97 protein-coding genes, 3 tRNA genes, 1 other RNA gene, 1 pseudogene and 1 riboswitch (2 of these 103 only partly in view) are annotated in these 114151 nt (G+C 70.1%); of the genes and pseudogenes, 58 read left to right on the forward strand and 44 right to left on the reverse strand.

The window, feature by feature from the left end:
- Positions 1 to 228 carry the 3' portion of a hypothetical protein gene (locus tag DFJ64_RS10675; RefSeq protein ID WP_115850322.1) on the forward strand. It extends 360 nt beyond the left edge of the window, so only the last 228 of its 588 coding nucleotides appear in the window; its start codon lies beyond the left edge, outside the window; its stop codon occupies positions 226 to 228.
- A 96-nt stretch (positions 229 to 324) separates the two neighbouring features.
- Here DFJ64_RS10675 and DFJ64_RS10680 read toward each other — a convergent pair whose 3' ends face one another.
- Entirely contained in the window at positions 325 to 891 is a 567-nt protein-coding gene (locus DFJ64_RS10680; RefSeq protein ID WP_115850323.1) for a cysteine hydrolase family protein, read from the reverse strand.
- A 165-nt stretch (positions 892 to 1056) separates the two neighbouring features.
- Here DFJ64_RS10680 and DFJ64_RS10685 point away from each other — a divergent pair, with 165 nt between their 5' ends.
- Positions 1057 to 3498 (forward strand): glycoside hydrolase family 10-like protein, encoded by a 2442-nt coding sequence (locus DFJ64_RS10685; protein WP_115850324.1) that lies wholly within the window; start codon positions 1057 to 1059, stop codon positions 3496 to 3498.
- Between the two features lie 171 nt (positions 3499 to 3669).
- Positions 3670 to 6231, forward strand: a complete 2562-nt coding sequence (locus DFJ64_RS10690) for a polysaccharide lyase family 8 super-sandwich domain-containing protein (RefSeq protein ID WP_115850325.1) — start codon at positions 3670 to 3672, stop codon at positions 6229 to 6231.
- A 137-nt stretch (positions 6232 to 6368) separates the two neighbouring features.
- Here DFJ64_RS10690 and DFJ64_RS10695 read toward each other — a convergent pair whose 3' ends face one another.
- The 4 genes from DFJ64_RS10695 to DFJ64_RS10705 all read right to left on the reverse strand — a co-directional run bounded on the left by DFJ64_RS10695 (position 6369) and on the right by DFJ64_RS10705 (position 9440).
- Positions 6369 to 7673 (reverse strand): uracil-xanthine permease family protein, encoded by a 1305-nt coding sequence (locus DFJ64_RS10695; protein ID WP_115850326.1) that lies wholly within the window; start codon positions 7671 to 7673, stop codon positions 6369 to 6371.
- 127 nt (positions 7674 to 7800) lie between these two features.
- Positions 7801 to 8364, reverse strand: coding sequence for a phosphotransferase (locus tag DFJ64_RS19690; RefSeq protein WP_211310564.1), 564 nt, complete (start codon positions 8362 to 8364; stop codon positions 7801 to 7803).
- Positions 8340 to 8738, reverse strand: coding sequence for a hypothetical protein (locus DFJ64_RS19695; protein WP_211310565.1), 399 nt, complete (start codon positions 8736 to 8738; stop codon positions 8340 to 8342). Before DFJ64_RS19695 ends, DFJ64_RS19690 begins: the two co-directional genes overlap by 25 nt.
- A gap of 183 nt (positions 8739 to 8921) precedes the next feature.
- Positions 8922 to 9440: an NUDIX hydrolase gene (locus DFJ64_RS10705; RefSeq protein ID WP_115851989.1), complete on the reverse strand. Its 519-nt coding sequence runs from the start codon at positions 9438 to 9440 to the stop codon at positions 8922 to 8924.
- 252 nt (positions 9441 to 9692) lie between these two features.
- Between DFJ64_RS10705 and DFJ64_RS10710 the strand changes: the two genes are divergently transcribed.
- Together DFJ64_RS10710 and DFJ64_RS10715 are read left to right on the forward strand one after the other, a co-directional pair.
- Positions 9693 to 10112, forward strand: a complete 420-nt coding sequence (locus DFJ64_RS10710; RefSeq protein WP_115851990.1) for an Hsp20/alpha crystallin family protein — start codon at positions 9693 to 9695, stop codon at positions 10110 to 10112.
- Between the two features lie 370 nt (positions 10113 to 10482).
- Positions 10483 to 11454, forward strand: a complete 972-nt coding sequence (locus DFJ64_RS10715; protein ID WP_211310566.1) for a mandelate racemase/muconate lactonizing enzyme family protein — start codon at positions 10483 to 10485, stop codon at positions 11452 to 11454.
- A 114-nt stretch (positions 11455 to 11568) separates the two neighbouring features.
- On the opposite strand, the gene DFJ64_RS10720 is transcribed toward DFJ64_RS10715, so the two are convergent.
- Positions 11569 to 11850: a DUF805 domain-containing protein gene (locus tag DFJ64_RS10720; protein WP_281268499.1), complete on the reverse strand. Its 282-nt coding sequence runs from the start codon at positions 11848 to 11850 to the stop codon at positions 11569 to 11571.
- 25 nt (positions 11851 to 11875) lie between these two features.
- Positions 11876 to 11968: pseudogene (locus DFJ64_RS20220) on the reverse strand (DUF805 domain-containing protein); the annotation flags it as partial.
- 338 nt (positions 11969 to 12306) lie between these two features.
- On the opposite strand from DFJ64_RS20220, the gene DFJ64_RS10725 reads away from it, so the two are divergent.
- Positions 12307 to 15606: a sugar-binding protein gene (locus tag DFJ64_RS10725; protein WP_245941059.1), complete on the forward strand. Its 3300-nt coding sequence runs from the start codon at positions 12307 to 12309 to the stop codon at positions 15604 to 15606.
- 103 nt (positions 15607 to 15709) lie between these two features.
- Here the strand turns inward: DFJ64_RS10725 and DFJ64_RS19455 are convergent, their stop codons facing one another.
- Both DFJ64_RS19455 and DFJ64_RS10730 read right to left on the reverse strand, forming a co-directional pair.
- Positions 15710 to 15859 (reverse strand): hypothetical protein, encoded by a 150-nt coding sequence (locus tag DFJ64_RS19455; protein ID WP_170152576.1) that lies wholly within the window; start codon positions 15857 to 15859, stop codon positions 15710 to 15712.
- Positions 15860 to 16064: 205 nt separating this feature from the next.
- Positions 16065 to 17231 carry a DUF4185 domain-containing protein gene (locus DFJ64_RS10730; protein ID WP_115850328.1) on the reverse strand — a complete coding sequence of 389 codons (1167 nt, stop codon included), beginning with the start codon at positions 17229 to 17231 and terminating at the stop codon, positions 16065 to 16067.
- Between the two features lie 459 nt (positions 17232 to 17690).
- On the opposite strand from DFJ64_RS10730, the gene DFJ64_RS10735 reads away from it, so the two are divergent.
- The 14 genes from DFJ64_RS10735 to DFJ64_RS10795 all read left to right on the forward strand — a co-directional run bounded on the left by DFJ64_RS10735 (position 17691) and on the right by DFJ64_RS10795 (position 35028).
- Positions 17691 to 19091, forward strand: coding sequence for a hypothetical protein (locus tag DFJ64_RS10735; RefSeq protein ID WP_211310567.1), 1401 nt, complete (start codon positions 17691 to 17693; stop codon positions 19089 to 19091).
- Positions 19016 to 20779, forward strand: coding sequence for an ABC transporter ATP-binding protein (locus tag DFJ64_RS10740; RefSeq protein WP_115850329.1), 1764 nt, complete (start codon positions 19016 to 19018; stop codon positions 20777 to 20779). The genes DFJ64_RS10735 and DFJ64_RS10740 overlap by 76 nt, the downstream gene beginning before the upstream one ends.
- On the forward strand, positions 20776 to 22635 hold the full coding sequence (locus DFJ64_RS10745) for an ABC transporter ATP-binding protein (protein WP_245941060.1): 1860 nt from the start codon (positions 20776 to 20778) through the stop codon (positions 22633 to 22635). The genes DFJ64_RS10740 and DFJ64_RS10745 overlap by 4 nt, the downstream gene beginning before the upstream one ends.
- A gap of 170 nt (positions 22636 to 22805) precedes the next feature.
- On the forward strand, positions 22806 to 24350 hold the full coding sequence (locus tag DFJ64_RS10750; RefSeq protein ID WP_115850330.1) for a CehA/McbA family metallohydrolase: 1545 nt from the start codon (positions 22806 to 22808) through the stop codon (positions 24348 to 24350).
- A gap of 160 nt (positions 24351 to 24510) precedes the next feature.
- Positions 24511 to 24622: riboswitch (SAM riboswitch) on the forward strand.
- Between the two features lie 13 nt (positions 24623 to 24635).
- Positions 24636 to 24713 (forward strand): putative leader peptide, encoded by a 78-nt coding sequence (locus DFJ64_RS20225; RefSeq protein ID WP_425452214.1) that lies wholly within the window; start codon positions 24636 to 24638, stop codon positions 24711 to 24713.
- A gap of 201 nt (positions 24714 to 24914) precedes the next feature.
- A complete protein-coding gene (locus DFJ64_RS10755; RefSeq protein ID WP_115850331.1) occupies positions 24915 to 25727 on the forward strand; it encodes an ABC transporter permease in 813 nt (270 codons plus the stop codon).
- Positions 25728 to 25814: 87 nt separating this feature from the next.
- Positions 25815 to 26828: an ABC transporter substrate-binding protein gene (locus DFJ64_RS10760; protein WP_211310568.1), complete on the forward strand. Its 1014-nt coding sequence runs from the start codon at positions 25815 to 25817 to the stop codon at positions 26826 to 26828.
- 6 nt (positions 26829 to 26834) lie between these two features.
- Positions 26835 to 27620: an ABC transporter ATP-binding protein gene (locus tag DFJ64_RS10765; protein WP_115850333.1), complete on the forward strand. Its 786-nt coding sequence runs from the start codon at positions 26835 to 26837 to the stop codon at positions 27618 to 27620.
- Positions 27613 to 28986: a M20 family metallopeptidase gene (locus DFJ64_RS10770; RefSeq protein WP_115850334.1), complete on the forward strand. Its 1374-nt coding sequence runs from the start codon at positions 27613 to 27615 to the stop codon at positions 28984 to 28986. Before DFJ64_RS10765 ends, DFJ64_RS10770 begins: the two co-directional genes overlap by 8 nt.
- Complete coding sequence (locus DFJ64_RS10775; RefSeq protein ID WP_115850335.1) at positions 28983 to 29609, forward strand: VOC family protein; 627 nt, start codon at positions 28983 to 28985, stop codon at positions 29607 to 29609. Before DFJ64_RS10770 ends, DFJ64_RS10775 begins: the two co-directional genes overlap by 4 nt.
- Positions 29610 to 29663: 54 nt before the next feature.
- Positions 29664 to 30650 carry an LLM class flavin-dependent oxidoreductase gene (locus tag DFJ64_RS10780; RefSeq protein ID WP_115850336.1) on the forward strand — a complete coding sequence of 329 codons (987 nt, stop codon included), beginning with the start codon at positions 29664 to 29666 and terminating at the stop codon, positions 30648 to 30650.
- A gap of 193 nt (positions 30651 to 30843) precedes the next feature.
- Positions 30844 to 32484 (forward strand): FAD-dependent oxidoreductase, encoded by a 1641-nt coding sequence (locus tag DFJ64_RS10785; RefSeq protein WP_115850337.1) that lies wholly within the window; start codon positions 30844 to 30846, stop codon positions 32482 to 32484.
- Positions 32485 to 32540: 56 nt separating this feature from the next.
- Entirely contained in the window at positions 32541 to 33941 is a 1401-nt protein-coding gene (lpdA, locus tag DFJ64_RS10790; protein WP_115850338.1) for a dihydrolipoyl dehydrogenase, read from the forward strand.
- A 259-nt stretch (positions 33942 to 34200) separates the two neighbouring features.
- Positions 34201 to 35028, forward strand: a complete 828-nt coding sequence (locus DFJ64_RS10795) for an SAM-dependent methyltransferase (protein WP_115850339.1) — start codon at positions 34201 to 34203, stop codon at positions 35026 to 35028.
- A gap of 69 nt (positions 35029 to 35097) precedes the next feature.
- Here the strand turns inward: DFJ64_RS10795 and DFJ64_RS10800 are convergent, their stop codons facing one another.
- Positions 35098 to 35610 (reverse strand): hypothetical protein, encoded by a 513-nt coding sequence (locus DFJ64_RS10800; protein WP_211310569.1) that lies wholly within the window; start codon positions 35608 to 35610, stop codon positions 35098 to 35100.
- Positions 35611 to 35731: 121 nt separating this feature from the next.
- A complete protein-coding gene (locus tag DFJ64_RS10805; protein ID WP_115851992.1) occupies positions 35732 to 37417 on the reverse strand; it encodes a serine/threonine-protein kinase in 1686 nt (561 codons plus the stop codon).
- 210 nt (positions 37418 to 37627) lie between these two features.
- Here DFJ64_RS10805 and DFJ64_RS10810 point away from each other — a divergent pair, with 210 nt between their 5' ends.
- The 3 genes from DFJ64_RS10810 to DFJ64_RS10820 all read left to right on the forward strand — a co-directional run bounded on the left by DFJ64_RS10810 (position 37628) and on the right by DFJ64_RS10820 (position 40326).
- Complete coding sequence (locus DFJ64_RS10810; protein WP_115851993.1) at positions 37628 to 38488, forward strand: glucose 1-dehydrogenase; 861 nt, start codon at positions 37628 to 37630, stop codon at positions 38486 to 38488.
- Between the two features lie 218 nt (positions 38489 to 38706).
- Complete coding sequence (locus DFJ64_RS10815; RefSeq protein WP_147304674.1) at positions 38707 to 38928, forward strand: DUF6767 domain-containing protein; 222 nt, start codon at positions 38707 to 38709, stop codon at positions 38926 to 38928.
- 594 nt (positions 38929 to 39522) lie between these two features.
- Positions 39523 to 40326 (forward strand): SDR family NAD(P)-dependent oxidoreductase, encoded by an 804-nt coding sequence (locus tag DFJ64_RS10820; protein ID WP_115851994.1) that lies wholly within the window; start codon positions 39523 to 39525, stop codon positions 40324 to 40326.
- Between the two features lie 12 nt (positions 40327 to 40338).
- Here DFJ64_RS10820 and hpnH read toward each other — a convergent pair whose 3' ends face one another.
- The 9 genes from hpnH to DFJ64_RS10865 form a co-directional block, all read right to left on the reverse strand.
- On the reverse strand, positions 40339 to 41349 hold the full coding sequence (hpnH, locus tag DFJ64_RS10825) for an adenosyl-hopene transferase HpnH (RefSeq protein ID WP_115850341.1): 1011 nt from the start codon (positions 41347 to 41349) through the stop codon (positions 40339 to 40341).
- Positions 41346 to 42848 (reverse strand): 4-hydroxy-3-methylbut-2-enyl diphosphate reductase, encoded by a 1503-nt coding sequence (gene ispH / locus DFJ64_RS20160; RefSeq protein ID WP_342768124.1) that lies wholly within the window; start codon positions 42846 to 42848, stop codon positions 41346 to 41348. Before ispH ends, hpnH begins: the two co-directional genes overlap by 4 nt.
- A 48-nt stretch (positions 42849 to 42896) precedes the next feature.
- A complete protein-coding gene (gene shc, locus DFJ64_RS10835; RefSeq protein ID WP_115850343.1) occupies positions 42897 to 44915 on the reverse strand; it encodes a squalene--hopene cyclase in 2019 nt (672 codons plus the stop codon).
- A gap of 11 nt (positions 44916 to 44926) precedes the next feature.
- Positions 44927 to 45934 carry a polyprenyl synthetase family protein gene (locus DFJ64_RS10840; protein WP_115850344.1) on the reverse strand — a complete coding sequence of 336 codons (1008 nt, stop codon included), beginning with the start codon at positions 45932 to 45934 and terminating at the stop codon, positions 44927 to 44929.
- On the reverse strand, positions 45931 to 47319 hold the full coding sequence (gene hpnE, locus DFJ64_RS10845; RefSeq protein ID WP_211310570.1) for a hydroxysqualene dehydroxylase HpnE: 1389 nt from the start codon (positions 47317 to 47319) through the stop codon (positions 45931 to 45933). The genes DFJ64_RS10840 and hpnE overlap by 4 nt, the downstream gene beginning before the upstream one ends.
- Positions 47316 to 48188, reverse strand: coding sequence for a presqualene diphosphate synthase HpnD (hpnD, locus tag DFJ64_RS10850; protein ID WP_115850345.1), 873 nt, complete (start codon positions 48186 to 48188; stop codon positions 47316 to 47318). The genes hpnE and hpnD overlap by 4 nt, the downstream gene beginning before the upstream one ends.
- Complete coding sequence (gene hpnC, locus DFJ64_RS10855; protein WP_115850346.1) at positions 48185 to 49066, reverse strand: squalene synthase HpnC; 882 nt, start codon at positions 49064 to 49066, stop codon at positions 48185 to 48187. The genes hpnD and hpnC overlap by 4 nt, the downstream gene beginning before the upstream one ends.
- 89 nt (positions 49067 to 49155) lie before the next feature.
- Positions 49156 to 50721, reverse strand: coding sequence for a murein biosynthesis integral membrane protein MurJ (murJ, locus tag DFJ64_RS10860; RefSeq protein WP_115850347.1), 1566 nt, complete (start codon positions 50719 to 50721; stop codon positions 49156 to 49158).
- An 8-nt stretch (positions 50722 to 50729) separates the two neighbouring features.
- A complete protein-coding gene (locus tag DFJ64_RS10865) occupies positions 50730 to 51671 on the reverse strand; it encodes a sensor histidine kinase (protein ID WP_170152577.1) in 942 nt (313 codons plus the stop codon).
- Positions 51672 to 51861: 190 nt separating this feature from the next.
- Here DFJ64_RS10865 and DFJ64_RS10870 point away from each other — a divergent pair, with 190 nt between their 5' ends.
- Both DFJ64_RS10870 and DFJ64_RS10875 read left to right on the forward strand, forming a co-directional pair.
- On the forward strand, positions 51862 to 52524 hold the full coding sequence (locus tag DFJ64_RS10870; RefSeq protein ID WP_115850349.1) for a response regulator transcription factor: 663 nt from the start codon (positions 51862 to 51864) through the stop codon (positions 52522 to 52524).
- A 240-nt stretch (positions 52525 to 52764) separates the two neighbouring features.
- Entirely contained in the window at positions 52765 to 53334 is a 570-nt protein-coding gene (locus DFJ64_RS10875; protein WP_245941061.1) for a hypothetical protein, read from the forward strand.
- Between the two features lie 31 nt (positions 53335 to 53365).
- On the opposite strand, the gene DFJ64_RS10880 is transcribed toward DFJ64_RS10875, so the two are convergent.
- Positions 53366 to 54460 (reverse strand): GAF and ANTAR domain-containing protein, encoded by a 1095-nt coding sequence (locus tag DFJ64_RS10880; RefSeq protein WP_115850351.1) that lies wholly within the window; start codon positions 54458 to 54460, stop codon positions 53366 to 53368.
- Positions 54461 to 54964: 504 nt separating this feature from the next.
- Here DFJ64_RS10880 and DFJ64_RS10885 point away from each other — a divergent pair.
- Genes DFJ64_RS10885 through fxlM form a run of 6 tightly spaced genes read left to right on the forward strand, consistent with a single transcriptional unit; the run spans position 54965 to position 61807 of the window.
- Positions 54965 to 56812 (forward strand): ABC transporter substrate-binding protein, encoded by a 1848-nt coding sequence (locus tag DFJ64_RS10885; RefSeq protein ID WP_115850352.1) that lies wholly within the window; start codon positions 54965 to 54967, stop codon positions 56810 to 56812.
- A complete protein-coding gene (locus DFJ64_RS10890) occupies positions 56809 to 57882 on the forward strand; it encodes an ABC transporter permease (RefSeq protein ID WP_245941062.1) in 1074 nt (357 codons plus the stop codon). The genes DFJ64_RS10885 and DFJ64_RS10890 overlap by 4 nt, the downstream gene beginning before the upstream one ends.
- A gap of 19 nt (positions 57883 to 57901) precedes the next feature.
- The gene (locus tag DFJ64_RS10895) at positions 57902 to 58777 is read left to right on the forward strand and encodes an ABC transporter permease (RefSeq protein WP_115850353.1); all 876 of its coding nucleotides are present in this window, start codon (positions 57902 to 57904) and stop codon (positions 58775 to 58777) included.
- Positions 58770 to 59651 carry an ABC transporter ATP-binding protein gene (locus DFJ64_RS10900; RefSeq protein ID WP_245941063.1) on the forward strand — a complete coding sequence of 294 codons (882 nt, stop codon included), beginning with the start codon at positions 58770 to 58772 and terminating at the stop codon, positions 59649 to 59651. The genes DFJ64_RS10895 and DFJ64_RS10900 overlap by 8 nt, the downstream gene beginning before the upstream one ends.
- A complete protein-coding gene (locus tag DFJ64_RS10905; RefSeq protein WP_245941064.1) occupies positions 59618 to 60535 on the forward strand; it encodes an ABC transporter ATP-binding protein in 918 nt (305 codons plus the stop codon). Before DFJ64_RS10900 ends, DFJ64_RS10905 begins: the two co-directional genes overlap by 34 nt.
- Before the next feature lie 60 nt (positions 60536 to 60595).
- The gene (gene fxlM, locus DFJ64_RS10910; protein WP_115850355.1) at positions 60596 to 61807 is read left to right on the forward strand and encodes a methyltransferase, FxLD system; all 1212 of its coding nucleotides are present in this window, start codon (positions 60596 to 60598) and stop codon (positions 61805 to 61807) included.
- Positions 61808 to 61870: 63 nt separating this feature from the next.
- On the opposite strand, the gene DFJ64_RS10915 is transcribed toward fxlM, so the two are convergent.
- From DFJ64_RS10915 to DFJ64_RS10925, 3 genes are read right to left on the reverse strand one after another with little or no spacing between them, the layout of a single operon-like run.
- The gene (locus tag DFJ64_RS10915) at positions 61871 to 62632 is read right to left on the reverse strand and encodes a P-loop NTPase (protein ID WP_115850356.1); all 762 of its coding nucleotides are present in this window, start codon (positions 62630 to 62632) and stop codon (positions 61871 to 61873) included.
- Positions 62629 to 65841, reverse strand: coding sequence for a glycoside hydrolase family 2 TIM barrel-domain containing protein (locus DFJ64_RS10920; protein ID WP_115850357.1), 3213 nt, complete (start codon positions 65839 to 65841; stop codon positions 62629 to 62631). The genes DFJ64_RS10915 and DFJ64_RS10920 overlap by 4 nt, the downstream gene beginning before the upstream one ends.
- A gap of 21 nt (positions 65842 to 65862) precedes the next feature.
- A complete protein-coding gene (locus DFJ64_RS10925; RefSeq protein WP_115850358.1) occupies positions 65863 to 66702 on the reverse strand; it encodes a dienelactone hydrolase family protein in 840 nt (279 codons plus the stop codon).
- A 79-nt stretch (positions 66703 to 66781) separates the two neighbouring features.
- Here DFJ64_RS10925 and DFJ64_RS10930 point away from each other — a divergent pair, with 79 nt between their 5' ends.
- The 3 genes from DFJ64_RS10930 to DFJ64_RS10940 are packed head-to-tail and all read left to right on the forward strand — an operon-like array spanning position 66782 to position 69557.
- Positions 66782 to 67903, forward strand: a complete 1122-nt coding sequence (locus tag DFJ64_RS10930) for a Re/Si-specific NAD(P)(+) transhydrogenase subunit alpha (protein WP_115850359.1) — start codon at positions 66782 to 66784, stop codon at positions 67901 to 67903.
- Positions 67904 to 68200, forward strand: a complete 297-nt coding sequence (locus DFJ64_RS10935) for an NAD(P) transhydrogenase subunit alpha part 2 (RefSeq protein WP_115850360.1) — start codon at positions 67904 to 67906, stop codon at positions 68198 to 68200. It begins immediately after the preceding gene.
- Positions 68172 to 69557, forward strand: coding sequence for an NAD(P)(+) transhydrogenase (Re/Si-specific) subunit beta (locus DFJ64_RS10940; protein WP_245941065.1), 1386 nt, complete (start codon positions 68172 to 68174; stop codon positions 69555 to 69557). Before DFJ64_RS10935 ends, DFJ64_RS10940 begins: the two co-directional genes overlap by 29 nt.
- 78 nt (positions 69558 to 69635) lie before the next feature.
- Here the strand turns inward: DFJ64_RS10940 and DFJ64_RS10945 are convergent, their stop codons facing one another.
- A complete protein-coding gene (locus tag DFJ64_RS10945; RefSeq protein ID WP_115850362.1) occupies positions 69636 to 71180 on the reverse strand; it encodes a glycosyltransferase family 2 protein in 1545 nt (514 codons plus the stop codon).
- A gap of 109 nt (positions 71181 to 71289) precedes the next feature.
- A complete protein-coding gene (upp, locus tag DFJ64_RS10950) occupies positions 71290 to 71931 on the reverse strand; it encodes a uracil phosphoribosyltransferase (protein WP_115851998.1) in 642 nt (213 codons plus the stop codon).
- 203 nt (positions 71932 to 72134) lie between these two features.
- On the opposite strand from upp, the gene DFJ64_RS10955 reads away from it, so the two are divergent.
- The 5 genes from DFJ64_RS10955 to DFJ64_RS10975 all read left to right on the forward strand — a co-directional run bounded on the left by DFJ64_RS10955 (position 72135) and on the right by DFJ64_RS10975 (position 74012).
- The gene (locus DFJ64_RS10955) at positions 72135 to 72434 is read left to right on the forward strand and encodes a hypothetical protein (protein ID WP_115850363.1); all 300 of its coding nucleotides are present in this window, start codon (positions 72135 to 72137) and stop codon (positions 72432 to 72434) included.
- Between the two features lie 72 nt (positions 72435 to 72506).
- A complete protein-coding gene (locus DFJ64_RS10960) occupies positions 72507 to 72866 on the forward strand; it encodes a hypothetical protein (RefSeq protein WP_115850364.1) in 360 nt (119 codons plus the stop codon).
- 83 nt (positions 72867 to 72949) lie between these two features.
- Positions 72950 to 73405: a tRNA adenosine deaminase-associated protein gene (locus DFJ64_RS10965; protein WP_115850365.1), complete on the forward strand. Its 456-nt coding sequence runs from the start codon at positions 72950 to 72952 to the stop codon at positions 73403 to 73405.
- An 11-nt stretch (positions 73406 to 73416) separates the two neighbouring features.
- Positions 73417 to 73887: a tRNA adenosine(34) deaminase TadA gene (gene tadA / locus DFJ64_RS10970; protein WP_281268500.1), complete on the forward strand. Its 471-nt coding sequence runs from the start codon at positions 73417 to 73419 to the stop codon at positions 73885 to 73887.
- 35 nt (positions 73888 to 73922) lie between these two features.
- A tRNA-Ser gene (locus tag DFJ64_RS10975) sits at positions 73923 to 74012 on the forward strand.
- 213 nt (positions 74013 to 74225) lie between these two features.
- Here the strand turns inward: DFJ64_RS10975 and DFJ64_RS10980 are convergent.
- Both DFJ64_RS10980 and DFJ64_RS10985 read right to left on the reverse strand, forming a co-directional pair.
- Positions 74226 to 74792, reverse strand: a complete 567-nt coding sequence (locus DFJ64_RS10980; RefSeq protein WP_115850366.1) for a LytR C-terminal domain-containing protein — start codon at positions 74790 to 74792, stop codon at positions 74226 to 74228.
- An 18-nt stretch (positions 74793 to 74810) separates the two neighbouring features.
- Positions 74811 to 75104 (reverse strand): type II toxin-antitoxin system VapB family antitoxin, encoded by a 294-nt coding sequence (locus DFJ64_RS10985; protein ID WP_115852000.1) that lies wholly within the window; start codon positions 75102 to 75104, stop codon positions 74811 to 74813.
- 281 nt (positions 75105 to 75385) lie between these two features.
- On the opposite strand from DFJ64_RS10985, the gene dhaK reads away from it, so the two are divergent.
- From dhaK to ptsP, 3 genes are all read left to right on the forward strand, one after another.
- On the forward strand, positions 75386 to 76387 hold the full coding sequence (dhaK, locus tag DFJ64_RS10990) for a dihydroxyacetone kinase subunit DhaK (protein WP_115850367.1): 1002 nt from the start codon (positions 75386 to 75388) through the stop codon (positions 76385 to 76387).
- 45 nt (positions 76388 to 76432) lie between these two features.
- The gene (dhaL, locus tag DFJ64_RS10995; RefSeq protein ID WP_115850368.1) at positions 76433 to 77077 is read left to right on the forward strand and encodes a dihydroxyacetone kinase subunit DhaL; all 645 of its coding nucleotides are present in this window, start codon (positions 76433 to 76435) and stop codon (positions 77075 to 77077) included.
- An 89-nt stretch (positions 77078 to 77166) separates the two neighbouring features.
- On the forward strand, positions 77167 to 79539 hold the full coding sequence (ptsP, locus tag DFJ64_RS11000) for a phosphoenolpyruvate--protein phosphotransferase (RefSeq protein WP_115850369.1): 2373 nt from the start codon (positions 77167 to 77169) through the stop codon (positions 79537 to 79539).
- Positions 79540 to 79555: 16 nt separating this feature from the next.
- Here ptsP and DFJ64_RS11005 read toward each other — a convergent pair whose 3' ends face one another.
- Positions 79556 to 80797, reverse strand: a complete 1242-nt coding sequence (locus tag DFJ64_RS11005; protein WP_245941066.1) for a PrsW family intramembrane metalloprotease — start codon at positions 80795 to 80797, stop codon at positions 79556 to 79558.
- Positions 80798 to 81011: 214 nt separating this feature from the next.
- On the opposite strand from DFJ64_RS11005, the gene DFJ64_RS11010 reads away from it, so the two are divergent.
- The 4 genes from DFJ64_RS11010 (at position 81012) to DFJ64_RS11025 (ending at position 85772) form a co-directional block, all read left to right on the forward strand.
- Positions 81012 to 81097: transfer RNA gene (locus DFJ64_RS11010), tRNA-Ser, on the forward strand.
- A gap of 111 nt (positions 81098 to 81208) precedes the next feature.
- An RNA gene (gene ffs, locus DFJ64_RS11015) (signal recognition particle sRNA small type) lies at positions 81209 to 81305 on the forward strand.
- Positions 81306 to 81412: 107 nt separating this feature from the next.
- Positions 81413 to 83818 carry a DNA polymerase III subunit gamma and tau gene (locus DFJ64_RS11020; RefSeq protein WP_115852002.1) on the forward strand — a complete coding sequence of 802 codons (2406 nt, stop codon included), beginning with the start codon at positions 81413 to 81415 and terminating at the stop codon, positions 83816 to 83818.
- 259 nt (positions 83819 to 84077) lie between these two features.
- Positions 84078 to 85772: an MFS transporter gene (locus DFJ64_RS11025; RefSeq protein ID WP_115850370.1), complete on the forward strand. Its 1695-nt coding sequence runs from the start codon at positions 84078 to 84080 to the stop codon at positions 85770 to 85772.
- 94 nt (positions 85773 to 85866) lie between these two features.
- On the opposite strand, the gene DFJ64_RS11030 is transcribed toward DFJ64_RS11025, so the two are convergent.
- Positions 85867 to 86589, reverse strand: coding sequence for a hypothetical protein (locus tag DFJ64_RS11030; RefSeq protein ID WP_147304675.1), 723 nt, complete (start codon positions 86587 to 86589; stop codon positions 85867 to 85869).
- Positions 86590 to 86926: 337 nt separating this feature from the next.
- On the opposite strand from DFJ64_RS11030, the gene DFJ64_RS11035 reads away from it, so the two are divergent.
- The 4 genes from DFJ64_RS11035 to DFJ64_RS11050 all read left to right on the forward strand — a co-directional run bounded on the left by DFJ64_RS11035 (position 86927) and on the right by DFJ64_RS11050 (position 89201).
- The gene (locus DFJ64_RS11035; RefSeq protein WP_211310571.1) at positions 86927 to 87277 is read left to right on the forward strand and encodes a YbaB/EbfC family nucleoid-associated protein; all 351 of its coding nucleotides are present in this window, start codon (positions 86927 to 86929) and stop codon (positions 87275 to 87277) included.
- Positions 87278 to 87307: 30 nt separating this feature from the next.
- The gene (gene recR / locus DFJ64_RS11040) at positions 87308 to 87907 is read left to right on the forward strand and encodes a recombination mediator RecR (protein WP_115850372.1); all 600 of its coding nucleotides are present in this window, start codon (positions 87308 to 87310) and stop codon (positions 87905 to 87907) included.
- Entirely contained in the window at positions 87900 to 88607 is a 708-nt protein-coding gene (locus DFJ64_RS11045; RefSeq protein WP_245941067.1) for a DUF5063 domain-containing protein, read from the forward strand. Before recR ends, DFJ64_RS11045 begins: the two co-directional genes overlap by 8 nt.
- Positions 88608 to 88793: 186 nt before the next feature.
- Complete coding sequence (locus tag DFJ64_RS11050; protein ID WP_115850373.1) at positions 88794 to 89201, forward strand: VOC family protein; 408 nt, start codon at positions 88794 to 88796, stop codon at positions 89199 to 89201.
- 87 nt (positions 89202 to 89288) lie between these two features.
- Here the strand turns inward: DFJ64_RS11050 and DFJ64_RS11055 are convergent, their stop codons facing one another.
- From DFJ64_RS11055 to DFJ64_RS11070, 4 genes are all read right to left on the reverse strand, one after another.
- Positions 89289 to 89828 (reverse strand): GtrA family protein, encoded by a 540-nt coding sequence (locus DFJ64_RS11055; RefSeq protein ID WP_115850374.1) that lies wholly within the window; start codon positions 89826 to 89828, stop codon positions 89289 to 89291.
- Between the two features lie 83 nt (positions 89829 to 89911).
- Complete coding sequence (gene dprE2, locus DFJ64_RS11060) at positions 89912 to 90673, reverse strand: decaprenylphospho-beta-D-erythro-pentofuranosid-2-ulose 2-reductase (protein WP_115850375.1); 762 nt, start codon at positions 90671 to 90673, stop codon at positions 89912 to 89914.
- 48 nt (positions 90674 to 90721) lie between these two features.
- Positions 90722 to 92056, reverse strand: coding sequence for an FAD-binding oxidoreductase (dprE1, locus tag DFJ64_RS11065; RefSeq protein ID WP_245941068.1), 1335 nt, complete (start codon positions 92054 to 92056; stop codon positions 90722 to 90724).
- Between the two features lie 79 nt (positions 92057 to 92135).
- Positions 92136 to 93047, reverse strand: coding sequence for a decaprenyl-phosphate phosphoribosyltransferase (locus DFJ64_RS11070; RefSeq protein ID WP_245941069.1), 912 nt, complete (start codon positions 93045 to 93047; stop codon positions 92136 to 92138).
- Between the two features lie 263 nt (positions 93048 to 93310).
- Here DFJ64_RS11070 and DFJ64_RS11075 point away from each other — a divergent pair, with 263 nt between their 5' ends.
- Both DFJ64_RS11075 and DFJ64_RS11080 read left to right on the forward strand, forming a co-directional pair.
- Positions 93311 to 94633 carry an aspartate kinase gene (locus tag DFJ64_RS11075; RefSeq protein WP_115850378.1) on the forward strand — a complete coding sequence of 441 codons (1323 nt, stop codon included), beginning with the start codon at positions 93311 to 93313 and terminating at the stop codon, positions 94631 to 94633.
- Positions 94630 to 95733, forward strand: coding sequence for an aspartate-semialdehyde dehydrogenase (locus DFJ64_RS11080; RefSeq protein ID WP_115850379.1), 1104 nt, complete (start codon positions 94630 to 94632; stop codon positions 95731 to 95733). The genes DFJ64_RS11075 and DFJ64_RS11080 overlap by 4 nt, the downstream gene beginning before the upstream one ends.
- A gap of 62 nt (positions 95734 to 95795) precedes the next feature.
- On the opposite strand, the gene DFJ64_RS11085 is transcribed toward DFJ64_RS11080, so the two are convergent.
- A complete protein-coding gene (locus DFJ64_RS11085) occupies positions 95796 to 96992 on the reverse strand; it encodes a DUF418 domain-containing protein (protein WP_115850380.1) in 1197 nt (398 codons plus the stop codon).
- A 196-nt stretch (positions 96993 to 97188) separates the two neighbouring features.
- Here DFJ64_RS11085 and DFJ64_RS11090 point away from each other — a divergent pair, with 196 nt between their 5' ends.
- Positions 97189 to 100161: a glycine--tRNA ligase gene (locus tag DFJ64_RS11090; protein WP_115852005.1), complete on the forward strand. Its 2973-nt coding sequence runs from the start codon at positions 97189 to 97191 to the stop codon at positions 100159 to 100161.
- Positions 100162 to 100200: 39 nt separating this feature from the next.
- Here the strand turns inward: DFJ64_RS11090 and DFJ64_RS11095 are convergent, their stop codons facing one another.
- On the reverse strand, positions 100201 to 101103 hold the full coding sequence (locus tag DFJ64_RS11095) for a beta propeller repeat protein (protein WP_115850381.1): 903 nt from the start codon (positions 101101 to 101103) through the stop codon (positions 100201 to 100203).
- Between the two features lie 336 nt (positions 101104 to 101439).
- The gene (locus tag DFJ64_RS11100) at positions 101440 to 103560 is read right to left on the reverse strand and encodes an ABC transporter substrate-binding protein (protein ID WP_115850382.1); all 2121 of its coding nucleotides are present in this window, start codon (positions 103558 to 103560) and stop codon (positions 101440 to 101442) included.
- Positions 103561 to 103913: 353 nt separating this feature from the next.
- On the opposite strand from DFJ64_RS11100, the gene DFJ64_RS11105 reads away from it, so the two are divergent.
- The 3 genes from DFJ64_RS11105 to DFJ64_RS11115 all read left to right on the forward strand — a co-directional run bounded on the left by DFJ64_RS11105 (position 103914) and on the right by DFJ64_RS11115 (position 106152).
- A complete protein-coding gene (locus DFJ64_RS11105; protein WP_170152579.1) occupies positions 103914 to 104960 on the forward strand; it encodes an MASE1 domain-containing protein in 1047 nt (348 codons plus the stop codon).
- A gap of 101 nt (positions 104961 to 105061) precedes the next feature.
- Complete coding sequence (locus DFJ64_RS11110) at positions 105062 to 105757, forward strand: SRPBCC family protein (protein WP_115850384.1); 696 nt, start codon at positions 105062 to 105064, stop codon at positions 105755 to 105757.
- A gap of 11 nt (positions 105758 to 105768) precedes the next feature.
- The gene (locus DFJ64_RS11115) at positions 105769 to 106152 is read left to right on the forward strand and encodes an ArsR/SmtB family transcription factor (protein ID WP_115850385.1); all 384 of its coding nucleotides are present in this window, start codon (positions 105769 to 105771) and stop codon (positions 106150 to 106152) included.
- 166 nt (positions 106153 to 106318) lie between these two features.
- Here the strand turns inward: DFJ64_RS11115 and DFJ64_RS11120 are convergent, their stop codons facing one another.
- The 5 genes from DFJ64_RS11120 to DFJ64_RS11140 all read right to left on the reverse strand — a co-directional run bounded on the left by DFJ64_RS11120 (position 106319) and on the right by DFJ64_RS11140 (position 109803).
- The gene (locus DFJ64_RS11120; RefSeq protein WP_170152580.1) at positions 106319 to 106936 is read right to left on the reverse strand and encodes a metallophosphoesterase family protein; all 618 of its coding nucleotides are present in this window, start codon (positions 106934 to 106936) and stop codon (positions 106319 to 106321) included.
- Positions 106879 to 107334, reverse strand: coding sequence for a metallophosphoesterase (locus DFJ64_RS11125; protein WP_115850387.1), 456 nt, complete (start codon positions 107332 to 107334; stop codon positions 106879 to 106881). The genes DFJ64_RS11120 and DFJ64_RS11125 overlap by 58 nt, the downstream gene beginning before the upstream one ends.
- 839 nt (positions 107335 to 108173) lie before the next feature.
- A tRNA-Pro gene (locus DFJ64_RS11130) sits at positions 108174 to 108250 on the reverse strand.
- Positions 108251 to 108266: 16 nt separating this feature from the next.
- On the reverse strand, positions 108267 to 108851 hold the full coding sequence (locus DFJ64_RS11135; protein ID WP_115850388.1) for a GNAT family N-acetyltransferase: 585 nt from the start codon (positions 108849 to 108851) through the stop codon (positions 108267 to 108269).
- A 31-nt stretch (positions 108852 to 108882) separates the two neighbouring features.
- The gene (locus DFJ64_RS11140) at positions 108883 to 109803 is read right to left on the reverse strand and encodes a metallophosphoesterase (protein ID WP_245941070.1); all 921 of its coding nucleotides are present in this window, start codon (positions 109801 to 109803) and stop codon (positions 108883 to 108885) included.
- Between the two features lie 65 nt (positions 109804 to 109868).
- On the opposite strand from DFJ64_RS11140, the gene DFJ64_RS11145 reads away from it, so the two are divergent.
- A complete protein-coding gene (locus DFJ64_RS11145) occupies positions 109869 to 110321 on the forward strand; it encodes a GatB/YqeY domain-containing protein (protein ID WP_115850389.1) in 453 nt (150 codons plus the stop codon).
- 157 nt (positions 110322 to 110478) lie between these two features.
- Here DFJ64_RS11145 and DFJ64_RS11150 read toward each other — a convergent pair whose 3' ends face one another.
- Positions 110479 to 112962, reverse strand: a complete 2484-nt coding sequence (locus DFJ64_RS11150; RefSeq protein WP_115850390.1) for a transglycosylase domain-containing protein — start codon at positions 112960 to 112962, stop codon at positions 110479 to 110481.
- A gap of 218 nt (positions 112963 to 113180) precedes the next feature.
- Between DFJ64_RS11150 and DFJ64_RS11155 the strand changes: the two genes are divergently transcribed.
- Positions 113181 to 113504: a WhiB family transcriptional regulator gene (locus DFJ64_RS11155; protein ID WP_115850391.1), complete on the forward strand. Its 324-nt coding sequence runs from the start codon at positions 113181 to 113183 to the stop codon at positions 113502 to 113504.
- Positions 113505 to 113633: 129 nt separating this feature from the next.
- Here DFJ64_RS11155 and bagB read toward each other — a convergent pair whose 3' ends face one another.
- On the reverse strand, positions 113634 to 114151 hold the final stretch of the coding sequence (gene bagB, locus DFJ64_RS11160; protein ID WP_245941071.1) for an ArsA family ATPase. 652 nt of this gene lie beyond the right edge of the window; 518 of the gene's 1170 nt are visible here — the last part of the coding sequence; its start codon lies beyond the right edge, outside the window; it ends in the stop codon at positions 113634 to 113636.

Genomic DNA, 114151 nt, shown 5'->3' on the forward strand with positions numbered 1-114151 from the left:
GGCCGTGGCGTTGAGGAGCTCGGCCGCGGCGCCGGCGAGGGGGTCCGTGAGATCGGCAAGGGGACGTCCGGGTCGCAGGACAACAGCTCCGACTCTCAGGGCTCGCGCAACGAGTCGGTCAACTCCCGCGAGCGTGATCCGTCGCAGGTCGAGACCAAGCACGACGTCTCGTACGACGAGAAGGACAAGGACACCGGCGAGGTCCGACACCAGGAACGACGTGGTTGACAGAGCAGTCGCGTTTCCAGGACCGAGTTCGCCGCGGCTGTCGTCCGCCTGATGAGCGACGACGCCGCCGTGTCGGACGCGGGGCGGGAGCGAACGTCATCCGACCGGGGTCGGCGCGAACGTCACCTCCGCTGTCGAGACCGTCTCGCCTCGCCGACCGGGTGCGCAATGCCCGTGCCAGTAGAGGTTGGTGTGGTTGATCACCTGCTCCGCTGTCGGGGCCCCGTCGACGGTGAAGGGCTCTGTCGTGTGCGCGTCGCCTACCAGCGTCACGTCGTAGCCGCGGACGAAGGCGCCGTGGATCGTGCTGCGGATGCAGGCGTCCGTCTGGGCGCCCGTGACGACGAGGTGTCCGACTCGGCGTTCAGCGAGAACCGCCTCGAGCTCGGTGTCCTCGAACGAGTCGCAGTAGTGCTTGTGCAAGAGTGGCTCTGACTCGTTCCGGACCAGCTCAGGCACGTACTGCCAGCGCTCGCTACCGTACTCGAGCTCGTCGTCGGAGTGCTGGATCCAGATCACCGGGACCTTCGCCGCGCGTGCCTTGTCGACGAGCGACCTGATGTTGGCGATGACACCGTCACGGTTGTGGGCCCGGGCGACCACCCCGTTCTGGACGTCGATGACGAGCAGGGCGGTGTTCGGCCGGTCAGGGAGGGTCGTCATGGCAGCTCCTGTCTGGGGGAACGCGTGTCGCCACGATAGACCCGACGTCCGACAGCTGACCGGCATCGGCCGACCGGGAGGTGGTCATTGGTGCTGACCACTTCGCTGTCGCGACTAGTGTTCTGCGGCGGCGTCAGCAAAGCCCTGTCCGGTAGGGGGCACCCGATGTCCAAACCGCGTGGTGGTTGGCACCTCGTAGCCGGGATCCTGGCCGTCCTCGGCACGTCGCTCGCTCTGCTGGCGGGGCCTGCCGCGGCGGAGGAGCGAGCGGACTTTGTGCTGAGGTCCGTCGGCACGGCGGACGACGACACCACTGCCGTCGACGACGACCGCGCACTCGTACGAACCGAGGACGGTGCCACGCACCGGATCGACGGGGCGAACGCCTTTCGGGGCGAGGGTGTCCTGCTGGAGTACACCCCGGAGTGGGGCTTCTCGACCGGCACGAACATCTGGGGTGCCGAGGCGGCGCTGGTGAGGACGAGCGACCCGACGCGGTTCCGGATCGTCGCCGTCAACTCCATCCGCATCGACCCGTCCCGCGGCGGCGACACTGAGATTCCGCCCAACGGACTCGTGCTCAGCGCGGGGCCGGGCGGCGACAGCGACCCGGTCGGCTTCATCACCGACCACTTCCATGTGGGGGAGTACGTGACCATCACCCGGCCAACGTCGGTCACCAGCACCGAGCAGGCGCACGCGATCGACCCGACCGCGGAGTCCAACCCGGACGGCGCGCCGTATCCCGGGTATCGGGGCCCGGACCAGCTCGTCGTCTACACACCGGCCTACGGCAGCTCGACCGGGACGAACCAGTGGGGCTACGAGGTCATCGTCCGGGACGGGGTGGTCACCGCCCTGTCAGGTGCCGACTCCCCGATCCCCGAGGACGGATACGTCCTGAGCGGTCACGGCGTCATGGCGGACTGGCTGCGGCGGAACGCAGTCGTCGGCGCGAGCGTCACCCTGTCCGGACACCAGGTGACGATCCATCGAGATGTGCTCACGTCCATCCGGAACGCCGAAGCCGCGGTCGCCGAGTCCGAGGAGGTGATGCAACGCGCTCACGACGCCTACCTCAATGTCCCGTTGGCGCAGGCGCGCGACCGCCTGGACGCGGCGCGAACGTGGGTTCGGCGCGCCGAGGACGCGCGGGGCACGGACGACCAAGCGGCGCTGTCGTACGTCGACGAGGCCATCTCGGCGGCACGCGAGGCCTACTACCTGGCGATGCCGGCCCGGCCCGCCGACGCGCGCGGCATGTGGTATCGGCCGGTCGAGACGAGCGTCGAGGAGATCCGCCGCACCCTCGACCGGATGCGCGCGGCCGGGATGAACGAGCTCTACCTCGAGACCTACTTCCGCGGCTACACCATCTACCCCAGCGCGGTGAGCGAGGCGCATGGGCTTCCCGCCCAGAACCCGGCGTTCGAGGGGTTCGACCCGCTCCCGGTGTGGAAGGAGGAGGCCGCCAAACGAGGCATCGCTCTCCACGCGTGGATCGACGGCCTCGCGGTGGGCAACGAGCTGGGCGACGGGATCGGGCCGATCCTGAGCACCCATCCGGAATGGGCGGCGGTCGACCGTGACCACGCCGACGACCCGAGGCCGCATCCGTCGGCGAACGGCTTCTACTGGCTCGACGTCAGCGATCCGGTCGCGCGGGAGTACTTCCTCGACCTCATGGTCGAGACGGTGACGACGTATGACCTCGACGGCATCAACATCGACTACATGCGGTACCCGGTCGTCGAGGACTGGCGGAAGACCTTCAACTTCAGCCCTGACGCGCGACGTGCCTTCGAGCGGACGCACGGGGTCGACCCGATCACACTCGACCCGACGGACGAGCGGTGGGAGCTGTGGCAGCGCTTCGTCGAGAACGAGGAGAACCGCCTCGTCGCCGAGCTGTCGGCGCGCGTCAAGCGGGCCAAGCCGTCCGCCGTGGTGTCCGCGGCGCCGGAAGGCGGGACGGAGGCGGCGAAGGTGCACCAGTGGTCGGACGTCGTCGACGTGGTGATTCCGCAGGCGTACACGCCGAACCTCGAGGCCATCCGTGACACCGTGGCCGAGATGGCGGGTCGGATGCGTGGTGGCCAGCTCGTCTACACCGGTGTGGCGCCGCTCTACCAGCGTCTGCCGGTGTTCGACAGCGTGCGGCAGGCGGTCGGGGCCAAGGAGCTCGACGCGGGAACGGTGATCTTCTCGTTCGGTCAGGCGAGCGTGCCGGTGAGCGAGGCTCTGTCGTCGGGGCCGTGGCGAGGGAGAGCGGTGCCACCGGGGCTCCGTCCCGTCACTGCCGTCAAGGCGTTATTGACGCAAGCACGGACGGACGTGGACGAGGTCTACCTGCCGCGTGACGGGATCGACTCCGGCGTGGCGAACGCGCTGCACGGCCGGGTACGGGACATCGTCGACGACCTGTCCACGACGGCGTCGGCGGGACACCTGCGCGCCCTCACCACCAGGCTGCTCCGGCTCACGGAGTGGACCGAGAGACAACGGGACCGCGGCGCGATTGCTCCGCCGGTCGCCGCCAACCTGACGCGACAGTTCACCGAGGCTCGGACGATCCTCGACTACGCCATCGCGCGGACCATGCGCTAGGGCTGGGGGAGAGGCCGTTGTGGTGTCGGTCAGGCCCGTGCCTTTCCCGGTGCACTCGTTCCGGTGCGCAGGTTTCCTCTCGACGAACTCCTGACAGGTGATCAGCGCCGGCGTAGCATGGCGCGGCGTGATCGCGGTCCACCTGAGTCCCTTCGTCTGAGGAGCCCACCCGTGGAGATCACCCGTCGTCGGCTGCTGTCGCTCGTCCCCGCGGCGAGCCTGTCGGGACTCGCCCTTCCTCAGCGAGCGAGCGCTACGACCGGCGAGGCGCGCGAGGACAGTCAAGCCGAGCCTCCGACGGCGCGCCTCATCGCCAACACCGTCGCCATGCTCGCCGGCACGCCGGAGTCGAACGCTCGACCCGAGGTCGCCGCCAAGCTCGTCACCATCGAGCAGAACGCCCGCAGCCGGCTCACCGCGATGGACGCCGCGGGCGACGGCGAGCTGTTCACCGGCCTTCCTCTCGGCGAGGACGACGCCAACCTGGCGCGGACGTACCAGTACCTCTACGAGATCGCGCTCGCCACCCGCGCGCCGGGTAGCGCCCTGTTCGACGACATCGCCGTGCAACGTCGGGTCCTCGACGGCCTCGTCTGGCTGCACGAGCACTACTACGGCGACCAGTCCCAGGGGTACTACGGCAACTGGTTCAACTGGGAGATCGGCATCTCCAACCACGTCAGCCGGACGTTGGTCCTGCTCGCCGACCAGGCGCGGGAGTACGTCCCGGAGCTAGCGGCGACCTACGTCGCCTCCATGGACGCCTACCTACGCAACGGCAAGGACGGTGACGTCGACCTCGACTCACGCTTCCACACCGGCGCCAACCTCGCGGACATCACCACCAACCGGATCCTGCAGGGGGCGGTGCTCGGCGACGAGGCCCGCATCGAGAAGGCGATCGCGGACCAGCTCACCGTCTACGCCACGATCGACCCCTACCACCTCCGCCATGGGGTCACCGACGGCTACTACGCGGACGGGTCGTTCATCCAGCACCACTCGGTCGCCTACACCGGCTCCTACGGTAAGGGGCTGCTCAGCCGCGTGGTCCAGACGATCAAGATCCTCGACGGCACCAGCTACGCGCCGGCGGAGGATCTCGTCGGGATCGTCCAGGGCTGGGTTCGGGACGGGTTCGCGCCGCTCATCTTCGAAGGCTGGATGATGGAGGTGGTCAAGGGACGCGCCGTGTCCCGGACCACGACCGGCTACGCCGACGTCGCGGTCGTCGTCGAGGCCATCGTCGACCTCGCCGACTACGTCGGTGGTGAGGACGCCGCGGCTCTCAAGGGGTACGTCAAGCACATCCGCTCGACCTCGCGGGCCGGGCTCAATCCGACCAGCTTCGTCTCGCCGGTCAGCATCGCGCGCTACAGCGACATCATCGCCGACGACGCGATCGCGCCGGCCGACCTTAACCCACCGTCGCGCAGTGTGGCGTTCAACGCGATGGATCGGCACGTGCACCGGCGTCCCGGTTACGCGTTCGCCCTCGCCCGGAGCTCGGACCGCATCAGCAAGTACGAGTACATGAACGGCGAGAACCTGCAACCGTGGTTCCAGGGCGACGGCGCCTACTACCTCTACCTGTCGGGTCAGGACCAGACCCAGGCGTACGGCGTCGACTACTTCGTGACCGTGTCGCCCTACCGGCTCGCGGGTGTGACGGTTCCAGTCGAGGAGCGGAAGACGATCCCCGAGCTGTACGGCACGCCGTACTACGACAACCCCGACCACCCGCTGAACTTCACGCCGTCGTCGGAGTCGCAGAACACCTACGTGTACTTCCCCCGCGGGACGAACCGCTGGTCGGGCGGCGCGACGTTGGGTGCCTACGGCGTGAGCGGCATGGTGCTTTCCGACGACGTGCCGTACGTCCACAAACAGCAGGGCATCCTGCCGGACGACTTCGTCGTCTACCAGAACGCCCGCGCCACCAAGTCGTGGTTCATGCTGGACGACGAGATCGTCGTGCTCGCCGCCGGCGTGACCGACCCTGCGGGGCGAGCGGTGACCACGAGCGTGGACGCGCGCATCGCCGCCCCGACGGACGACGTCACCGTGCGCGGTGCGCTGCGTGACGGCGGCGTGCGGACGGGTCCGGGTACCGGCGACCTCGTCTGGCTGCGCTACGCCAACGGCACGCACGGCACCGCCGTCGGGTACGTGTTCCTCGAGCCACGACCGGTGAACGTGTCGGTGGAGACGGTGACGCGCAACCTCCGCGTGGTCCGCACCGCGAACCCGGACCAGCAGGTGACCAAGTCGGTCTTCGGCGTCTGGTTCGAGCAGCCGGCCGGCGCCCCACCGGCGTCGCTGGCGTACGCCTTGGTGCCGAACGCGACCGAGCCGCAGCTGCGGTCCTACGTCAACGGGCCGTTGACCGTGCTCGCGAACACGTCCGAGGTCCAGGCGATCCGGCACTCCCGGCTCGGCGTGACGGCTGTCAACGTGTTCGCCGACGGCTGGCACGAGGTGGCGGGGGTGAGGATCGACGGGTGCGCGTCGGTGCTCGTCCAGCAGGCGCGGGGGCGCGACGGCCTCACGAGAATTAGCGTCTCCGACCCCACGATGGACCGGGAGTCGGTCACCGTCGTCCTGCGGGGCCGCTCGCTGGCGCCGGTCTCGACCGACGAGGGCGTGCGGGTGACCCCGGTTCCTGGCGGCACCGAGCTGCGGTTCGACACCCACCAGGTGTACGGCCGCACGCTGACGGCCACCCTCCGCTAGGGGCAGGGTGGCCGCGCTCCCGCGGGGCGTGGCGCCCTCGCGCAGGTCGGCGAGCCCGGGTGCATCGGGCGGCGTCGCGTCCGCCGATCCTGGGGCGACGCCGCCCTCGACGCGAACGGCGAGTCGTCCGTCGAGCCTCAGTCCTTGGGAACCGCCTCAGCCCCCACCGGCTCGACCGGCAGGGTGGCGCGGCGCTCCCCGATGAGCCGCATCACGTGGTAGACCGCCACGGCGGCGAGAGCGCCGAGCGCGATGCCGTTGAAGGACAGCTCACCGATCGTCCAGGTGAAGTCGGCGATGCCGATGATGAGGGCGACTGCGGCGGTCATGAGGTTCGCCGGGTTGCGGAAGTCCACCTTGTTGTCGACCCAGATGCGGGCGCCGATGATGCCGATCAACCCGTAGAGCGCGGTCGTGGCGCCACCGAGCACGCCGGGGGGAATCGTGTTGATGAGCGCGCCGAACTTGGGGGAGAGCCCCAGCACGAAGGCGGCCACGCCGGCCACCCAGTACGCCGCGGTCGAGTAGACCCGCGTCGCGGCCATGACGCCGATGTTCTCGCCGTACGTGGTCGTGGCCGAACCGCCTCCGGCGCCGGCGAGCATGGTGGCCACACCGTCGCCGATGAAGGCCCGGCCGATGAGCGGATCCATCGAACGGTCGGTCATCGAGGCGACGGCTTTGACGTGACCCAGGTTCTCGGCGATGAGCACGAGAACCACCGGCACGAACATCGGGATGACGGACCAGTCCAGCGTCATTCCGGTGAACGTCGGAAGGCCGACCCAGGCCGCCTTCTCCACGGCGCTGAAGTCCAGCTGGCCCTGCAGACCTGCGGCGGCGTAGCCGACGAGGACGCCGACGAAGATCGACATCCGGCCCAGGATGCCGCTGAAGAGCACGGTCGCCAGCAGCACCGCGACCAGGGTGACGAGAGCGGTCACCGGCTGGGTCTCGAAGTTGTCCTTGGCGACGGGCGCGAGGTTGAAGCCGATCAACGCGACCACGGTCCCGTTGACGACGGGCGGCATGAGGATGTCGATCCAGCGCACGCCCACCCGGTGCACCAGCAGACCCACCAGGGCGAAGAGCAGGCCGGTCACGAAGACTCCGCCGAGAGCGGCGGCGGGACCCGCCTGGGCCTTGGCGGCCAGGATCGGGGCGATGAACGCGAAGCTCGACCCGAGGTAGCTCGGCAGACGGTTGCCGGTGATCAGGAGGAACAGCAGGGTTCCCAGGCCGGAGAAGAAGAGCGTGGTCGCCGGCGGGAAACCGGTGAGGATGGGGACGAGGAACGTCGCCCCGAACATCGCGAGCACGTGCTGGATGCCGATGCCGATCGTCCGACCCCAGCTCAACCGCTCCTCGGGCGCGACGACCTCCCCAGGCGGCACGGTCCGCCCATCGCCGTACACCCGCCAGCCCAGCCCGAACCTGGCCATACGTCCTCCTCGTGCGTTCGACCGCGCGGGAGCGTACCGCCAGTTGGCACGTCGTGGAATCGAACGAGAGCGCGGATCAGCTCGGTCGTCCGCGCGTGCTGCGTCCCGGTGACGGTCCGGGTTGGTATCACCACGTTCGGCGTACGCTCAGCCAGCGAAGCACGGCATCGCCCTGGTCACGCTGGAACTGGCGGAGCGTGGGGAGTCCAGGCGAGGGTGGCCTCCTGCAGGCGTTGTAGAAGAAGCCGCCCAAACCCACCAGGACGCCGTCGATTGCTTCCGCCGGGACATCCGCGAGGAGGGGCGTCTCCGCGAGCAGCCTCTCGACGTCGTGACCGCCGTACAGCTCGACGTTGAGGAGGACGCACAACGTGTCGAACCACGCGCAGCCGCGGCATGCCCACGGCCAGTCCACCACGACGACCGACCGGTCCGGGCGGATGAGCAGGTTGTCCGCTCGGATGTCGGTGTGCACGAGCGTGTCGCCGTCGAGCGCCCGCACGCCGAGCGCGCTCAGCTCGATCAGCTCGTCGAGGTGGGTGGCGGCGACCTCGGGGAGGTCGTCCCAGGGGTCGTCGCGCAGCTCGCGCCAGCCGGCGAACTCGCCGCGCAGCTCGTCAGCCAGCGGGGGGAGGTCGTCACTGGGACACGGAGTCAGCCGCTCGCTCAGCTGTTGGAGCGCGGCCAGCACGTCGACGACGTCGGCGTACCGCCACGGTGTGGAGGGGTGCGCCCGTCGACGTCGGCGAAGACCAAGGCCACCCAGTGGCCGTCGTCGTAGCAGCCGAGGAGCTGGCTCGCCGGCACGTCGTCCGGGAGCTGGGCGGTGTTCCTCGCCTCTCGTCGGTGGAGTCCGGGCGAGTCGGGGTTCAGGTCCGCGCTGACGGCCTTGACGAAAGCGCGGCGACCGTCGTGGAGGCGCACTCGGTCGGCGGAGCCGGGTGAGAACCCACCACGCTGCGAGACGGCTTCGACGACGTTGCCGTCGAGGATCTCCTCGATCCCCTTGCGGACGTGTGCGGGCAGGTCCGTCCAGGAAATCCGCACACCGCTCGCATCGACCATGGCTCGATGGTTCCAGCCGGTGCGCTCGTCCGCTAGTCATATTCCGAGCGCGCAGGTGCCGCGACGACGGGCGCACCGACCCCAACGACGGGACGAGGTCGTGGCAGGTGCAGGCGCACGAGTCCGTCCAGGCGTCGGCAAGGGCCGACCTGCGGACGTCGTCGTCGCCTGCTCGGCACCTGGTCAGGTCGACGGTTCCGCGGTGCCGCGCAGGTGGTCTCGCAGGCGGTCGAGGAAGGGGCGCTGGTAGCCCACGACCTTCTGGTACGCCGTGGCCAGATCGAACCACGCGGCCCGGTCGATCTCGGGGAACTCCTGGAGGCGTCCCGACCGTGGCGGCCACTCCATCGTGAAGGTGCCCGGATTGACCTCAACCGGATCGAGGTCGCCTTCGAGCGCCCAGACGGTCACGATCTTGCCGGCGGACTGTTTGACGGTGCCCAGGTCGATGAGCTCGCCTGGTGGAACCGGGAGGCCGAGCTCCTCGGTGAACTCCCGACGAGCCGCTGTCACCAGGTCCTCCCCGGGCTCGGTCAGTCCCTTCGGGATCGACCAGGCGCCGGCGTCGCGGCGCGCCCAGAAGGGGCCACCCATGTGGCCGAGGAGAACCTCGGCGTCGGCAGCCGTCCGCCGGAAGAGGAGGATGCCGGCACTGCGCCTGGCGGGCGCGCGCGACGTGCCTGGACTCCGCTTCGCCGTCACGGGGACAGTCTGCACCCGTCTGGCTCCCGTCGGACCCGGACGCGGGCGACTCCTCCGTGCGAGGTGTCACTTCTCGTGCCAGTCGTGACACGTCGTGTATTCGTGCGTCCTGCGGCGGGTGGGCGTAAGATGCGCCGCTCTCCTTGACATATCCAGCTAGGCGAGCTAATAGAAAAGGTGAGTCGATCAGACTCAATCTTCATCCTCCACCGTCTAGCAAGTACGGGAGGGAAGAGGAGAACGGTGGTGGCGATGGTGACCCGAGTTGATCCGTTCCGTGAGTTCGACCGACTGACCGAGCGGCTGCTGTCCTCGTTCGGTGCCCCGGCGATGCCGATGGACGCCTACCGCAAGGACGACGCGTTCTACGTCCAGATGGACCTGCCGGGCGTCAAGCCGGACGACATCGAGCTCACCGTCGAGCGGAACGTCCTGACGGTGCGGGTGGAGCGCCCGGACCTCGAGGGCGACGACGTGGAGGTCCTGGCCAGTGAGCGCCCGCACGGCACCTTCACTCGGCAGTTCCACCTGGGGGAGAACCTCGACACCGACAAGCTGGAAGCCGAGTACGACGCCGGCGTCCTGAGCATCCGGATCCCGGTCGCCGAGGAGTCCAAGCCGCGTCGTATCCCGATCGGCGGCGCCGCCCAGGCTCGCGAGCTCGCGGCCTGACGCGGCAACGCCACGACACGAAGGCGGGAGGCCGGGGCCTTCGGGCTCCGGCCTCCCGCCTGTCTCCGCGCGCTCGGGACCCTGCTCTCTCTGTTGTTCGGAGCTCTCTGTCATTCGAGCCCCCAGCCCGCGCGTCACTCAGCGCGAAGGGCGGGACGCTGGACGCTACGGTGACCTGCTGACGTCTCGACCCCGAGCGCGAGAGGGAGCTGATGAGGATCCGGCAGGTGAAGGTCGCTGGGTTCCGCGGTGCGACCCCGGCCGGTGGGTGGAGCGCGGAGCTCAACCCCGACGACGTCGTTCACACCCTGGTCGCCGTCCACACCGACGAAGGGCTCGTGGGCATCGGCACTTCACCCACGAGGCGCTCGTGCGCGGTGCGCTGGAGGTCCTCGAGCCCCTGTACCGGAACGAGAACGCCCTCGAGCCTGAACGAGTGACGGAGAAGCTCCACCAGAACACCTTCTGGATGGGGCGGGGCGGCGCCATCACCCACACGATCAGCGGCATCGACATCGCGCTGTGGGACATCCTCGGCCAGGCGACCGGACAGCCGGTGGGTCGACTTCTCGGTGGCCGCTACCGGGACCGCGTGCAGCCCTACGCGTCCGTGCTCATGGACGAGCCGGCCCGGCTCGCCGAGGAGCTCACCCGCTTGCGTGAGCATGGCTTCCGGGCGTTCAAGATCGGCTGGGGGCCCTTCGGGCGCCGATCCACCGAGGTGGACGAGCGCATCGTGGCGGCGGCGCGCGAGGCGGTCGGTCCTGCAGCGCTGCTCGCGGTTGACGCCGGCGGCAGCGACGCCCATTGGCAGGGCGACTACCCGTGGGCCATGCGGACGGCGCGGATGTTGGCGGAGTACGACGTCGCGTGGTTCGAGGAGCCGTTGGTGCCGGACGCGGTGGAGGACTGGGCGGCCCTGCGTCGACACGCGCCGGTTCCCATCGCGGGCGGTGAGGTACTGACGCGGCGCCAAGCGTTCACGCCGTACCTGCGGGCGGGCGCGTTCGACATCGTCCAACCGGACACCACCAAGGTGGGTGGCCTGTCGGAGTCGCGCCGCATCGGATGGATGGCGCAGGAGCATGGTGCCCGGCTGATTCCCCACGGGTGGAACACGGCGGTCGGCTTGGCCGCCGACCTCCAGCTGGCCTCCGCCCTCCCGGACACAACCCTCGTGGAGTACAAGACCGGCTCGCCGTACATCGACGAACTCGTGGCCGAGCCGTGGCGGCTCGACGACGACGGGATGCTCGCGATCCCCTCCGCGCCCGGTCTCGGTCTTCGGCTCGACCACGACGCGGTCGCCCGCTACACCGGCGGCGCTGACCTCATGAGCTGAGGCCGACTCAGAGACCTGGGACTGAAGTCGGGAAAGAACACAGCGGGGTCGACCGGCTTCCGGTCGACCCCGCCGCTTGGTCGTCGTCAGACGTGCAGACTCGCTGTTGCTTCCTCATGCCGGTGTGGGGCCACCCTGGTAACCCATGGCCTCCGCGGCCTTCGGGTCCGGACCGTGCTTGTTCGGTCCCTGCGTGCCGGGCAGGGCGAGGAGCACGATGAGCCAGATCCAGCCCACGAGAGGAATCAGCGCGAGGAGCACCCACCACCCGGAACGGTTGGTGTCGTGCAGCCGGCGGATGGCCACACCGAGGGCGGGCAGGAAGACCGCAAGCGAGTACAGCGCGACGAGCGGACCACTGCCAGTGGAGCTGGGCCAAGTTGGCCGCCCGCTCAATGATGTTCAGGATCAGCGTGATGATCCAGTTGATGAGCACGAACATCCAGTACTCTTTGCGGCGCGCCCGGCCGTGGAAAACGGCGTACTTCTTGAGTACGTCGATGTACCAGTGCATCGGGTTCTCCACTCCTAGAGGAAGTGTGCGGGGCCGCACCGTACCGGATCACTGGGGACATGTGACGACGGCGCGGACACCGTGATTGACGACGCCTCAAGACCTTGCGCGGCGGCTCCGCGAGAGCCCACGTGGCCGGTCCCTGTCGGTGGCGTCGTCCGGCCGCGAGGAGTCGTTGACGCTTCCTACGCCCGTCTCTACTGTCGCGAGCGACGATCGCCTCGGCATCCGTATCCCCTGTGGTTGTCGTCGGGCTCCGCGCCACGTCGGCCGTATCCCTGTCGTTGTGGGCGTCGTGGGGAGGCTCAGCCGTTCGTCTGGGGAGGAAGGGCGCTCCGATGACGAGAAGGCTCCATCGGCGAACCCGTACCGGCGGACTCGTACCTGCCTTGGCCGCGGCGCTCGCGGCGGCGCTCGCGGTCACGGTGGGCGCGTTCAGCCCGGCCGCGCACGCCGCCCAGACCGTCGACGAGGTGGTCGGCACGTTCGAGTCCGACCAGGAGGGGTGGATTCTCGGCCTCGGCGAGGAGTTCCCCGGCGCCAAGGGCTCGTTCGAGCGGGACGCCTCCGACGCCAAGGTGGGCGCGTGGTCCGGTCTGCTGCGAGGCGACTTCAGCGGCGGCGGCAACTACGTGTCGGTGTCCCGCAACCTTCCCAGCCTCGACGCCCGCGCGTTACGCCTATGGGTTCGCACCTTTGACGCGACACACATTCGTCTCCGGATGGCCGACTCCACCGGCCAGTGGCACCAGCAACGCCTCGTCCTGCGATCCACCACGGAGTGGCAGCAGGTGGCGGTGACGCGCTTCGACGGCGGGGACGGCTATACCCACTGGGGCGGCGCCAACGACGGTGTCTGGCACGGCCCGGCGACCGGGATCGCTCTCCTCCTCGACAGGAGCGAGTTGTCCGGAGGGCAGGTGTCCGGAGCCGTGCGGTTCGACGAGGTCACGATGGCGGTCACCGTCCCGGACCTGGTGCTGCGGCAGGTGGTCGACGGCAACATCGTCGTCCAGCCGGAGCCGGTCCAGGTCAGGGTGGTTACCCGTGCCGAGGAGGTCACCTGGCGCGTCACGGACTTCTGGGGCGAGCGGGTGGCCGAGGGACGTCTCGCCATGACAGCCCCCGAGGAGACGCTCACGCTCCCTCTGGACGAGGTTGGCTACTACCGCTTGACCGTGACGGCCGAGGCGGATGACGCGACGATCGCGACGGCGGAGACGAGCATCGCGGTCCTGTCGCCGTTCCAACGGCCAGCCGGCGTGGACTCCCCGTTCGGGATGTCCGTCCACTTCCTGCGCCCCAACTGGGGCTACCCGAGCTTCGGTGCGGTCGCGCTGGCCGCCAAGGCGGGCGTCGCCACCACCCGTGAGGACGCCAGCTGGAACGCGATCGAGCGGACGAAGGGCGAGTACACCTTCGACGAGTTCGAGCAGCTCAACACCGCTCTCGACGCGCACGACATCACGTGGCTGCCGATCGCCGTCTACACCAACCCGCACTACGACAACAACGCCACGCCCTACAGCGACGAGGGTCGGGAAGCCTTCGCGACCTACACCGCGGCGACCATCGAGCACTTCGGGGACGAGACACCGTGGGTGGAGGTCTACAACGAGTTCAACATCCCGAACTTCGGAGACATCGGCGATGGTCCGGCCGACAACCGCGCCGACTACTACTTCCCGCTGCTGAAGCGGACCTACGAGAAGGTCAAGGCTCAAGACCCCGACGTCACGGTCGTCGGCGGCGCCACCGCCGGGGTTCCGCTGGACTGGCTCGAGGAACTCTTCCAGCTCGGCGGACTGGACTACATGGACGCTCTGTCGGTCCATCCGTACGTCTACCCAGCCGAGCCTGAGCAGATCGGGGAGAGCCTGGCGCAGCTCGACGCGCTGGTGCGCCGGTACAACGACGGGGAGCCCAAGCCGATCTGGATCACCGAGCTGGGCTGGCCGACGCACGTGACCAGCCGAGGCGTCAGCGAGGCGACCCAAGCGGCCTACATCGTGCGGAGCCACGTCGTCGCGTTCTCCAAGGGAGTTGAGCGGTTCTACTGGTACGACTTCATGAACGACGGGCTCGACACGAGCTACAACGAGCACAACTTCGGCATCATCCGCAACGGCGCCGACCCAGCCGGAGCGTGGACGCCGAAGCCCGCCTACGTCAGCTACGCCGCCATGACGCGTCTGTTGACCGGCGCGACCTACCAGCGAGAGGAGAACGTCGTCGACGGGGTCCACAGCCACGTCTTCGCGAAGGACGGCTCGGACATCCGAGTGGTGTGGTCGGACGAGCCCACGACGGTGAGCGTCACGACTGATCACCCGCTCGAGGTCGCCGACCTCATGGGTGTGACGCGGACGTACCACCCGCACGCTGGGCGGATCTACCTGTCGCTCGATGGCAACCCGCTCTACGTGCGGGGCGACGCCAGCCTCGCCGTCGACGACAAGATGACCTTGACGCTCGAGGACGACGGTCGCGTCGTGGTCGGCGACCCGGTCGACGTGGTGCTAGGCATCGACAACACCAAGGAGCCGCGGAATCCCCTCCAGGGCCGGTTCGAGATCGCCGACACGTCGGTTCCAGTGTCGGCTCGTCCGGGACAGCGGGTCGCGGTCCCCGTCCCCGTGTCGGCCGGTGACGTCACGGGCGCCCGCCAGCTCGTGGGGCGGCTCGTGGTCCGCGGGAGGGCGGTGGCGCGGCTCGCGGTGTCCGTCGACGTCGTGCACCCGGTCTCGGTTCGGGCCACGCATGTCCTGCGGGACGGCGCCGAGACGCTCGCCGTGACCGTGACCAGCAACGCGAACCGTGACCTCGCCCTCGACCGCCTCACCTGGACGGTGGGCGGCACCTCGGGCGCGCAACCGCTGCCGTCCTCACTGCCGCCGGGCGCGTCCCACGTCGTCGACGTCCCGCTGCACCTGCCGACGGGGAGGCACTCCGTGGAGGTGCGGGTGAGCCTGCCTGAGTTCCCCGACGCCGTCCACCGCGGTACCGTCGTCCTCGTTGACCACGAAGGGCTGTACGGCATCGCGAGCCGGTCGATCAGCGTCGACGGCGTCCTCGACGATCTCGACGGCGTGCGCGGCGTCGACCTGGCCGCCGAGGGGACGGTCGTGATGGGCGACTATGGCGGCACGGAGGACCTCAGCGGCCAGCTGTGGTTGACGTGGGACGACGAGGCCCTCTACCTGTCAGCGCTGATCACCGACGACGCGCACGCCCAGCCCTACACAGGTTCCGACATCTGGTCGGGTGACTCGATCCAGATCGGTGTGGCCGTCGGGATGCCCGGTGAGACGACGGACTTCTACGAGTACGGAGTGGCGCTCACCCCCGAGGGTCCGCGGGCGCACCGCTGGATCACGGTCGAGGGCGAGCCCGGCCCGGTGACCGACGTCGACGTGGCCGTCACCCGTGCGGAGCACCAGACCGTCTACGAGCTGGCGCTGCCGTGGGACAAGCTCACACCGTTCGACCCCGACGACGCCCTGCTCAGCGTGTCGTTGCTGGTCAACGACAACGACGGGAACGGCCGCAAGGGGTGGATCGAGTGGGGGTCGGGCATCGGCACGGGCAAGGACCCGGCCCTCTTCAAGCCCGCCCGACTCGACCCGACGTCCCGGTGAGCACAGCTCACGTTCCACGACGAGCTCGGCACCAACGGGGCACACCTCGACCGGTGTCGGAGCGTGGGATCACTCCGACAGCTGGCACAGCGAGGATCCGTGTTCAGCGGGAGCGCGGTCGGCGGCGATCCATGAACCCACGCAGCCGCCGCTGCGTCCCAGGCTTCCGGCCTTCGCGGCGGATCCGGCGGGTGAGCTGCTCTCCCTGTCGGCTGTGCAGGAACCCACGGATGCGGTCGGTGAGCCGTGCCATGGTGCCTCACTTCCCGGAGTTCGTCCGCGACATACCGGTGGCCTAGCGACCAAGCGGACGACTCCGCGTCGTCGTGTGTTCACAGGGACAGACGAGCGCCGGCCGGGGAATGTTCCCTCGCACCCGCGGGACAGCCGTGTCTTCCTGACTCGTCCGTCCTCGACGGGTTCGCGAAACCTCGTCCCAGGTCCGACGTGTGCCCGGGTCACTCGTCCCAGTCGAGGTGGATGTCGAGGAACCGTGGCCGGTTGTTGTTGGCGTTGGGTCTGATCCCGTCGAACCCCTTCGACGAGTTGACGTTGTAGCTGATCGTCAGCGAGCCGGGCCGGCTGATCGAGGGGTGAGCGGCGATGTTGTACGGGGCGTACAAGTCACCGGTCGAGGCCTCCGGTGCGACGTAGACCGGTATCCGCTCGTCGAACGGCCCCACCGGCGAGTCGGCGATGGAGACGTAGACGGTGTCCCCGAGCAGGGCGTCGCTCGTCGTCAGGACGTACCGTCCAGCGACGGGAGTGACGCTGTAGGAGGCGCCCACGTTCCGGGCCAGCCGCGCCGACGAGGCCGGATCGGACGACCACCCGTCGCCGTCGTAGAACTCCCAGCTCGCCACATCGGTGAGCCGTCCGACGCGAGCGCGTGCGAGGTGCATGTGCTTGTCGAGCCAGACCGACTCGACGCCGTAGATGTAAATGTAGCCGCCGCAGCGCAGCAGCTCGACGCCCCACTGGACGCCGCCGTCGGTCGGGACGGGCGTCACCTTCTCCACGGTGAAGTCCTTGGAGAACGTCACGAGGTCCGTCGCCACCCAGCCGAAGTTCCACGGCGGCGGGTCGTCAGTCGTGGCCTGCTCGAACTCGAAGACCTGCAGCTTGCCTCGGTCGACGATGCCGTCGCCGTTCCAGTACCACTTCTCGCCGGCGAGGGACTTGGGATCGTCCTGGGTTCCGCCGGTCACCGTGGTGTCGGGGAGCCCGTCGCGGCCGCCCAGGACGGCGGAGTTGTTGACCATGCGAGGGCTCTCGGGGAAGCTCTCGTCCTCGTTGACCGGCCCCAGGAAGGTGTCGTTGAACAGCCACACCACCTGGTGGCCGGGAAGCTCGGTCGAGTACGTCCCGTCGGCGGCGGCCCAGCCGTGCTGGTTGTCCCAGCCACCGCCGCTGTTGCCGAACTGGCGGAACGCCTCGGTGAACGTCACGTTCGGTGTCGCGCCGGTGACCTTGATGGGCCTGGTCTTGCCGGTGGTCTGGCAGGCGCCGGGACCGCCGGCGACCGGTACGTCGTCACCGGCGGCCATCGCGGGTGGTGACGCGGCGACGAGGAGGGCAAGGGGCAGGACCGGCGCGGCGAGAAGGGCACGGGCGGACGTCGTCATGATCCACTCCAGGTCGGACGAAACGACTGGGAACGATCTCACCGAGCAACCGCGACGGCGTCAACAGGTCACCGTCGTCGGTGGAGGCCAGGAGCGGCCGCCCGTCGATGACGACTGTCGATGACGATGGTCGATGCCGATGGTCGATGCCGATGCTCGATGGCATGGTCGATGGCGACGCTCGGTGGCGACGCCGCCTCGACCGAGCCGTCGGCATCGCCTACCGCCGAGGGTGGCCGCAGGGCACGCCGATCGGAGCGTGAGGCCTTGTGCGGTGGCGCCAGCGCGGTCGCCAGCGAGCGGTGTCCCGCGCCGCCAGTGGGTGAGCCCTGACCGCTGCCTGGGTACCGGTCCAGACGGTCCGCGGTCCACGAGCGTCGGTCGCGCCGACCGCCGTCGAGGCCGAAGGGGTGAGTGTGATGGGTCGTCCGGACGAGCAGGCGGAACCCCCCCGACCCCGTGCGCGAGCTCGCGACCTTCCCGCTCGTCGAGGCGCTGCTGGGACGACGCTCGCGTCGGTTCGCGATGGGTGACACCCTCCCCAGCGGACCCCTGGCGTACCAGTCCCGACACGACCCGCTTCCCTTGACCGAGCTTGAGCGCATGCTGGTGCTGAGCGCCATGGGCGGGACCACGGGCTGGCACTACGCGATCTCCCACAACCCCAAGCTCGCGCCGCACGTACCCAGCTACTCCGCCGCCGCGGCGGGTCGGACCTTCCCGTCCGCGGCCGGTATCCACACCGCTGAGCTGTTCTTCACCGACGACACCGGCGTGTGCTTCCTTTCCACCCGCGATGCCGGTGCCCTGGTGGACCCGGCCACCGAGCGGGTCACACCGGAGCTCATGGTCGAGCGTCACCGGAGCCGGCTGCGCCGGCTCTCCGACGAGCGGCTGTACCTGCCGCGGGAGGAGCCGTATCTGGACGCGCACAACCACTGGTGTGTGAACGTTCCCGGATCCCTCCTGGTGATCCCGGTGGCCGACATTGCCCAGCACCTGATCGCCGTGCTCTGCTTCCTGCTCCAGAACGGCTACGTGATCTACGACGACGTGCACCGCCGGGCGATCCCCGGCCTCGACGAGTTCGGCGACCTGGTCGATCTCGACAACCCGTTCCCGCTGACCTTCGCCGAGCAGTACGCACTGACCGAGGCCACCGCCGAGCTCGCGACCGCCTGCTACGCGGGCCCGCTCATGCTGCAGGCGATGGGGCTCGGTGGCTGGATGTTCGATGGGATCGACCGGTTCACGGTGCTGGGCGCGTCGGGAAACCCTGAGGTGCCGGGCCTCGGGTTCCGGTACGACGTGGACGAGCGCTGGTCGACTCCGAACCCCACCGGTCGCGACGGGGTCTTCGAGGCGTACTGCCCTCCGCACTATCCCGACATGGCCGCGGCCGTCGAGGCGTTCAGCCAGCGCAAGTTCGGTCCGGGCGGACCGTTCCACCCGGGCACCCCAGGAGCCTGGACCGACAGCCCGGGCTTCCGCGGTAGCGCCCAGGTGTACGACGACCGGTTCAAGGCGTGCGTCACGCGCCAGGCCGACTACGTCCTGGCACGTTCGGCAAGTTCCCGGGCACGGTGCCCACGGTGTTCATCCTCACCTACCTCCAGGCGCACCACCTCGACCTCGAGTTCTACGACCGCTTCTTCGAACCGGGGGCGTACCTGCGCACCCACGCCACTCATCTGCGGACCTGGCACAGCCACCAGTGAGGGCTCCATCACGAGGAAAATCCGTTGTGGGGCGTCAGTGGGCCTGCGTAGCGTCGGGCTACGCCCATGTCTCGTCCCACCTCGTCCCACGCCCGTCGCACCGTTCTGCGCTGTCTGTGGCCAGGACGGCGTTCAGCCGTAGCCCTAGGTGTCGCGATCCTGGTCGCCACCGTCCTGCCGCTGCTCGCGCCGCAGCTCACACGCGACTTCGTCGATGGAGCGATCGCGGGGGAGCCCGTCCGTCACCTGATCACGCTCGCGGTGGGCTACCTCGCGCTGTCGATCGCTGGCCAGGCCGCGCGCATGGTGACCGCCTGGCTCGCGAGCCGGTTGGCGTGGGACGGCACCAACCGGCTGCGGGAGACACTCGCCGAGCACGCGCTCAGCCTCGACATGGGGTACCACGGCAAACGGACCCCGGGGGAGATGATCGAGCGGGTGGACGGCGACGTGGTGGCGCTCGCCGAGTTCGTCGTGGCGTTCCTCATGGACGTCGTCGCCAGCCTGCTGCTCCTGGTGGGCGTGCTGGTCGTCGTCCTCGCCGTCGACCTGCGCATCGGCGTGATCCTCGTCGTGTACTGCGCCGCGGTCGGCCTCGCCATGGCGCGCGCCCAGCGCATGGCGGTGCCGTCGGCGACCAAGGTACGGGAGGCCTTCGCAGCGCTCTTCGGCAACCTCGAGGAACGCCTCGCTGGCGCTGAGGACATCCGGGCGAACGGCGCCGGCGCGCACGTGGTCAACCGCTTTCACCAGACCAGCGCCGACGTCTTTCGGGCCGACCTGCGGGCCGAGCGGATCGGGAGCGCGCTCTTCGCCGGCACCAACACGGCGTTCGCGCTCGGGACCGCGATCGTCCTCGGTCTCGCGGCATGGACACAGCAGGCCGGCACGCTCAGCGTCGGGACCGCGGTCCTGCTCTTCCAGTACATGCAGATGGTGCGGACGCCGTTCGAGCGGATCATCGACCAGCTGCAGCAGTATCAGAAGGCCCTGGCGTCGGTCGCGCGGATCGGCGAGCTGCTCGCCGAACGTCGGACGCTCATCGAGCCCGCGAGCCCGCGTCCACTGCCCGAGACAGGCCCGCTCAGCGTGGAGCTGGACCGGGTCAGCTTCGCCTACGCCGACGACGGTGAGCTGGTGCTGTCCGACGTCAACCTGTGGTTGGCGCCCGGCGAGACGCTGGGGTTGGTCGGCCGTACCGGTAGCGGGAAGACCACGATCGGTCGGCTGGTGCTGCGCTTGTACGACCCGACCGAGGGTGCCGTACGGGTCGGCGGCGTCGACCTGCGCGACACCGACCTGGCGTCGGTACGCCGGCGGATCGGCGTGGTCACCCAGGACGTCCAACTGTTCGCCGCGAGCGTCCGCGACAACCTGACGCTGTTCCGTCCGGAGCTCGCCGACGATCGACGCCTCACCGAGGTGCTCACCGAGGTCGGCTTGGCGGAGTGGCTCGCCGACCTCCCGGACGGCCTCGACACCGTGCTCGGGTCCCAGGCGAGCGGGGTGTCGGCAGGAGAGGCGCAGCTCCTCGCGTTCGCTCGGGCGTTCCTCACCGACCCCGGCGTGGTGGTCTTGGACGAGGCGTCGAGCCGGCTCGACCCGGTGACCGAGCTGCGGATCGAGTCGGCGATGGACCGGTTGCTCGCGGGGCGTACCGGCATCCTCATCGCGCACCGCCTGTCCTCCCTCGCCCGCGTCGACAAGATCGCGGTGATCGAGGACGGTCGGGTGGTCGAGTACGGCCTCCGCAAGGACCTGGTGGCCGATCCCGAGAGCCGCTTCTCGCGTTTGCTGGCCATGGCGGGCCTGGGGCAGGTGGTCACGTGAACATCCGGTCGGTCCTGCTGGTGGCGGCTCGGGCCATCTCGTACAGCCCACGTGAGTACGTGGGTGGCGGCCTCCTGTGGGCGACGGTCTTCTCCATCCCGGTCCTCACCGGGCTCGTCCTCAAGGCACTGTTCGATCAGCTCAGCGGTCACCGCCCGGCGAGCTTCGAGGACGCTCTGTGGCTGTGTGCCGCGCTCGTCGCCGTGGAGGCCACGCGAGGGTTGACGCTGTGGCTCGCGATGAGCGTCTGGACCTCGTGGTGGAACAAGACGGCGACGATCATCCGCGCCAACGTGCTGCGGTCGATCCTCACCTCGCGAGGCCCAGCGGCGACCCGTCTCCCACACTCGTCAGGGGAGGCCATCGGACGGTTCCGGGACGACGTCCACGACCTGGTGATGCTGGTCGACAACCTGGTGGACGTCTTCAGCGCGGTGCTGATGGCCACCGCCGCGTTCACCATCATGGGCTCGATCGACCCCGTGATCACTCTGGTCCTGGTGCTGCCGTTCACCGCCTTGGTGGTCCTGACCCGGCTGCTGAACGAGGTGATCCGGCGCGTCCACGCGCGTGCTCGCCGACTGGGCGCCGCGGTGACGGCGTTCGTCGGCGAGATCTTCTCCGGCGTCCTCTCGATCAAGACCGCCGGCGCGGAGGCCGCCGTCCTCGAGCGTCTCCGCGAGCACAACCGGCGGCGCCGCGAGGCTGCTGTCAAGGACCGGTTGGCGATGGACATGCTCGACACCGCGACCGAGGCGACCGTCGGCCTCAGCATCGGCCTGGTTCTCCTGCTCGCGGCCTCTGCTATGCACCGCGGCGACTTCACCGTCGGCGACCTGGCGCTGTTCACGAGCTACGCCGGCTGGCTGATGATGGTGCCGCGCACCTTCGGCCGCATCCTGTACCGGCTGCCACAGGCCTCGGTGGCGATCGAGCGGCTCACCCGGTTGATGGCGGCGGACGAGGACGCCGACGACCTGTCGCGGAACACCGGATTTTGGTTCACCGAGGACCCACCGCCGGTGATGACCGCCGTGCCCGCCAGGGACGATCCGCTCGAGGTGCTCGAGGCGCGTGGTCTCACCGTGCGGTATCCCGAGAACGGCCGTGGCGTGGAGGCGGTCGACGTGCGCATCGAGCGAGGCTCGTTCACCGTCGTCACGGGAGCGGTCGGTGCTGGCAAGACGACGTTGATTCGGGCTCTGCTGGGACTGCTGCCGTTGGACGCCGGGCTGATCACCTGGAATGGCCGGCGGGTCGACGACCCTGGGACGTTCCTCGTGCCCAACCGGGTCGCCTACGTCAGCCAGGTGCCTCGCCTGTTCTCGGAGACGCTGCGCGAGAACCTCCTCCTCGGCTGGCCGGCGGACGGCGACCAGCTGGAGCGGGCGCTCACCCTGGCGGCACTCGACCGGGACCTCGCCGAGATGCCCGACGGGCTCGACACCGTGGTCGGCCCACGCGGTGTCCGACTCTCCGGCGGACAGGTGCAGCGCGCCACGGCGGCCCGCGCGCTGGTCCGCGCACCCGACCTCCTCGTCGTCGACGACCTGTCGTCCGCGCTGGATGTCGAGACCGAGCAGGTGCTCTGGGATCGGATCGCGGCGGCGGCCAAGGACGGCCGTGGTCCGGCGACGTTGCTCGTGGTGTCGCACCGTCGTGCGGCGTTGGAGCGAGCCGACCAGGTGGTGGTGCTCGATCGCGGGCGTGTGGTGGGGTCAGGGTCGCTGCCTGACCTGCTGCTCACCTGCCCGGAGATGCGCCGCCTGTGGAACGAGGAGCTCGTCGTCGAGGCGGAGGAGGACGGTCGTCGCGTGGACGCGCGGCGAGCCGGTGACGTCTCGTCGACGAGGTGAGTGCCTCGTGACGGCTCCCCGCCGTCGCGGAGCCACGTGGGCGCGGCGGAAGCGGGGGCAGCCGCGAGTTCATGAGGATGCCCGTTCCTGGCCATCTCGTGGCGTACTCGTCGCCTCGACGCTGATCTAGCGTCGTTCGAGGATCACGACCGTGGGGGGAGGACCGGGGTATGTCCGCGACGATGGATCGGCGCGCCCTGCTTCGTACAGGTGGGGTGCTCGCGGCTGGCGCCACCATCAACCTGCTTCCGGGGAACTTGCTTCCCGGGGTCGCGTTCGCCGCCCCGACCAACGGGGAGACGCGACAGACGAAGACGGTGACCGGGACGTTCCAGCCCAGCATCCCGGACTGGTACTACATCCCGGTCGACGTGCCGCATGGGGTGCGTCAGATCGAGGTCGTGTACTCCTACGACCGACCCTCCGTGCCCCCGGGTGTCCGGGGCAACGCCCTCGACATCGGCATGTTCGGACCCGAAGGCCACCAGGTCGGCACGCCTCGCGGCTTTCGTGGCTGGTCCGGCGGTTTCCGCGACCGGTTCACGATCAGTGCCTCGGAGGCGACACCTGGCTACATCGCCGGTCCGATCACGCCCGGTCGGTGGCACGTGATCCTCGGCCCGTACACCGTCGCGCCGCAAGGCATGAACTACCGCGTCGACATCACCGTGACGTTCGGACCGCCGGGGGCGCCGTTCCGGCCGAGCCCGGCGCCGACGACGGCGCCGGCCAAGGAGCGCGGCCGCGCGTGGTACCGAGGCGACGGGCACCTGCACACCATCCACTCCGACGGTCGGCGCACCCCGGAGGAGCTGGTCGCCGACGCGCGTGCGGCGGGACTGGACTTCGTGGTCTCCACCGAGCACAACACCCACAGCGCCCAGCTGGTCTGGGGTCAGTACGCCACCGACGACTTGCTGATCGTCAACGGTGAGGAGATCACCACCCGGTCCGGGCACTGGCTGGCGACCGGTCTGCCCGCCGGCAGCTGGATCGACTGGCGCTACCGCGCCGGGGATCCGAAGGACTTCCAACGCTTCGTGACGAAGGTGCACGCCCTGGGTGGCCTGGTCACCGCCGCGCACCCGTTCGCGAACTGCTTCGCGTGCGGCTACGAGTTCAGCTACCAGCTCGCCGACCTCGTCGAGGTGTGGAATGGGCCCTGGACGCCCGACGACGAGCAGGCCGTCTCGCTGTGGGACGGGCTGTTGCGCAGCGGCTGCTGGATCCCCGCGGTCGGCAACTCCGACGCGCATCGCCCGCCCAGTGACGGGTCCCCCGGCGACCTGGTGGGGTTGCCGCAGACCGTCGTCCTCGCCGACAGCTTGCGCACGCCGGACCTGCTGGCCGGACTGAAGGCGGGCCGCTGCTACCTGGCCGAGTCGGCGGAGGTCGAGGTGAGCTTCACCGCGTCGGCGGGCGGCACGTCGGCGGGGATCGGTGAGCGGCTCCCGGTCGACATCGGAGACCCGGTCACTGTCGAGGTGCGGGTGTCGGGGGTCCCAGAGACGACGGTGAGCATCCTTGACCAGAGTGGCCCGCGCGTGAGCGCTGACGTTCCGGCCGATGGCGCGCGGACGCTCACCTGGACCACCTACCCGAGACACACTCAGTGGGTTCGCGTCGAGGTTCGGCGCGCGTCCGGCGGGCTCAACAGCACGACGCCGAACGCGATGGTGGCCATGACGAATCCCATCTTCCTCGGCCGTTCCTGATCGACTCTGTCGAGAGCTCAGGCTCGCGGATGTACGTGGCTCGTCACGATCGACACGCGTTACGACGTCGTGGTGGCGGACCGTGACGCCGTGTCCAGGCAATGAGAAGTCCGTCTCATATTTTTGCCAGCCGCCTCGACGTTCTGTACTTTCGAGGCGCAGTCACGAGTGCCAGCGTCAAGCCCCGGCTTGCTGGCCGGCAACCCGCAGACGTGTGGGGTGCCCCGGGTGAGGACTCGGCCCGACCACGGCGGTCCGGGCAAACGTCGATCCTGAAGGAGCGTCATGGTGCTGAACAGGTTGTTCACGCGCCGCCGTCACATCGATCTGCTCCGCGTCGCCAGCGCGTCCTGTTGTCGCTGACCTCGTCATCCCCGCTTCTCGCGAGGCGTCGCCGACGAACGTCAGCCGCCTGTTCCGGCGTCTCGGCTGTGGTCGCGCCTGATGCCGGCCCAGAAGCGAAGCCCTCCAAGCGACAAAGCGATTTTCCCTTATCTGCCGCGACCTTCCCGCTCGTCCGTTTTTGTCCCCTTGACGAAGCTCGATTTCTCACGGAGTCCGCGCATGACGACGACCTCTGTGCCGTCGACGGCATCACAGCGCCGCCGCGTGACGTTGGTCGCTGGCCAAGTGGCGCTGCTGTTCGGGCTGCTCGCGGTCGCGGAGCTTCTCGTCCGAACCGGGCTGGTGTCGAGCCTCTACCTCCCCGCCCCGACCAGTGTCGTGACCGAGATCGGGGAGCTTCTCGCCGGCGGTTCGGACTTCTACACCAACCTCAGCGTCACGCTCCGGGAGTTCATCACCGGATACCTCCTCGCGGTCGTCGGGGGGATCGCGACCGGGCTGTTCTTGGTGCTGGTGCCCCACGCCGAGAACTTCTTCCGACCGTTCCTCGCCGCTTTCATGGCGGTGCCGAAGGTGACGATCATCCCGCTGCTGACCCTGTGGTTCGGCCTTGGCCTCTCCCACAAGGTCATCATCGTCTTCCTGTTCTGCTTCTTCCCGATCGTCTACAACACCATCGCCGGGGTGAAGCAGACGTCTCCCGACCACGTGAAGGTGGCTCGGGCCTTGCGAGCTCGACGCCGGCAGATCATCGTCAAAGTGATCCTGCCCTCGGCGATCCCCACGATCCTCGCGGCGCTGCGAGTCGAAGCGGCGTCCGCGCTCGTCGGCGCCATCTTCGGCGAGATGGTCGCCTCGCGCGCGGGCCTGGGGAACGGCCTCAACGAGGCGACGGCACTCTACGACACGCCCAAGGCGTTCGCCCTGATCATCCTCATCACGATCGTCTCGATCGTCAGCGTCTCCACCATCGACCTCCTGGAGAAGAAGGTCTTCCTCAAGTGGCGACCCTCGCCCGCGCGACTTCGGTGACCGTGGCACCGGGGTGAGATCGACCAACCGGGTGAGAGCGAGATGGACGACGCGACGCGGACCCACATTGAGAGAAGGAACCCACCAGTGACGACGAAGCGTTCTCGCGCCACCGCCTTGATCGGCGCCGTACTGTCGGCCGGGCTGCTGCTCGCCGGCTGCGGGGGAGGCAGCGGTAGCGGCGGCACGAATGACTCCGGACGCATCAAGATCACCTACGCCTCCTTCGCCGGTGTCACCGGCATGCCGGCGAAGTTCGGCCAGGAGAAGGGATTCTTCGAGGCCGAGGGTCTCGACGTCACGTTCGTGACCGCTGAGGACCCTGTGGCGATCGTGTCGAGCGGTGACGCCGAGATCGCCGACTGCGACACGACCTCAGCGCTGATCGCGGCGGGTAAGGGCGCCCCGATCAAGATCGTCTCCTCCATGTATCGCCACAAGGGCCCGTTCTACCTGATCAGCCGGCCCGACATCGATCGCGTCGAGGACCTCAAGGGCAAGACGGTCGGCATCGCCCGCAAGGGCGCCGGCCTCGAGGCGTACGTGCGCGTGATCCTCAAGAAGCACGGGCTGACCGAGAAGGACGTCACCCTGGTCCCCAACGGCACGCACCAGGAGGCGTACGCCAGCCTGACCAACGGCCAGGTCGACGCGACCATCATCCACGAGCCCTTCGTCTCCCTCGCCGAGGCCGAGGGGACGGGCAAGCTGCTCGCCCGGGGATGGGACTACCTCCCGACCTTCCACACCGGCGTCGAGATCGCCAGCGAGCGCTTCATCAAGGAGAACCCCGAGGCGCTGAAGAAGTTCCTCACCGCCTACTTCAAGGCCGCCTCCTACGCGAAGGCGCATCCGGAGGAGTACCTCGACTTCGTCGAGAAGCAGTCCGACGTCGACCGGGAGGTGCTGAAGGCGGCGCTGGAGCGGGAGGAGCCGATCTGGGAGAACGACCCACGGGTGGACCTCGACGACTTGCGTGACACCCAGCAGATCCAGAAGGACCTGGGATTCCAGGACACGGTCTACGACCCGGAGGACCTGGTCGACACCTCCCAGATCCCCAGTCCTCAGGAGATCTCCGCGAAGGCTGACGCGAGGTAGGCGACCATGGCTGGCTTCACTATCCAGGGTGTATCGAAGGTCTTCCCAGGACCTCCGCCGACCCAGGCGCTCCAGGGCATCAACCTGACCATCGGGGAGGGTGAGTTCGTCACCTTCCTCGGTCCCAGCGGCTGTGGCAAGAGCACCTTGCTCGAGATCATGGCCGGCTTGCAGCAGCCGACCGAGGGAGTCGTTCGCCTCGGTGGCGAGGAGGTCCGTGAGCCGAGCGAGAAGGTCGGCGTGGTCTTCCAGGACCCCTCCCTCTTCCCGTGGCGGACGGTCATCCGCAACGTCGAGCTGGGGTTGGAGCTGCGCGGCGTGCCGAAGGAGGAGCGCCGCGCGGTGGCCCGCGAATACCTGGCCATGGTGGGGCTGGCGGGGGTGGAGACCAAGTACCCGCACCAGCTGTCAGGCGGCATGCGGCAACGGGTCGGGATCGCCCGGGCGTTGGCGACCAGCCCCGAGGTCCTGCTCATGGACGAGCCGTTCGGCGCGGTCGACCACCTGACCCGGCTGCAGCTGCAGCACGACCTGCTCGACATCTGGATGCGGCACCGCCGCACCATCGTCTTCGTCACCCACGACGTGTCGGAGGCGGTGTACCTCGCGGACCGGGTCGTGCTCTTCTCGCCGAGCCCGGGTCGGGTCCGTCGCGTCTGGAACGTCGACGTGCCGCGTCCACGTGCCCGGGATGATCTCGCGCTGGTGAACCTGCAGAACGAGATCTACGCCGAGATCACCAGCCTGACCGCCGAGCGGGACGCCCGGCTTGTGGAGGGTGCCCATGCGTGAGATCGCCGGCACGCGGGTGGCGACCGAGGACGGCGCTGTCCGTCGTCCATACCCGGGCCTGGCCGAGCGGAGACGGCGGGAGCTCCTCGAACGTCAGAGCGCGATCCCTCCCGTGACCTCCCCGCACGCGGGCGCGCCGGCGGCGGTCCACCGCCGGCTGCGGGAGCGGATCGCCGCACTGCACGAGGCGCTGTGCGCGTTCTCCCTCGACCTGCACGCGCATCCCGAGCTCGCGTATGAGGAGCACCACGCCGCGGCCGCGCTGGCGGACCTGGTCGGCCGCTACGGCGTCGCCGCCGAGGTGGGCGCCTATGGGGTGCCGACGGCGGTGCGGGCGGTCGTGGGCACCGGGTCGCCCCGGGTCGCCGTGGTCGCCGAGTACGACGCGCTCCCGGGCATCGGCCACGCGTGCGGTCACAACGTCATCGCCGCTAGCTCCGCGGGAGCGTTCCTGGCGCTGGCTGAGCTGCTCGCCGGACAGGACGCGCCCGCGGGAGCTGTCGAGCTGGTCGGCACGCCGGCGGAGGAAGGCGGTGGTGGGAAGCAACGAGTGCTTGACGCGGGCGGCTTCGACGAGATCGACTTCGCGATCATGGTCCACCCGGGCAACCTGGATCTCGCGGGCGGCCGCTCGCTCGGGTTCCGCCAGGTGGCGGTGACCTACCACGGTCTCGCCGCCCACGCCTCGACGGCGCCCCACCTCGGGGTCAACGCGCTCGACGCCGTGGTCGCGGCCTACAACGGCATCGCGCAGCTACGTCAGCACATCCTGCCGTCGGATCGGGTGCACGGCATCATCACCGACGGCGGACAGGCGCCGAACATCGTGCCGGCGAAGGCGTCGGCGGTGTTCTACGTGCGGTCGGCCGAGCTCGACACGCTCGCCGAGCTGCACACCCGGGTCGACGCGATCCTCCGAGCGGCTGCGCTCTCGACCGGCACGCGCGCGGAGATCACCTGGGACGCCGCCGCACCCTACCTTCCGCTTCGTCCCAACGAGCCGCTCGAGGCGCGCTACGCCGTCCACCTCGCCGACCGTCGACGGGTGCTTCCGGGCTCCGCCCGTCCGGTGGAGACCGCCGCGTCGACCGACATGGGCAACGTGAGCGTCTACGTTCCCGCCATCCATCCTTCGGTGGCCATCGCGCCACCCGACGTGGCCAACCACACTCCGGAGTTCGCCGCGTACGCCGCGAGCGAGTCCGCCACGACCGGTATCCGCGACGCGGCGATCGGCATCGCCTCGACCGTCGCGGACTTCCTCTACGACGAGCGGCTCCGCGCCGACGCGCGTGCCGACTTCGAGGCGCGCGGTGGCCGGCTCACGCTCGCCGACGCGCTGAACCCAGTCAAGGAGACACCGTGATCGAACCCCTGCTCGACCACATCGTCTACGCCGCTCCTGACATCGACGAGCTCGTCGCGTCGTTCCGGGAGCGCACGGGCGTCGAGCCGCCGCTCGGTGGCCGCCACGTCGGCCGGGGCACCCGCAACTACCTGGTCGGCCTCGGCGGTCAGGTCTACCTCGAGCTCATCGGGCCCGACGACCCGACCCTGCCCGGCCGCGGGACGACGGCGTTCGGCATCGACAAGCTCACCGAGCCGCGCATCGCCGCCTGGGTGATCCGCCCGAAGGACTTCGACGAGCACATCGCCCGGGCACGCCGGAACGGCTACGACCCCGGCGTGGTCCGCCCACTGTCGCGGCGCAAGCCGGACGGCACGCTGCTGGAGTGGCGGCTCACCCAGGAGCCGCCGAACAACCGGGACGGGCTGGTGCCGACGCTCATCGACTGGCTGGACGCCGAGCATCCCACCGCCAGTGGTCTGCCTGAGCTCACGCTGCGCTCGTTCGTCGGTTTCCACCCCGATCCGGACGCGGTGCGCGCCGACCTCGCCGCGCTCGGTGTCGAGCTGGAGGTGCGCCAGGGCGAACCCGGCTTCGAGGTGGTGCTCGACACCCCGAAGGGCGAGGTCATCTTGCGGTGACGGCGCCCTCGACGCTCGCGCACGAACCACGTCACACGAGGAGAAGTCACGACCATGGCCACCCCCACTCGCAAGCTCGGATTGACACTGCCCCAGCGTGGGGCGTTCTTCGGCGTGCTGACCGTCCCTGAGCTCGTCGAGACCGGTCACTTCGCCGACGAGTCAGGCGCGTACGACTCGGTGTGGATCGGCGACAGCCTGCTCGCCAAGCCACGCCCGGAGTCCATCGCGTTGTTCGGGTCGCTCGCGGCGGTCACGCGTCGGGTGACCCTCGCCGTCGGCTGCATGGCGAGCTTCCCGGTCCGGGATCCCATCCTGCTCGCCGACCAGTGGGCCACCCTCGACCAGATCTCGCAGGGCCGCATGCTGCTCGCGGTGTGCACCGGGATCGTCAAGGCCAAGGACGCGTCCGAACGTGAGGGCGCGCTCTACGGCGTGACCGACAAGTCTCGGGCCGGCCGGTTGGAGGAGAACATCGAGATCCTGCGTCGGCTCTGGACAGAGGACAACGTGACGTTCCACGGGCGCTACCGCAGCTTCGAGAACGTCACGGTGCTGCCCAAGCCGGTGCAGAATCCGCCGCCGATCCACATCGCCTCCAACCCGAACCCCGCCTACGGGTACGAGCGGGCGCTGCGTCGCGTCGCCCGGCTGGCCGACGGCTGGATGACGACTCGCAAGCGGCCGGAGTACCTCACCAAGCTGTGGCCCGCCATCCAGGGCTACCTGCGCGAGGAGGGTCGCGACCCGGAGAACTTCCCGGTCGTGGCGTACCACAACGTCAACATCAACCCCGACCAGGACGCCGCGTACGAGGAGAGCTACCGCTTCCTCGGCGAGTACTACGGTCCGGTCTTCACCGAGGAGGACACCCGCTACTGGACGGCGGCCGGCTCGGTCGAGCAGGTGATCGCCCAGATCAACGAGCTCTACGAGGCCGGCGCCACTGAGGTGACGTTGCGCATCACCTCCTGGGACTGGCGGCGCCAGCTCAAGCTCCTCACCGAGGAGGTCGCGCCCGCGGTCCGTTCCGCCGGCTGAGCCTCCGACCACGCCTACCTCCTTCGCCACTGCACTCCTCCGCGGTCCGTTGGCCGGTCCCTGACGAGGCAGGGACCGGCCAGGACCGGATGACGGTGGGGCGTGCCCGGAGAACGCGCGCGACGCGTGGAATCATGGCGCACGGGCGCGGACGTGGTCGGCGTCCGCCCAGTGCGTTGAGGGAGGGCCGAGCGTGAAGCGGGAGACGCGTGCGGACGTTCTCGTCGTCGGCGGAGGACTGGGCGGCGTGGCCGCGGCGCTCACCGCGCTGCGGCTGGGTCGACGGGTGGTGCTCACCGAGGAGACCGACTGGTTGGGCGGCCAGCTCACCAGTCAGGCCGTCCCACCGGACGAGAACCCCTGGATCGAGAGCCGGTACGCCTCACCCAGCTACCGGAGCCTGCGCTGGCGGATCCGCGAGTACTACCGGCGCAACTACCCCTTGACGACGGCGGCGGCAGCCGACCCACTGCTCAACCCTGGCGGGGGCTTCGTGAGCCCACTGTGCCACGAGCCGAGGGTTGCCGTCGCGGCGATCCACGAGATGCTGGCGCCGTACGTGACCTCGGGCCGCTTGACGGTCCTGCTCGAGCACGTGCCGGTCGCCGTCCACAGCACCGGCGACGTCGTCGACGCCGTCACCGTACGCGGACGGGACGGCGAGGAGCTCACCATCAGCGCGCCGTACGTCGTGGACGCCACCGAGCTCGGCGACCTCCTCGAGCTCGGTGGTGTCGAGCACGTCATCGGGGCGGAGGGCCAGGACGAGACCGGTGAGCCCAAGGCGCCCCCAGCGGCCAACCCGCTCGACCAACAGGCCATCACCTGGTGTTTCCCGGTGGAGTACCGGCCGGGCGAGGACCACACGATTGATCCACCGCCCAGCTACGAGCACTGGAAGACGCACGCCGAGCCGTTCTGGCCGGGTCCTCAGCTGTCCTGGCACGACGTCGATCCGGAGACGTTGGAGCATCGGTACCGACCGCTGTTCAGCGGTGAGGACGTCGATCCCCGGGACTTCTGGCACTACCGCCGGATCGTGGCCGCCGCGAACTTCCGACCTGGCACGGTCCGCTTCGACGTGACGCTGGTCAACTGGCCGCAGAACGACTACTGGGAGACGCCCATCCTCGGCGTCGACGAAAAGACCCGGCAACGCGCTCTCCAACGCAGCCGGGAGCTCTCGCTGTCGCTGCTGTACTGGATGCAGACCGAGGCGCCCCGGCACGACGGAGGCACCGGCTACCCGGGCCTCCGGCTCCGTCCCGACCTGGTCGGCACCAGCGACGGTCTCGCCAAGCGTCCGTACATTCGCGAGGCGCGCCGCATCCGGGCCGAGTTCACCGTGCTGGAGCAGCACGTCGGTGTGGACGCCTCAGGCGGCCGAGGGCCCGAGCAGTTCGAGGACTCCGTCGGGCTCGGCAACTACCGCATTGACCTCCACCCCAGCACTGGTGGTCGCACCTACGTCGACATCGACTCCTACCCGTTCCAGATTCCGCTCGGTGCGCTCATCCCGGTCCGGGTGGAGAACCTGCTGCCGGCCAACAAGAACATCGGCACGACCCACATCACGAACGGTTGCTACCGCTTGCACCCGGTCGAGTGGGCGATCGGCGAGGCGGTGGGAGCACTCGTGGCCTATTGCCTCGACGTCGGAGAGCGGCCGCGGGGAGTGCGGGCGAACGCCGCCCGACGCGCCGACTACCAGCGGTTGTTGCGTGAGCGGCTGGGCATCGAGCTCGCCTGGCCGCCCGAGATTCGGAGCTTGCCGACCGCGCGCCGGCCGGCCTACCCCCAGCTCGTCGAGGACCCGCCGACCCACGTCTGGTGAGCCGTTGACGGCGCCCCGTCGGGGCCGCCGCGTTGCGGAGGAGCATAATCGGCGGCATGAGCGAGGCCTTCGACGTTGTGGTGCTCGGTGCTGGTCCCGGTGGGTACGTCGCGGCGATCCGCGCGGCGCAGCTTGGTCTGCGGACCGCCGTCGTGGAGGAACGCTACTGGGGTGGTGTGTGCCTGAACGTCGGGTGCATTCCCTCTAAGGCGTTGCTGCGCAATGCCGAGATCGCCCACGTGGTCACCAAGGAGGCGGCGACCTTCGGGATCAACGTCGAGGGCCGGCTCAGCCTGGACTACGGCGTCGCCTACGACCGAAGCCGCAAGGTCGCCGAGGGCCGGGCCAAGGGTGTCCACTTCTTGATGAAGAAGAACGGCATCACCGAGATCGATGGCTGGGGCAGTTTCCTCGACGACCACACGCTGCGAGTGACCCGTCTGGACGGGGGAAGTGACACGGTGAGCTTCCGGCACTGCATTATCGCCACCGGTGCCAAGGCGAGGTTGCTTCCCGGGACGACCATCTCCGAGCGCGTGGTGACCTACGAGGAGCAGATCCTCAGCCGCGAGCTGCCGAGGAGCATCATCATCGCCGGCGCGGGTGCCATCGGTGTCGAGTTCGCCTACGTCCTGAACAGCTACGGCGTCGACGTCACGCTCGTGGAGTTCCTCGATCGCATCATGCCGACGGAGGACGAGGAGGTCTCCGCCGAGCTGGCCCGCCGCTACCGCCGGATGGGTATCAGGATGCTCACCTCGACACGCGTGGACGCGGTGGAGGATCTCGGCACCTCGGTCCGGGTGACCGTCTCCAGCGGCGGGCAGTCGCAGGTGCTCGAGGCAGACCGAGTGCTCCAGGCGCTGGGCTTCCAACCGCGCGTCGAGGGCTATGGGCTGGAGAACGCCGGCGTTCGGCTGACCGACCGCGGCGCGATCGACATCGACGCGCGCTGCCGCACCAGCGTGCCGCACATCTTCGCGATCGGTGATGTGACGGCCAAGCTCATGCTGGCGCACGCGGCGGAGGCGATGGGCGTCGTGGCGGCCGAGACGATCGCCAACGCGGAGACCATGGAGCTTGACTACCGCATGATCCCGCGGGCGACGTTCTGCCAGCCACAGATCGCGAGCTTCGGCTGGACCGAGGCGCAGGCCCGCGAACAGGGGTTCGACGTCCGAGTGGCGAAGTTCCCGTTCACCGCGAACGGCAAGGCGCAGGGCATCGGGGACCCCGTCGGGTTCGTCAAGGTGGTGAGCGACGCGAGGTATGGCGAGATCCTCGGTGCCCACATGATCGGGCCCGACGTCACCGAGCTGCTCCCCGAGCTGACCCTGGCTCAGCAGTGGGACCTCACGGTCCACGAGGTGGCGCGCAACATCCACGCGCACCCGACGCTGAGCGAGGCGGTCAAGGAGGCGGTGCACGGACTGGCGGGACACTTCATCAACCTCTGACTCACCTCCACCTCAGACGCGACCTCCGTCGAGCGGGTGACGGTCGCCGCACACCGTCCGTCCGCCGGAGTCGTCGACAGTGCCCGAGCACGGCCACGTCCACAGGCGAGGGGTGATCTTGTCGCCCCTCAGACCGGGCGATAAGGTGCAATCGGGGCCGGATGATCGTGCCGGCCGCCATGTGTGTTCGCCCCGCCGCCGGGCCCGGACCGACGGCTTCGACGCGTACCGACGCACCGTCCGCTCGACGAGGTGACGGATGAGTGACGAGGGCATCACCCCGCAGCCGGGTCCATTGTCGGGCGTGAGTGTCGCCCGTATCTACGACTACCTGTTGGGTGGCACGAACAACACCGAGGCGGACCGCAAGGTCGTTGAGCAGATCAAGGAGCTATTCCCTTGGTTCGCGGACTGGGCTTGGTGTAACCGGTCGTTCCACCAGCGGGCGGTCCGGTGGTTGGCTGAGAACGCTGGCATCCGGCAGTTCCTCGACATCGGGTCCGGCCTGCCGACCCAGGAGAACACACACGAGATCGCGCAGCGGGTGGCGCTGGACGCCCGTGTCGTCTACGTCGACAACGACGCCACCGTCGCCGAGCGTGCCTCCGAGCTGCTGCGTGGATCGGATAAGAGCGTCTTCGTCGTCGGTGACCTCCGCGACCGGGACAGCATCCTGAAGCACCCCGAGGTCGTGAGAGTGCTGAACTTCGACGAGCCGGTCGCCTTGCTGATCACGGCGGTGATCCACTTCTTCCCCGACGAGGACGACCCGTGGGGGATTGTGCGGAGCTACCTTGATGAGCTCCCGTCTGGTAGCTACCTCGTCTTGTCGAGCGGCACCCACGACAATCAGTCGCCCACCGCGGTCCAGCGTGCCGTCGAGGCCTACCAGAACGCGACGTCGCAGCTCTACCCACGGTCCAAGGCCGAGATCGAGCGCTTCTTCGAGGGCCTGGAGCTCGTGCCGCCCTACGAAGGCGCCGCGCCTGAGGTGACCTTCGGCGGTCTGTGGGGTGCCGACGTGCCCGAACTGGCTGACGACGAGGGGTCGCGCGCCCTCTACGTCGGGGTGGCCCGGAAGCCCTGAGCTGACGTCGTGTCACCCACCAGGTGGGGCAGGGGCGACGTGCTCACCGAGTGAGCGGAGGGCCAGGGACTAGCCCGCGGTGTCGCCGACGAGATCAATGCCGAACCGCGCGGTGGGCACGGAGTCCTGAGGCGACGTGCGGTCAAGCGCTCCTTGTCCGAGCGCGGCGCTCACGATCCCGCCGTACACCAGGTGGTCGGCGAGCAAGGCGAGTCGCTCCACCGTGCTGGGCCGTTCCACGTGGGGGAGCTGGAGCAGCGGCGCGACTCCCTTGTCGAACACCAGCCAGAGCACCAGCCCGTACGTGGGTCCGGTCAGCGGGTGCCGCCGCAGTCGAGGCGGGACCAGGGTGTAGGCGAGGCCACCGGCGGCGCCGTAGAGCCAGTGCGCGAGCTCGATCAAGGCGCGTCGTCGCTGGCGCGAGAACTTGGCGAGGACGCTGGGCGCGCCCTGCTTCAGGACGGTCTCGGGCGGGGTCTGTCGGACGAGCCCGAGGCCAGTGGTGAGCTGACGCACGCTCGACATCACCATCGACGCGACCAGGCCGCCCGCCGCGGCCTCGGCCATCGTTCTCGTCCCCATCGCCCCTCCCTCCGATGGCCTGGCCGTCGGATTCTGCCCGGTCACGGTCGGGGCAAACGAGAGACGGAGCCGGCTGGGCGTCGGTGGCGCCGACACGTCACTCTCTGCTGGCGCGGGTCCGTCAGGGACTGGGGTCGTAGGCCTGAGGAGCGTGCCAGGCGAGCGCGGCACGGAGCTCACGCACCTCGCGGGCACGGCGCTTGCGCCGTCGTTCGTGCGCGATCGGGAACAGCCGGAACCCGCCGTGGTAGGAGTGCCGAGCGCTCGTCGCCCACGCGGGAGGGTGGTTCCCGGGGGTGAGCCAGACGGTGAGCCACGGTCGTTTCGCTTCCCCGACGAGCTTGGCACGGGCGATGGCGTGCCAGGGCAGTCGCCACTGGTCACGCCCGCGGGTCAGGGACAGCCCGGCGGTCCCGATCTCCAGCCGCAGCGGTCGACGGAGCGCTCGAACGAGCTGACGGCATCCGGCGACGGTGAAGCACACGAAGGCCACGAGCGCCGCGAGGGCCGGCCCGCCCGAGCTGGCGTTGGCGACTTCGCCGGCCATCAGCGCGGCGACGGCGCTCGCGGAGCCCCACACCAACGCCGCGACGCGTGAGGTGTGGAAGGTCACGCCGCCGAAGGTCTCCGGCGTGGTCGTCGTGGTCTGGTGCCAGGCGGGCGTCGGGGGGACCGGTCCGGGGACGGTCTCGGCGATCCTCGTGGGCGCTGGTCGGGCCGGTGCGGACAACGGCACCGTGAGCGCGGCGTCGGATGTCGCCGGAGCGATCGGGGGCGTCGGTGAGGCGGACGCCACGGCGGTGGGCCGTCCGGACACGGTGTCCGTCGCTGACCACGTGGCGCTGATCAATCCGGACGGTGTCGACGCTGCTGAGGGGGAGGCGACCGGGTCGCCGAGGCGAACGGTCGCCGCGTTGCTCGCGGCGAGCGTGTGAGCGCGCAGCTCGGTGTGGTAGCGCTCCACGAGCGTGCGCACGGGCGTGGGGAGCCACTCCGGCGCCGGATCGATCCGCCCGAGCTCCGCCAGGAGGGACGCTGGTGTCGGACGGTCGCGCGGGTCGCGGCGCAGGCAGCGGGCCACGAGGTCGCGCAGCCCAGGTGGTACGCCGTCGAGCCGGGGCTCCTCGTGCAGAGCGCGGTACATCAGCGCCGAGGTCTCGCCGTCACCGAACGGCCCCGCGCCTGTCGCCGCGTACACGAGGACCGCGCCGAGCGCGTAGACATCGCAGGGTGGGCCGACCTCGTCGCCGAGGATCTGCTCCGGCGCCAGGAATCCGGGCGTGCCGAGGAAGACCCCCGTCGAGGTCAGCCTCGCGACACGCTGGAGCGCTTGGGAGATGCCGAAGTCGATGACGCGCGGTCCGTCCGCGCCGAGCAGGACGTTGGACGGCTTGAGGTCGCGGTGCACCAAGCCGGCGCCATGGATGGCGACCAACGCCTCGCACAGGCCGGCCGCGAGCTGTCGAACAGCGGGCTCGGGGAGCGGGCCGTGCTCCTCGACAGCCTGGTCGAGGGTCGGCCCGGGGACGTACTCGGTGGCGAGCCAGGGCCGTGCCGCGGTGGGATCGGCGTCGACGACGGCGGCGGTCCAGAAGCCGCCGACGGAGCGGGCCATCTCGACCTCGCGCCGGAACCGCTCGCGGAACTCCTCGTCGTCGGCGAGCGCCGCCCGGGCTACCTTGACCGCGACGGCTCGGCCACTGGGGGAGGTGCCGAGATAGACGGTGCCCATGGCGCCGGAGCCGAGGCGACCGTGCAGGACGTACGGCCCGACCTGGTGCGGGTCATCGTCCTGCAGGGGTCGCACCACCGGCCTCCCTCTCGCTCACCGTCTCAGGAAACGAGCTTAGAGCCTGGCGTGCTCCCTGGCGGCGACCACGGGCGCGCTCGGCGACCTGGTCCGCGGCGCGCCGAGCGTCGGCGACCACGACGTCCAGCTGTTCGTGGATCCGTTCTCCACCGGGGTGGCGGTCGAGGCGCCCGCATACGTTCGGGCCCCCGGGGTACCGGAGTGACCATGGCGGCCGCGAACCGGTCAGGGTTTCCGAGGCAGGCGCAAGAGCATCCGGGCCTCGAGCGAGAGATGCGGCCGGAGCCGGACTACGGGTACGAGACCTACCGTGGTCACGGCCGGCTGAGGGACAAGGTCGCGCTCGTGACGGGTGGTGACTCCGGCATCGGCCGCGCGGTCTGCCTCGCCTTCGCCCGGGAGGGCGCCGACGTCGCGTTCACGTACCTCGAATCGGAGGAGCCCGACGCCCGTGAGACGGCCAGGGTCGTACGGGAGGCGGACCGTCGGGTGCTGAGCCTGCCGGCCGACCTCCACACCGAGGCGACGTGTCGCCAGGTGGTCGAGTCGGTCGTCCGAGAGTTCGGTCGGGTCGACGTCGTCGTCAACAACGCGGCGTACCAGATGAGTTTCGACGGCATCGAGTCGATCCCCGCCGACCAGCTCGAGCACACGTTCCGGGTCAACATCCTCGCGATGTTCTGGATCTGCCAGGCGGCGCTGCCCCACATGCCCGCCGGCGGGTCGATCGTCAACGTGACGTCGATCCAGGCGTACGAGCCCACGCCCGAGCTGCTTCCCTACGCGACGACGAAGGGCGCGATCGTCACCTTCACCAAGGGACTCGCGCAGGAGCTGGCGAGCCGGGGGATTCGCGTCAACGCCATCGCCCCGGGTCCGATCTGGACGCCGATCACCCCGGCGTCGAGGGCCCCGGAGAAGTCGGAGACGTTCGGGACGAACACTCCGCTCGGCCGGCCCGGGCAACCGGTCGAGGTCGCGCCCGCCTTCGTCCTCTTGGCGAGCGACGACGGCAGCTACATCAGCGGGGAGATCCTCGGGGTGACCGGAGGCCGTCCGCTCCCGTGACCGACGGGAACCACATGCGGGAGAAGCCGTACGCGGCGAGCGCGGAGGACGGAGATTGCCGTGACCGCGACCGAGACCGCCACGCTGTTGGTGGACCAGGCCACGAGGTCGCCCGGGGCGATGACCGGCGGTAGGCCTCGAGGGTGAAGCCCTACGCGCACTGACCATGCCACCCGACATACCTACTACGACATGTAGTATGTGGGTCAGGAGAAGCGATGCCCCGACGACCACCGACGCCGATGTGCCCCATCCGGGTGGGCGACGCGTGCACCCTGTGCGTGCCCGGCGCGACCGGTCCGCAGGACTGCGGCCTGGTCTACCTCGTGCGGAGCGACCCGGAGCTCCGCGAGCAGCTCGCCGCCCGGCGCAGTGCCCACGCCGCGGTCCGCGGCCGCGCCACCTCGGACCTCAGCGCACCGGCTGCTGCAGCTCGGTGACCCACACGGTCGCGAGCAGGACCAGCGAGATCAGCGCCAGGACTCGCCACAGGGTGCCTACTGGCCATCCCGGACGCGGTGGCGTGGTGCTGGACCCGTAGCGGCACATGGCGTGCTGCGGTGGAGCCTCTCGTCGCCGAGGCCCAGCGAGTCTGACAGGCCCCTAGATAGCGCAAACCCGGCTCGCCCACCGTCCGGAAGGCTGCCGGGTTCACTTCACGAGGCTAGTGCCCCGTGCGTTCACGAAGTGCTTCGTGTGGACCCGAGTCCACGCAGAGGAACGCAGAATTATCAACGTCTCCGTCAGGCTCACCGTCTCTGTCAGGCTCCTCACCGTCTCTGTTGGGCTCACGTCTCCGGACCTGCAGTTCTACCCGCAACCGGTTACGTGGGTTGGGCCGTGGTTAGGTGTGGGCCAGGTCCGAGATGGCCGTTCTGCCGCGTACCGACCCGCTCCCGGCCGCCTCACCGCCGACCGGGATGTGCGGGAGCTGACCTCCGGCACGACGGCAAGAGGGGTGGATCTCCACGTCAACGGGGTCGGTTTGGCCGTTTCGTCCGGCGATGTCGCGGCGAACCTGTCAGGCTGGCGTCATGCGGGTCGCTGGTTCGTACGCCGTGGTGACCGGCGCGTCGAGTGGCATCGGGCGGGCGGTCGCCGAACGGCTGGCCGCCAGGGGATGTCGGCTCCTCCTCGTGGGCCGCGACCGCGATCGGCTGGCCGCTGTCGCCGAGCGGACGCGGGGTGAGATCGCGGTCGTCGACCTCGCGGACCCCGAGGCGATAGCTCGGTTCGCAGGGCGCCTCGCCGCCGGACCGTCACCGGACCTGCTCGTCAACAACGCCGGTATGGGCGCGGTCGGCGACATCGTCGACCCTCGCGCGTTCGGCGGGGACGCGGCAGCCGGCGCTCAGCCGCTCGACCACGACCTCGACCGCCTCGTGGCGGTCCACCTGCGGGCACCCATCGCGCTCACGCATGCGGTGGTGCCCGCCATGGTGACCCGAGGTCGCGGTCACCTGGTGTTCGTCACCTCCATCGCCGGGCTGGTCGGCGTGGCCCGCGAGTCGCTCTACGCCGCTGTCAAGGCCGGACTGCACATGTTCGCCGCCAGCGTGCGCGCGGAAGTCGCGCCGGCCGGCGTCGGAGTCACGACGGTGGCGCCCGGAGCCGTGCGTACGGCGTTCTTCGACCGACGAGGTGCGCCCTACACGCGCCGGCTCCCGCGGCCAGTCGCGCCAGAGCGGGTCGCGGACGCGCTCGTCACAGCCGTCGAACGCGACCGCGCCGAGGTGATCGTGCCTCGGTGGCTGCGCCTCCCGGTGGTGATCCGAGCGGCGACACCGACAGTGTTCGGCCGGTTGTCGGCTCGCTGGGGTGGGTCCTCGACCCGATGAGTGACGCGACGGTCAGTGGCCGACGAGTGCCCGCAGCGACTGACGAAGCGAGCCCATGGTGGCCAAGACCGCGGTGGGCTCGTAGCCGCAGTGGGCCATGCAGTTGTTGCACCGTGGGTCGCGTCCTCGACCGTAGCGGTCCCAGTCGGTCTCCTCGATGAGCTCGCGATAGGTCTTGGCGTAGCCGTCGCTCATCAGGTAGCACGGGCGCTGCCAGCCCAGCACCGAGTACGACGGGATCCCCCACGCGGTGCAGGGAAAGTCGACCTTGCCCTCGAGGAAGTCCAAGAACAACGGCGAGTGGTTGAACCGCCAGCGGCGGCGGTTGCCGTTGGCGAACGCCTCCCGGAAGAGCGCTCGTGTCTGGTCGACGCCGAGGAAGTGCTCCTGGTCCGGCGCCTTCTCGTAGGCGTAGGCGGGTGAGACCATCATCTGGTCGACCTTGAGCTCGTCGTTGAGGAAGTTGAGGACCTCGATGACGCTGCGCGGGCTGTCGGTGGAGAAGAACGTCGTGTTGGTCGTCACCCGGAAGCCCTTCTCCTTGAGGAACTTCACGGCCGCCACCGCCTCGTCGAAGACGCCCTCCCGGCACACGGACTGGTCGTGACGTTCGCGCAGACCGTCGATGTGGACGGTGAACGTGAGGTAGCGCGAGGGTCGGAAGTCGAACCGGTCCCACCACTTCCGCAGCAAGACCGCGTTCGTGCACAAGAAGACGTACTTGCGCCGGGCGACGAACTCGTTCACCATCCGGTCGATCTCGGGGTGCATCAAGGGCTCGCCCCCGGCGATGGACACCATGGGGGCCCCGCACTCCTCGATCGCCGTGACGGCCTGCTCGACCGGCATGCGCTGCCGCAGGATGTTGGCCGGATGCTGGATCTTCCCGCACCCGGCACAGGCCAGGTTGCAAGCGAACAGCGGTTCCAGTTCCACGATCAAGGGGAACTTCGTGCGGCCCCGCAACCGCTGGGCGAGGAGATATCGGGCGATCCGCATGCTCAGGTGCAGTGGCATGCTCATGACCCGCGCACCTCCTTCGGCAAGGTGAAACGAATGTCCTCGCGGGTGACCTCGCGTTCGTGCACCTGAAGTGGGCCAAGGCCGCGCAGCGCGGTCACCACGTCGTCGACGAGCGCGCTGGGCGCGGACGCTCCGGCGGTCACCGCGACGGTGTTGGCGCCGCGGATCCAGTCCAGGTCCACGTCGAAGGAGTCGTCGACGAGGTAGGCGGGAGTGCCGAGCCGCCGGGCCGTCTCGACCAGCCGATTGGAGTTGGACGAGTTGGCCGAGCCCACCACGAGGACGACGTCAGCGTCGTGGGCGACCGTCCGCAGAGCCCATTGGCGGTTGGTCGTCGCGTAACAGATGTCGTCCGAGCCGGGAGCTCCCAGCAGCGGGAACCGCTTGCGCAACGTTTGAACGATCTCCTCCACCTCGTCGACCGCGAGCGTGGTCTGCACCAGGTAGGACACCCGGCTGGGATCCGGCACCTGCACTCGTTCCGCCTGCTCGAGGTTCTCGACCAGGATGGTCGAGTCCGGGCGCTCGCCCATGGTTCCTTCGGTCTCCTCGTGACCAGCGTGCCCGATGAACAGCACGGTGTCTCCGCGATCGGCGAACCGGCGGGCCTCACTGTGCACCTTCGCGACCAACGGGCACGTGGCGTCGATGACGGCAAGCCCGCGTTGCGCGGCGACATTCCGAACGTCCGGAGACACCCCGTGGGCGGAGAAGACGACGGTCGCGCCGTCGGGCACTTCGTCCAGCTCCTCGACGAACACCGCGCCGCGTTCCCGCAGGCGGCGCACGACGTGGGAGTTGTGCACGATCTGCTTGCGGACGTAGATGGGAGCGCCCCACCGTTCCAACGCTCGTTCGACGATGTCGATCGCGCGTTCCACACCAGCGCAGAAGGAGCGCGGCGAGGCGAGGAGCACCTGGCGGGGCCGCAGTGCCTCCCCCCACGCGCGCAGGACGGGGGCTACCGCGGCGAGGCCACGCAACGCCGTGCCGAGGTGGCCGATGGTGGCGGGACGCAGCAGCGGCTGGTTCGCCGGATCTGCGACGACTCGGACGCACGCGGTCGGTCGCGTGCCATGCCGCGCGAGCAACCACGCAGACTCCATGTCGACGGCGATCGCGCCGGTGGCGCGCAGCGCTTGGCGTTCGGCCCCCGTCACCACGTGGTCGGCGCTGATGACAGGCCCGGCGTGCACCCGCGCGCCGGTGCGTCGGACACTGGCCACGAGCAGCGGAGCGCTGGGACATGGAATGGTGACCCCGTCGGGCCCCCGGACTTCGGTTGCCACCACGACGTCGCCCGGCGCCAGGTCAGGGTCGAGCGCTCCGCCGATCCCGGCGACCGCGATCCCCATGGCGTCCCGGACACCGGGCCACTCGGCCGCCCGCTCCGCTCGGCGACGGCCAGCGCCGATACGCCGGACGGCGCCGGCCGGCAGGGCCCCGCGCAGGCATCGGGCCTCCGCGTGGGTCGGCGCACACACGACGTACGACTGCATGACCATCTCCTGAAAGGCTTCTGACGGTGTCCTCCGGTGCTCCGCCTCCTAGGCGGGTTCGTGAGGGCCGCGACGGCGGTCGGTGGTGGCCTGGTGTCTGACGTCCTTCCGGCTGGGGTCCTTCACGACGGTCGTGACGCGCCGATCGCCGACCTGGGCGCCACCCCAGGAGAACCTGCCCAGCACCCGGCCGAGCGCGCTGATCGGGAACACCAGCCGGTACATGTGGTACTTGATGTAGAAGTCGCCCGGGAAACCAGTGCCGGTGAACTGGGGCTCGTCCCAGCTGCCGTCCTCCCGTTGTGTCTCCACCAGCCAGGAGATGCCCCGCCAGACTTCTTCGGAATCCCCCTCACCGGCCGCGTGGAGCGCCAGCAGTGCCCAGGCGGTCTGGGAGGGCGTCGAGGCGCCAACACCGCGCCAGCGCGGGTCGTCGTAGGAGCGCAGGTCCTCGCCCCATCCGCCGTCGTCGTTCTGGTGGTCCTTGAGCCAACGGACGGCGGCCTGGATCGCCCGATGGTGACGCGGCAGCCCGGCCGCCACGAGCGCTGGCACCACCGCTCCAGTGCCGTAGATGTGGTTGGCGCCCCAGCGACCGAACCAGGAGCCGTCCGACTCTTGCTGGTCAAGCAGCCACTGCACGGCCCGCCGCACACAGTGCTCCTTGGCCAGGCCTTCGTTGGCGAACATCTCGACGATGTGGGCGGTGACGTCGGCACTCGGGGGGTCGATGACGGCGCCGAAGTCGCAGAACGGCAGCTCGTACGCCAGCTCGCGGGTGTTGTCGGCGTCGAAGGCGCCCCAACCGCCGCACCGGCTCTGCATGGCGCGAAGCCAGGCCAAGGCCCGGCCGACGGCGTCGTCGACCTCCGGTGCGGCCGCCGTGCGGCGCAGCGCCAGGACCACCTCGGCCGTGTCGTCGGTGTCGGGATAGCCGTCGTTGTCGAACTCGAACGCCCAACCACCCGCCGGCGCGTTCGGACGGCGAACGGCGTAGTCGCCGCGTACCCGGACCTCCTCACCGAGCAGCCAGTTCCGCGCGCGGACCATCTCCGGGGCGTCGCTGGGCACGCCGGCGTCGCCCAGCGCGATGACGGAGAGCGCGGTGTCCCACACGGGGGACTGGCACGCCTCGATGCGGCGGGTCCGTCCCTCGGGTGTGTCCTCGTAGAGCGTGAAGCGTTCCCAGCCGCGCAGGCCGGTGGCGAGGACCGGATGGTCGAGGGGGTAGCCCAGGGCGTGCAGCGCCATGAGCGAGTAGACCCAGGGCGGTTGGATGCCTCCCCACGAGCCATCCCGCTCCTGACGGGCGATGATCCATTCCGCGCACCGGCGCAGGGCCTGCCGGCGCAGCGGACCGAACGCGTGGCGCTCGTAGCCGTGCAGGATCCGGTCGAGGGCTTGGAACGCCGCCCGCCAGCTCACCGGTCGCACCGGGCGGCGGGGCGCTCGGCCGAGCCGCAGCTCTGCGGTGCTCACGCCGAGGTTCCGGCGTGGCCGTAGCGCGCCGAGGATGGTCAAGGGAACGATGGTCTGGCGGGCCCAGCACGCCCAGTCGTAGACGTTGAACGGGGCCCAGCTGGGCAAGAAGATCAGCTCCGGTGGCAGGGCGGGGACGTCGTCCCAGCTCCACTCCCCGAACAAGGCGAGCCATAGGCGGGTGAAGACACGTGTGGCCTCCAGGCCGCCGTTGGCCAGGACGAACTCACGCGCCAGCCGCATGTGAGGTGCGTCGGGGTCGTCGCCGGCGAGCTTCAACGCGATGTAGGCCTCGGCGGTCGTCGACAGGTCGCCCGGCCCGAGCCAGTACGTGGCCCACGAGCCGTCCGCGCGCTGCTGGCTGCGGATCCAGCGGGCGGTCTGCTCGGTCTGCTCGGGGGTGCGGATGCCGAGGAACTGCCGCATCAGCAGGTCCTCGGCGTCCATGGTCACGTTCGTGTCCAGCGCGCCCTTCCACCAGCCCTCCGGGTGTTGTTGGTCGAGCAGGTGGCGGACAGCCCGGTCGAGAGCGTCGTGGGCTCGTTCCCGGCGATCTGACCAGGCGGTGAGGTCATCGGTCGTGGTCATGTCCTGTCTCCTCAGTGGTCCCGGACCCGCAGCCGGTGGGCCAGGGCCGTGAGTTCGGCGTGGACGACGGGTGGCAGGTCCAGGCCGTCGAGCACCTCGACGGCGGCGCTGATCTGCCGGTCAACCTCGGCTTGCGTCCAGGTCCGCCCGCCCGCGCTTTCCACCAGGTGGGCGGCACGTTCGAGATCGGGGCCGGTCAACGGGATGGGCTCGGCGTACAGCTCGCGGAGTTGGCGGCCGGGCGGATCGTTCGAGGACAAGGCCACCACGACGGGCACCGTCTTCTTGCGGGCGCGCAGATCGGACAGTACCGGCTTGCCGGTGACCGCCTGGTCGCCCCAGATGCCCAGCAGGTCGTCGGTGAGCTGGAAAGCCATGCCGAGGTGGTCGCCGTAGGTTGCGAGTCCTTCGACGACGTGCTCCGGCGCTCCGGCGAGCACCGCGCCGAGGGAAGCCGAGCAGGAGAACAGCGCGGCCGTCTTGTCGGCGGCCATCGCGAGGCACTCGGGAAGCGTGACGTCGTCGCGCTTCTCGAAGGCCACGTCGGCGCTCTGTCCGGCGATGAGGCGTCGAACCGTCGCGCTGAGCCGCGAGACGGCGGCCGGGGCGGTGGCCGATCCCACGTCGCCGAGGACCTCGAGGGCGAGCGTGAGCATCGCGTCGCCGGCCAGGATGGCCTCGGCGACACCGAAGCGAGCCCAGACGGTCGGTCGATGGCGCCGTTCGGTGTCGCCGTCGATCACGTCGTCGTGCAGCAGTGAGAAGTTGTGGACCAGCTCGCAGGCGACCGCTGCGGGGACTCCTTGCTCAACGGGCACGCCGGCCGCCTGGGCGGACAGCAACGCCAGCGTGGGACGCAGGGCCTTGCCGCCATGACGGGCTGGCGGCAGGGACCTGCCGTCGGCGTCCCACAGGCCGAGGTGGTAGCCGCAACAGTGGCGCGTGTGCGGATCCAGGCGATCGAGGGCGGCCCGCAAGGCCTGGTCGACGAGCTCGCGCGGTCCAGCGGTCGGGCTCATGGCAGGGCCTCCGTGAGTGCGTCGTGAGGCGCGCGGTCGTAGCGGTCCAGCAGGTCCGCCGCGCGGAGGCCGCTCCGTACGGCGCCTTCCATCGTGTCTGGCCAACCGGTGCGCGTCCATGCTCCGGCGAGGACCAGCCCGGGCACCTGCGTCAGAGGAAGTGGACGCAAGGACGCGGTACCCGGCCGTTGACGAAACGTCGCGTGCGGCTCGCGCGTGACGAACGCGTCGAGGAGGCGAGCGGCGCGGGCCTGCGGGAACAGGTCGGCGAGGGCGGCTGTGAACGCTCGGACAAGGACTTCCGTCGGTTTGTCCACCTGGTCGGACGCCGCAGACAGCGACACCACGAGGTACTGCCCGCGGCGGGCTCCGGCCGCGAGCGTTCGGTCGAAGACCCACTGGACGGGCGAGTCGAGGGCGGCCGCGAACGGCAGGTTCGTGACTCGTCGATCGTAGTGCAAGTGGACGTTGACGATCGGCGAGGAACCCAGGTCCGCCCAACGGTGTCGGTCGGGTGCCGCCTCGGTGGGCACGAGCTGGCTCGCCGCCTGGTGCGGGACCGCGACGACGACGGCGCGAGCCAGGCACTCGTCGCGTCGCGTCCTCAGCACGAACCTCGCGCCGTCGACGGCGATCCGCTGCACCTTGGTGCTGGTGTGGAGGCGGACGCCGAGCCGGTCGAGCAGCCGGCTCGCAGGGTCAGCGTGCAACTGGCGCAGGCTGGTCGCGGGAATGCCGAGGTCGGCGGCGTCCGCCTGCTCGAGGAGCCCGGTGCGGAAGACGCGTGCCGCCAGGGCCAGTGACGCCTGGTCTGGGGGTACGTTGAGCGCCGCCACGGAGATGAGCGCCCACAGTCGTTCGATCGCGCGCTCGGATTGCCGTCTCCGCCGGAGCCATGGACCGAACGCCACCCGATCAGCACTCGAGTCATCGGGGTCGACGGTCCGTAGCGCGGCGGCCGCGGTCGCTGCGAGCGCGCGTTCTCGGACTGTCAAGGGGGAGTAGCGCGCGAGCCCGCTCGCGAGATGGAGTGGCGCCGGTGCCCACGTGCCACGGCGCAGCCACGCCGTCCGAAGCGGACCGTCCGGGCGCGGACGGTGGAGCACCGGGATGGCGAACCGCTCTTGGATGGGGGCCAGGTGGCTCGTGCCGAGGCGCTCGAGCAGCTGTCGGTAGGACTGGTAACACCGCAGGAAGACGTGCTGGCCAGTGTCGACACTGAGCTCGCCCCGCTGGAACGAGTACGTCGCTCCGCCCAGGTGGGATCGCGCCTCGAACAAGATGACGGGGACGCCGCGATCAGCGAGGTGGAGAGCGGCGCTGATCCCGGCGAGGCCACCGCCGACGACAGCGACCGGTAGGTCGGTGGCAGGTGCTCCGCTCACGCATCCCCCCAGACGAGGGCGCGGACCGCGACCGCGGCCTTCTCTCGCGGGGTGAGGGAGACCCGCGTGGTTCGACACAGGTCGGGCTCGCTGTGGATACGGGCGAGCAGACGGTGGTAGATCCCCGCCATCGTGGCGGTGCAGGCGCGGCTGCGCCGGTCCAGGTAGGGGAGGAGCGTCAACCCGCGGGTGTACCACGCCTCGGCACGCTCGGCTTCGAATCGCACGAGCTTCGTGAACCCTGGAGGGTCGACGAGCCGCCCCTGGGTGTCGATGTCGAGCCGGCAGCCGAATCGGTCGAGGTCCTCCGCCGGCAGGTAGATGCGATTGCGTCGCCGGTCCTCCCGAAGGTCGCGCAGGATGTTGGTGAGCTGGAGGGCGATCCCGAGAGTGTCGGCGAGCGGCTCAGCGGTCGCCCGGTCCTCTGGGTCGAAGACGCCGAGCGAGAGCCGACCGACCGAGCCGGCGACGCAGCGGCAGTACCACTCGAGGTCGGCGAACGTCTTGTATCGGCGGCCGCGCACGTCAGCCTCACAGCCTTCGAGGAGCTCCTCGAAGGCTGTGAGGGGAATGGGAAAGCGGCGGGCCGCGTCCGCGAGCGCGACGAGCACCGCGTCGCTCGCGTTCCTGCCGCGCGGTGGGCCGTCCTGAAGCTCGTGGATCTGCTCGCGGAGCCGGGCGAGCTGGGCGAGCTTGCGTTCGGCGGGGAACGGGCCGTCACCCACGTCGTCGATGCGCCGCGCCGTCGCGTACACCGCCGAGAGCGCGCGTCGCTTGGCTGGCGGTAGGAGGCGGATTCCGTAGGAGAAGTTGCGCGCCTCGCGACGGGTGATCGCCTCGCATTCGGCGTAGGCCGTTGAAATGTTCATCCCCACCCTCTTATCACGCTTCGTATCCAGGCGCTCGCGATCTGGCGCGATGTTGGTTTGGGTACCCGCGAGAGCGGGTCGTAGTCGCTTCGGCGGAGGGCGGCGGCGGCCGCCCGTCCACCCGCGATGTAGCCGGACACCGCCAGCCTCGCCCGCCCGGACAGACCGGCCACCAGGGCGGCTCCGGCGTCCAGCCACGCCTCGGCGCGTCGCGTCTCGAACGCGATGAGTGCGCGGAGCTGGCTGGTCGCCGTCGGGCGAGCGAGGTCCTCCTCGGCGACGCCGAAGCGGCGCAGGTCCTCCTGCGGGAGGTAGACCCGACCGCGTCGGTAGTCCTCCGCCACGTCCTGCCAGTGCTCGAGCAGCTGCAACGCCGTGCAGACGCGGTCCGACAAGGCGATGCGCTCCGGCGTGGCACGGCCGAAGATGTGCAAGACGAGCTCGCCCACCGGATTGGCGGACAGCCGGCAGTACGCGAGCAGGTCGTCGAAGGTCTCGTAGCGGGTGACCTGTTGGTCCCACCGATTCGCCTCGATGAGCCGCAGCAGTGGGTCCGCCGGCAGCCGACGGCGTGCGATCGTCGAGGCGAGGGCCGCGACCACCGGATCGGTCGGCTCGCGGCGCTCCTCGTACAGGCCGCGCACGTCGGCCTCGATCCGGTCGAGCGCCGACAGGCGGTCACCCGCCCACTCGTCGCCGAGGTCGTCGACATGCCGTGCGTAGCGGTAGAGCGCCCGCAGGTCTTCCCTGATGCGCGGGGGTAGGAGGCGCAGCGCGACAGGGAAGTTCTCCCCGCTGGCCTTTTCGATCGGGTCTCCGCCGGGGGCCGTGGGGGCCGACCACTGGGCGGGGACGGCGTCGGACGACTGGTCGGACATGCGCGAACCCTCCTCGGTCCCCCTTTCCCCGAATCCGAGGATGGCTCGTCATGCGCGGTCGAAAAATCGTCGTGCGAGTCCGAAAATTGTCAGGCCGGCCCGGCGGAGCGGCCGATCCGCAGCTCGCGCAGGCTCGCCCACACGTCGGTGAGCGCCGAGACGCGCAGCAGGGTGAGCACGCCCAGGTAGGTGGCCAGGCAGACGGAGCCGGAGACGCCGAGCGCCAACAGCGCCTCGGGCCACCCAGGGCGTGCGGGCAGCGGCTGTTGCGCCAGCCACCCCGCCACCGCGGCGACACTCGCGGCGGTGACGACCCCCATCGTGGTCCGTACCAATGGCCCCAGGGCCACCGCGCGGTGTCGGCGGGCGGTGAGCACGCTCATCGTGGTGGCGGCGAAGACGACCGAGATGGAGGTCGACAGCGCCAGGCCTACCACGCCGTACCGCATGCCGAGTGTCAGGTCGCCCACGACGTTGAGCGCCATCGCGCCGAGCGCGCTCAACACCGGTGTGCGGCTGTCACCGACGGCCAGACAGGTCCGGGCGACCACCTCACGAACCGCGAGACCGGCGAGCGCGACGGAGTACGTGGCGACGGCCAGGGAGGTCAGCTCGACCGCCCGGGCGTCGAAGTTGCCCCGCGCGAAGAGGAGGACGACGATCGGCCGAGCGGCCACCGCGAGCACGACCACGACGGGGCTGATCAGCACGACCACGACGCCGAGGACTCGCCTGGTCGCCTCCCGCAGCTGGTCACGGCGTTCCGGGGTGCCGAGGGTGCTGAACGCGGGGAACAGCGTGGTCGTGAACGCGGTGACCATCACCACCTCGGCGAGCGTCACGATGCGCCAGCCGTAGCTCAGCGAGGCGATCGTCCCCGCCCCCTGCGCCGACCCGACCGCCCGGTCGACCATGGTGTTGACGTTGACGATCGCGCTGCCGAGGAGCAGTGGCGGCACCAGCCGGAGCATCTCGCGGAAGCCGGGGTCACGCAGACGGAACGACGGCCGCAGTCGCAACCCGATGGCGCGCACGGCCGGTAGCTGGACCAGGAAGCGAGCCGCCGAGCCGGCGACGAAGCCGCAAGCCAGCGCGGCGGCGCCGAAGGTGCCGCCGAACACGCCGACCGCGGTGATCATGACCAGGTTGAAGGGGATGCCCTGGAAACCGGCCCAGAAGAACCGCTGGTGCGCGTGGGCGGCGGAGGCGAGCAAGTTGGTCCCGGAGACGAAGACGGTGGCCGCCAGGACGATCCGCGTCAGGCGGACCGCCTCCTCCATCGTCGCCCCCTCGAAGCCGGGCGCGAGGACCGTGAGCACAGGTCGGGCGGCGACCGCCATCAGCACCGAGCCGAGGACGAGGACCGTCATGGCCACCGTCAGCGCGACACGGACCGTGCGGTGGCCGGCGTCCGTGCGCCCCGCGTCGACCGCGCGGGAGACGGGAGGGACGAGGGCGCGGGCCATGGCGCCGCTGATCAGCCCGAGGACCACGTTCATCAGTCCTTGGGCAACGAGGAAGGCATCGACCTCAGCGGACGCGCCGAAGACCGCCGCCATGATGGCGTCCCGCGCGAAGCCCAGCACCTGGCTCAGCGCGGTGAGGCACATGAGCAGCACGGAGGAGCGGACCAGCGCCCGCCGGGTCGTGCTCACCGATGTCCTCAGGCGCGGACGTCACGTCGGGGGACGCCGGGCTGAGAGGAACGCGGCCGCCTCACCGACGTCTCCTCGACGACTCGGCCCGACGCTTGCCTGGGGGTGGCCGTGTGCGGCGCGGGCAGGTACGGCAGGACGAGCGTGAAGCGGGCGCCCGAGCCGGGTACGGAGTCGAGCACGACGTGCCCGCCGTGAGCGCGGGCGATCGCGTGGACGATCGCCAGACCGAGGCCGGAACCCTCCGGCGCTCGTGTCGTGCCACGTCGAGATCGCCGGAAGATCCGACTCGTGTCGTCGTCCGGCACGCCAGGACCAGTGTCGCGCACCCAGAGGCGGACCGTCTTCGCGTCGACTCGGGCGCCGAACGCGATCGTGTCCCCTGGCGAGGTCACCTTGACCGCGTTGCGGGCGAGCTCCAACAACGCCTGGGTCAACCGCTGGCCGTCCGCGAACACCACCGCCTCGGACCGAGCGTCCACGTCCCAGGCGCGGTCACCGAGCGCCCGCGCTTTGTCGAGGACGTCGTCGAGCAGGAGTTCCACGTCGACGCCGGTCGGCTCGAGGAAGCCGGGGCGTTCGGCGCTGGCGAGTGTCTTGAGGTCCTCGACGAGACGAGTCATCCGGTCCAGCTCACCGAGCAGCAACGTCCGGGTCCTGTTCACCTCGGTCTGGTCGTCGACCCGAAGCAGTTCCAGGTGTCCACGCATGATCGTGATCGGTGTCCGCAGCTCGTGACCCACGTCCTCCAAGACATGAGTCGGTCCAGTGGTGCCGAGAATCCGTCCGACGATCGGCCAGGCGAGCGCCCCGGTCAGGCCGAGCCCGAGCAGGGCCGCCACAGCGAACGGCGGCGCGAGCGGGATCGCGACCCCGATCGAGAACGGAGAATGGGCCGGCGTCACGATACCCGCCTTCGCGACGACATAGGCCGTGATCGCGGTCGTCATCGTCGCCAGAGCAGCGAACCCGACGATCAAGCCCACGAACCGGACACGCGTGCGCGAGGTGGCGTCACGTCGTGCCCTGGTCAAGACCATTCCCCGTTCGGCGGTTGATCGGATGCCGACCGAGCCGATTATTCCCACTTCGGTCCGGAAATGTTCCACCAATCGCGTTGGCTTGGTAGGAGGTCGTTCGATGAGCCGAATCCTCGTCGTCGAAGACGAGCCCGCGATCTCGGACTTCGTGGTGCGAGGCTTGCGGGAGCACGGGTTCGCCGCTGCGGCCGTCACCAATGGGGCGGCGGCTCTCCACCACGCGGCCACCGGTGAGTTCGACCTGCTCCTGCTCGACATCGGACTTCCGGACCGAGACGGGTTCTCCGTCATCCGACAGCTCCGCGCCAGCCGGAACGACATTCCCGTCGTCGTCCTCAGCGCTCGTGACTCGGTGACCGACACGGTGAAAGGGCTGGAGATCGGAGCGGACGACTACGTCTGCAAGCCGTTCCGGTTCGAGGAGCTCCTCGCTCGCATCCGATTACGTCTTCGCGACGCTCGGATGTCGTCGGGCATGCTCATGCGGAATGGCGAGCTGGTCCTCGACTTGCGCACCCGCCGCGCGTACGTCGACGGCCGGACCGTCGAGCTCACCACTCGTGAGTTCCTCCTCGCCGAGCTGTTCTTCCGCCGGCCCGGTGAGGTGATCTCCCGAGAGGAGCTTCTGTCGCACGTGTGGGGTTACGACTTCGACCCCGGCTCGAACGTCGTCGACGTCTACATCCGCTACCTGCGGCGCAAGATCGGCGCGGAGCACATCGAGACCGTCCGCGGGGTCGGATACCGGCTGGTCCGACGATGAGAGATCTCTCATCGTCGCGACATCGTGCTCTCCGCGCGTGGGAATGAATGCCGAGGGGAAGGCAGACAGTGATTTCCGTCGGTCGAGCCACGGGGGTGTTCCATTTCCACTCACGGGACTTCTCAGCAAGAGACCTCTGAGACACCGCGCTGGTCGACGATCACCGTCGACGGCCAGTGCTTCCAGCGGCTGCCGATTCGCACGCACTGGCTCTCCGAGCACGACGACCTCGCTGAGGTCTTGCTCACGTACGGCACCGAGCGTCGGCCTGGCGACACGGTGGTGATCAGCGAGAAGATCGCGCTGCTGCTCACCGACAGGACGATCCCCGCTGATCCCACGCGCGTGCAGGCGGATGCCCGATGGCTGTGTCGTTTCGTGCGGCCTCGCCCCGACTCCCTTGGGTTGGCGCAGCCTGTCAAGATGCAGTGGGTGATCGACACCCTGGGTCGCCCCCGGGTCTACGCCGCGGCGGCGGCTGCCGCTCTCACCCGGCCGTTCGGCATCCGTGGTGGGTTCTACCGGGTAGCCGGGCCAGCCGCCCGGGACATCGACGGTGGGCGTCCACCCTACGAGCACCTGCTGTTCCCGCCGTTCGACGTGGCTGAGGCGACCGAGCTCTGCGAGGAGCTCGCCGCCAAGCTCGAGGTGGGTGTCGCGATCGTCGACATCAACGACTACGGCGGCACGATCCGCGCGCGCTCGGCGGGAGCGCTACCGGAGCGGACCCTGCTCGGTGCGCTCGCCGACAACCCCATGCGACAGCGGCGCACCGGCACGCCGCTGGCCTTGGTCCGCCCGGTCCTGTAAGTCGCGTCCCAGGTCCCGTTCCGTCACCAGCTCACGGCCGGTCCGGCTCGGCTTGCCCTGGAGGCTGGGGTGGCCGGCGCTGCTCCGACCGGTTCCGCCAGGGCTCCGGGGTCGTTCTCGGACCGGGTTGCCCCGCGAGCCGCGCGGGCGTGGGGCTCTCAGGCCGGCCGGGCGGGGTGGTCGTGGACCGTCCCCACACCGGCCTGGCTGCGGCCTGGGCAAGCGTCCCTTGGTCCCGTGTGGGCCGCCCATGCGCGGGACGTCCCTGAGCCGGCCGACCCTGGGCCAGCCGACCCTGGGCCAGCTGACTCTGGGCTGGCCGACTCTGGGTCGGCCGGCTCGGAGCCGCCCGACCCGCACGGTCTTGAGCGGGGCGCCCCGGTCCCGATCGAGTGGCGTGGGTCAACAGGCGGTCGTCGGCGGTGCCGTCGATGACCTGATGAGCCAGCACGGCCAGGCGCATCTGGTTGCTGCGGGCAAAGCCGCGCAGGATGGTGAACGCCTCGTCGATGGGGATCCCACGTCGCTCGGCGAGAATGCCCTTGGCCTGCTCGATGACGAGCCGACTGTCGAGCGCGCGTTGCAGCTGCTGGGCGAGCGTCTCGGCCTGCCGTCGGCGACGTTCACGCACGAGGGTGATCGCCGCGACGCGCGCCAGGGTCTCGGCGAGCCGGCCGTCGGTGTCGCCGTCGTCGCCTGTCCCCTCGTAGTAGAGCTCGACCGCTCCGAGCACCTGGGTGTCGTAGCGGAGCGGCCACGCCCGCACCGACCGGAACCCGAGGCGACGGGCGTGTGAGGCGAAGTCGGTCCAGTGAGGCGGCGCGGCGTCCAGGTCGGGGCAGGTCACCGGGCTGGTGGACCGGACGGCGTCGTGTCCCGGCCCCTGGTCGTCCGGAGGGCTGAGCAGCGCGGACACCCGCTCTCGCGCGGCGGTCGACGGGACCGCGTCGAGGTGGCCGTGGTCGTCGGCGAGCCGAACGATCGCGGCGGCGGCGCGTAGCAGCTCCACGGCGGTGTCGGCGAGCCGGCCGGAGAACGTTCCCACCTCGAAGTCTGGAACCAGCGTGTCGGAGAGCTTGACGAGCGCCTCACTCACCAGGTAGTCACGTGACACATCAACCCCCATGTTCGTTCACCGGGTCGGATCACTGGACGCACGACCAGGCCATCCGGTGTGCTGTGCGGTGGACGCGAGGCGGCCACCACAGTGGGGCCACAGCGGCTCCCACGTGGGCGGTGACGGCGGCGCGGGCCATGCTCCACGTGGTCTGGGGGCCGCTCACGTGGTCTCGCTCCCACACGTGGCCTCCGTCCCGTGCCACCAGCACCTGTCGCACATATACCCACGGGAGCGCGCTTACCCGTTCTTCCGGCTCCTCACAACCGTGCGCGTCTCATTTGTTCGCCGCGACTGACGTTCGCCGCGAGCAAGACGGCGTGAGCCGGCAGGCCGGCGTCGACAATCCGCCGCTGCGAGCGCGAGTTGGCCGGAGTTGGGCGTCTGGATCCTGTTGACGTGATCGACATCTCGGCAATTTACTTGCCCGCACCAGGTGCCGCTTGGCCCGGCATCGCGACGCACTCGTTTCAGCGGACGCGATGTGCTCATCGCACATGGAGGGCAGGCGTGATGGGGTCGAACGGTCGCATGTACGAGGACGTCAAGGACATCCTCCGGCACCAGATGAGGAGTCGACGGGACGTCCTGCGCGCCGGGCTCGGCGCGAGCGCCGCGCTGCTGTTCGGTGGAGCCGCGGCGGCGTGCTCATCGGAAGGTGGGCAGTACTCGAGCGCGGGACGACGGCCACCCGAGGGTGCCGAGCAGCCACCCCGAGGCCGAGCCAACATCCCCACGCCCCGGGAGAAGACCCTGATCATCGGTCAAGTCGACTTCCAGGTCTTCAACAGCTTCAACGGTCGCATCCCCAACGGCGTCCAGTCCGGCAACGGCTTCGACGTCGTCTGCAAGGAGTACCTCTTCTACCTCAACATGCCGACGGGTGAGCTGATCCCGTGGCTGGCCACCGGCTACGAGTACAACGACGACCACACCACGTTGACGTTCACCTTCGACCCGAAGGCGCGGTGGAGCGACGGAGAGCCGTTCACCTCCCACGACTTCAAGTTCACCGTCGAGTTGATGCGCGACAACCCGCAGTTGCTCGGCGGTGGAGGCGACTTGAAGGACTACGTCGCCAACGTCGCCACGCCTGACGACCACACCGCGGTCCTGGAGCTCAGCCAGCCCAACCCTCGGATGCACTACGGCTTCATCTGCACCATCGTCGCCGGCTTCGACGTCCTGCCCCGCCATGTCTGGGAAGGCAAGGACCCGACGAAGTTCAAGGACAACCCACCCATCCGGACCGGCCCCTACGTGCTGGACAGGGCGATCCCCAGCCAGAAGATGTTCGTCTGGAAGAAGAATCCGGACTACTGGAACAAGGACAAGCTCGATCCGGCGCCGGAGTTCGTCATCTACCAGTCCGTCGCGGAGTCGCAGGACGCCGCGAGCCAGGCGTTCCGTCGGGCCGAGTTCGACGTGGGCTCGCTGGACGAGGAGCACGCCAAGGTCTTGCGCGCTGAGGGCTACCCGAACCTGGTGACCACCCCATTCCACGACCCGTGCCCGCGGGCGCTGTGGCTCAACTTCGACTCCTCGCGCGGGATCATGAGCGACCCGCGCATGCACTGGGTCATCAACTACGTGATCGACCGAGAGAAGATCGGCAACACCGTCTGGCCCGTCAAGACCCCACCCGCGCAGTACCCGTGGGCGGACTACGACGGCAACAAGAAGTGGGAGGTCCCCCACCTCGCGGAGAAGTACAAGTTCGAGTACAACCCGCAGAAGGCCGCCCAGCTGCTGGACGAGATGGGCGCCACGCTGGGGCCGGACGGCGTGCGCCGGTGGAAGGGCAAGCCGGTCTCGGTCGAGATCATCACGCCGGCCGGCGTGGACGGCGCGGAGTTCATCATCGGCCAGCTCATCGTGGAGGAGCTCCGCAAGCTCGGGCTCAAGGGCTCCTCGGTGCGGAGCTACAGCGGCTCGGTCCACAGCGAGAAGTGGGAACGTGGCCAGTTCGACATCTCCTCGCAGTGGGTGTGCAACGTCTCCTGGGACCCCAACCAGCTGTTCAGCGCGCTCCAGAGCCGCTGGGCCACGGACGTGGGCACCAACGCCGTCGGCCGTAACCAGGTGCGCATGCGGAACGCCAAGCTGGACGAGCTGTCTCAGCGGCTGCAGACCATGGACCCGGAGAGCGCCGAGGCGAGGACGCTCATGGAGCAGGCGCTCGAGGAGTACTTCCGCACCTTGCCGGTGATCCCGGTCATCCAGACCGCCTACCCCGCGTACTTCAACACCACGTACTGGACGGGCTGGCCGACCGAGGATGACCTGTACCAGGTCCCCAACAACTGGTGGGGTCAGTTCCTGTTCGTCATCGGCCGACTCAAGCCGACGGGAGCGAAGTGAGCATCGCGAAGTCGAGCGCGCTGGCGACCGGCACGCGTTCGATCCGGTCCTTCCTCGCCGCGCACCCCCTCCTGAGCTACGCCCTGCGACGCTTCGGGCTCTACGTGGTGGAGCTGTGGGGCGCGATCACCGTCGCGTTCTTCTTCTTCCGGCTCATCCCCGGCGACCCGATCCAGACGTTCATCCAGACCCTCCAGCTCAACTACGTCTACAACCAGCAGGCGAGCGCGGAGGTGATCGCTCGATACCGGGAGGAGTTCGGGCTGGACGGCAACATCGTCACCCAGTACCTGCACTACCTCCACCAGGTCCTGATCCGCCAGGACCTGGGCCCGTCCCTGCTCAACTACCCGACTCCCGTCCAGGACGTGATCATGCGGGCGCTGCCGTGGACGGTGGGTCTGTTGGGCATCTCCGCTGTGCTCGCCTGGTTCCTCGGCCTGCTGGCGGGCGCGGTCGCGGGGTGGCGTCGCGGCAAGTTCGGTGCGGACCTCGTGACGAACCTGGCGATCGCCTTGTCGCACGTGCCGTACTACTTCCTGGCGCTGATCCTCACCTTCATCTTCGCCTACCAGCTGAACTGGCTGCCGGCGAGGTCGGCCTACGACGCGCGGCTGGAGCCCACGTTCAGCCTGGAGTTCATCGCCAGTCTGTTGCGCTATGGTCTGCTGCCGAGCCTGTCGATCGTGGTCATCGGGGTGTTCAGCTGGCTGCTGTCCACCCGGATGCTCATGGTCCCGGTGCTCGGTGAGGACTACCTGGTCTACGCGCAGGCCAAAGGGCTACGGCCCAGGCGCATCCTCACCCGCTACGCCCTGCGCAACTGCTACCTGCCGCAGGTCACGGCGTTCGGGATCTCGCTCGGCTTCATCTTCAACGGCAACGTTCTGGTCGAGCAGCTGTTCAACTACCCCGGCCTGGGCGCGACGTTGGTGAACGCCATCAACATCTTGGACTTCAACACGATCATGGGTGTCACCAACCTCGCGATCTTCGCCGTCCTCACCGCCAACTTGATCCTCGACCTGATCCTTCCGTTGCTCGACCCGCGGGTGAAGTACTGGCGCTAGCCGCGACAGGAGGTGTGCGATGAGGCTGCTGCGCGGGGTGGCGAGGGCCCTGACCAGCAACTGGAAGCTCACGACCGGGTTGGTGCTGTTGCTCACGCTGATCGCGCTGGCGTTGCTGAGCCCGCTCATCTCGGCCGCGATCGGCAAGGGCAAGGACCCGGTCGCGATCGCGGCCTACCAGAAGTGGCTGGTCCCCTCTCCGCAGCACTGGCTCGGTACCGACCAGTTCGGCCGTGACGTGTTCGCGATGACCATCGAGGCGCTGCGCGCGTCCCTGCAGGTCGGCGCGATCGCCGGCGTCATCTCGACGGTCGTCGGGGTGATCATGGCGTTCCTCGCCGGCTACAAGGGCGGCGTCGTCGACGGGGTGCTGTCGACGGTGACCGACATGGTGCTCGTGGTCCCGAGCTTCCCGCTGCTCATCGCCCTCTCGGCCTACACCAAGAACGTCGGGATCGTCGAGGTCGGGATCATGCTGGCGGTCTTCAGCTGGCCGTTCGCGGCCCGGACGATCCGGTCGCAGGTGCTGAGCCTGCGCGCGCGGCCGTACGTCGAGCTGGCGAAGGTCACGAAGTTCCGCGACATCGAGATCATCGTCTACGAGCTGCTGCCGAACATGCTCCCCTACATCGGCGTGGGCTTCGCGTCGTCGGCCCTGGGCGCCATCTTCGCGCTCGTGGGTCTGGAGGTGATCGGGCTCGGACCCGGCGAGACCATCGACCTCGGGAAGATCATTTTCAGCGCCATCAACACCGGAGCGATGACGTTGGGCGCCTGGCCCATGTTCGTCGCTCCGATCGTCCTCCTCACACTGCTGTTCGCGGCACTCAACCTCATCAACATCGGGTTGGAGGAGATCTACAACCCGCGTCTGAGAGGAGTCGCCGGTGCCTGAGGTGACCGCCGCCCGCGTGCCCGGGACGGAGCTGACCGACGAGCCCTTGGTCGAGATCAAGGACCTTCGGGTTCACTACCGAACGACCAAGGGGGACGTCCCCGCGGTGAACGGCGTCGACCTGGCGATCCGACGCGGCGAGATCCTCGGGATCGCCGGAGAGTCCGGGAGCGGCAAGACCACCTTGGCGGTGGCCCTGCTTCGGCTGCTGCGGCCGCCTGGGTACGTCGCGGGTGGTGAGATCGTCTTTCGTCCTCGGGGCTCACCTCCGGTGGACTTGCTCGAGCTCGACGAGCGTCGGCTGCGGGCGCTGCGCTGGAAGGCGCTGTCCTACCTGCCGCAGGGGTCGATGAACTCGATGAACCCCGTCATGCGGGTCGCCGACCAGTTCCGGGACGTCATCCTCGAGCACCGGAGGGACCTCCGTGGTGACGTCGACGCGATGATTCGGCGGCTGTTGCGTCAGGTCGGGCTTGACGAGAACGTCGCTCGCATGTACCCGCACGAGCTGTCCGGTGGGATGAAGCAGCGGGTGCTCATGGCGATCTCGATCGCGCTCGAGCCCGACCTGGTCGTGGCGGACGAGCCGACGACCGCGCTCGACGTCACCATCCAGCGGGTGATCCTGCAAAGCCTCGGCGACCTGCGGGATCAGTTCGGTGTCACCTTGGTCGTGATCTCGCACGACATGGGCGTGCACGCTCAGCTCGTCGACCGGGTGGCCGTGATGTACGAGGGGAAGGTGGTCGAGGTCGGGGACGTCCGACAGGTGTTCAAGCGACCTCAGCACCCCTACACGAAGAGCTTGATCGAGTCGATCCCCAAGATCGGGGAGGCTCCATGGCGGGAGGAACAGCGGAGTCGGGTGCCATGACCGGGCCAGCGATCGAACTGCGTGACGTCGAGCAGCGGTTCCACGCCCGCGGCACGGAGACGGGCTTCCTCACGGCGGTCCACAAGACGTCGTTCACGCTGAGCACCGACCCGCCGCGCATCGTCAGCCTGGTCGGCCAGAGCGGCAGCGGAAAGAGCACGCTCGCGCGGATCGTGCTGGGTCTGCAGCGGCCGACCTCCGGCACGGTGACCTACGGGGGCAAGGACATCTTCCGGCTGTCCCGAGCCGAGTACGACGACTTCCGCCGCAACGTCCAGCCGGTCTTCCAGGATCCCTACGCGATCTTCAACCCCGTCTACCGCGTGGACCGGGTGCTGAAGACGGCGATCCGCAAGTTCGGGTTGGCGTCGTCGAAGGCGCAGGCCGAGGAGCTGATGGAGGAGTCGTTGCGCGCGGTGCGGCTCGACCCGGGCCAGGTCCTCGGCCGCTACCCGCACCAGCTGTCCGGCGGGCAACGACAGCGGATCATGCTCGCCCGGGTGCACATGCTCCGCCCGTCGTACGTCATCGCGGACGAGCCGGTCTCGATGCTCGACGCACAGGTGCGGAAGGCGTTCCTCGACATCCTCCTCGACTTCCAGCGCTCGTACGGCATGACGACGCTGTTCATCACCCACGACCTGTCCACCGTCTACTACCTCGGGGGCGAGGTGATGGTCATCACGCGTGGCCGCATCGTGGAGAAGGGGCCGGTCGCGGAGGTCATGCACCAGCCCAAGCACCCGTACACGAAGCTGCTGCTGGCCTCGGTCCCGCAGCCCGACCCGGACCAGCGCTGGACGGATCGCATCGACCTGGATCAGGCCGAGCGCGAGGAGGCCGACCCGATGGTGTCGGGAGAGCCCGACGCGAGGGTTCCCTGACCCGGTCCGCCCTCGTAGGGTGGCGGGACGGAGACGAGTCCGCACGGCGAGAGGCGCACCATGGCCACGTGTCCGAAGGCGACGGACGTGGAGCGGGTCGATGCCGCCGACCTGCGGCACCGGATGGTCGACGACTTGCGCGCCCGCGCGGTGGTCACCAGTCCCGCGGTGGAGGCGGCGCTGCGCGTGGTACCGCGGCACGTCTTCGTCCCCGAGGTGCCGCCAGAACGGGCGTACGCCGACGAGGCCGTCGTCACGAAGGTCGGCGACGACGGCATGCCCACCAGCTCCGCCTCGCAACCCTCGATCGTCGGGCTCATGCTGGAGCAGCTCGACGTCGCCCGTGGTCACCGGGTCCTCGAGATCGGCGCGGGCACCGGCTACAACGCCGCGCTGCTTGCCGAGCTGGTCGGCCCCGAGGGCGCGGTGACCACGGTCGACCTCGACGCCGACGTGGTGGAACGCGCGGCGGCCGGCCTGCGGGACGCAGGCTTCGACCAGGTGCGGGTGGTCTGCGCGGACGGCGGCCTCGGCTGGCCGGACGGCGCTCCGTACGACCGAATCATCGTGACGGCCGGCGCCTGGGACCTGCCGCCGGCGTGGACCGGGCAGCTCGCGCCGAGCGGGCGGTTGGTGGTCCCGCTCGGCATCAGGGGCGTCTACCGCAGCGTGTGCTTCGAGCCGGTGGGACGGACGTGGCGCAGTGGGTCGATCGTCGACTGCGGCTTCATGCCGCTGCGTGGGGAGTTCGCCGGACCCGGCCGCTACGTCAAGGTCGGAGAGTCCGGATCCGTCTGGGACGACGGCGACCTGCGCGGCGACGTGAACGTCCTCGCCGAGCTCGGCCCGGGCCAGAGCCCGGCGGTCGAGCTGGCCACGACGGTGACGGCCACGTCGACGCAGCTGTGGCGGTCTTTGGCGCTGTGGCTGGCCCTCACCGACCCGGCGTTCGTACGGTCCTTCGGCGGCCTTCCCGACGACGTGGTGGGCGGCCTCGGGCTGCTGGAGGGCGAGAACCTCGCGGTCCCGTGCCGTCCGCACGGGCGGCACGGCGACGAGCCGTTCCAGGTCATGGTGCGTGGCTACGGCCCGGACGGGCACGGGCTCGCGAGTCGACTCGCCGAGCGGATCCGAGCCTGGGACAGGCGCACGACCGCCGGGCTGCGCATCGACGCCTACCCCGTCGAGACACCGGACGCGGCGATCCCGGCAGAGTGGATCGTCCCGAAGCGGCACACCAAGCTCGGCATTTCCTGGAACGCTCCCGGGTGACACCGGCCGGAGGTTCTCCGCCTCCCCGGGGCGTCGCCCTTTCACCGCCCCGAGCCGGGTCGCTCAACCGACCCGTTCGGCGATCCGACGCGCGACGGTGGTGAACTCCCGGCTGGCGGCCGCGTCGGGATCCGTCACGACGACGGGAGCGTGGACGTGGCCGGTGGTCGGATGGAACGGGATCGCACCCAGCCGCTCGACGTCCTCCGCCCAGATCGCGTGCTCGGCCGCCACCGGTGGAAACAGCGGCGTCTGGTGCCCGCACGAGGGGCATGCGTAGCCGCTCATGTTCTCCACACCGCCGAGCAGCGCGGTCTTGCGTCGCCGCAGCATCGACACCATCTTTCGGCAGTCGAGGTGAGCGGCGTGCTGGGGCGTCACGACGAGGACGACCTGGGCGTCGGGAACCAGCCCCAGAAGGTCCTGCTGCAGGTCACCCGTCCCAGGCGGGACATCGACCAGGAGGAGGTCGGGCTCGGCCGGCCACGCCACGTCGGTGACGAGCCGGCGCAGCAGCAGAGCCACGAGCGGTGCCGACCAGTCCAACGCCTGCTCCTCACTGAGGAGGAACTGCGCCGACACGATCGGGATCCCGAACCGCTCCACCGGCTCCAGCGGCGGCAGGTCCCGCTGCCACAGGGTCACCGACCGTGCTGGCGTGCGGCGCGTGAGGCCCACCATCGCCGGGATGTCCGGTCCGTAGACATCCGCGTCCACCAGGCCGATCCGCACGCCCTCGCGCGCGAGGGCGGCGGCGACGTTCACCGCGACGGTGCTCTTGCCGACGCCGCCCTTCCCGCTGGCGAAGACGACCGTGGCGGTCATGGGCGCGCAGCCCGGTGCACGACCGCCGGGTCGTCCTCCGGCCGCAACGGCACCAACCGATACCGCAGCTCGTACGTGGTGCCCGACGGCACGCGGTAGCGTTCGAGCGTGTCGGGGCCGCAGCTCGCGCCCCCGAGGCCACGCTGCCGGACGTCGACGAAGAGGTGGGTCACCTCGTCGCGCACCAGGTCGACGGTGTGCCACGCCGAGTCGAGCGTGGCGTCGGAGTAGTGGGACGCCTTGGCCTCGACCGGAGTCGGCGCGCTCACCAGCAGCCCGACGCCGTCCTCGCGACGCAACGCCATCCAGCGCACGTCGGTCTTGTTGCCGTGCTCCTGGGGCAGGATGTAGGGGACGTACTGGTCGTCGACGGTGCTGATCCAGCGACCTAGCGCCGCGCCGGCCTTGCGGTCGATGTAGCTCTCGTGCGGGCCGCGCCCGAACCACTCCAGGTCCTCGAAGCCGGCGGGGACGGTCGCCACCACGCCGATGCGCGGCAGATCCGGCAGCTCTCGGTCGACCTCGAACCGATGCTCGGCGTGGAGCGACCCGTCGGCCGCCACGACGAGCCGCGCCTCATGGCCGATACCGTGGTCACGGTCCGGCGGGCAGAGGCGCTCCGACCACGCGATCACCACGTGGCCGGCCTTGTCGCCAGACGACTCCGCCGGTTCCACCGACAGCTTCTCCAGCCGCGACGTGAGCCGGTCCAGCCCGGCGTCGATCCACCGGAAGTACGCCTGGGATCGACGGTGCCACTCGTCGGTCACCGTTCGAATGCCGTCGTTGTCCGTCGGTGCCCGCCACACGTTCGGAACCGGACCGCGGGTCAGGAGGTCGACGCCGTCGACCCGCCAGGCCGTGAGCACCCCGTCGCCACGGCGGACGGCGACCTCGACGCGGTCGCCGCGGATCGTCCAGCCGGACTCCGACTCCTCCACCGTGAGCGGCCCGGTCGTCCCGCTGACCACGTCGCCGCTCGCTTCCGGCGCGGGCGCGACGCCCAGCGCGAGCTGGACCCAGCCGACCTCGTGTCTCTCACCGAGCAGCGGTTCGTGATCGGCCACGAACCTGAGCAGAGCGTGGGCCTCCTGCCCGGGCGCCAGCTCGGGCACCTGCCAGGGAACGTCGATCTCCTCGGCTCCGCCGGGCGGGACGGCCAGCTGGGGCAGGATGCCGGTCGCCACCACCGAGCCGTCGACGGTGACGGTCCAGGTGATGCGCAGGTGACCGAGGTCCCGGAAGTCGTACTTGTTGCGGATGCGCAGCCGGGCCGCGCCTACCGAGTCGGTCGGCTTCCCTTCGGCGTCCACGACCTCACCGTGGGCGTCGACGAGCTCGGCGTCGACCGGCTGGTAGACCCGCTTGACCTCCCACATCGCCGGGTGTGGGCGGCGGTCCGGCCAGAACAGGCCGTCGCAGACGAAGTTCCCGTCGTGGGGCTCGTCACCGAAGTCCCCGCCGTAGGCCCAGTACGACGTCCCGTCCTCGGCGGTGACGGCGATGCCGTGGTCGAGCATCTCCCAGATGAAGCCGCCCTGCAGGCCGTGGTGGGACTCGATCGCCGCCCAGTAGTCGGCGAGGTTGCCGCAGCTGTTGCCCATGGCGTGGGCGTACTCGCACATGATGAGCGGGCGGTGGTCGGTGGTCGTCCTGGCCCACTCGACGATGCGGTCGATCGACGGGTACATGGGGCAGACGATGTCGGTGGCGGCGTGCCCGCCGGACCAGTCCGCGTTGATCGCACCCTCGTAGTGGAGCACCCGGCTCGGGTCGACCCGGCGCACCCAGCCGGCGGCGGCGTCGTGGTTGGGTCCGTAGCCGGACTCGTTCCCCAGCGACCACGCGATGACGCTCGGGTGGTTGCGGTCGCGCAGCACCATGCGGCTGACCCGGTCGAGGAACGCCGCCTGGTAGCGCGGGTCGTCGCACAGGGTCGAGTAGTTGGCGTGGGCCTCGATGTTGGCCTCGTCGATGACGTAGAGGCCGTAGGCGTCCGCGAGGTCCAGGAACGCCGGGTCGGGCGGGTAGTGGGAGGTGCGGACCGCGTTCACGTTGAACGCCTTCAGCACCTCGACGTCACGCCGCACCGTCTCCAGCGGGACGGCGCTCCCGTAGCGGTCGTGGTGCTCGTGACGGTTGACGCCTCGGATGGTGACCGCTTTGCCGTTGACGAGCAACTGACGGTCGCGGACCTCGACGGTGCGGAAGCCGGTGCGCACCGACGTGGCTTCGACCTCCTGACCGTCGGGGTCGCGCAAGCTCACCACGACCGTGTAGAGCGTCGGGACCTCCGCCGACCACGGCTGAACCGAGGGAAGGGACGTCTCCAGCCGCACCTGGCCGAACCCCGGTGGGTCGCCGGCTCGCAGCAGGGGCTCGCCGGTCAGGGGCTCGGTGAGCGTGGGCTCGCCGTCCGGGCCGTCGAGGGTGGCGACGACGTGCCACCCGGGTCCGGGAAGACCACCCACCGTGGTGAGGATGTCGAGGGTGCCCGCGCCGGTTTGGTAGTCGTAGCCGGCGGTCACGGCGACGTCGTGGAGGTAGGTCGGTCCCGTCGCGTAGAGGTAGACCGACCGGTGGATGCCCGCCTGCCACCACTGGTCCTGGTCCTCGATGTAGCTCGCGTCGGACCACTGGATGACCTGGACGGCGAGGGTGTTGGTGCCAGGGTGGGCGAGGCGGGTAACGTCGTACTCGCTCGGCAGTCGGGAGTCCTTGCCGAGACCGACCGGCTGGCCGTTGAGCCAGACCGACGACACCGAGATCGCGCCGCCGATGTGAAGGACGAGCCGGCGCCCCGCCCACTCCGGCGGCAGCTCGAAGCTGGTCCGGTACAGCCCCGTGGGATTGTGCTCCGGGACGTGGGGCGGCCGGTTCGGCCGGAACGGCATCTGGACGTTGGTGTACTGCGGGCGTCCGTAGCCCTGCATCGTCCAGTTGCCGGGGACGGCGATGGTTCCCCAGGAGGAGTCGTCGAAGTCGGGCGCGGCGAAGTCGGCGGGGGTGTCCTCGGGGCGGTCGACGAGCTGGAAGGCCCAGTCGCCGTCGAGGCGGAGGACGTCCGCGCGTTCGCGGGCTCGCGCGTCCTCAGCTGTCCGGTAGGGGAGCAGTGTCGCCCGCCCAGGAAGGCGGTTGACCCCGGTGAGCTCGGGCGTCTCCCACGGGCGTGCCGCCGCCGTGAGGCCGGCAGGGGTGTTGGCTGGCATCGGGATGGCTCCTCCAGGGACTCACGCGGCGGTGTGCCGGCGGATGAACGCCAGCATCCGACGCCAGGCGTCGGCGCACTCGCTGGTGTGGTCGTGGTGGCTGCGGTCGAAGAAGCTGTGCGGCGCACCCGGGTACGTGTGGACGGTGTGCTCGACGCCCGCCTGGCGCAGGCCCGCGGCGAACGCCTCGACCTGCTCGGGCGGGATGCTCGAGTCGGCACCACCGAACAGGCCGAGCACCGGGACCCGGGCCTTCGGCGCCTCGCTGATCGGCGTGGGGCCACCGGGCACCCTGGGTCGCATGCCGCCGTAGAAGCCGATGACGCCGACGAGGCCCGAGCGTGTCGTGGTGTCCGTCGTCCCGGTGCGCGCTGTCCCGGCGTCCGTCCCATCCTCCTCTCGGGGCTCGACGAGCCGTGGGTTGGCCGCTTGGAGGAACGAGTAGCTCCCACCGAAGCAGAAGCCGACCGTGACGATCCCGCGGACCCGGTTGCGCCGCCGGAGGTGGTCGACCGCTGCCTCGATGTCCGCGGCGACAGTCTCCGGGGTGGTCTGGGCGACGTGGGCGCGGAAGTCGAAGTCGGCGCCGCGAGGCTCGAGTCCGGCCGTTCGACCGAAGTAGTCGATCGCCACGGCGTCGATGCCCAGCCCGGCGAACCGTTCGGCGAGCCGCTCGTAGTAGGCGAACAGGCCACGAATGTCGGGGAGGATCACCACGCCGGCGCCGGACGGCTCAGGTGCCATGGCCTCGAAGGCCGCGAACGGCGTGGCGTCGGTCGACGTGAGGACGACTCGCTTGCCCTCGACGGGAACGCAGCTCTCCGGTGGCTCCGGCGGGATCGCGTCATAGTCGAAGCACATCGGCGGCTCCTCCACGGTGAAGGCGAGCTGGCATCCGAACCTACCCCGTGATCGCCATGGTGTCGTAGGGTGGCCGGCCGTGAGGATCGCGGTCTTGCGCGAGCGACGTCCCGGCGAACGCCGGGTCGCCATGCTTCCGGAGTTCGTGCCTCGGCTGCTCTCGACCGGGGTCGAGGTGGTGGTGGAGACCGACGCCGGCGCGGAGATGGGGATCCCCGACGAGGCGTACCGCGACGCCGGCGCGCGCGTCCTCGACGACGTCTTCGACGCCGACGTCGTCGTGTCCGTGCAACCGATCAACCTCGCGACCGCTCGCGCGCTGGCGGAGGGAACCGTCACCATCTCGTTCCTACCGACCAGGCAGGAGCTCCCGCTCGTCCGGCGCATGCGCGAGCGGAAGCTCACGTCGTTCTCGATGGACCTGGTGCCCCGAACCTCACGCGCCCAGCCGATGGACGCGGTCACCTCCCAGTCCATGGTGGCCGGGTACCGGGCGGCGATCGTCGCCGCCGAGCGACTGCCGCGGTTCTTCCCGCTCCTCATGACCGCGGCCGGCACGGTCGAGCCGGCGACGGTGCTCGTCCTCGGCGCCGGCGTGGCCGGGCTCCAGGCGATCGCGACCGCACGTCGGCTCGGGGCGAACGTGCAGGCGTACGACGTGCGGCGAGCGGCCGCCGAGGAGGTCGCCAGCCTGGGCGCGCGCTTCCTCGACCTGGGCCTCCCGCCGTTGGAGGGAGAGGGCGGCTACGCGCGCGAGATGACCGAGGAACGCTCCCTGCGGCAGCGGGAGCTGCTCGCGCCGTACGTCGCCGACGCGGACGTGCTCATCACGACCGCGGCCGTCCCGGGGCGACCCGCGCCTCTGCTGGTGACGTCGGAGATGGTCGAGGCCATGCGGCCGGGGTCGGTGGTCGTCGACCTGGTCGCCGACCAGGGAGGCAACGTCGCGGGCAGCGTTCCCGGCCAGGAGCTGTCGGTCAACGGCGTCCTCATCTGGGGCGGTCAGAACGTCCCCAGCCAGCTCCCGATGCAGGCCAGCCGTCTGTACTCCCAGAACATCCTCAACATGCTCATGCTCTTGCTGCGCGACGGCGAGCTGCGTCTCGACTTCGACGACGAGATCCTCGCCAGCGCGTGCGTCACCCATGCCGGTGAGGTGAGACACCGGCCGACAGCCGAGCTGATCCCGGAGGTGGGCTGAGTGGCCGAAGGGATCGCACTCGTCATCATCCTCGTCTTCAGCGCGTTCACCGGCTACGAGGTCGTCTCGAAGGTGCCGACGGTCCTGCACACGCCCCTGCTGTCCGGGGCCAACGCCATCGCCGGCGTGATCCTCCTCGGCGCCGTTCTCGTCGCGGGGCGGGCCAGCACCACGGCCGAGCTCGTGGTCGGGCTGGTCGCGGTCTTCCTCGCCAGCCTCAACCTGGCCGGTGGGTTCGTGGTGACCGACCGGATGGTGGAGAAGTTCGGTGGGCGAAAGCGGGTCGACCATGGGTGAGGTCGTGACGCCCACGTGGGCGCAGGTGGGCTACGTCATCGCCACGATCTGTCTGATCCTCGCGCTGAGAGGGCTGTCGTCACCGCGGACCGCGCGTGCCGGGAACCTCGTGGGCGCGGCGGGAGCGCTCCTGGCGCTCGTGCTCGTCTTCCTCACCGCGCGACTGGACCACCTGCTGCCGATCCTGTGCGCCCTCGGCCTGGGTGGCCTCGTCGGTGTGGCCGCCGCACGCAAGGTCACGTTGACCGCGGTGCCGGGGCTCGTCGCGGTGCTCAACGGCGTCGGGAGCGCGGCCGTGGTCCTGGTGGCGCTCGCGCGGGTGACCTCCGGTGGGCTCGCGTCCGCCCTCGCGGCGTTCGCGGTCGTGGCGGGCGCGGTGAGCGTGGCGGGTTCAGCGGTCAGCGTCGCCAAGCTGAGCGACCTGCTGCCGGCGCGGCCGATCGTCGTGCCGCGGGCCCCCTGGGTCTACGGCGGTACGGTGCTCGCCGCGCTGGCGGCCGCGGTCGTGCTTGCCTTGACCGGCGCCACGCCGGTCGGCGTCCTGCTCGCCCTCTTGGGCCTCGCGGTCGGCGTCCTGCTCGTGCTGCCGGTCAGCGGGTCGGACGTTGCCGTCGTGATCTCCCTGCTCACCGCGGTCACCGGGCTGGCGGTGGCAGCGAGCGGCTACCTGCTCGACTCCGTGCTGCTCCTGGTGGCCGGCATCCTCGTGGGCGCGGCCGGGCTCGTGCTCACGCGGCGCATGGCCCGGACGATGGGCCGCCGACTCAGCACCATCCTGGTCGGCGCGCTGGCCGGGCCGCCCACCCTCGCGCGGGACGGCACCCGACCGATGAAGACGGTCGGTCCGGAGGACGTGGCGGCGCTCCTCGGGTACGCCAGTCGTGTCGTCCTGGTGCCCGGCTATGGCCTGGCGGTCGCCCAGGCCCAGCACGCGCTCCGTGACCTGGCCGACGTCCTGACCAGCCGGGGCGTCGAGGTCCGCTACGCGGTCCACCCGGTCGCCGGTCGGATGCCCGGCCACATGAACGTCCTGCTCGCCGAGGCGGACGTCCCCTACGACCAGCTGGCCGACCTGGACCGGGCCAACTCCGAGTTCCCGTCGGCGGACGTCGCCCTCGTCGTCGGAGCGAACGACGTGGTCAACCCCGCCGCGCGACGTCCCTACGGGTCGCCACTCGCCGGCATGGCCATCCTCGACGTCGACCGGGCGGCGTCGGTGGTCGTGCTCAAGCGGTCGCGAGGGCTCGGGTACGCGGGGGTGGAGAACGAGCTCTTCTACGACCCGAAGACCTCCGTGCTCTTCGGCGACGCCAAGGAGTCGTTGACACGGTTGGTGGCGGCGCTGCGGAGCCTCTAGCCCGCACCTCCGCCCCGGCGCGCCAGCGCTGGGGGACCGTCGCCACCCTGAGTGGCGCGGGCCCGGGTCAGCGTCTGGTCAGTCGGGCGGCTCCACGCTGACCCTGAGGCTCAGCTTCCCCAACGCCGTCCAGTACGGCTCGACGAGGAAGGTGCCGTCGGCGCCGAGCACCCGCTTGGGCTGCGGGGCCTGGATCTGCACCGAGGTGGGCCGACTGAGCCGCCGTTGCACGACCCACCCGCAGGTCTCCATCCGGACGAAGAGATCCCAGATGCCGGGGTCGAGCGGTCGGCCCAGCTTGCCGGACCGCACGTCGATCCGGGCCGTGCCTTGCAGGACGAGCTGCTCGAGCCCGCCTGACCCCTCGGGCACCAGGTGGGAGGTCGTGGGGATGGCGAAGTCGCCGCCGTCCTGGCGATCGCGGACATAGATGTCCAGCCGGCTTTCCTCGATCACCTTCGTCACGTCGAAGGCGTCGTCGGATAGGGGCGTCCGCAGCTGCACGGGCGGTTCCCACAGCAAGCGACCGTCGTTCCGCTGGAACCGCACGGGGCGGCCGTCGGCGTAGGTGAGCCGGCCGGTCACCCGGACGACCAGTTGGTTGCCGTCCCAGTCCACCCGGTCCAGGAAGGGGACGACGGTCAGGCCGCGCTCGGCCCGGGCGAGCCTGCTGATGTCGGCGTAGGCGCCCGCGTGGAGCAAGCGTGCGCGGACCCGCATGGAGACCGGCAGCCATTGCTCGACGGAGGGAGCGAAACGCTCCTTGGCGAGCTTGCGGATCTCCCGGGCCTGGATGTACCGGCGTGGCCGGATGAAGCGGTTGAGGAAGGTCTGCCCGCCCAGCAGGCGGAGCATCTTGCCGTGGTACCAGTGGGCGTAGAGCTGGTCGCGGTCGTCCCCGGGGATCGTGTAGGCGTCGACGACGTCGAGCACGGCACGCAGCGCCTTGTAGTACTTCACCGGGTCGAACCGACGCGCTGAGTAGTGCGCCCGCCCCCGCTGCTTGACCCAGTGGCAGCAGACCTCGTCCGCGAGCACGCTGATCTTCTTGGCGAGGAAGAACGCCTCGACGACGAAGCGGTGGTCCTCCAGCCAGACCGGCCCCTCGGGGAACCGCAGGCGGTGTCGGAGGAGGAAAGCCGTGCGGAAGAGCTTGTGCGGCGTCAAGAGGCCGAAGAGGTTGTCCTTGATCAGGTCCGCGGAGTCCTTGGACTCCCGGAACAGGCGCGAGGGCACCCCGCGGCCGCCGTGACCGACCACTTTCCCGATGACGATGTCGGCGCTGTTGCGGACCGCCATGTCGTACATCCGTTCGAGCGCCCGAGGCGTCAGCCGGTCGTCGGGGTCGAGGAAGTAGACGTACTCACCCTTCGCCGCCTCGATTCCGATGTTGCGCGGGCGGCCCGGTCCACCGGTGCGAGCCGCATGGATGAGCCGGATATGGGGATGCTGTTCGACCACGGTCTGGAGCCGTTGGGTGCTGCCGTCCGTGGAGCCGTCGTCGATGAACAGCACCTCGTACTCGCTCGGCGGAAGGGTCTGGTGGAGGACCGACGTGAGGCAGGTCTCCAAGTAGGGCCCCGGGTTGTAGACCGGAATCACCACACTGACCTTCACGCCCATGCCTGGAGCATCGTCCGTTCACGCCCGTGACAAACCTCTCAGCAACGGTGTGGCGGTGGCGCGAACGGTGACCGCACGGCGCGGCCTGTCCGACGTTGCGTGGTCGCGGTCAGTCGACCACGCCGTACAGCCGGTCGCCGGCGTCGCCCAGTCCGGGAACGATGAAGCCCTGGTCGTTGAGGCGTTGGTCGAGGCCCGCCATGACGATCGTGACGGGAACCGTGCAGGAGGCCAACCGCCGCTCCAGGTGCTCGAGCCCCTCCGGGGCGGCGAGCAGGCAGACCGCCGTGATCTGGCTCGCGCCTCGGTCGACTAGGAAGCCGATCGCGTCAGCGAGCGTCCCACCCGTCGCCAGCATCGGGTCGAGCACGTAGCACTGCCGACCGGTGAGGTCGTCGGGGATCCGCTGGGCGTAGGTCGAGGCCTGGAGGGTCTTCTCGTCGCGGATCATGCCGAGGAACCCGACCTCGGCGGTGGGCAGCAGCCGGACCATGCCCTCCAACATGCCGAGGCCCGCCCGCAGGATGGGGACGACCAGGGGCTTGGGGTCGGCGAGGCGGACCCCCTGGGCCGGAGCCACCGGAGTCTGGACGGTCACCGGCTCGGTCCGCACGTCGCGGGTCGCCTCGTACGCGAGCAGGGTGACGAGCTCGTCGGTGAGCCGCCGGAAGATCGGCGAGCTCGTGGTGACGTCACGCAGCACCGTGAGCTTGTGGGCGACGAGCGGGTGGTCAGCCACGTGGATCCGCATGGGCGAGACCTCGCTTGTGTCGAAGGCTTCGTCGGCGTCCGCGCCAGGGATGCGGCCGAAACTGGCCCCGCCCAGACGTTGCTTGGGCACCTGGCGGACAGCCACCTTAGTGGGACGCGCGAGAATCGTCGGCGGCCGCTCCAGCGTTCCTGTCTGGTCGGTGGGAGGCCGGCACTGTCTGGCATCGGTGGGAGGCCGGCGCGATGGCACAGCGTCGAGCAGCTGCGGGCAAGGGACGTCGTTGGCGGCGCGGGGAGGCACCGGCCCTGGACGACACCGACACCGGTCAGCGGGGACCGACGACGTCGCCGAGGGACCCGTCGGACGTCGCCGAGTGGGCGAGACCAGCGGAGGAGAGCCAGGCCGATCGGCTGCGCCGTCGAGCCGCTCTGCTCCGTGACTTGGCCGAGGCGCGGGAGCTGCGGGCCCGCCTCGCTCCACGGCGGACGCGAGTGGCGCGCCTGCGCGCGATGCTCCGGCACGCCAGCTACCGCACGCTGTAGTGGCCCGGGGTACGCTCAAGAATCGACCGACAAATGCGTGTGGGCGCCCGTGGTGTCTGTCACGATTTTTCTATGGCCGAGGAGAGCAGGACGACGGTTGCCGTCGCCGCCTACCTCCTGACCGGCTGCCGGCGGGCCACCGAGCTCGCCAGGACGGCGACTGGTGACCCTGACTCCCTGGTGGGGAGCGTGCGTGAGCTTTCTGCGGGCGATGGCCGTGGTGGGCTTCCCAGCGTCGTGGACCGGCTCTCCGCGACCGACGAGTCCGGGCCGGCCCACGGCGGTGACGTCCTGGTGGATCTGGGCGTTCCCACCTTCGGCGCGCTGTGTGACGATGTCGACCTCGGCCCGGACCAGATGCTCGGCACAATCGCCTGGCGTCTAGGGTGCGAAGCCGCGTCCCCGCACGCGGTCCACGCGGCGTCCGACTGACGTGCACCAGGGCAGGGGGGAATCTCGCCGTCCGGGTGCGACAACTCGACGAACAACTGGCACGAACGAAGGAATGGTGCGCGGTGTCGTACTTCGCGGCAGCGTTCACCCGCACAGGCGGCGGGTGGCAGGGAGATGAGATCGACCTCGATGACGTCCGGCAAATCGAGGACGTCGCCGAGGTCGCCAGCCAGGTCGAGTCCGACGACGGGGTGGTCGTCGTCCTGGTGGAGGACGAGGACTGGTTCGGCGTCGTGCGTGTCGACCCCGACGACGACCCGAAGGCCTTCGTCTCCGATGCGGCGGAGGCCGTGCGGTCTCCCGTCGGTGCGGCGCTGCTGAGTGAGCTCGCCGCGAATGAGTCGCCGGACGACCTGCCGTCCGAGCCATTGGGCGACAAGGGCGTGCTGGACGATCTCGGCGTCCCCTCCGACGAGCTCCACCAACTCGCGGTCGGCATCGGCACGTCGCCGAGTGAGGCCGTCGCGGTCCTGGCGGAGCGGCTGGGCTGCGTCGACGCGCTCGAGGCCGTCCGCTGAGACCTGACGCTGTGACCACCGCCTCGTCGTGGGAGCCGGCCATGCGAGCCGCCCTGGAGGAGGCGGAGCGAGCCGCGCGCGGCGGTGACGTCCCCGTCGGCTGTGTCGTCGTCGATGCCGACGGTCGCGTGCTGGGCCGTGGCCACAACGCGCGTGAGGCGGAGGGTGACCCGACCGCCCACGCCGAGATTGTGGCGATTCGGCAGGCGGCCGTCGCGCGCGGTCGCTGGCGTCTCGACGGGTGCACCCTCGTCGTGACGCTGGAACCGTGCACGATGTGTGCTGGTGCGATCGTGCTCGCTCGGATCGCCCGGCTGGTCTTCGGTGCGTGGGATGAGAAGGCCGGAGCGGTCGGGTCGCTGTGGGATGTCGTTCGCGACCGGCGGCTCAACCACCGCCCCGAGGTGGTGTCCGGCGTGCTCGCCGACGACTGCGCGGCGTTGCTGCGCGAGTTCTTCGCGACCCGTCGGCGGGCCCGCTGACGACCACGCTCCGAGGGCCCGGTACCCTACCCGGCGGTGGTGTGTCCGAGCGGCCTAAGGAGCACGCCTCGAAAGCGTGTGAGGGGGCAACTCCTCCGTGGGTTCAAATCCCACCGCCACCGCCAGCCCGAAGCGGCGTGACGCCGGGCGGATCCAGGAGGGTCCGTCCGGCGTTTCTCGTCCTCCGGCTCCGCTTCCTCTCCTCTCGTCGTGGCCGCCGTCCCAGCCCTTGTCGAACGGGCGTGTCGTCGTGCCATGCGCGCTGCCGGTCCGCGGGCGCGGGCGGCTCAAGCCCTCATGTGATCGTCACGAGGCGCGAACCGTGACCGCGGCGGACGTCAGCGGTAGGCGGCGACGTTCGGCGTCGGCGTCGTCGTCACGCAGACGCCGATGGGCGTGGTGACGTCCATCGCCGCGGGCGCCTTGCTCATGAGCCCGTAGAACTTGGGCCCGAGGATGATGTCCACCGTGGTGTCGGTACGGTCGTCGCCCCTGCGGACCTCCCCGCTGAAGTGCTCGGAGACGAGGAGAACCTCGGGAGCGTTGCGGTCGCGCCCGCGGATCTCGGCGTACTTGGGATCGACGCCGTAGGGGTCGTTGCCGATCTTGCCGATGGTGAAGCCGCGCTCGCGGAGCGCGTTCGCGGTACGCTCGGCCAGGCCGCTGATCTTGCTGGCGTTGTAGACGTTGACGACGAACGTCTGGGCGCTGATGTACTGCTTCTGGTTGGGGGACGGGGTGGCGCAGACCACGGTCGGTTCTGGCTTGGGCTCGCCGACGATCACCGTGTCGTAGCCGTACCACGCCGCACCCACGAGGATGCCCATGAGGACGAGGAGGGTGATGGGCCCACGAATCCGCCTGCGCCGCCGATACGGGTAGGAGCGAACGCCGCTCGGTTCCATGTCCCCGTCCCCCGATGCTCAGTCGAGGCGGAGGACCCGGGCGTGGACAACCATTCGCTGGTGCAGAGCCGCCCGCAGCGCCCGGTGTAGTCCGTCCTCGAGATACAGCTCGTTCTGATATTCGACCACGTGAGCGAAGAGATCGCCGTAATAGGTGGAATCCTCGGCGAGCAGTGTCTCGAGATCAAGCGTGCGCTTGGTGGTGACGAGCTGGTCGAGCCGGATCGGGCGGGGCGGAAGCTTGGCCCAGTCACTTTGCGTGAAGCCGTGCGGTGGGTACGGGCGCCCATTGCCGACTCGTTTGAAGATCACGGTCGGGTAGTGTACTGCCGGGTACGGTACGTGCCTTCCGTGCGACGAAGCGTGCTCGAGTCGTCGTTGCGGCGCGTAATCGTCCTGACGAACTCGTCTCCGGGTGGTCTCGGGTGCCAGCTCGGTGGTCTCGAGGCGAGCCTGCGGGGCCATCCCGTCGCACGGATCGTCGGGTCGGCCACTCCGGCAGTCGTGTGTCGCGGCTAGTGTCGGCGAGGGGGGTCGCCCCCACGAGGTCGGGTAGGTACCCCACTGCCCTTGCGGGTGGGAGGAGACCGGCGATGAAGAAGATCATCAACGATCCGACGAAGGTCGTCGACGAAGCCCTGGAGGGCGTCGCCGCGGCGCACCCGGACCTGCTGCGGGTGAACCTCGACCCGCCCTACGTCGTCCGTCGCGACGCGCCGCGCCCCGGCAAGGTCGGGCTGGTCTCCGGCGGCGGTAGTGGGCACGAGCCGCTCCACGTCGGGTACGTGGGCATGGGCATGCTCGACGCGGCGTGCCCGGGAGCGGTCTTCACCTCGCCCACACCCGATCCCATCGTCGAGGCGACCAAGGCGGTCGACGCCGGCGCCGGCGTCCTCTACATCGTGAAGAACTACACCGGCGACGTGCTCAACTTCGAGACCGCCGCCGAGCTGGCCGCGGCCGAGGACATCGAGGTGCAGACCGTCGTCATCAACGACGACGTAGCGGTCGAGGACAGCCTCTACACGGCCGGCCGGCGCGGCGTCGGTGGCACGGTGCTGGCCGAGAAGATCGCCGGCGCGGCCGCCGAGCGGGGCGCGCCTCTCGCCGATGTCGTCAAGGTGTGCCGCCGGGTCAACGACAACGTCCGCAGCATGGGCATGGCCCTGACGCCCTGCACGGTTCCCCACGCCGGCAAGCCGACGTTCGAGCTCGGCGAGAACGAGATGGAGATCGGCATCGGCATCCACGGGGAGCCGGGACGGGAGCGGATGCCTCTGGAGCCGGCGGACGCCATCGTCGAGCGCCTCTTGGTGCCCGTCATCTCCGACCTGGGCCTGAGCTCTGGTGAGCGCGTCCTCCTCTTCGTCAACGGCATGGGCGGGACACCGCTCATGGAGCTCTACGTCGCCTACCGCCACGCGGCGCGGTTCCTCGCCGACCGCAACATCACCGTCGAGCGCAGCCTCGTGGGCAACTACATCACCTCGCTGGAGATGGCGGGGATGTCGATCACGGTGTTACGGCTGGACGAGGAGCTCGTCGACTTGTGGGACGCGCCCGTCCACACGGCGGCACTGCGGTGGAGAGCGTGACGGCAGCACCGCCGCAGGAAGACCCTCGTAGAAAGGCGGTGGACCATGCCAGTGACCACGCGGGACGTCCGTGACCTGGTCGAGGCGTACGCGCGGGTCGTCGCGGACAACCGCGACTACCTCGTCGAGCTCGACGCCGCCATCGGCGACGCCGACCATGGAGCGAACCTCGACCGAGGCATGCAGGCGGCTGTGGCGACCCTTCCCGACCCGGACTCCGCGACGCCCTCCGACGTGCTGCGCGGGGTCGCCACCGCGCTCATCTCCAAGGTCGGCGGAGCGGCCGGACCTCTCTACGGCACGGCTTTCCTGCGCGCCAGCACCGCGGTCAAGGACCGCCCGGAGCTGACCGCTGAGGACGTGGTGGCGGCCATTCGAGCGGGTCTGGACGGAGTCGTGGCGCGGGGGAAGGCCGAGCCCGGCGACAAGACCATGGTCGACGCCTGGGAGGCGGCCGCGCGTGCCGCCGAGCGTGCGCTCGCCTCCGGCGCGCCGCTGTCCCAGATCCTGGCCGCGGCCGCCGACGCCGCGGAGGAGGGAATGCGGGCCACGATCCCGCTCGTCGCACGGAAGGGACGCGCGAGCTACCTGGGGGAGCGCAGCGCGGGTCACCAAGACCCGGGAGCCACCTCGACCGCGCTGTTGTTCCGGGCCATGGCGGACCAGGCGGCCGGTCGGTCAGCCGCCTGACGATCACACGTCGCTGACCGCCACGATGGAGGCATCTCCTCGACGTCCACGTCCCGGGCGTCGGACACAACGCCTCGCCGGGAGCGCCCATGACCGTCGGACTCGTCCTCGTCTCACACGTCGACCAGCTCGCCGAGGGAGTGCGGGCGTTGGCCGCCCAGATGGCGCCGGACGTCCCGATCGCGGCGGCGGGCGGTGCTGACGAGGGCGGCATCGGCACGAGCTTCGCCAAGGTGATGGCGAGCGTGACCGAGGTCGACGACGGCTCCGGCGTCGTCGTGCTCTACGACCTGGGCAGCGCCCAGATGACCGCCGAGATGGTGGTCGAAGCGCTCGACCCCGAGCAGGCGGGGCGCGTTCGGCTGGTCGACGCGCCCCTCGTCGAGGGTGCCGTGGCGGCGGCGACGGTGGCGGCTGGCGGCGCGGACCTCGACGCGGTGGTGGCCGCCGCCCGCCAGGCGGGAAGCCGCGCCGTCGACGAGCACGAGCCGGCTCCCACCCCGGCGTCGACGCCGCAGCGTCCCCTCACCGCGCGGACCGTGCTGCGGAACCCGGCTGGACTGCATGCCCGGCCGGCGTCCCAGCTGGCGCGGGTCGTGAGCGGCTTCGACGCCGAGGTCCGCATCGGTCGCCCAGGACGGCGCGGGGTGGAGGCGACGAGCGTGCTCGGCGTCGTCGCCGCGGGTCTGCGCGTCAACAGTGAGGTCGAGGTGAGCGCCACCGGTCCGGATGCGCGTGAGGCGCTCGACGCGGTCCTGGCGTTGATCGAGGAGGGCTTCGGGGAGATGGAGGAGGCACCTCCCGAGGCGTGGGTGCCCGAGACCGTCGAACCCGGAGTCGAACCCGGCGTCCTCCACGGTCTCCCCGCTGTGCCCGGCCTCGCCGTGGGGCCCGTGCGGCAGCTTCGACCGGTTGAGCCGACCCTGCCACCGCGCCGCGACTCCACCGCGGAGGCGGAGTGGCATCGCCTCGAGACAGCGTTGTCGGCGACGAGCGCCGACCTCACCGCCCGCGCGGCTCGAGGGGGACCGGACGCCGACATCGCGGCGGCCCACGAGGCGATGCTGGCGGACCCGGGTCTTCGCGCGCGGGCCCGGGAGCGCATCGAGGCGGGAGACTCGGCGGAAGCCGCGTGGTGGCGGTGCGTCCAGGACGCGCGTGACCTGCTGGCGCGTGGTGAGGCGTACGTCGCCGAGCGTGCCGCCGACGTCGAGGACCTGGGACGGGCGGTCCTCGCCGAGCTCGGTGTCGACGTCCGCCCGACGATCCGCCCGGAGGAGGTGGGCGGCGCGGTCGTCGTCGCCGAGGACCTGCTCCCCTCTGATGTCACAGCGCTGGCCGACGCCGGTGCCCACGGCATCGCCCTGGCCCGAGGTGGCTTGACCGCCCACGCCACGGTCATCGCGCGCGGACTCGACCTGCCCATGGTCATCCGGCTCGGCAGACCGGTCCTCGACGTCGCTGACGCGGTGCCGGTCGTGCTCGACGGAGACAGCGGTGTCGTCCAGGTCGACCCACCGGAGTCGGTGATCTTCGCGGCCAAGCAGCACCGCCAGGAACAGGTCGCGAGGCGCGCTGAGGCGCGAGCGGCCTCCGTCGGCACGACGGTGTCCGTTCGCGGTCGCCGGATTCGGGTCGCCGCGAATGTGGGAAGTTTGGCCGAGGCGCGGGCGGCGGTGGACGCGGGTGCGGACGGCGTGGGTCTGCTGAGGACCGAGCTGCTCTACGTCGACCGTCCGGAGCTTCCCGGTGAGGAGGAGCAGGTCGCCGAGCTGGCCGAGATCTTCGCGGCCTTGGGGGATCGACCGGTCGTCGTTCGCACCCTCGACGCCGGAGGGGACAAGCTGCTCCCGGCGCTGCACCTCGATCCGTGGCGGCACGGCCCGCTCGGTGAGCGCGGACTACGCCACGGTCTGCGCCACCCGACGGTGCTGCGGACTCAGCTGCGCGCGATCGCCCGCGCCGCCACCGACTGTCGAGGCGAGGTCAGCGTGATGGCGCCGATGGTGACGGTGGCGGCGGAGGCGCGGGCGTTCCGGGACCTGGTCGGCTCCGTGGTGCGGGAGCTCGCCGAGTGCGATGTTCCCCATCGGCCTCCGGCTCGCGTCGGGGTCATGATCGAGGTTCCGGCGGCCGCGCTGACCGCGGAGGAGATCGGGTCCGAGGTCGACTTCGTGAGCGTGGGCAGCAACGACCTGGCGCAGTACGTCATGGCGGCCGACCGCACCAACGACGCGGTGGGCGAGCTGTACCAGCCGGACCATCCGGCCTTGTGGCGGCTGTACGAGACGCTCGTCACTGGCGCCCGCAGGGCCGGCTGTGAGGTGGCCGTCTGCGGGGAGCTGGCGGCGAGTCCCGACGCCGCCGTCCGACTCGTGGACCTGGGTGTCGACGAGCTCTCGATGGCGCCCACGGCAATCCCCGACGTCAAGGCCGCCTTGCGTGAGGCCTTCCGCTCCTAGGCCCTCAGGTCCGCCCTCAGGTCGGTCGCTGCTGGGCGAGCAGGTCCGGGTGCCGGCTGAGCACTCGTTGCCGTGCGGCGAAGACGTTGGCGACCAGGTCGTGGAGCCACTGCTGCGCCTCGCGGCCGACCGTGCCACGAGCCCACCGGTCGTGGAAGAACGCGAGCTCCGTGACCGCCGTCTGGTAGTCACGCAGGGCCTTGGCCGCCTCCGGGCCCCAGTGGCGTTTGACAGCGGCGCGCCAGCCCCGGCGACCGGACAGGCTCACCAGGTGGCGCACCTCGTCGGGAGCGATCCAGCCGGCCGCGACGAAGCGCGGCAGGTGGGTGGCGACGATCCGCTGCTCGCGTCGGCGCTGCCACACGACGACGATGATCATGGCGACGAAGATCGGCACCATCACCAACACGTACACCACGAAGAAGCCGGCGCCGCCGAGCAGGAGGCTCGAGCCGTTCCACAGGGCGTGCAGCAGGACCGCCGTGAGGTAGCCGATGACCGGGAGCAGGATCCGCCCCGGCCGGGCGCTACGGATCATCACCCCAATGGCGAGGCCGGTCATCGCCGTGAAGAGCGGATGCGCGAACGGCGAGAGCACGCAGCGGAGCACGAACGTCACGACGCCGCCCTGGAAGCCGCCCGTGGCGAAGGCCGCGGCGAGGTAGAGGATGTTCTCGGTGAAGGCGAACCCGACTCCCACGAGGCCGGCGTAGACGATGCCGTCGACGATCCCGTCGAACTCCCGCCGCCGGACCGCGACCAGGATGAGCAGGAAGAGCCCTTTGGCCGCCTCCTCGATGACAGGCGCGTTGAGGACGAGGCCCAGCGTCCCGGCTTTCGCGGTGCCGAAGATCGCCGCCCAGACGAGCTTGACGAGGAAGTCGCCGAGGAGGGCGGCCACGGTGGCCACGCCGGCGCCCCAGAAGAAGGCCATGAGCAGCAAGCGGCCTGGTTCGGGCTCCCAGCGGTCGATCCAGAGGAACACGCCCGCCACTGGAACGACCGGGAGGAGAGCCAGGAAGGTGCCCAAGGCCACGGGTCCTGGACCCGTGCCGAGCACGGTGAGCCCGATGAGGGGAAGGATCAACGCCGCCATGATCACGAGCGCTGCCACCGGCGCGAGGACCCGGCGGCGCTGCCGGACCGGCGCCGGCTGGTAGCCGCTGAACCACCCGTGGTGAGGCGACGTGCCGTGGACGGGCGGACCGAGGCCGCCGTGGGGCGGGGGGTGCGCGAACGGTGGCGGCGGGAGGCTCATGGGCCAAGAGCCTAGAGGAGCGGCTTTGATCACGCTTCGTGATCATGGACGGTCGGGAGGAGGCTGGACGGATCCCTCCAGGTGGGTCGAATCCTGTCCGTGGCGCCGGGCATCGCGAGTGCGCGGGCGCTTCGAGAACGATCGGAGCTTGGCGTGGCATGGACGGGAGGGGGCGATTCGTCAGCCGGGGCCATGAGCGGGTACCCTCTCGCGCGGAGGATTCGCCTAGTTGGCCTAGGGCGCACGCTTGGAAAGCGTGTTGGGGGCAACCCCTCGCGGGTTCGAATCCCGCATCCTCCGCCGATGATCGCGAACGCCGGGCCTGGTCGGTCCGGCGTTCGTCCGTTGTGGCTCCGAGCGGTGGGCGTCGCCACCGGGTCGCCGGTGGGGCGCGCCTCGCGTAGACTTCCCTTCGGCTCCCCGCGCGGCGGCATCCTGCCCAACCCCCCCAGGGCCGGAAGGCAGCAAGGGTAAGCAGGCTCTGTCGGGTGCGCGGGGAGTCCTCTTGTCTCGGGGGAATCACCGCAAAGGCCCGTCTCCTCGACCGAGCGAGTGGTGCGGACGGCCGCGGTGGACACCCCGACATGCCTCACCCGTGCAGTGCCGGTCCGTCGGATGAGCGGGCTAGGGTTCGGAATCGTGGACGCGCCGCTCGCCCTGTATCGCCGCTACCGTCCGGAGACCTTCGCCGAGGTGATCGGCCAGGCTCACGTCACGGAGCCGCTGCAGCAGGCGCTGCGCAACAACCGCGTGCACCATGCCTATCTCTTCTCGGGCCCGCGCGGATGTGGCAAGACCACGAGCGCTCGCATCCTCGCCCGGTGCCTCAACTGCGAGAAGGGCCCGACGCCGGATCCCTGCGGCAGCTGTCAGAGCTGCCGCGACCTGGCCCGGGGCGGCCCGGGCAGCATCGACGTCATCGAGATCGACGCGGCGAGCCATGGCGGCGTCGACGACGCCCGTGACTTGCGCGAACGCGCGTTCTTCGCTCCGGTCGCGGCCCGCTACAAGATCTACATCGTCGACGAGGCGCACATGGTGACCACGCAGGGCTTCAACGCCCTGCTCAAGCTCGTCGAGGAGCCGCCGGAGCACCTGAAGTTCATCTTCGCCACGACCGAGCCCGACAAGGTCATCGGGACGATCCGGTCACGCACCCACCACTACCCGTTCCGGCTAGTGCCGCCCAAGCTGTTGCAGGAGTACCTCGCGCGGCTGTGCGAGCAGGAGGGGGTCCGGGTCGATCCCGCCGTGCTGCCCCTCGTCGTCCGCGCGGGGGGCGGGTCCGTCCGTGACACTCTGTCGGTGCTCGACCAGCTCATCGGCGGGGCTGGCGAGGACGGTGTGACGTACAGCCGGGCGGTCGCGCTCCTCGGCTACACCCACGACTCCCTGCTCGACGAGGTCGTCGACGCCTTGGCCGCCCACGACGCCGCTGGCGTCTTCGCGGTCGTGGAGAAGGTGATCAACTCCGGCCAGGACCCGCGCCGGTTCGCCGAGGACCTGCTGCGTCGTCTGCGTGATCTGTTGATCGTCTCCGCTGTTCCCGACGCGGTGAGCCGCGGCCTGCTCGACGTCCCCGCCGACCAGGGCGAGCGGCTCGCCGCGCAGGCGGCACGGTTCGGCACGGCGGAGCTCACCCGGGCGGCGGAGGTCGTCAACGCCGGTTTGACCGAGATGCGCGGCGCCACCGCACCGCGTCTGCACCTCGAGCTCATCTGCGCTCGCGTCCTGCTCCCAGCCTCCGACGACTCCACGCGCGGCCTGTCCGCGCGACTCGACCGGATCGAGCGTCGGCTCAACGCGTTCGGACGCGCGGGAGAGGTGCCCGAGACCTTCGCGGCCTCACCGGTGGATTCGACCGAGCAGGTGGGCCCGAGCGAGCCGGGTCACGTCGCGGCTGGCTCCCCGTCGCGGGCGACAGGGGGCGAAGGCTCCGCCGCGAGCGCGGTCGCCCCGGCCCCGGGCACGGCGGGACCAGCGCGTTCCGAGGAGGAGAGCGGTCCCCAGGACGCTGGTTGGCCGGATGCCCGCGTGACATCGCCACCGGCTCAGGGCGAGAGGGCGGCTGAGCCCGCTCCTGTGACCGCGGCCGCGTCCGCGGGCGCTCCGGCTCCAGACGAGCCCGCGTCCGCCGGGCCGCGTTACACCCTCGCCGACGTCCGGCGGATGTGGCCTCACGTCCTCGAAGAGGTGAAGCACGCTCGGCGTTTCACGTGGGTGATGCTGAGCCAGAACGCCCAGGTCACCGCGCTCCATGACGACACCCTGACGGTCGCGCTGGTGAACGCCGGCGCACGCGACTCCTTCGTCCGGAGCGGTAGCGACGAGGTCCTCCGCAAGGCGCTCCAGAGGGTGCTTCACGTCGACTGGCGGATCGAGGCGGTCATCGATCCGTCCACCGGCACCACGGGCGGAGGCGGCCGACCTGGTGGCGGTGGTCCGGGAGGGTCCGGACGTCCGGACGGGACGGGCGGCTCGAGCGGGCGTTGGCCTGGCGGAGGGCGGGGCAGCGACACGGACCCGGGCGCGCCGCCCGCCACGGATCGTCGTGGGCCTGGGCGACCCGGTGACGCGTCGTCCGCTGAGGTGCCGAACGGCCACCAGGGGTCGCCGGGTGACGCGTGGAACGGCCCTGGACCGAACAGCGGAGGCCGTGCGACATCCGTGGGTGCCGCGAGAACGTCGGCGGAGACGACTGGTGGCCCGGCCGACTGGCCCTCGGTGGGGCGCCCGGCGGGCGGCACGGATGGAGGGGCCAGCGAGGATCCTGGCCCGGGCGGCTCTGAGCCGAACGGTCTCGAGACGAACGGCCGAGGTGGCGGGCAGGCGCGTCCCGCGCGCGGAGTGACGTCCTCGACACCGGCGCCCGCGAGCTCCTCGGCGTCCTTCCAGCATGACCCGGACAGCGAGGTCGACCCCGAGACCGATGCCGCGCTGACCGACTCGCCTCTGTCGTATAGCGAGCTGCTGCGGCGCGAGCTTGGCGCGGAGCTGATCGAGGAACGCGTCGGCGAGTGAGTGTCAAGCGCCTCGGACGGACGTGAGGCCTGCGGGAGCTGTGTCCACTGTCGCTTGGACGTTGCGGGCGAAGGGGCGCTCAAAGGTCGTGCGCGAGGACCCTGCGACCGTCCCACGAGACGGGGCCGTGTCGGCAGGCGGACAATTCGTCCCGAATTGGTCCGATCATCTGACTAATTGGGGACGCCCGCCCCATGCGGGTCTTCCGGGTATGAGACGATGAGAACCCGTGCGGAGACCTTCGAACCCCTTTGCAGGAATGCCTCGTGAGGTTCCGGTCCTCGCGGCGATCGCTTTCGCGGTATCCATCGGGTTCGGAGTCGTCGCTCCAGCGATCCCCGTTTTCGCCGCCGAGTTCGGCGTGGGTAAGACCGCAGCGGCCGCGGTGATCTCGGCGTTCGCCTTCATGCGGTTCGTGTCCGCGTTCGGCGGTGGGCGCTTGGTGGATCGCTTCGGTGAGCGCAGCGTCCTCTCGGCCGGGATGTTCTTCGTCGCGGGATCGTCGATCCTGGCCGGGTTGTCGCAGAACTACCCGCAGCTGCTCGTCCTGCGTGGCATCGGCGGCATCGGGAGCGCGATGTTCACCGTGTCCGCCGTGTCCTTGCTGTTCCGCGTCAGTGACCCAGCGCATCGCGGGCGGGCGAACGGCTTGTTCCAAGGCGGGTTTCTCCTCGGTGGACTCGCGGGACCCGTCCTCGGCGGTGTCCTGACCGAGATCTCCGCACGGTTGTCGTTCTTCGTGTACGGCGCCGCGCTGGCCGCCGCTGGCCTCATCGGCATGCTGTTCCTCTCCCGCGCGACCGTGCACCCGCGGCGTGACCGTCGTCCCCGCGCGGAGGACGACGACCGCCACACCACGTTGGGCGAGGCGGTCCGCCATAGGGCGTTCCAAGCGGCTCTGGTCACGAACTTCGGGACCGGTTGGGCGCTGTTCGGTGTCCGGGCGAGCCTGGTGCCGCTGTTCGTGACGGAGGCAATGAGGGTCGGTCCGATTTGGACCGGCATCGGTTTCCTGGTGGGGTCGGCGGTCCAGAGCCTCGTGCTCATGCCGACGGGGCGCTTCGTCGACACGGTGGGTCGTCGCCCGTCGATGATCATCGGTGGGCTGGTGTCGTTGGTCGCGGCGGTTCTCCTCGCGGTGTCGCCGTCGGTGCCGGTGTACCTGCTGTCGATGGCGCTGTTCGGCATTGGCGGGGCCCACCTCGGTGTGGCTCCCGGGGCGGTCGTGGCCGATGTCGTGCGCGGCCGGGGCGGCCAGGTCGTAGCCACGTTCCAGATGGCGGCGGATTTCGGGTCGATCGTCGGACCGCTGGTCGCCGGGTACCTGGCGGACCAGCTGTCCTACGGCGCGGCCTTCGGGGCGACCGCGGGGATTCTCCTGCTCGGACCGCTCCTCGCCCTCTGGATGCCCGAGACACGTTGGTCGGGTGCCTTGGCCAAGGGGACGGCCGGCGCTGGCGGCTCGGCGTCGACGGCGGTGTCGGATGGCGCGGAGTCGGACGGGCAGGTGGCAGGCGCCTCTGCGTCGGACCGCCCCGCGTCCGACGACACGGTGTCAGGACACGGCGCAGGCCCAGCAACCACCGTGTGGGGACGCACAGCGTCAGGACGCACCGTGCCTGGCAGCGCGCCGCACAGCGGGGTGTCCGACGGTCCAAGGTCAGGCGGCGGCCTGTTCCATCGAACGGCCCCGCGGGGCGGCGTGGTCTCCCACGGTGGGGCCTCGCCGTCGGAGCCTGGGGTGGGCGGGGCCGACCCTCGAAGCCTTCCCCGGCGGGCCAGATCTGTCTTCCGGCGGTCCCGGGGCGAGCTCAACACGCACGGGCGTGGGTCGTGGCCGTGGTCGTACGGCACCGGCAGACGGCGTGGTCGGCGGGGTGGCGCTTCCTCGATCTACCGACCGCCGAGCACATCGCAGAGCACGTCCGAGCACGACACCTGCCCAGGCCCGTGAGGCGGCCGGCCTCGGCCCGAGCGAACGCGGCCAGCTCGGGCCGAGGTGAGAAGGGATCCACCAGCGCGACGGGAGGCGCGTCACCGCCGGAGCGTCAACCACGCATGGGGCGGATGCTTCGCGCGGTCCGCATGAGCTGCCCCTCGGTGAACCGTTCCCCGTCGACGTGCACACGCACCGCGACCCCCGGCTCGGCCAACCAGAACGTTTCGACGTCGTTGTGGTAGCCGGGCCGCCCGAGGTGTCTGAAGGGTCGCAGGCCCCACTGCTCGGCGTCACGCTCGAGGTACTCGGCGAGGTAGTCGCGGACCGCGTCGATGTCCCGGAGGCGCTCACCTCGCAGCACCGCCACGGTCAGGTCGACTCGGTAGGCGCCGTTGGTGTCAGGGCCCGTCTCCCACACTCTGCTTCGGTGGGCGACGTCCTCCCACTCGTAGGAGAAGTCCGTCACGAGCGAGCCGACTCCCCGCGGCACCCAGCCGACCACGAACCCGTCCAGCTCGTCACTGGCGTCACACAGCGCCGTCACCGGTGGGCTCCATGCCCGCGGTGCTGACGGGTCAGCGGGCGGTTCCGCGACGGCCTGGGTGCTCAGTGCCACCACGCACGCTCCCGCACCCACCACGAGCGGAATCGTGGCGGACCAGCGACGTCGCCGTCGCGGCCTGGAGCCGCTGACGCCCGTGGTCGAGTCCGGCATGGCGGGGAGGCCCGGCTCGTCCGAAGGGCTGAGCGGTGCGCCGGGCGGTGTGGGATCGGGCACCGTGGGTGGGTGGAACACCGTGGCGGTAGACGAGACAGCCCGCGCGACGGACATGGAAACCTCCACAGGGTCGAGAGACCGGGGCGAGGGACCGGGGTCGAGAGAAGTGAGGAAGCGTCGACCTGCTCACCTGACGTCGAACGGAGCATGTGTGTCGACGTCGCTTCATCGTCGGCCGCGGCGCCGGGGTGGCGGGTGGCGCCAGGGCCAGGTTGGGGAGGACAACGCCGCTCGTCGTGGTTGTGGACAACCACCGCAGCGACCGGGGCCCTCTCGATCTCGGGGGGCGCCGCGTCGTAGGCTCCCACGTCATAGGCTCGTCGTACGGCTGGCAAGCCGCCCGCACCATCGCCCGTATCACGCGCGACAGGCCGGGCCGAGACGTAGGGAGATGACGGTGTTCCCTGGCGGTATGCCCGACATGCAACAGCTCTTGCAGCAGGCTCAGCGAATGCAGCAGGACCTCATGGCCGCGCAGGAGGAGCTAGCGCAGGCCGAGGTCAAGGGCACCGCGGGCGGTGGTCTCGTGACCGCGACCGTCAACGGTGTCGGCGAGCTGCAAGGGCTGGAGATCAAGCCCGAGGCCTGCGACCCCGACGACACGGAGACACTCGCCGACCTCGTGGTCGCTGCCGTGCGCGACGCCACGACCAACGCGCGGGCGCTCGCGGCGCAGAAGCTTGGTCCGCTCGCGCAGGCCCTGGGCGGGCTGCCGGGCATGCCCGGACTTCCCGGCACCTGAGCGGTCGCACGGGAAGAAGCGGAGGGCATCGTGTACGAGGGCGTCGTCCAGGACCTCATCGACGAACTCGGGCGCCTGCCCGGCATCGGTCCGAAGGGTGCGCAACGGATCGCGTTCCACCTCGTGGCCGCCGACGCCGCCGACGTCCGTCGCCTCGCGGAGGTGCTCCTCCAGGTCAAGGAGAAGATCCGGTTCTGCGAGGTGTGCGGCAACGTCGCGGAAGAGGAGCAGTGTCGCATCTGCCGTGACCCCCGGCGGGACCCCTCGGTGCTGTGCGTCGTCGAGGAGCCGAAAGATGTCGTCGCGATCGAACGCACTCGGGAGTACCGTGGCCGGTACCACGTCCTGGGGGGAGCGATCAGCCCGATTGACGGGGTAGGGCCCGACGATCTGCGGGTGCGCGAGCTGATGGAGCGCCTGGCCGACGGCGCCATTCAGGAGGTCATCCTCGCCACCGATCCGAACCTCGAGGGCGAGGCCACCGCGACCTATCTCGCCCGCATGCTCAACCCGCTGGGGGTGCGGGTCTCACGGCTGGCGAGCGGCCTGCCGGTCGGCGGTGACCTCGAGTACGCCGACGAGATCACCCTCGGGCGGGCGTTCGAAGGGAGGAGGCTGCTCGATGCCTGACCGCGGCGACCACGGGCGTCAGCGTGGCGAGCACACCGGGGTCCGCCGCGGTGACGAGGCGTCGGCCGGCGAGCGAGGCGCCGACGTGGGCGCCACGATGAGGGGGGTGGGCCACGTGCCGACGAGCGACGTCGAGGACTTCGCGCAGGAGATCGCCGACCAGATCGAAAGCTTCCTCATCGCCCTGCGGGAGATCGCGCGGGCGGAGGATTCCAAGACGGCCGTGCCGATGCTGCTGCTCGAGGTGAGCCAGCTCATGCTGGCGGGGGGAAGGCTCGGCGCGATCACCGATGTCGTCCCAGCCGAGCGGTTCGAGCCCGACGCCGGGCCGGACCCGGACCTGGACGAGCTTCGGGAACGGCTGGGTTACCTGCTCGCCGACATCGACTACTACACCGAGGTCTTCGACCCGTACGCCGAGAAGCCGGAGCTGGTGCACGGCCGGATCTCGGACGACTTGGCGGGCATCGCGGCCGCGCTCGTCCACGGCCTGAAGCACCACCGGGCTGGGCGGATCGACGAGGCCCTGTGGTGGTGGCAGTTCTCGTACCTGTCCAGCTGGGGCGCGGACGCGGGCGCCGTCTTGCGGGCGCTGCACTCGGTGGTGGCGCACGCCCGACTCGACACGGCCACCGACGACGACACGGTCGACGAGGCGGCGGCCGAGGCGTTGCTCGGCCAGCTGACGCGGCGGTCCTAGCTCTGTGCCGGTAGCGGTCTGGCCGGCCCGCTCGTGAGGTGAGCGCTCACGGCAGTGCCCGACCCGGTGAGGCCGGCGCGGTGTCGGCGACCGGCCCTAGCGTTGCGCGGGTCGCACGGGCATCCGGTTGGCAAAGGCGGCTTCGCGACGGTGCGAGCGAGGGGGCGATCGGAGGAGTCGGAACGCATGGCACGACCGTTGCGAGTCTCGAGCGTCAGCATCGGCGCGCCCAACCCGCGCGAGCTGGCTCGCTTCTACGAGCGGCTGCTCGGCTGGACGGTGACCGCCTTGGAGGGACCGGCACCGGGCGAGCCCGAGAACGCTGGCTGGGCGCAGCTGCGGCACCCGGAGGGCGGGCCCGGCTTGCAGACGCTGAACATCGAGTGGGAGAAGGAGTACACCCGTCCGACCTGGCCGAGCGTGCCCGGCACGCAGCACATCACGGCCCACCTCGACATCCCGGTCGACGACCTCGACGCCGCGGTGGCGCGGGCGCTGGAGGCGGGAGCGACCCTGACCGAGAACCAACCCCAGGAGGACGTCCGCGTCCTGTTCGACCCGGTGGGCCACCCGTTCTGCCTCTTCCTGGGGTAGGGCTTCCTGGAGCAAGGCGACGAACTCTTCCTGGGGTACGGCGACGAAGGCCGGCCGAGCGGTGTCGGGACCGGCCGTGGGCTCTCGTCAGTCGCTGAGGTCGAGCCGCGGCGCTCGGGCGGGGTCCGGCGCGGCGACGACGGGCTCCACCGCGTCGGTGACCGCTGCAGCGGCTCCTTCCTTCGAGGGAGCCGAGTCGGGCGGGAGGAAGACCCACCGCCGGTACGCCCAGAACCGGAACAGCGATCCGAGGCCGAGACCCACGACGTTGGCGGAGACGTTGTACGCCACCGGGCCATCCAGGCGCAGCAGGTAGTGGGTGACGCCGACGGGCACGAGCGCGACGAGGAGGCCGACGGCGTTCAACCCGAAGTACAGGACGTACTCCTTGGCCAGGTGCTGGCGCGCGCGGTGTCGCCACGTCCAGAAGCGGTTGCCCAGGAAGGTGAGCGTTGCCGCGACGGTGACAGCGAGGGTCTTGGCGGTCAGCGGCCCCAGCCCGATGCCGAAGCGCAGGAGGTTGGACAAGGCGACGTCGACGATGGCGGCGAGCCCTCCGACCGTGCCGAACTTCACCAGTTCGGCGACGAGGTGCTCGACCTCCTGCCACACGCGCCGGACCTTCATCAGCCGAAGGCTACCGGTGCCGACGGCGTGCGTCGTCGGCCTCTCCCCACCTGACGGTACCCGGCATCGAGGTCCCACCACCGTCATCGGGGCAAACGGCGCCATATCGCCCGCGGCAGCAGGCGCAGGACGGCGAACAGCGGGCCCAGCGCGGCGGGCACCCACACCGTCTCCCGGCCGGCCGCCAGGCCCTCCACCACGGCCCGCGCGACCCGCTCCGGGGTCGTCGGGAACGGGCCGTCCGGCAGGCCAGCGGTCATCTTGGTGCGCACGAAGCCCGGGCGCACCACCATGACGGTCGCGCCAGAGCCGGTCAATGCGTCGCCGAGGCCTTGGGCGAACCCGTCCAGGCCGGCCTTGGCCGCGCCGTAGATGTAGTTGGCGCGCCGCACGCGAACGCCAGCGACCGACGACAGCACGATGAAGGTGCCGTGCCCCTGTCGGCGCAGCACCGCCGCCACGGCCAGCCCGACGCTCACGTGGCCCGCGAAGTTGGTGACGGCCGACTCGGCGGCGGCAGCGGGGTCGTTCTCGTACGCCTGGGTCGACCCCAGGACGCCGACCGCGTCGATCACGACGTCGAGGTCGCCGACGAGCTCGACGGCGCGGGCGATGACGGACTCGTGGGTGGTCGAGGCGGTGACGTCGAAGTCCAGCGTCTCGACCTGGGTGGCTCCGGCGCCTCGAAGCATCCGTTCGGTGTTCTCATCCGGCTTCCCGCCCCGGACGGCGAGCACGACGGACCGGGCACCCCGTTCCACCAGCTGCCGAACGATGGCGAGTCCGATCTCGCTGCGCCCTCCGAGCAGGAGCACGGTGGCGACGGTCCCCACCGCGTTCTTCATGTGCGACTTCCCTTCCTCGACGCGCCCATCGTTGTCGGTGTGGCCCGTTCACAGGCCCAGCCGCCGGGCCAGATCGGAGCGGAGGACGCCGTCCGGATCGACGCGGGTGCGCACCCGCCGCCACTCCTCCAGCCGCGGGTACATCGCGGGCAGGAGGTCGGGCCACAAGGTGGCGTCCTTGGCGAGGTAGACCCGCCCGCCCGCGGCGGCGATCCGCTGGTCGAAGTCACGCAGCATGCCGGGCAGCCGACGGTCGCCGAGCGGGATGTCGAGCGCGAGCGTCCATCCCGGCATAGGGAAGGACAGGTGCCCGGGGTTGCCGGGTCCGAACCGCTTGAGGACGGCGAGGAACGAGGCGACGCCCGCCGAGGACAGGTCGGCGACGATCGACCGGAGGACGTCGACTGCCGGGACGACGAACTGGTACTGGACGAACCCGCGCGGGCCGTAGAGCCGGTTCCAGCCGCGAACCGCGTCGAGCGGGTGGAAGAACGACGCGAGCGGCTGGATCTCGCCCCGGCGTACCCGGGGTGCTTTGCGGTACCACAGCTCGTTGAAGGCCCGCACGCTCCACGGGTTGAGCAGACCGGGTGGTGCCCAGGGTGGCGCGGCCAGACGGGTGGCCGGGGCGAACCGGAGGGCGTCGCGGCGGGCCTTGGGTGGCAGGTCGGCGAGCCGCGCGTGCCGGCCGCGGGTGAGCACGGCTCGGCCCATGGCCCGTCCGCGCGCGAGCAGGTCGATCCAGGCGACGGTGTAGTGGTAGCGGTCGTCGCTGTCCGCCATGACGGCGAGCGCCTCGTCGAGGTTGGCCGCCCGCTCGGTGTCGACCACCATGCGGGAGGTCTCCACGGGCAGGCACCGGAACGTCGCCTCCAGGACGACGCCGGTGAGCCCCATCCCGCCCACGGTCGCCCAGAACAGCTCCGGGTCCCGGTCCGGTCCCACCTCGGTGATCGTGCCGCCCGGCAGCACGAGCGTGACGCGGCGCAGGGCCGCACCGAACGACCCGTCGACGTGGTGGTTCTTGCCATGCACGTCGGCGGCGACCGCCCCGCCCACCGTGACGTGCCGCGTCCCGGGCGTCACCGGCACGAACCATCCGCGCGGCAGCAGGGTCCGCATCAACCGGTCGAAGCTGACGCTGGCGGAGGCGGTCACCTCGCCGCGCTCGACGTCGAGCGTGATCCGCTCCGGCAGGCCGGTGCAGTCGAGCACGAGCCCGCCAGCGTCCTGGGCGGCGTCGCCGTAGGAACGGCCCAGCCCACGCGCGATGACGCCGCGCGGAGGCGGGTCCGCGAGTAGCCGTGCCAGCTCGGCGGTCGAGGTGGGTCGGGCGAGGCGGGCGACGGTGGGGGCGGTGCGACCCCATCCCGTCAGGCGCACGGGACGGCATGTCTCAGGCGACCCCGGCCCAGCGGAGCTCGCCTCAGCGGCCCGTTCGGAGGACCGCGTACCCGACGACTCAGACGACATAGACCCCCACCACGACACAGCAGGCGAGGACGATGCCCGACGTCAGGATCATGGGGTCGGACGGCGCGGTCAGTTCGGGCTCCTCACCGTGCCCGGCGTCGACGAGCATGGCGTACCGCAGGATCCCCACTGTGAAGGGAACGATCGACAGCCCGAACGCCAGCCGGGACAGCCCTTCGTGGAGCTCGAACGCCCACAGGCAGTACGCGACGAGCACGGCACCGGAGGTGGTGGCGCGGACGTAGCGGAGGAAGTCCCGGGTGTAGAGGTGGAGCGTGCGCCGGGAGTCGCCGCGCTCGGCGTTGCGGAGCTCGGCCTCGCGTTTGCCCGCCACGACGAAGAGGGAGACCAGCGTGGCGACGATGAGGAACCAGCTCGACACGCTGACCTCGACGGCTACCGCGCCGGCGATGGCCCGCAGGACGAAGCCGCCGGCGACGCAGACCAGATCCAGGACCGGCACGTGCTTGACGCGCAACGAGTACGCGGTGGTGAGGGCCACGTACCCGGCGATGACCACGGCCAGGTACCAGGTGCCGGTGAGCGGCGCCAGGGCGATGGCCGCGAGCAGGAACCCGGCGCCGGTCACGTACGCGAGCCGGACGGAGACCTGGCCGGCCGCGACCGGCCGGAGGCGCTTGCGGGGGTGGGCTTGGTCGGCGGCCGCGTCGCGCGCGTCGTTGACGAGGTACGTGCCGCTCGCCGCCAGGCAGAACGCGACGAACGCGATCAGCACGTCGGCGACCGCGGCCGGATCGGTGAGGACTCCCGCGAAGGCGGGCGCGGCGAGCACGAGGACGTTCTTGACCCAGTGGCGAGGACGGCAGGCGCGGATCAGGCCGCGTACCCGGCTGCCGGGCAGCTCACGGGCGGCCGCGTGATCCGGTGCGGTCGTGGTCACGTCGGGTCTCCTCCGGGTCGCGGGCATCCTAGGCGTTCCAGCGTGAGCCCGAAACCGTCGGCGATTCGTGCCCGAGCGTTCGCCGTCGTGGTGCCGGCCGGGCGGCCGGATTCGCCCGATTGACCGAATTTCGGGATGGCCAGCTCACAATGTGAACAGCCCGGACGTCCAGAGGCGTCGCCGCTAGACTGTCCTGCGGCAAAGCGCCGACGGGCCGGTCCCGCCGGTCCGTCCCCATCGACCCCGCCGAGCAGGAGCGTTTCGTGAGCCTAGTCGTGCAGAAGTACGGCGGCTCGTCGGTGGCCGATGCGCAGTGCATTAAGCGCGTCGCGCAGCGCATCGTCGCGACCAAGAAGGCCGGCCATGACGTCGTCGTTGTCGTCTCGGCGATGGGTGATACCACCGACGAACTACGCGACCTCGCGCAGCAGGTAAGCCCGTTGCCGCCGCCGCGTGAGCTCGACATGCTGCTCACCGCGGGAGAGCGAATCTCGATGGCCCTCTTGGCGATGGCGATCGCCAACCTCGGGCAGACGGCGAAGTCGTACACCGGTAGCCAGGCCGGCGTGATCACGACGAACCACCACGGCCGCGCCAAGATCATCGACATCACGCCCGGGCGGATCCGCCAGACCCTGGACGAGGGCGCGATCGCGATCGTCGCCGGCTTCCAGGGGGTCTCCCAGGACACGAAGGAGATCACGACTCTCGGCCGGGGGGCTTCCGACACCACCGCGGTGGCGTTGGCCGCCGCGCTCGGCGCGGACGTCTGCGAGATCTACACCGACGTCGACGGCGTCTTCACCGCCGACCCTCGGATCGTGCCGACCGCGCGGCGGATCCCTCAGATCAGCTACGCCGAGATGCTGGAGATGGCCGCCTGCGGTGCGAAGGTGCTGCACCTGCGCTGTGTGGAGTACGCCCGGCGCTACTCCGTGCCGATCCACGTGCGGTCGTCGTTCAGCACCAAACCGGGTACGTGGGTGGCCGACCCTGAGGTCATGCGCAAGGTCGCGACGTCCGGCGTCGCCGACGTACCCAGCCGCAGCTTCGAGGAGGGCGAGATGGAACAGCCGATCATCTCCGGTGTGGCCCACGACCGGAGCGAGGCCAAGATCACGGTCGTGGGGGTGCCGGACAAGGTCGGCGAGGCTGCCCGCATCTTCACCACGCTCGCCGACGCCGAGATCAACATCGACATGATCGTCCAGAACGTCTCCGGCGTCGCCACGGGACGGACCGACATCTCCTTCACGCTGCCGCGAGCCGACGCCCAGCAGGCGATGGCCGCGCTCGCCCGGATCCAGGACGAGGTCGGCTTCGAACGGCTGCTCTACGACGACCGGATCGGCAAGGTCTCCCTCATCGGCGCCGGCATGCGCACGAACCCCGGCGTGGCGGCGCGCTTCTTCCAGGCCGTCGCGGAGGCCGGCGTCAACATCGAGATGATCTCGACGTCGGAGATCCGGGTGTCGCTGGTGGTCGACGAGGACGACGTCGACGCCGCGGTCGCCGCCGCGCACCGCGCCTTCGACCTCGACGCCGACCAGGTCGAGGCGGTCGTCTACGGGGGGACTGGACGATGAGCGCCAGCAGCGCGAGTCCCGGTCGATCCGACGACCGGGCGTCCAAGCCCACCCTCGCCGTCGTCGGCGCGACCGGCGCGGTCGGCACGGTCATGCTGGAGCTCCTGTCGACCCGGCAAGACGTCTGGGGTGAGATCCGGCTCATCGCCTCGCCCCGGTCGGCCGGCCGCAAGCTCAAGGTGCGCGGTGAAGAGGTCGAGGTCATCGCGCTGAGCGAGAGGGCGTTCGACGGCGTCCAGGTCGCGATGTTCGACGTCCCGGACGAGGTCTCGGCCGAGTGGGCGCCGATCGCGGCGGCCAAGGGCGCCGTGGTCGTCGACAACTCCGGCGCCTTCCGGATGGACCCCGACGTTCCACTCGTCGTCCCCGAGATCAACCCGGAAGCGGCCCGGCACCGCCCCAAGGGCATCATCGCCAACCCCAACTGCACGACCCTCTCGATGATCGTCGCGGTCGGGGCGCTGCACCGGGTCTTCGAGCTGGAGTCCCTCGTCGTCGCGTCGTACCAGGCCGCGTCGGGCGCGGGCCAGGCCGGCATCGAGACGCTGTACGACCAGATCGCCAAGGTGGCGGGGAACCGCGAGATCGGGACCCGCGCCGGTGACGTCCGCCAGGTGATCGGCGACGATCTCGGTCCTTTCCCGGCGCCGCTGGCGCTCAACGTCGTGCCGTGGGCGGGCTCGCTGCGGGAGAACGGGTGGACCAGCGAGGAGATGAAGGTCCGCAACGAGTCGCGCAAGATCCTAGGGCTGCCCAACCTCGCCGTCTCGGCCACGTGCGTCCGGGTCCCGGTGGTGACGACGCACTCGCTCGTCGTCCACGCGCGCTTCGCCCGGCGCGTCGACCTGGCGCAGGTCCGGGAGATCCTGCGTGACTCGCCGGGCCTGCTGCTCTACGACGAGCCGGAGAGGCTGGAGTTCCCCACCCCCGCCGACGTGGTGGGTACCGACCCGACGTGGGTGGGCCGGCTGCGAGTGGCGCTCGACGACCCGCACGCGCTCGACATGTTCGTGTGCGGCGACAACTTGCGGAAGGGTGCCGCGCTCAACACCGCGCAGATCGCCGAGCTGGTCGCAGCGGAGTTGACCCCGCAGGGCTGAGAGCGGGTCCGCGTCAAGCGCGGTCGCGACGCGCCCGTGTCCGGGGACGACCCAAGCGCGGGTCACGTCGTTCGGCTGCGCGCGAGCGCCTCGGGCCCGTAGGTGAGGCGGCGGAGCAGGACCTCGGCGGGACCGCGATGGCCCGCGCGGCGCACGAGGTCCGCCCCCACGACGGTCGCCGCCCAGGTCAGCAACGCCACCAGCGCGACCTGGGCGCTGCCGAGCCGCGCACCCAGGCCGCCGGCGTAGGGAGCGAGGAGCGCGACGAACACCACCGACTGCGCGAGGTAGCACGTCAGGGACCGCCGCCCGCAGGCGACGAGCGCGCTGACGAGCGGGCCGCGGCGCGTCCCGAGCCGGTTCGCGACGAGACCCATGAGCGCGGCGTAGCCCAGGCCTCCGGCGAAACCGGTGACGGTGTGCAGCGAGCTCGCGGCGGCGAGTCCGAGGCCGGAGAGGTGCCATACCTGGGCCGCCGCGAGCGCCAGGGGGAGCCCACCCACGACGGCCGTGCTGAGGCCGACCACGCAGACGCGGCGCAGGAGGGTTCGGTGCCGGTCAGTCTCCTCCAGCAGGCGGTGGCGTGCCGCCCAGACGCCCAGGAGGGCCGGGGTGAGGAGCAGCACCGTCCCGGGGACGAAGCTGTAGGAGTACTCGCTCAGCCGCAGTCCGGTCGCGGTGAGTGGATCGGACTCGGCCAGGGAGGGCATGACGACCCGCTCGCCGTCCGGTGGGACGAATCCGACGAACGCCCCGATCGCCGCCGTGAGGACCAAGGCGGCCGCCGCGACGCCGAGGAGCACCCGCGCGGGGGCGACGAGGAGGAGCGTGACGAGCATCGCCAACAGCCCGTAGGGGCCCAGGATGTCGCCGGAGAACAGCAGCAGGGCGTGGACGAGGCCGAAGCAGACGAGCCACAGGGCGCGCCGCCGAAGCAGCCGGCGGACACGCGCTGGCGTCGCGCCCAGGGCCAGCTGACGGTTGGCCAACTGGACCATGCCGTAGCCGAACAGCGCCGCGAACATCGGGTAGGCCCGCCCGTCGACGACCGTCATCTGGAGGAGGACCCACGCGCGGTCGAGCGCCGAGCCGTCTCGCACGTGCCCCCGAACTCCGGCCGGTCGGTCGTGGAGGTAGAGAGCGGCGTTGGCGACCGCGATCAGGGCGAGCATGACACCGCGGGCCAGGTCGGGAGCGAGCGCGCGTTCTCGCTCGGGGGTCGGACCGCTGGCCAGGGGCGTGCGGACGGTGTCGACCATGAGGCCTCGCAGACGGGTTGGGACGGCGTGCGGTGCGTGATCTCTCCACGGTAGAGGGGCCCCGACCGCGACCGGTGTGCTGCTCCTTCTCGGCGCGGGGGAGCCGGCGCGGGGCCTCGCGAACCCTGGGTGATGATCCGCTCCCTCGCCCCGCGGCGGCTGAGACAAAGGCTCTAAGGTGGTGGCCGTGGTGACGATGCAGGACGCGCTACTAGCGCTGACGAACTACTGGACCCAGCGAGGCTGCATGGTGGTGCAGCCGTTCAACACCGAGGTCGGCGCGGGTACCTACAACCCGGCCACGATCTTGCGTGTGCTGGGACCAGAGCCGTGGCGGGTCGCCTACGTCGAGCCCAGTGTGCGGCCCGACGACGCCCGCTACGGCGAGAACCCCAACCGCCTGCAGACCCACACCCAGTTCCAGGTCATCCTCAAGCCCGACCCGGGCGACCCGCAGGAGATCTACCTCGGCAGCCTCGAGGCGCTCGGCATCGACATTCACGCGCACGACATCCGGTTCGTCGAGGACGACTGGGCCTCGCCGGCGCTGGGCGCGTGGGGGCTGGGCTGGGAAGTCTGGCTCGATGGCTTGGAGATCACCCAGTTCACGTACTTCCAGCAAGCCGGTGGTCGCAACCTCGACCCGGTCGCGGTCGAGATCACCTACGGCATGGAGCGCATCATCATGGCGCTCCAGAAGGTGGACCACTTCAAGGACATCACCTACGCGCCGGGAATCTCCTACGGTGAGGCGTTCGGCCAGGCCGAGTACGAGATGAGCCGCTACTACCTCGACGACGCCGGCGTCGAGGAGAACTGGCGGCTGTTCGAGACGTACGAGGCCGAGGCGCGTCGCTGCATCGCCGAGCGGCTGCCGGTGCCGGCGCACACCTACGTGCTCAAGTGCTCCCACGCGTTCAACGTGCTCGACTCCCGCGGCGCGATCAGCCAGACCGAGCGCGCGAACGCGTTCCACCGCATGCGGTCGCTGGCCCGCCAAGTCTCCACCCTGTGGGCCGAGCGGCGCGAGGAGCTCGGCTACCCGCTCGGCCGCGTCGAACCCCCGGCGCCGGCGCCGACACCGACCGCCTTCCCCGAGATCGACAAGCCCTCGACGCTGGTCTTCGAGATCGGCACGGAGGAGTTGCCGCACGCCGAGGTTCGCAAGGCGCGGGAGGCGGTGCGCGAGGCCCTGGTCAGCAAGCTGGCCGACACCCGGCTCGCGCACGGCGAGGTCCGCACCTACGCGACACCGCGTCGGATCGTGGCGATCGTCGAGGACGTCGCGCCCCGCGAGCCCGACGCGGAGCGCACGGTGCGCGGTCCGCGTGTCGCTCAGGCCTACGACGCCGACGGTCAGCCGACCAAAGCCGCTCTGGGCTTCGCCCGTGGACAGGGTGTCGACGTCAACGACTTGCGTCGCGTCGAGCAGGGCGGGGTGGAGTACGTCGCGGCGGTCCGCACCGACGTCGGACGCCCGGCGGCGGAGGTTCTGAGCGGGATCCTCGGCCAGGTCGTCACCGGGTTGCGGGCCGACAAGAACATGCGCTGGAACGACCCGCAGCTGTCGTACAGCCGGCCGATCCGGTGGCTGCTGGCGCTCCTCGGGGACGTGGAGGTGCCGGTCGCGGTGTCCTCGCTGGCGTCCGGCCGCGCCACCCGCGTGCACCGGATCGCCGAGCGGCCGGTGGTGGAGGTCCCGTCCGCCGACGGCTACCTCGACTTCCTGCGCAAGCACGGGATCATCGTCGACCCGGCGGAGCGTCGGGCCATGGTGATCGAGCAGGCCAGCCGACTGGCGAGCGAGGTGGGCGGCCGTATCGACGTCGAGGGTGACGCAGCGCTCCTGGACGAGATCACCAACCTGGTCGAGGAGCCGGTGAGCATCCTCGGGTCGTTCGACCAGCGGTACCTGGAGCTACCGAACGAGATCCTCACCACGGTCATGCGCAAGCACCAGCGTTACCTGCCGGTGCGCGCCGAGGACGGCACGCTCCTGCCGTACTTCGTCGCGGTCGCCAACGGCGCATGCGACCACGACCTGGTGCGGGCGGGGAACGAGGCGGTGCTCCGGGCCCGGTACGAGGACGCGGCGTTCTTCTGGCGCGCCGACCTCGAGGTGAGCCCTGAGCAGCACAAGAGCGGCCTGTCGAAGCTGGCGTTCGAGAGTCGGCTCGGCTCCATGGCCGACCGGGCCGACCGCATCGCGGCCGTCGCCTCGTCGCTCGCCGACCTGGTGGGGTTGCCGGAGGCCGATCGGGCCACGCTGCGTCGGGCGGGTGAGCTCGCCAAGTTCGACCTCGCCACCCAGATGGTGATCGAGCTGACGTCTCTGGCCGGGACGATGGCGCGCGAGTACGCCCGGCGGGCCGGTGAGCCGGAGGCCGTGGCCCAGGCGCTCTACGACATGGAGCTGCCCCGCACCGCGGGCGGTGAGCTTCCAGCCACCACGCCGGGTGCTCTGCTGGCGTTGGCCGATCGGTTCGACCTCCTCGCGGGGCTCTTCGCGGTGGGCGCCGTTCCGACGGGGAGCTCGGACCCGTTCGCGCTGCGCCGCGCCGCGCTCGGTGTGGTGAGCATCCTGCGGGGCCGTCCGGAGCTGGCGGCCGTGACCGTCGAGACCGGCCTGCGCGTGGCCGCCGACCGGGTGCGCGCCCAGGGTGTGGAGGTCCCGGACTCGGCGCTGGCGGAGGCCGCGGAGTTCGTCGTGCGCCGGTACGAGCAGCAGCTCCTGGACGCCGGCTACGACCACAACCTCGTCCAGGCGGTCGTGCCGCTCGGGAACGCGCCGGCCCGAGCTGACGAGACGCTGGCCGAGCTGGTCCGGCGTACCGGTGACGCGACGTTCCAGGACCTCGTGACGGCCCTACAGCGCGTTCGCCGCATCGTGCCCGCCGACGCCACCGCCAACTACGACGCGTCCGCGCTCCGCGAGCCGGAGGAGCTGGGGCTCCGCGAGGAGGTGGCCAAGGTCCGCGAGGCGCTTGGCGACGCGCCCACGCTGGCGGAGTTCGTCGACGCCGCCAGCACGCTCGTCGGGCCGATCAACGCGTTCTTCGACGCGGTGCTGGTCATGGCGGACGACCCCGCGGTGCGGGCGGCCCGGCTGGGGCTGCTCGCCTCGATCCGCGACCTGGCCGCGCCCGTCCTCAACTGGGACGCGCTGTAACGGCGTGCGGGTGGGAGTGAGCCGCCCCGGACACGCGGCTCACTCCCGGACGAGCACACACAGGATGGGGGGCAGGTCGTCGGCCAACAGCTCCCAGGACCGCCCGGCGTCCTGGGTGACGTAGACCGCGCCCTCGGAGGTCCCGAACGCCGCGGTGGATCCCGCAGCCGACAGGCAGAAAGTGTCGATGGTGCCCGACAGCGTCTCGGGCAGACCTTTGTCGCATCGATCGAACCGGACGCCTTCCAGGCCACCCCGGTAGAGGGCGGGGGACGTCCCGTCGGCCGTCGGTGACGCGGTGAGCAGGACCGTGTCGCCGCAGACCGCGACCGCTCGACAGTAGGTGCCCGCGAGTCCGAGTGTGCGGTGGTTCCAGCTCTGGGCGCGGTCCCAGCTGGTGGCGAGTCCACGTGCCGTCGCCGCGAGGAGCGGCCCGTTCCCCGGGACCGCGAGCACCTGGAACACCTGCTCGTCGCTGTCCACCGTGGGCTGCCAGGTGAGACCGCCGTCCGTCGAGCGCGGGATGCCGCCGACATAGACGCTGGCGTAGATGGTGCCGTCCTCGTCCACGTCGATCGACCGGACCGACGGTGGCTCACCTGAGGGCGTGTGCCACTTGGCGCGGCCATCCACGGCGTCGAAGCCCTCGAGCGCGTGGACGACGCGGTCCTCGACCCGATGCAGCCGGGCTCCCGCCGTTCCGACGAGGATGCCGTCCGGACCGGGGTGCACACACGTCACCCGCGCCTCACGCAACCTCGCCACGTGCCGCCAGATCCCGGTCGCGCCGGAGGTGAAGATCTCCCAGTCCCCGACGACCGCGCACAGCCCCTCGTGACCCGCGGCCAGCGCGCGTACCCGACGGCCGGGCAGTTCGACGCGGCGTTCAGCACCCAGGATGTACAGCCCGTCGTCGGTCCCCACGTAGATGCCAGTGGGCACAGCACTCTCCCTTCGCCCCCTTCGCCACGGGCGATTCTCCCGTGATCGGTTATCGACACGGAAGGGTCCTCCGAGCCTTTACCGCATTTCGCGGCGACCATGCTCAGTTGGTCGCAGAACGCGGTCACGTCATCACCGTGTGAGGTTGCGCCTTCGAGTTGTCACCGCGCGAAAAGAGACTGCGCGGTGCCACCGCCGGCCGTGATGCCGTGCGACGTGGCACCGCGCAAAGTGACCCAGCGCGAAGTGGCGCTGCGAAGTGGCCCTGCGCGAAGTGGCGCTGCGAAGTGGCCCTGCGCGAAGTGGCGCTGCGAAGTGGCCCTGCGCGGCCGAAGGTCAGCTGTGCTCCTCGGGGTTCTCCCAGAAATAGATTTCTGGGTCGTAAACCGCGGGAGTCGGGTGCTGCCAGGGGTTCACCAAGCCGCCCGACGCGAGCTGCTCCCTCGTCGGCACGTTACGCAAGTCGCGATGCGCCAGGACGAGCTGCGGCGTGTTTCCGACAGTGCCCATGAAGAACGGCCCGTGCTCGATGTGAATTTTGATCATCTCCCACACGAGCTGGTGCCGCTTCATCTCGTCGGGCTCGACCTTGCTCTGGTCGTAGAGCTTCCACAGGGCGGCGATGGGCCCGTCGGGATCGGGTTCCACGCGCGGTGGTGTGCGCTCGTACGGGTCGAGGTCGAGCTGCTCCTTCTCCTGGGGGGTTCCGCGCAGGCTGTAGAACTGGCCATGTAGCGGAGCCCAGCGCTGCGGCTCGATGGGCACCAGCCACGCCGGCTGCGCCAGGTGGTTGTGCGCGTTGCTGACCTCCCACGCGGTCTGCGTGGCGATGAGTCCCGCGGCCCACTGCGAGTTGTGGGACTCGGGCGGCACCGGATTGAGCGTCACCTTGAGGCCGATCGCCTCCCAGTCCCGCTTGAGGTGCTCGTTCTTGGTGCGGTCACCGGCGCCGGCGGTCGCGGGGTAGTCCAGGCGGATCGTCAGGTCCCCGCCGTCCGGGTGCCTCCGCTTGCCGTCGGGACCTTCCCGAACCCCGATCTCGTCAAGGAGAGCCTTCGCGCGCTCCGGGTCGGGTCCGACGTAGGCGTCGCGCCAACGCCGGTACATCTCCTTGCCTTCGTCATTGACGTGGTACTCGATCGACTTCGGACTGAGCGTCCCGGTCGTCGGCTCACCAGTGGTGAAGTAGACCTGCTTCTGAATGTCTGCTCGGTTCACCGCGAGCGACAGCGCCTGCCGGAACTTCGGCTCCCGGAACAGCTCACGCATCCGGGCGTCTTTGTAGTCGTAGTTGAAGAAGAACATCGACCCGGTGCCGCTTCCGCCGTCCCAGAGCAGCACTCGCATGCCGCTGCGTTCCTCGGTCCGCTTGAAGCCCGAGATGTCGCCGAGACCGAGCCCGACGAACGGTCCGTGGACGTAGTCCAGCTTGCCTTCCTGGATCTGCAAGCGGACGACCTCGGGATCGTCGACGACGCGGATCGTGAGCGTGTCGATGTACGGCAGCTGACGGCCCTCTCGGTCCACGCACCAGTAGTAGGGGTTGCGCTCCCAGACTGCCTGCCGGCCCTCCTGGTAGGACTTCAGGCGCCAGCCCGTCATCGTCGGGCACTCGGGGTTCTGGGAGAAGTCGCGCTTCGCCTCGAACTCCCCGTCCGCGGTCGCCCAGTCCTTGGAGACGTTCGGGTTGTACTTGGGGTGGAACTGCTTGAGGTAGTGCTTGGGCTCCATCCACGTCGCACCGTTGCCTCGGTTGACGTAGCCGGCGAGGCGGACGTCTGTCAACGGCGCTGGAGCGTCGAAGGTCAGGACGAGCGTGACCTCGTCGATGGCCTTCATCGTCATGAGCGTGCCCTTGCCCGAGCGGGCCTCGTCGGGAGGAAGCTCGGTGTGTTCCTCGTTGAGGACCATGTCCTCCCACCAGAACATGATGTCCTCGGTGGACCACGGGTGCCCGTCGGACCACTTCAGCCCTTTGCGGAAGTGCAGGGTCCACTCGGTGGCGTCCTCGTTGGACTCCCAGCTCTCGACCAGACCAGGCCCGATGTCCCGGCTGTCGTTGAGGAACCGCAGCAGGGAGTGCCCGTACATGTACTCCTTGATCGCCGGGTCGTTGGAGCTGGAGGAGGGGACGACCAGGTTCCCGCCATACTTTCCCGGCTTCCACCAGCGGTGCGGGACGACGTACGGGTTCTCCGGAAGCCGCTCCTCGACCGGCGGGAGCTCACCCGCCTCGACCTGCGCAGCCAAGGAGGGCGCTTCCTGGAAGCTACTCGGGCGGGGCAGCGGGTCCGTCTCCGATCCCTTCGTCTCCGCCTCGGTCGTCGGCGCCTGTTGGGAAGGCGCTTGCCCGCCGCTGCCGGAGTCGGAGGAACATGCCGCGAGCATCGTCAGGGCGGCCGTGGCGGCCGCTCCGTAGAGGAAGGTCCGTCGGTCCAAGGCGGTGTTCTCGGCCATCTGACGCGCTTGTCCCTTCAGGCTTGTCGTAGGGCGTAGCCTGCCTGGCCGGTGCCCGCCGAGGACAGATGTGTGCAGCGTCGTCGGCTGGATTCGTCCGGAAGCGGTCGCCGGAATGCCGCTGTGAGGCCGTCACCGGATGGTTCCCAGCTGAGCTCGGAGCTTTCGGAACCGTGGACGTGCGCCCTGGGCGTCCTCTTCATGGTGCCGCGGGGAATCGGGACGACCCGCTCGCATTCGACAATAGTGTCGAAAATCGCGGTCAGGCGGAGAAAAACGCCTCGTCGTCGCGGTTGTCGTCGAGTGGAGAGGACACCGAATCGAGACGGTCTCGCGACGTACGATGGTTCGTCGTGGCGTCGCGAAAGCTCCGCTCGTCCGAGCTGGTGACAGCCCTCGGGGTGGTCATCCTCGCGACGCTGTATGTCGGGGCGTCGTTCGCCGCGCCGGTTGATTACCTGCCGACGGGTCAACAGGTCAGCCTGTTCTGGCCGCCGACGGGAATCGGGTTGGCCGCCTTCTTCTACCTCCGGCCGCTTGTCACCGCTCCGACCATTTTGGTGAGCTCCTTTCTCCTCAACGCCTCCTTCGGCCGTCCGCTCGGGCCGTCCCTGGCGGCCGCCGTCGCGACCGCGTGCGGGTTGACCGCGATCTACCTGCTCCTGCGCTGGGTGGACTTCCACTCGCGGTTCGACAGGCTGCGGGACGTGCTCGCGCTGGTGTTTCTCGGCGCTCTCGTGGGGGGCATGATCCTGGGCTGGGCGAGCGTGGGGGCGCTCGTGCTCACGGGAGTCTTCCCTCCCGGACTCCAGTGGCGGATGACGCTGCTCTGGGGGATGAGCTTCGGCACGGGCGTGCTCATCTGCACGCCGGCCCTGCTGGTGCTGCGGCACGCTCGCTGGCCGCGGCGTATCCGCCCGCTGCGCGTCGTGGAGGCGGTCGGCTTGGAGGCGGCCGCGGTGGCCGTCGTGCTCCTCATCGCGCTGACCGCGGCGCAGCCGTTGTTCTTGGCTTTCCCCGTCGTGGTCTGGGCGGCGCTTCGCTTCCAGATGGCTGGGGCAGCGCCGGTGGCGTTGTTCCTCTCCGCCGCGACCGTGTACACGCAGACGGGTGCCGGCCCGTGGGGTGGCCAGCTGGTTTCAGAGATGGGTGTCATCGAGGGGTTCATCGCGTCGATGACGCTGACCGCCCTTCTTCTGGCGGTGATCATCACCGAGCGCGACCGGGCCTACCGCGACATTCGGCACGTCTCTGACCAGCTGCTCCTGGCGGTGGACAAGCTGGACCGTCGACTGCGACCCCGCCCGTCGGAGATCGCCGGGCGGCGGGACGAGATCGCTCAGCGTCGGGATCCCATGGCCGAGCGGCAGGAGTCGCGGGCCGCTCAGCCGGACCGCTAGGCCCGTCGGCGGGTGGCGGGATGATCGTAAACTTCAGTCTTTACTTATATAAGTTGTCACTGGCATAGTGGCGCCCACGCCCCCACCACGAGAGGAGCCCTATGCTCGACGACATCACCCGGCAGATCGGGGCCGTCCGGCGGCAGGTCGTCCACCCCGAGTACGAGGGCAAGCCAGCCCAGGCCATCATCGCGACCCAGACGTACGACGCCGCCATCGAGGACGTCTGGGACGCCTGCACCAACCCCGACCGGATCCCGCGCTGGTTCATGCCCGTGTCCGGAGACCTTCGACTCGGCGGCCGCTACCAGCTGGAAGGCAACGCCGGCGGCGAGATCGTGGCCTGCGAGCCGCCGCGTCACCTCAAGGTCACCTGGGAGTACGACAACAAGGTGTCGTGGGTGGAGGTCCGGCTCAGCGAGGAACCCGACGGGCGTACCACCCTGGAGCTGCAGCACATCGCCCACGCCGACCCGACCTGGGAGCAGTACGGTCCGGGAGCTGTCGGAGTCGGTTGGGACCTCGCCCTCGTGGGGCTCTTCCTGCACCTCTCGACCGGCGCCTCGATCGATCCCGCCGAGGGCATGGCCTGGGCAGGGTCGGAGCAGGGGAAGGAGTTCATCGCCCAGAGCAGCCAGGCCTGGTGTGCGGCCAACATCGCCGCCGGCGAGGATGAGGTGGTCGCGACGACCGCGGCGCGGCGCACGACCGCTTTCTACACCGGAGCCGAGCCAGAGCCGGGCAGCGCGAGTGAGGCCGACGCCGGCCGGAGCGACGAGACGAGCGAGGCCCGATGAGCTAGGTCTCCATGCACGCGTTCGACGTTCTCGGTGATCCGGTGCGGCGCCGGATCCTGGAGCTGCTCGCGGACGGGGAGAAGTCCTCAGGCGCCGTCGTCGCGGTGATCCAGCGAGAGTTCGGCATCTCGCAGCCCGCCGTCTCCCAGCACCTGCGTGTGCTGCGCGAAGCTGGGTTCGCGACCGTCCGAGCCGAGGGCACGCGCCGCCTGTACAGCGTCGACACCCGTCCGCTGCAAGAGGTCGACGCCTGGTTGGAGCGGTTCCGTGGGTTCTGGACGCAGCGCCTGGACGCGCTCGGTACCGAGCTGGCCCGCGGGAAGCGTCAGCGCCGCCTCGACGAGCGCCAGGCCCGTGCGAACCCCGGACGCCGGACCCGTTCGGACGCGCCGTGAGCGCGGGCCTCGTCTCAGCGCGGTCCGTCACGCATCAGCCGCGACACCCGGTCCGGGCGGGTCCGGTGCGCGCAGCGTCGCGTCGGCTTCACCGACCCTGCGTACGTCAGCCGTGGCATGACGCTTGCGCAGACCGCGACATGTGCTCATCAAGCCTCGACGCGGTTCATCTCCTCCACGTCCGAAGGTCAAGGTCGGTGATGGTGAACTGGTTCCGCGCGTCTGTCTTGTAGGCCGGACATTCACCCGTCTTGTCGCAGTACGGTGAGTAGGTCTGCACACTCATCGTCCGCGCAGCCGGGTCGACCTTCATGACGCGCAGGTAGCCGTTCTCGTTGACGTCGGGAATGCTGTAGGTCTGGTAGTCGGCCTGGATCTGGTAGACGGGATTGCCGTGGTCACCCAGGTCCACTCGCATGCCCTGGTTGACGTAATGGCCGGAGAACACGAACCGAACGTTGGGGTACTTCTTGAGCACATTCCAGATACGGTCACCGGTCGGTGTGCGTACATCACCATCCTGGTATTCGTGAGTGTTGACGATCACGAGCTGGTTGCGGTGCTTGGCGATGACGCGTTCGGCCCAGGCAAGCTCCGCGTCGGTGGGGTTGAACGCGACGGTAATGACCAACCAGTCGATCCCGCCAGCTCGGAACTCGAAGTAGGTGTTGTCGCTTTGTTCCCTTGGGTAGTTGCCGCCGAACGTCGGCCACTCCTCGAAGAGGCTCAGGGGAAGTACGTGTTGAAGTATGTCGTGCTCCGGTCCTCCTCGATGTGCTCCCACGGGTTGCAGGTCGCCGGTGGCTCACAGGCCCACGCGTCGAAGTCGTGGTTGCCGACCGCAAGCTGGTACGGCACCTTGCGGTCGAGAGGTTGCATCGCCATCTTTGCCCGCTCCCAGTCGGAGATCCGCGACGGCCACTCGACGACATCGCCGACGTGCACCACGAACCGGATGTTCGCTCGTTTGCGCTCCTGGAGGATCCACTCGGTCTGTGCGTAGAACAGCTCGGGCTTGTTCTGAACCGCGAGCTGGGTGTCGGGAATCATCACGAGAGTGAAGGGCTTGACCACCGGGTCTGCCTGGCTCGGTGTCGACGCGAACGAGCTGGCGAGTGCGGCGAGCATCGTGGCACAGCCCGTCAGGGCAAGCCAACGACGAAGGCGGGAGCGGAACCACATCGACGGACCTCCAAAGGTCACACCAGGTCATCGGAGATCCGGACGCGAGCCGGCGACCAGCTGATGGGTTCCTTGAACCTCTGCATGTGAGCCGGCGGAGAGCCTCGTCCGATTCCGAAATTGATCTGCCGTCGACCGGAGAGTGTAGGGCGAGACGACGCCGGGTCAAGACAAGCAAGCGACCAAGTGAGGAAGGTCGAATGTGGCATTGCAGCGACGACCCACCGCCACTCATTGCTGTGGCGCACGTGCGGGCGTCCTCCAGGGGCGACACATCATGTGTCGATAGGCACCTCGCCGTGTCGGCGATCCGTCGAGCACGTCGACCCGCTTCGCATAGTCGGCGTCAGCCTTCTTCGTCGCGTTTTCTTCGCCGATACTCTCCAGGCCGAGAACCGTCTGGAACAAAGAAGTCCGTCTGGAACAAATGAATACCGTGGCTCCGCGTGCGATTCCCTCACATCCGTCGAGGGAGAGTGAGGACGCCTATGCTGTGCCGCGAGGCCCCTCGGCTAGCGGGCGTCGGGTCCCCTGTGCGGACCCGTCCGGTTCACGCCCGCGCAGGTGCTCGCTTCGTCTCGCCGTGACGGTGCGGCGCGGTGGCGACGGTGAGACGGGCGTCCAGATCTGCCGAGCGTAGGGATAGGCGTCTTGGCAGCGTGGTCTGTCGCGCGCTCGACGTTCGCCGTCATCGGTGGTTCCACGAGCTGCCGAGTCCGATCGCGCATCTGATCGAGACGGGGCAGCGGGCGGCGTCCCTCATCCCACGACGATCCGGCCTCGTCCTCCCATGGAGCGGCGCGGGAGGACCGAGATCCGGGCGTAGTACGGCCCCGGCCTGGTCGGGGTGGCGGGATTTGAACCCACGACCTCTTCGTCCCGAACGAAGCGCGCTACCAAGCTGCGCCACACCCCGGTACCGGCTGGAGAGTCTACCGGGCGGCCGTCGTGGCATGCGACCGGGTATCGCCTCGGTCCGCTGGTCCGCCCTGGTAGATCACCAGCTGCCACCGTTCGAACGGCATCTCGCGCCAGAAGGACAGCCCGATCTTCTCCATCGCCCGAAGCGAACGGGTGTTCGCGGCCACCGTGATCGAGATGAGCCGAGGCAGTTGGAGAGTCTCGAAAGCGATGTCGCGGACCGCCCGGGCGGCTTCGGTCGCGAGGCCGCGTCCCCAGACGTGGCGCGCCAGCCGCCAGCCGATCTCCACCTCGTCGGGGAGGGCACGGTGGTGGTTGAGCCCGACGAACCCGACGAACTCCCCCGTCTCGCGCAGCTCGACGGCATAGAGGCCGTAGCCGCGCTGGCTCCACTGCTCCTCGATCCGGTCGACGAGGGCGTCGCTCGCGGACCGGCTCATCGGCTCGCCGCTGATGTGCTCCATGACCGCGGGGTCGGCGTTGATCGCGGCGAACGCTGGGCGGTCTTCGGGGCGCCAGGTGCGCAGGAGGAGGCGGGGCGTCTCGACGTTCGTGGGGACTCTTGCGGTCTCGAAGAGATCGTCGGCGGGAGGCACGGCGGACGAGTCTAGACCCTCCTCGCGGCTATCAGTCCGGCGCGCGCAACGTCAACAGGCTCGCCTCCGGGTAGCAGGCGAACCGGAACGGCGTGAACGGCGAGGTGCCGAGCCCGGCCGACACGTGCAGCCAGGACGGTCCCCAGCGGGACACACCCTTGGCGCGGCGGGTGTCCAGGTCGCAGTTGGTCACCAGGGCGCCCCACCCTGGCACGCACACCTGACCGCCGTGGGTGTGGCCGGCGAGCAGGAGCCGGTACCCGTCGGCCACCATCGCGTCCAGCACTCGCCGATACGGGGCGTGGGTGACGCCGATGGTGAGGTCCGCCGACCGGTCGGCGGGGCCGGCCACGTCCTCGTAACGGTCCCACCCCAGGTGTGGGTCGTCGACCCCGACGAACGCCAGGCGACGGTCGTCGACCCGGATCTCCCCCCGCGCGTTGGTGAGGTCCAGCCACCCGGCGGCGACGAAGGCGCGGCGCAGATCCTCGGTGGGCAGCCGCGGTGCGGTGTGTGAGCGGGGGGCGTCCTTCTGCGTCAGGTACCGCAGCGGGTTCCGGCGGACCGGCGCGAAGTAGTCGTTCGAACCGAAGACGAAGACACCTGGCAGCGCCAGCAGCGGCTCGTACGCGTGGATCGCGACGGGCACCGACTCGGGGTGGGAGATGTTGTCGCCCGTGCTCACCACCAGGTCCGGCTCGAGGGCGGCGAGCCCGCGCACCCACTCCACCTTGTCGTTCTGGTCGGGCATGAGGTGAAGGTCGGACAGATGCAGCAGGCGCAACGGTCGGCTTCCCGGCGCGAGGACCGGGATGTCGAATCGACGGAGCCGGTAGGCGCGGACCTCGTAGCCGGCGGCGTACGCCAGACACGCGGCCCCGGCGACGGCCGTGCCGGCAAGCGCGGTGGCGGTGACCTTGAGCAGCGGATGCACGGTGACAGGCTGCCACACGCCGGGCACGGTGTCCTGGCAGGCCGACGCCAGCGATCACGGAGGGCCGCTCGTAGGATCGGCACATGAGCGCCCTCAAAGATCGTCTCCGTGCTGACCTGACCGCTGCCATGAAGGCGCGGGACAGCCTGCGTGCCTCGACGCTGCGGATGACCTTGACGGCGGTGACCAACTCCGAGGTCGCCGGTGAGGTGGCGCGTGAGCTCTCGGACGCCGAGGTGCTCGAGGTCCTCGAGAAGGAGGCCAAGAAGCGGCGCGAGGCCGCCGAGGCCTACGACCAGGCGGGGCGCACCGAGCTGGCCGAGAAGGAGCGTGCGGAGGCGGCCATCATCGCCGAGTACCTCCCCGCGCAGCTGACCGACGAGGAGCTGGCCGAGATCGTGCGTGCGGCCATCGAGCAGGTGGGCGCCAGCGGCATGAAGGACATGGGCGCGGTCATGAAGGTCGTCCAGCCCCAGGTGAAGGGACGCGCCGAGGGGGCTCGCGTCGCCGCCGCGGTCCGCGCCCAGCTCAGCTGAGCTGGGCAGCTTACGGACGTGGCGACCGTCTGACCCGGACGACGCGCGCCCCGGACGGGCCGCACGACCCAGACGAGCCACTGACGACAGGGGCGGCCAGCACACAAGTGCTGGCCGCCCCTCGTCTCTCAGTCGGCCGGGTGAGGTCCTGAGAGCTCTAACCCGGCTTCCTCAGGCTCTCCGGTGGCCCCGAGTCACCGACGATGCTGTCCGGCGGCTGCGGGATCCTCGGGGTCGGGAAGTCCGGCGGCTGCGGTCCCGGCGGTCTCGGGGGGAACGGCCCCGGTGGCAGCGTCGGCTTCGGAATCTTCGGAGCCGGGGTCTCCTCTGGTGGCGGCGGCGGTGGCGTGCCGTCGGACAGGTAGACGACGACCGTCGAACCCGAGCCGGCCTGCGTGCCACCCGCCGGGCTCTGTCGGGCGACGGTGCCCCGCGGCTGGGCGGAGTCGACCCAACCACCCACCGACATCGCGAAGCCGGCCTCGCGCAGGACCTGCTTGGCGCGGCTCTCACCCATACCGATGACCGACGGAACAGTCACCGGCACGCCGCGGATGAGGTCGGGGTCCGGCTCGACGAAGTCCGGGCTCTCCCGGCCTTCGAGCGCTCCTCTCATCGCCGCGAGCCACATCGGACCGGCGAGCGTGCCACCCCAGACCTGGTCACCGCCAACGACGCGACCACCGATCCGGCGACCGATCAGCGTTTGCAGCGGCGGGTCGGCGTCGGCGACAACGGCGGCGGCGGCGAGGTTGGTGGTGTAGCCCATGAACCACACCGCGATGCGGTCGTTGCTCGTACCGGTCTTGCCGGCGACCTGGCGCCCCTCGTCCTTCATGCTCATCCGAGCGCCGGTCCGGCCGGGGTCCGACCCGTCGACGACCTGGCGCAGCACGTAGTTGACGCCGTCGGCGACCTCCTTGGGCAGCACCTGCTTGCAGTCCGAACTCTTGACGGGGATCTCGTTGCCGTGCCGGTCGACCACCTTGATGATCGGGGTGGCGGTGCAGTGCTTGCCTCGGGCGGCGAACGTCGCGTAGGCCTCGGCCATCGACAGCGGCGCGATCTCGTTGACGCCCAGGGTGAACGGCTTGACCTGCTGCAGCGGCTTGCCGTCGGCGCGCGTGGCGCCCAGCGCGGTGGCGATCTTGGCCGGCTCACAGATGCCGGTGCGCTGCTGCAGGTAGGCGTAGAAGGTGTTGACCGAGTGGGTCGTCCCGGTGATGAGCGTGCTCGTCGCTCCCGCGCTCGTGGAGTTCGAGACCCGCCAGACGTCGCGGTGGTAGCCAGGCTTCCCGTTCGGGCAGTTGCGGGTGGGCTCGGCGATCGTCGCGCTTCGCGGCGAGGGTAGGGAGGTGGACAGCGGGATGCCCTGCTTGATCGCCGCGGCCAAGACGAACGTCTTGAACGTCGAACCGGGCTGGTACCCGACCGTGCCGTTGTACTTCTGCGGCACGTTGAGGTTGATGTAGGTCCTGCCCTTGCCTTCGCCGTAGCCCCGGGACTGGGCCATCGCCTTGACCCGGCCGGTGCCGGGCTCGACCATCGACACCGCGCCGATGACGCTGTCGGTCGGGTGGACGGTCTCCCGCACCGCCTTGTCCGCGGCCTTCTGCGCCTGCGGGTCAAGCGTGGTGTAGATCGTCAAGCCGCCGCGGTAGAGAGCGCGGCGCCGCTCCTCGCGGGTCTTCCCGAGGGCGGGGTCGTTGAGCAGGACCTGCTCGGCGTAGTCGCAGAAGAACGGGTACGGCGAGTAGTAGCAGCCGCGGGGTGTCCGGCTCATCTTCAGCCCGAGCGGCTGCTTGGCGGCCTCCCGGCCGGTCTTCTCCGAGATCATGCCCTCGGCGACCATCCGCGACAGCACGAAGTTGCGGCGCGCGAGGACGGCCTCAGGATTCTCCTTGACGTCCAGTCCGTTGGGGTCGCGGACCAGGCCGGCGAGCATGGCGGCCTGGGTCAGCGTGAGCTTGCTCGCCGAGGTGCTGAAGTAGTGCCGCGCCGCCGACTCGATCCCGTAGGCGCCGTCCCCGAAGTAGACGATGTTCAGGTACCGCTCGAGGATCTCGTCCTTGGTGAGAGTCTTCTCCAGCTCGACGGCGTAGCGCAGCTCCTGCAGCTTGCGGCCGTAGGAGTCCTCGATGACCTTCGCCTGCTCCTCCGGCGTCTCCGCGTTCTCGAACTGGACGAGCTTGACGTACTGCTGGGTGATCGTCGAGCCACCCTGGGACACCCCGCCAGCCTGCTGGTTGCGGATGAACGCCCGGAGCGTGCCCTGCAGGTCCATGGGACCGTGCTGGTAGAACCGCCCGTCCTCGATCGCAAGGATCGCCCGCTGCATGACCGGCGCCACCTGGTCGAGGCTGACCTCGACGCGGTTCTGGTCGTAAAAGGTCGCGATGACAGAGCCATCCGCGGCCAGCATCCTGCTCCGCTCCGGCAGCGGGGGTTCCTCGAGCTCGCTGGGCATGTTCTGGAACGCGTCTGTGGCCTTCTGGGTGGTGAGGCCGAACAGCCCAGCGAACGGGATGATCAGGCCCGCCACGAGAGCGCCGGTGAGGACGCTGACGACCACGAACATCACCATGTGGGTGACAAAACCGCGCTCTCGTCGCCCCTGAGACATGACGCGGATAGGGCTCATAGCTGGATAGCCTACGTCGCCTCCCGCGGTGATCGTCGGACGAATCTCGGGACTCTGGTCGCCTCTTCGCGCCTGAGAGTGATGACACAATCACAAATCAGGCCATCAGGGACTGTCGCAGGAGCCGCCTCTGGCTTTACCGTTCTGCGCAGGACGTTGGGGGAACGTCCGCGCATCGGTCACCTTGCGTGACCGACGTAGGGGAGGGAACAAAAACAATGACATGGAATGGCGACTGGGTTCGGCTCGCCGCCTGCCGTGGCACTGACGATCCCGACAGGCTTTTCGTCCAGGGCGCCGCGCAGCACGAGGCCAAGACCATCTGCATGGGGTGCCCGGTTCGCACCGAATGCCTTGCCGAGGCGCTCGACGGACGGATCGAGTGGGGGGTCTGGGGCGGCATGACGGAGCGCGAACGGCGAGCGATCCTGCGCCGCCGTCCCACGGTGACGTCGTGGCGGCGTCTGTTGGAGGCCGCGCGGAGGGAGTACGAGAAGACGTGCGCTCACCAGAACAAGGTGAGCGTTCGCGCAGCCGGCTGACCGAGACGTTCCGCTGAAGCGGCGAATCGAGCGGGCCGGGGTGGCGGAACCGGCGCGGGCGGGCACCGCCACCCCGAGGGCCCGTCGCACCAGCACGCCATGCGCCCGGTGACAGGCCTGCTGAGCCTGTCACTCGTCCCCGAGATGCCGGCCGATCTCACGCAAGCCTTCGAGGTCGTGCACGTCGGAGGGCAGGGCCGGGACGCCGGCGACCGCGACGCCCGGGTGCGCGGCGCCAAACCGCTCGGCCATGAGGCGTTCTCTCGCGGCGGCCAGCATGCGCTCGCCGTGGAGGCGAAGCACCCCGGCGACCGCTGGATAGGCGCCGGCCTCGCTGAGCGCCTCCGCCGCGGACAGGCTGCGCTCGGCGGACAGGTGGGCGGCCGACGGCGCCGTCATCCGGTTCAAGACCAAGCCGGCGAGTGGCATCTCGTCGTCGCGGAGGCGCTCGACGAAGTAGGACGCCTCGCGCAGCGCGTCGGGCTCGGGAGCCGCGACGACCAGGAACGACGTCCGGCGCTCCTGCAGGAGTCGATACGTCCGTTCGGCGCGGGCACGGAACCCGCCGAACGTGCTGTCGAGCGCCGCGACGAACGTCTGGACGTCCCGCAGCACCTGCGCGCCGATCACCTTCGTCAGGACGCTCG

Origin of the sequence: Thermasporomyces composti, assembly GCF_003386795.1 — a bacterium.
In the GTDB taxonomy this organism is placed as follows: domain Bacteria; phylum Actinomycetota; class Actinomycetes; order Propionibacteriales; family Actinopolymorphaceae; genus Thermasporomyces; species Thermasporomyces composti.

What these genes read in the sequence shown, in the direction of transcription:
- DFJ64_RS10680 (WP_115850323.1), bottom strand. Translation starts at nt 891, where the DNA reads ATGACGACCCTCCCTGACCGGCCGAACACCGCCCTGCTCGTCATCGAC.
- DFJ64_RS10685 (WP_115850324.1), top strand. Translation starts at nt 1,057, where the DNA reads ATGTCCAAACCGCGTGGTGGTTGGCACCTCGTAGCCGGGATCCTGGCC.
- DFJ64_RS10695 (WP_115850326.1), bottom strand. Translation starts at nt 7,673, where the DNA reads ATGGCCAGGTTCGGGCTGGGCTGGCGGGTGTACGGCGATGGGCGGACC.
- DFJ64_RS19695 (WP_211310565.1), bottom strand. Translation starts at nt 8,738, where the DNA reads ATGGTCGATGCGAGCGGTGTGCGGATTTCCTGGACGGACCTGCCCGCA.
- DFJ64_RS10710 (WP_115851990.1), top strand. Translation starts at nt 9,693, where the DNA reads ATGGTGACCCGAGTTGATCCGTTCCGTGAGTTCGACCGACTGACCGAG.
- DFJ64_RS10725 (WP_245941059.1), top strand. Translation starts at nt 12,307, where the DNA reads ATGACGAGAAGGCTCCATCGGCGAACCCGTACCGGCGGACTCGTACCT.
- DFJ64_RS19455 (WP_170152576.1), bottom strand. Translation starts at nt 15,859, where the DNA reads ATGGCACGGCTCACCGACCGCATCCGTGGGTTCCTGCACAGCCGACAG.
- DFJ64_RS10730 (WP_115850328.1), bottom strand. Translation starts at nt 17,231, where the DNA reads ATGACGACGTCCGCCCGTGCCCTTCTCGCCGCGCCGGTCCTGCCCCTT.
- DFJ64_RS10740 (WP_115850329.1), top strand. Translation starts at nt 19,016, where the DNA reads ATGTCTCGTCCCACCTCGTCCCACGCCCGTCGCACCGTTCTGCGCTGT.
- DFJ64_RS10750 (WP_115850330.1), top strand. Translation starts at nt 22,806, where the DNA reads ATGTCCGCGACGATGGATCGGCGCGCCCTGCTTCGTACAGGTGGGGTG.
- DFJ64_RS20225 (WP_425452214.1), top strand. Translation starts at nt 24,636, where the DNA reads ATGGTGCTGAACAGGTTGTTCACGCGCCGCCGTCACATCGATCTGCTC.
- DFJ64_RS10755 (WP_115850331.1), top strand. Translation starts at nt 24,915, where the DNA reads ATGACGACGACCTCTGTGCCGTCGACGGCATCACAGCGCCGCCGCGTG.
- DFJ64_RS10765 (WP_115850333.1), top strand. Translation starts at nt 26,835, where the DNA reads ATGGCTGGCTTCACTATCCAGGGTGTATCGAAGGTCTTCCCAGGACCT.
- DFJ64_RS10770 (WP_115850334.1), top strand. Translation starts at nt 27,613, where the DNA reads ATGCGTGAGATCGCCGGCACGCGGGTGGCGACCGAGGACGGCGCTGTC.
- DFJ64_RS10780 (WP_115850336.1), top strand. Translation starts at nt 29,664, where the DNA reads ATGGCCACCCCCACTCGCAAGCTCGGATTGACACTGCCCCAGCGTGGG.
- lpdA (WP_115850338.1), top strand. Translation starts at nt 32,541, where the DNA reads ATGAGCGAGGCCTTCGACGTTGTGGTGCTCGGTGCTGGTCCCGGTGGG.
- DFJ64_RS10795 (WP_115850339.1), top strand. Translation starts at nt 34,201, where the DNA reads ATGAGTGACGAGGGCATCACCCCGCAGCCGGGTCCATTGTCGGGCGTG.
- DFJ64_RS10800 (WP_211310569.1), bottom strand. Translation starts at nt 35,610, where the DNA reads ATGGGGACGAGAACGATGGCCGAGGCCGCGGCGGGCGGCCTGGTCGCG.
- DFJ64_RS10810 (WP_115851993.1), top strand. Translation starts at nt 37,628, where the DNA reads ATGGCGGCCGCGAACCGGTCAGGGTTTCCGAGGCAGGCGCAAGAGCAT.
- DFJ64_RS10815 (WP_147304674.1), top strand. Translation starts at nt 38,707, where the DNA reads ATGCCCCGACGACCACCGACGCCGATGTGCCCCATCCGGGTGGGCGAC.
- DFJ64_RS10820 (WP_115851994.1), top strand. Translation starts at nt 39,523, where the DNA reads ATGCGGGTCGCTGGTTCGTACGCCGTGGTGACCGGCGCGTCGAGTGGC.
- hpnH (WP_115850341.1), bottom strand. Translation starts at nt 41,349, where the DNA reads ATGAGCATGCCACTGCACCTGAGCATGCGGATCGCCCGATATCTCCTC.
- ispH (WP_342768124.1), bottom strand. Translation starts at nt 42,848, where the DNA reads ATGCAGTCGTACGTCGTGTGTGCGCCGACCCACGCGGAGGCCCGATGC.
- shc (WP_115850343.1), bottom strand. Translation starts at nt 44,915, where the DNA reads ATGACCACGACCGATGACCTCACCGCCTGGTCAGATCGCCGGGAACGA.
- DFJ64_RS10840 (WP_115850344.1), bottom strand. Translation starts at nt 45,934, where the DNA reads ATGAGCCCGACCGCTGGACCGCGCGAGCTCGTCGACCAGGCCTTGCGG.
- hpnD (WP_115850345.1), bottom strand. Translation starts at nt 48,188, where the DNA reads ATGAACATTTCAACGGCCTACGCCGAATGCGAGGCGATCACCCGTCGC.
- hpnC (WP_115850346.1), bottom strand. Translation starts at nt 49,066, where the DNA reads ATGTCCGACCAGTCGTCCGACGCCGTCCCCGCCCAGTGGTCGGCCCCC.
- DFJ64_RS10865 (WP_170152577.1), bottom strand. Translation starts at nt 51,671, where the DNA reads ATGACGACCGCGATCACGGCCTATGTCGTCGCGAAGGCGGGTATCGTG.
- DFJ64_RS10870 (WP_115850349.1), top strand. Translation starts at nt 51,862, where the DNA reads ATGAGCCGAATCCTCGTCGTCGAAGACGAGCCCGCGATCTCGGACTTC.
- DFJ64_RS10880 (WP_115850351.1), bottom strand. Translation starts at nt 54,460, where the DNA reads ATGGGGGTTGATGTGTCACGTGACTACCTGGTGAGTGAGGCGCTCGTC.
- DFJ64_RS10885 (WP_115850352.1), top strand. Translation starts at nt 54,965, where the DNA reads ATGGGGTCGAACGGTCGCATGTACGAGGACGTCAAGGACATCCTCCGG.
- DFJ64_RS10895 (WP_115850353.1), top strand. Translation starts at nt 57,902, where the DNA reads ATGAGGCTGCTGCGCGGGGTGGCGAGGGCCCTGACCAGCAACTGGAAG.
- DFJ64_RS10905 (WP_245941064.1), top strand. Translation starts at nt 59,618, where the DNA reads ATGGCGGGAGGAACAGCGGAGTCGGGTGCCATGACCGGGCCAGCGATC.
- fxlM (WP_115850355.1), top strand. Translation starts at nt 60,596, where the DNA reads ATGGCCACGTGTCCGAAGGCGACGGACGTGGAGCGGGTCGATGCCGCC.
- DFJ64_RS10915 (WP_115850356.1), bottom strand. Translation starts at nt 62,632, where the DNA reads ATGACCGCCACGGTCGTCTTCGCCAGCGGGAAGGGCGGCGTCGGCAAG.
- DFJ64_RS10920 (WP_115850357.1), bottom strand. Translation starts at nt 65,841, where the DNA reads ATGCCAGCCAACACCCCTGCCGGCCTCACGGCGGCGGCACGCCCGTGG.
- DFJ64_RS10925 (WP_115850358.1), bottom strand. Translation starts at nt 66,702, where the DNA reads ATGTGCTTCGACTATGACGCGATCCCGCCGGAGCCACCGGAGAGCTGC.
- DFJ64_RS10945 (WP_115850362.1), bottom strand. Translation starts at nt 71,180, where the DNA reads ATGGGCGTGAAGGTCAGTGTGGTGATTCCGGTCTACAACCCGGGGCCC.
- upp (WP_115851998.1), bottom strand. Translation starts at nt 71,931, where the DNA reads ATGCGGATCCACGTGGCTGACCACCCGCTCGTCGCCCACAAGCTCACG.
- DFJ64_RS10955 (WP_115850363.1), top strand. Translation starts at nt 72,135, where the DNA reads ATGGCACAGCGTCGAGCAGCTGCGGGCAAGGGACGTCGTTGGCGGCGC.
- DFJ64_RS10960 (WP_115850364.1), top strand. Translation starts at nt 72,507, where the DNA reads ATGGCCGAGGAGAGCAGGACGACGGTTGCCGTCGCCGCCTACCTCCTG.
- DFJ64_RS10980 (WP_115850366.1), bottom strand. Translation starts at nt 74,792, where the DNA reads ATGGAACCGAGCGGCGTTCGCTCCTACCCGTATCGGCGGCGCAGGCGG.
- dhaK (WP_115850367.1), top strand. Translation starts at nt 75,386, where the DNA reads ATGAAGAAGATCATCAACGATCCGACGAAGGTCGTCGACGAAGCCCTG.
- dhaL (WP_115850368.1), top strand. Translation starts at nt 76,433, where the DNA reads ATGCCAGTGACCACGCGGGACGTCCGTGACCTGGTCGAGGCGTACGCG.
- ptsP (WP_115850369.1), top strand. Translation starts at nt 77,167, where the DNA reads ATGACCGTCGGACTCGTCCTCGTCTCACACGTCGACCAGCTCGCCGAG.
- DFJ64_RS11005 (WP_245941066.1), bottom strand. Translation starts at nt 80,797, where the DNA reads ATGAGCCTCCCGCCGCCACCGTTCGCGCACCCCCCGCCCCACGGCGGC.
- DFJ64_RS11020 (WP_115852002.1), top strand. Translation starts at nt 81,413, where the DNA reads ATGAGCGGGCTAGGGTTCGGAATCGTGGACGCGCCGCTCGCCCTGTAT.
- DFJ64_RS11025 (WP_115850370.1), top strand. Translation starts at nt 84,078, where the DNA reads ATGCCTCGTGAGGTTCCGGTCCTCGCGGCGATCGCTTTCGCGGTATCC.
- DFJ64_RS11030 (WP_147304675.1), bottom strand. Translation starts at nt 86,589, where the DNA reads ATGTCCGTCGCGCGGGCTGTCTCGTCTACCGCCACGGTGTTCCACCCA.
- DFJ64_RS11035 (WP_211310571.1), top strand. Translation starts at nt 86,927, where the DNA reads ATGACGGTGTTCCCTGGCGGTATGCCCGACATGCAACAGCTCTTGCAG.
- DFJ64_RS11045 (WP_245941067.1), top strand. Translation starts at nt 87,900, where the DNA reads ATGCCTGACCGCGGCGACCACGGGCGTCAGCGTGGCGAGCACACCGGG.
- DFJ64_RS11050 (WP_115850373.1), top strand. Translation starts at nt 88,794, where the DNA reads ATGGCACGACCGTTGCGAGTCTCGAGCGTCAGCATCGGCGCGCCCAAC.
- DFJ64_RS11055 (WP_115850374.1), bottom strand. Translation starts at nt 89,828, where the DNA reads ATGAAGGTCCGGCGCGTGTGGCAGGAGGTCGAGCACCTCGTCGCCGAA.
- dprE2 (WP_115850375.1), bottom strand. Translation starts at nt 90,673, where the DNA reads ATGAAGAACGCGGTGGGGACCGTCGCCACCGTGCTCCTGCTCGGAGGG.
- DFJ64_RS11080 (WP_115850379.1), top strand. Translation starts at nt 94,630, where the DNA reads ATGAGCGCCAGCAGCGCGAGTCCCGGTCGATCCGACGACCGGGCGTCC.
- DFJ64_RS11085 (WP_115850380.1), bottom strand. Translation starts at nt 96,992, where the DNA reads ATGGTCGACACCGTCCGCACGCCCCTGGCCAGCGGTCCGACCCCCGAG.
- DFJ64_RS11090 (WP_115852005.1), top strand. Translation starts at nt 97,189, where the DNA reads ATGCAGGACGCGCTACTAGCGCTGACGAACTACTGGACCCAGCGAGGC.
- DFJ64_RS11100 (WP_115850382.1), bottom strand. Translation starts at nt 103,560, where the DNA reads ATGGCCGAGAACACCGCCTTGGACCGACGGACCTTCCTCTACGGAGCG.
- DFJ64_RS11110 (WP_115850384.1), top strand. Translation starts at nt 105,062, where the DNA reads ATGCTCGACGACATCACCCGGCAGATCGGGGCCGTCCGGCGGCAGGTC.
- DFJ64_RS11115 (WP_115850385.1), top strand. Translation starts at nt 105,769, where the DNA reads ATGCACGCGTTCGACGTTCTCGGTGATCCGGTGCGGCGCCGGATCCTG.
- DFJ64_RS11125 (WP_115850387.1), bottom strand. Translation starts at nt 107,334, where the DNA reads ATGTGGTTCCGCTCCCGCCTTCGTCGTTGGCTTGCCCTGACGGGCTGT.
- DFJ64_RS11145 (WP_115850389.1), top strand. Translation starts at nt 109,869, where the DNA reads ATGAGCGCCCTCAAAGATCGTCTCCGTGCTGACCTGACCGCTGCCATG.
- DFJ64_RS11150 (WP_115850390.1), bottom strand. Translation starts at nt 112,962, where the DNA reads ATGAGCCCTATCCGCGTCATGTCTCAGGGGCGACGAGAGCGCGGTTTT.
- DFJ64_RS11155 (WP_115850391.1), top strand. Translation starts at nt 113,181, where the DNA reads ATGACATGGAATGGCGACTGGGTTCGGCTCGCCGCCTGCCGTGGCACT.